We start from the raw sequence: 100,487 nt of genomic DNA, 5'->3' as shown, positions 1-100,487 counted from the left end.
AGACAGCCAGCCCGCCCGCAAACGCCGCCGCCGCCCGCATCGGCCCCACCGTATGCGAACTCGACGGACCAATACCCACCGAAAACAAATCAAAAACACCAACAGACATGGCCAAAAAACCTTTCATGTGGCACGGGGTGTGTGCCGGGGCGGATGCATGGGGCAGGGTTTGCCTGACAGCGCCCATAGTCCGCTTCAGTGTATCGTGGGATTAGTCGCGTGACGGGCCTTGGCCGGTGGCCGGAACCGGCCGGATTCATGCGTGGGAGACCCTTAAACGACTAAGTGGTGGCTGCATTGCTGCCGGCCACCACTTACCCCCAAAGACATCGCATGTGCCTCACGGCGAGTGATGTTCACACATTCATTAGTATGTCAGAAACTAATAGAAAAGTGAACACGGGACGTCATCGCTTCACGGGATGGCGCATGAATGACACCCAAACCAGTGCCATACCGATGGCCACCAGCAGGATGGCACCGAATGAGACTGTCCCCAAGACACCTGACAGATCCAGCGGCAAAGGTTGCAACAGGGCCGGGAGGCACCCCAACGTGAAGCCCGCGCACATGCACAGCGCGGAAATGCGGTTCAAGGTTCGGCGTCCGGTCAGGGCAGCCCGTGCCGTGGGTGGCACCAGGCAGGCGGCGGCGTAGGCCAGGTACGCCCTGCCAAACCAGGCGTAGACAATGACGGATGGTTGCCCGGCGAAGTCCACCAAGCCAGTGCTGGACCCCCGGACGTCGGAAAGCAAATACGTGGTCAGGATGCCTGCCGAACATGCCACCAATACTAAAATGCCCCACGGACCCTGGATAAGCTTTGCCGCCAGGGGGGACTTGTAGGCTGCTGCAATTTTCGCGGACACCAGAAAGATTGCCGCGAACAGGCTTAGGCGCAGGGCCACGTTGGCCAGGTTGACCCCGCCCAGCAGGCCGTCCACCGGCAGGTAGATCGACGGCATGCTCAGGGCCACGCTGACGGACACCAGGGCAAAAACCCAAAACAAGCGCCGGTTGCGCCCCTTCACCAGAGCGGGCAGCCGCCACAGCGTGCAGGCAACACAGAACACCAGCGAAGCCCACTGCAAGACGGCCGTCATCCGAGGTTCTCCCACACGGACTGGTCGGCTTCGGCGTCGGCCTCCAGGCGCTTCATGGTCTTGCCCAGGGCCTCCATGCGTTCAGCGGACAGCGCAAGCAGTGTGCTGTTGGGCGTGCGCCGCAACAGCTCTTCACGTGCATGGGGCATCCAGCCTGCCTCGTCCGAGCTGAGAAAACCGGTCGCCACGAGTCCGTTGGCAAGCCCGACTCCCGCAATGCGGGCGCAGTGGATGGCCAGTTCCGGGGTCAGCCGGTTGGCCGTGACCTGGGTGGACAGGTTTTGGGGGGCGATGCCGGCCGCCCGGGCCGCCCGCTGGCGCAGGTCGGCAGGGCCGACGGCGTCAAGCCACGTCCGCACGGACACCCGGTGCGGGATGGGGGCCAGCGAGACCTCCCGGGCTTCCGTGCCGTTGTCGGCAGCGGTGCTGCGGTAGAGGATTTCCTGCAGCAAATCCGTGTCCGAGACCTGGCTGAGCAGCTCCGCGTCCGTGGGCGGAAGAACACCCGCAGCCAGATCCTGGTACTTTTCGAAGGTGGACAGGGACTGGACCACCGGCAGGTGGAGCGATCGGCTGACGGCTGCCACGGTGGCCACGGACACCCGCCCCCTGACAAGCTGCTGGGCGAGGGTTGAGCGCTTGATGCCGGCAGCACGGCACACGGCCGAATGGCTGGCTGTTCCGGCCACGGAGTTTAGCCACTGCTGGAAATTTTTGGACGGGACTGTCACGGCGCGGCTCCTCTCTGTGTTGTCTGTGGGGAGTGGGTGGGGCACTTCGACGGCGACGTGCCGCTACGGGTCCACCGTGTCAACAATGCCACGGAAGCGGCTCCCAACGCCCTCAAACTCGCTGCGCCGCCAGCCGGCCTGCGGCAGCGGCAGTTCGTCATTGCGGTGAAAATCGCACAGGACAAAGCTGAACTCCGGCCACCATTTCTTGGGCCGGGCGAGCTCATGGAAATCGCATACGTAGCAGCGCAGTTCCACCCAGACCGGGCGCTTGCCGGTGGAGTTGGCGCGGGACTGGGCCAGCCAGGCCGGCGGGTTCGCGTCCAGCTCGGCCACTTCGGATTCCTTCATGCGCGGCGGGATGCCGTTGCGTGCCGCCATCTCCGGGGGGATGTTCAGGGCCTGGGACACCTGGCGGCGGTTGAGGGGACGGTTGGCGGGGCTTGGGTTGTTTGGCATGTTCCCTCAAGGATAGGCCGTCACGCCGAATGGAGGCGAGCAGGGGGCGCAGCACCGGACGTGGTTGCCGGCGTGAGAATTGCCACACGGGGCACGAAATGCAGTGGTGATTTTGGCGATATTTGGGCCATTTGGAATAAAACAGCTCGCCCATACCCTATGCTGTGGGAAAACATTGGGAATTTAAGGGCACGAATCCAGCTTTGAGGGGCTAGGATGGGGCGCTGAAATACCCCGCCGCAACCACGAGCACTTCAGGAGTTAGAAAACCGCATGGCAACGGATTACGACGCACCCCGCAACAAGGATGAAGACCACGAGACAGAGTCGCTGCAGGCGCTCCAGGTTCAGCGTGGCGGTGCACAGACGGCGCATATTGACGTCGAGGATTCCGACACGGCAGAAGGCATGGACCTGCCCGGAGCCGACCTTTCCAATGAGGAATTGGTGGTCCAGGTCATCCCCGCGCAGGACGATGAATTCACCTGTGCTTCCTGCTTCCTGGTCCGCCACCGCAGCCAGGTGGCCCGTGAGAAGAATGGCCTGCTGTACTGCAAGGACTGCGAAGGCTAGAAGGCCCGTGCCCGTCCGGAAGTCCCTCACGGCGTTGGTGTACGTGATATGAAGGCCTTGAGGCAACAGTCGCGGCGTTGGGCCGGGCGGCCGGCCAAGGGAGCGTGCAAGGAATGAATTCCCAGGACAGGGTTCTCGAACTGCTGGAGACTTTTGGCGGCACCGGGGCCAACGCCGTTGAACTGCTGTGCGACAGGCACCCCGCAGGGAACGTGGCCTTCACTGTGGTGCGGGCCGACCTGGGCTCGGATGAGGTGACATATGGCGAACTGCGCGAGAAATCCGTGCGGTTCGCCGCCTCGTTAAGCGCCCTTGGCGTGCGGCGCGGGGACCATGTGGCCACGCTCATGGGCAAGTCGGCCGAACTGGTGGTGGCGCTGCTGGGGATTTGGCGCCTCGGTGCCGTGGATGTGCCGCTGTTCACGGCGTTTGCACACGACGCCATTGCCTTCCGCCTGGAGGCCACGGCGGCCCGGCTCGTCATCTGCGACGCAGACCAGCGGCGCAAGCTGGTCCCGCCGGGGGAGATCCCCAATGATGCCTCCACGCCCGTGGTGGTGGCCCGCGGCGAGGCGTTTGGCTATGACGCCTCATTCGCCGAGATGGTGGAGGGCCGCGGAGCCTTTGCCCAGGCGGTCACCGAGGGCCTGCCCGACGCCGGTCCTGTCGCCGTGGGCGGCGACGGCACGCTGGTGCAGCTGTTCACCTCCGGCACCACCGGCACCCCCAAAGGTGTCCCGATTCCGCTGCGCGCCGTGGCCTCCTTTGTGGGCTACCAGGAGTTTGGGCTGGATGTGCGCCCCGATGACGTCTTTTGGAACATGGCCGACCCCGGCTGGGCATACGGCCTGTACTTTGCCCTGATGGCGCCGCTCGCCACGGGCACCCGCTCGCTGCTGCTGGCCGCGGGCTTCAGCCCGGAGACGACCTGGGCCGTTTTAGACCGGTACCAGGTGACAAACTTCGCGGCCGCACCCACCGTTTACCGGGCCCTGCGGGCAGGATCCGCAGCGCAGCAGCGGCACAAGCTCCGCCGGGCATCCAGCGCGGGCGAGCCGCTCACCCCCGACGTGATCGAGTGGGGGCGGGAGGCCTTTGGCCTGGACGTCCGGGACCAGTACGGGCAGACGGAACACGGCATGGTCGCCGGCAACGCCTGGCTGGACAGCCTCGCAGCGCCCCTGCGCCCCGGTTCCATGGGCGTGTCACTCCCGGGCTGGCGCGTCGATGTGCTCTCCGATGACGGCGACACGCAGGCTTCCGCCGGCGAGGCAGGCCGGCTGGCCATCAATGTCGCCGACAGCCCGTTCTTTTGGTTCCCCGGCTATGTGGCTGCCCCCGATAAGACTGCCGGGCGTTTTGCCGGTGGCGGTGCCTGGTACCTGACTGGTGACGCCGGGCGCAGGGACGCGGACGGCTGCCTCTACTTTTCCTCCCGGGACGACGACGTGATCATCATGGCGGGCTACCGGATTGGTCCCTTCGATGTGGAATCCGCGCTGGTGGCCCACCCTTCGGTGGCGGAGGCTGCCGTGATTGGCACGCCCGATGAGATCCGCGGCGAGGTCCTGGAAGCATACGTGGTCCTCAACGAAGGGTTTGACGCCTCCGAATCATTGGTGGCGGAGTTGCAGCAGCTGGTGAAAACCCGCTTTGCCGCGCATGCCTACCCGCGCCGTGTGCACTTTGTCCCGGAGCTTCCCAAGACGCCCAGCGGCAAGGTCCAGCGCTATGTCCTGCGCCGCGAACGTGCCGCCAAGACTTTCAACGACTAGTACCGGGAGACACCATGGGACGACGCAGGGCCGAAGTGCCGGTGGCCGGGGCGGCAGGCCTGAACATGTCCGCCGCCGGGATGGCTGCCGCTGCCGTGGGGTTTCTGTTGGAAATCGGCATGGTGGCAGCCTTCCTCTTCTGGGGCTTCCGGCACGGCAGTCCGTGGAACCTGGTGCTGGGCCTGGGCGTCCCGGCCGTTGTGGTGGTGCTCTGGGGCATCTTCATGGCACCAAAAAGCTCGCGCCGGCTGCCCGTGAAAATGGTTGCCGCGGTGTCGCTGGCTGCATTTGTCCTGGCAGCTGCCGCACTGCTCGCCGCCGGGGCGGCGGTCTTGGGCGTCATCATGCTGGCGGTTGCCGTTGCGTGGTTCGCGGTGTCCTGGGTGGTTGAGCGCAAATAGCCGCCACGCAGCTGCGGGCACGGAAATTTTCCTCCGGCTCCCGGCTTTACGGGCTGGCTGTGTGGGGGCTCATGAGGGAACCGCCCGTGAGTTCCTGGACCGTGCAGCCGGGGTGGCTGCCGTCGGTGACCACCCACAGCGAAACCGCAGCCTCGTCGCCCAAGTCGAGCCGAACGGCACGGTCCATGTCCTTGGACCCGGCGGGGGCCGCCAGGACTTCCAGGGTGCCGCCAAAGGGCCGGCGGCCCACAATTTCCAGCTCGGTGTCCACACCGATGCCGTGTTCATCGAGGTAGCGGAGCAGTTCGGGGTTGTGGTCGCTGATTCGGCTGACCCGGCCGCGGTGCCCCGCGTCAAGTTCGTCCAGCCGGTGCGACGGCGGCATGGTGATGTGGCCGTCGGCATCCGGGATGGGGTCGCCGTGGGGGTCGCGGGTGGGGTTGCCCAGCTTGTCCGCCATGCGCTGGATGAACGTTTCCGAGACGGCGTGTTCAAGCAGTTCGGCCTCCTCATGGACCTCGTCCCAGGTGTAGCCGAGCTCGCGGACCAGGTATGTTTCCAGCAGCCGGTGGCGCCGGACCATGGACAGGGCCAGCCGCAGGCCGGAGCGCGTGAGGCGGATGGGGCTGTAGGGCTCATGCTCCACCAGGTCCTGGTCCTTGAGCTTGCGGACCATTTCGGACACGGAGGAGTTGGCCACACCGAGCCGGGCGGCCAGCTGGGTGGAGGTGATGGGCTTGTCCTGCCACTCCGTGAAGGAGTAAATGACCTTGACGTAGTCTTCAATGCTGGAGGACGTGGGGGTTGGCTTCACGGCATCCAGCCTACCGGGGTCAGGCCTGTCCGGTGAAGGTCAGCCACAGGAGCACGGCATTCAGTGCCACGATCACTGCCACGCTGGCGAGGGCTGCCAGCCGCAGCGGCAGGGCGTCCCGGTGGGTGCCCATGAGATCTTTGTCCGCCGTCAGCCGCAGGAGCGGGATCAGGGCGAAGGGGATGCCAAAACTGAGCACGATCTGGCTCATAATCAGCGCCCAGGTGGGGTCCACGCCGACCGCAAGGAGGGTCACTGCCGGGATCAGGCTGACCAGGCGCCGCGTCAGCAGCGGGATGCGGACCTTCAGCAGGCCGTGCATGATGGTGGCGCCCGCGTAGGCGCCCACGGACGTTGACGCCAGGCCGGAGGCCAGCAGGCCCACGGCAAACACGACGCCGATCACAGGTCCCAGGTTGGCCACGATGGCCGCGTGCGCCCCCTCAATGGAATCGGTGCCCGGCACCCCGCCCAGGGTGGAGGCCGCCAGGACCAGCATGCCGATGTTCACCGCACCGGCCAGGAGCAGGGCGACGATAACGTCCCAGCGGGTGGCCCTGATGACCCGGTTGAGGTTTTCCGGCGTGCGCCGGGCATCAGGGTGCCTGTCCTTGGCCAGCTGGGAGTGCAGGTAGATGGCATGGGGCATGACGGTGGCACCCAGCATGCCGGCCGCCAGCATGACGCTGTTGACGCCCTGGAAGCGCGGGACCAGGCCGGCGAGCATGCCCCCAGGGTCAGGCGGGCTCAGGACAAGACCTGCGAGGAACCCGACGGTGATGATGAACAGCAGGAAGATGATGATGCTTTCAAAGTGCCGCTGCCCGCGGCGGTTCTGCACCGTAAGCAGCAGGATGGACGCCACGCCCACAATGACCCCGCCGGCGGGCAGGGGGACGCCGAACAGCAGGTTCAGGGCGATGGCGCCGCCCACCACCTCGGCCAGGTCCGTGGCCACCACCACCAGCTCGGCCTGCACCCAGAACAGGCGCCGGCCCGTGGTGCCGAAGCGTTCACCGAGGATTTGCGGCAGGGACTTGCCTGTCACCACACCGAGCTTGGCTGACTGGTACTGGACCAGCATGGCCATGACGTTGGCGGCCACCAGCACCCACACCAGCAGGTAGCCGTAGGCGGCGCCGGAGGTCAGGTTGGCCGCGACATTGCCGGGGTCCACGTAGGCGATGGCGGCGACGAAGGCGGGGCCCAGCAAATACAGCAGCCCGCCCCTGGAGCGGCGCTGCTGCCGGGCTGATACTTTCGCGGTGTCCAGCAACGAACCATCCTTCGACAATCCTAAATAATTTATTTAGGTACACCGAAATAATAGGCACACAGTCTGCCGAATGTCGAGGCCTCAGGTGTGCGCCCGCCAGGTTTGCGTGAAATAGGGCAGGGCCAGGTTTTCGCCGGGGGTGTGGCCGAGATGGTCGAAGAGGTACCAGCGGAGGTTGGCCAGCACCTTGGCCCGGATGGCCTCTCCGGCCTTGAGGTAGTAGCTGCGCGACTTGACCAGCTCCAGCAGCCCCTCCGGGGTGGCCTGCTGTTCCCACCGGGTCTGCAGGCACTGAAGTCCCCGGAGCTCGGGGCCCACATGGGGGCGGAAGTCGGGCTTGTGAACGTCCCCCGCGTGCATGATCCGGGCCAGGCGGTGCACCCACGGCGTGCCGACGTCGAGCTGGTTCCAGACCAGCCCCACCGTGCCCCCCGGTCGCAGCACCCGAGCCAACTCGGTGCTGGCCGCCAGGGGCTCGCACCAGTGCCAGGCCTGGGCAGCCACAGCGAGGTCGATGGAATGGTCCGCCAGGTCAAGGTGCTCTGCCGTGCCTTCCAGGGTCCTTGCGGCGGGGACGTTGCGCTGAAGCTGGGCCAGCATGTCGGCGGAAGGGTCGACGGCGGTCACCCGCCAGCCGCGTCCGTCCAACAGCTGGGTGAACTTGCCGGTGCCGGCGCCGACGTCGAGCACGTCAAGGGCCGCATCCGGGTCCCGGCCCTCAAGGAGCCACTCGAGCGACTCGGGCGGGTAGCCGGGCCGCACGCGGTGGTAGTGCTCGCCACCCTCCTGGAAGGCGTCAGCCATTTCGATCCGCCGTGCGCCGTCAAATACCGGCCCGCCCCGCCCTGTCATGGTGTTGCCCTCCTGGTGCCGATTCCGCCGGTCCACTCTACCGTGCACCGCAACTATGTATCAGAAGTTGCACGCCGAACAATCGAAATTGGTTGATGCGAGTGCAACTTCTGACGCACAGTTGGCTAATCGGTGGAGCAGGGGGCCGCGCCGGCTGTGCCGGGCACATTCGGTGCCCACTCTGGGAAGCTGCGGGAGTCGTTGCCCGGGACCCAGCGGCCGGCGTCCACCACGTAGTCCCAGCCCAGGCCGTCCCGCAGCAGGGCGGCCACGCCTTCCACCAGGCGCTCCGCGTCCTCCGCCCGCGAACCCACGCCAAAACTGGCGCGCAGCGAACCGGCCGCCAGGCCCAGGCGCCGCAACAGCGGGTGGGCGCAGAAGCGTCCGTCGCGCACGCCCACGCCATGTTCGGCGGACAGGTAAGCGGCCACCAGGCCGGCGTCGTATCCCTCGACTGAAAAGTTCACGACGCCGATGCTCCCGCACTCCGGGTATGTGCCGGCGTCCGCAAAGAGCTGGTGGACCGTGACGCCGTCCAGTTGCTCCAGGCCGGCCACGAGGCGGGTGCGGAGCTCTTCCTCGTGGGCCCTCCACTGCGCGGGGTCCAGGGCGGAGAGCACCTGTGTGGCCCGGGCCAGCGTGGCCGCGCCCAGGACGTTGGGCGAGCCGGCCTCGTGGCGGGCCGGCCCTTCCGTCCAGCGCACCGACTGGAGCCGGACGTCCTTGACGGCACCGCCCCCGGCCAGGTGGGGCGTGCCGGCGTCGAGCCAGTCGGGGCGCCCCACCAGCACGCCGGTGCCGAAGGGGGCGTAGAGCTTGTGGCCGGAAAATGCCACGTAGTCGATGCCGTCCCGGGCCATGTCGATGCGGCGGTGCGGGGCCAGCTGGGCGGCGTCCACCACAATGCGGGCGCCGTGCCGGTGGGCCAGGGCGGCCAGCTCGGCCACGGGGAGCACCTCCCCGGTGACATTGGAGGCGCCGGTGACGGCCAGCAACACCACGTTGCCGGCGCGCAGCTGGGTTTCCACCCGGTGCAGCGTGGCGGCGATCGAGTGCCCGGCCACCACGGAACGGTGGGGGAGCGCCTGCCACGGCAGCAGGTTCGCGTGGTGTTCAATGTCCAGGTACAGCACCTCGCCATGGTCATTGGAGGGGCCGTCAACGTGGCCGTGCTCCGCCAGCAGCGATGCCACGCAGCCCGCCAGGAGGTTCAGCGAGTCCGTGGTGTTCCGGGTGAAAATGACTGTGTCGTCGCCGCGGGCACCGAGGAATTCAGCCACAATGTGCCGGGCATTCTCGTAGACAGAGGTGCTGACCTGGGAGGCAAATCCTGCGCCGCGGTGCACACTGGCGTAGTACGGGAGTATTTGGCCCAGGTGTGCCGAAACGTCTTCCACGGCAGGTGCCGACGCGGCGTAGTCAAGGTTCACGTACCGCGTGGTGCCGCCCGTGATCAGGGGCGCCGCCAGTTCGCTGCCCACCACGGGCAGCAGGGGGGCGGCTGAAACGCCGGCGGGGGCTGGGCCGGCAACAATGGCGTGGGCTTTTTCAAGGATGGCAGAACTCATGGGGCTCCCTCACAGGAAGGACTCACCGCACCGCGCCGCTGGGGAACGGGACGGGAAATCCGCGCTTGCCAAGACCGCTCCGGCCTGGCCAGGTCGTCACCCGGGGCACCCCGCCGCGAAAGGAGGGTTGCCGGCCAGCAAACCGGGGTTTAGCGCTGGCACTCGTGACCTATGCCAAAAATAGTAGCTCACCCGGGCCGCTTCCGCATTTGTTACGAAACCCGGCGCTGCACCACGGTGGCCGCCGTCGGAGTTAGCCCGGCTGTGCGCCGGCAGGGTCAGGCCAGGAGGTCGTCCCAGCCCGGGTTCAGACGGCGCAGCACGTCGGTGTGGAGGATGGAATTGGTGGCCAGCGCGTTGCCGCCGAAGGGGCCGTCCACGCCGTCCAGCGAGGTGAAGCGGCCGCCGGCTTCGGTGACGATGGGCACCAGCGCGGCCATGTCGTACAGGTTCAGCTCGGGCTCGCAGGCGATGTCCACGGCGCCCTCGGCCACCAGGCAATACGACCAAAAATCCCCATAGGCCCGCGTGCGCCAGACGTCGTCGGTCAGGCCGATGAATTCGTCCCGGTTGCCGCGTTCGGCCCAGCCAGTCAGCGAGGAGTAGGACAGTGAGGCGTCTGAGAGCTCGGAAACGTTGGAGACGCGGATGCGCGTGGCCGCAGCGAGGGACTTGCCCATGTATGCGCCCGTGCCCTCCGCGGCCCACCAGCGCTTGCCCAGGGCCGGGGCACTGACAACGCCGACCACCGGACGGCCCTCGTCGACCAGGGCAATCAGCGTGGCCCACACCGGCACGCCGCGAACGAAGTTCTTGGTGCCGTCGATCGGGTCAATGATCCACCGCCTGGAACCGTGCCCGCTGCTGCCAAATTCCTCACCCAGCACGGCGTCGCGCGGCCGCACGCGGGAGAGCTGGCTGCGGATTGACTCCTCCGCAGCCTTGTCCGCGTCTGTCACCGGGGTCAGGTCCGGCTTCGTCTCAATTTGCAGGTCCATGGCCCTGAAGCGGGACATGGTCAGCGAGTCGACGGTGTCGGCCAGGACGTGGGCCAGCCGGAGGTCGTCGTTGTACGTCTGGGGTGGGGTGGTCATATCCATCACCGTATCGGTAGTTGGGGCAATAGTGCGGGAGTACACGGTGCCGGCCACGGGGCTACCCTGTGCTGCCGAGTTCCTTGGCTTCGGCGCGGCCTTCCGTGCGGGTGCTGGTGCCCAGGAGGCGGCGGAGGGAGGCCAGGCGGGCGGGGCCGGCGTCGCCAGCGTGGCCTCCGGCCACCCAGGGGTCCAGGCCGCAGTTGACGGCGGCGGAGTCGTGCCTGCAGCCGCGTTCGCAATTGTCGGTGCCGGGCTGCAGGTCGGGGAAGGCGTGCAGGATCCTGTCCGCGTCCACATGGGCCAGGCCGAAGGAGCGGATGCCCGGGGTGTCAATGATCCAGGAACGCGGCTGGCCGTCCTGCAGCCGCAGCGCCAGCGCCGAGGACGAGGTGTGCCGCCCGCGCCCCGTCACGGCATTGACGCCGCCCGTGGCCCGCCGGGAGCCGGTCAGGGCGTTGACCATGGTGGACTTGCCGACGCCGGAGTGCCCGACCAGCACGCTGACCTTCCCGTCCAGGTGGCCGCGCAAAAGTTCGACGGCGCCGCCGGCCAGGAGCGCCGAGTCCCCGTCGTCGCTGCGGGCGTCAATGGCTGATGCTGCGTCGGCGGCGCCGGCAGACGCGGTGCGGCTGATGATGACTGTCATGTCGAGGTGTTCGTAGTTGGCCAGCAGTTCCGCCGGGTCCTTGATGTCCGCCTTGGTGACAAGCAGGATCGGGTCGATCCCGGAGTCATAGGCCGCCACGAGTGCGCGGTCAATGAAGCCGGTGCGCGGTTCCGGGTTTGCCGCGGCCACCACAATGACCAGCTGGTCGGCATTCGCCACCACCACGCGCTCCACCGGGTCGGTGTCATCGGCGCTGCGGCGCAGCAGGGTGCGGCGTTCCTCCACGCGGACCAGCCGGGCGAGCGTGTCCGGCGTGCCGGAGGTGTCCCCCACGAGGGCCACAAAGTCGCCGGCCACCACGGGGGAGCGGCGCAGTTCCCGCGCGCGGGCTGCAATCAGCACCCGTTCGCCGGGCAGGTCCTCGTCCACAATGGCCGTGTAGCGGCCCCTGTCAACCGTGATGATGCGCCCAATGACGGCGTCCTCGTGGGCAGGCCTGTCCTTGGTCCGGGGGCGGCTGCCCTTCTTGTTGGCCCGCACCCTGACGTCGGATTCGTCCCAGTTGCTGTAATCGCGTACCATGCCTTAGCCGGCCGCTGCCGTTTGTGCCACCATGGACGCCCACATCCGCGGGAAGGCCGGCATGGTCTTGGACGTGGTGGCGATGTCGTCGACCTCCACGCCCGGCACGGCCAGGCCGATGATGGCGCCAGCCGTGGCCATGCGATGGTCCTCATAGCTGCGGAACAGGCCGCCGTGCAGGGGGGCGGGGTTGATGATGAGGCCGTCCTCGGTTTCGACGGCGTTGCCCCCGAGGGCGTTGATTTCCGCCACAAGGGCCGCCAGCCGGTCGGTCTCATGCCCGCGCAGGTGCGCGATCCCGCGCAGCCGGGACGGGGTGGATGCCAGGGCGCACAGGGCGGCCGTGGACGGCGCCAGTTCGCTGGTGTCGGCAATGTCCACGCCCAGGATATCCGGGCCGCCCGTGACAGTCAGGACGCCGTCTGCCAGCGTGACGGTTGCGCCGAACTGGGGGAGGATCTCCCTCCACTTGGCGCCCACCTGCGTGGTTTCGGCCGGCCAGTTGGGGATCCGCACGGTGCCCCGCGTGGCCAGGGCCGCGGCGAGGAAGGGCCCTGCATTGGAGAGGTCCTGCTCCAGCTCCACGTCAAAGGCGGCAATGGGGCCGGGCTGCACAATCCAATGCCTGGGCGTGGAGTCATCCACCTCCACGCCAAGGGAGCGCAGCACCTCCACGGTCATGGAAATGTGGTCCACGCTGGGCACGGACTCCCCGGTGTGCTCCAGGTGCAGGCCCTGGCCAAAGCGGGCCGCCACCAGGAGCATGGCGGAAACAAACTGGGAGGAGGCGCCGGCGTCAATGGCCACGTGGCCGCCTTCCACCGAGCCCGTGCCATGCACGGTGAACGGCATGAATCCGTCTTCCGCGCCGGCAACGCGGACGCCCAGCCCCTGCAGGGCGGCCACGATGGGTGCCATGGGGCGCACGCGGGCCGCCGTGTCGCCGTCGAACGTCACCGGCCCCCTGAGGAGGGCAGCGAGCGGCGGCACAAACCGCATGACGGTGCCGGCCAGGCCGCAATCCACCACCGCGTCCACGGGCGTGCCGGCCGGGACGGGCGTGACCACGAGGTCGGGGGCCGAACCGCTGCCGGGAACTTCGCGGATGACGGCGCCCAGGGCGCGCAGGGCACCGACCATCAGCTCGGAGTCGCGGGACTGGAGCGGTGCGCGGAGCCGGCATTCGCCGTCGGCCAGGGCCGCCAGGACCAGGTACCGGTTGGTCAGCGACTTCGACGCCGGGATGGTGACCGTGGCGTCAAGGGGCTGCGGGGAATACGGGGCGGGCCAAGGGGCATGGGTCATGGAAGCCTAGTGTCCCGTCACGTCGTGGGCGAGGGAGCGGACGCCCGCATCGGCCTTCTTCAGCTGCTTCGAGGTGCCCTTCCGGCCGGACTCGATCAGCTGCCCGGCCTGCCAGGCCAGCCCGGGGCGCCCCGCCGTGTCCACGCTGGCCAGCAGGGCCCCGCCCAGCAGGCCGATGTTCTTGGCGAGCTGGCTGCGGCGGTGCGACCTGGCCTCCTTGGTGTCCGTGGCGGCGCTGCGGTATTCAACATAGGTGGTCAGCCCCGCCGTCAGCGACAGCACTGCGGCGGCCGCGCGGGAGCACTTTCCGGCCGCCAGGAGCACGCCGGCACCCACCTGGGCGCCTGCCAGGACACGCGCCAGCGTCTTTTCGCTGGCGTTCACGGGAAGCGCTGCGGAAAAACGACCCAAAACAGGCGAAAGCTGCTGCGCGGTTTCATCGGCACGCCGCAGCCGGTCAATGCCGGAAAGGACAAAGGACGAAGCGAGCATGGGGCGGGCAAGGGCGCGGATGACGGACAAGGAGGCCTCCTAAGTGGTGCGGCGAACATCTGTTCCCGGCCCGGCGGGGCGCGGGGATGTTCCGGCTTCCCCTAAGTCTTGCACTTGGGCGCGCTGTTTGCGGAATAGACGACGCCGTACAGGGGTTTGCATTCATAGCGGGGAACCGGGCCGGCATGGCCCGGGCAGCGAATACAGGGCAAGGTAAACAGGCGCGCACGGGCACGGCGCAACCATCACTCGGAAAGGCTTCAATGCTGGCACTGACAGTAGACTCTTCTGTGATGAACATTTCCGAGCCTGAGCAAGCCGTTGACACCGCTGCCGAGCCTGTGGGCGGGGCGCAACGGGAAAATTTCGATGTGGCCACGGTGGACGTTGCCGCCGAGTCCGTTGAGGCGCGGCGCGCCAGGTTTGAGCGCGACGCCATGCAATACGTTGACCAGCTGTATTCGGCCGCCATGCGCATGGCGCGGAACCCCAGCGACGCCGAGGACCTGGTGCAGGAGGCGTACACCAAGGCGTTTTCCGCCTTCCACCAGTACAAGCCCGGCACGAACCTGAAGGCGTGGCTGTACCGGATCCTGACCAATACGTACATCAACCTGTACCGCAAGCGTCAGCGTGAGCCGTTGCAGTCCAATGCGGACTCGATTGAGGATTGGCAGCTGGCCCGGGCGGAATCACACACCTCCCAGGGGCTGCGCTCCGCCGAGGCCGAGGCCCTGGACCACCTGCCGGATTCGGATGTCAAGAGTGCGCTGCAGGCCATCCCGGAGGAATTCCGCCTGGCTGTGTACTTTGCCGACGTTGAAGGCTTTGCCTACAAGGAAATATCAGAAATCATGAACACCCCCATCGGCACCGTGATGTCACGGCTGCACCGGGGACGGAAGCTGTTGCGAGACATGCTGGCCGATTATGCAGTGGAACGCGGATACGCCAAGGGCGCCGCACCCGAACTTAAGGAAACGGAGAACTAACCATGGGCGACTGCCAGGGCCTGGGCGATTGCGCTGACGAACGCATCGGGCGAATTTACGAGTACCTTGACGGTGCGCTGTCACGCGATGACCTGAAGGAGATCAAGGCGCACCTTGACGGCTGCACCGACTGCGCGCACGAGTACGACCTCGAGTGCGTGATCCGCTCCGTGGTCAAGCGCTCCTGCAAGGAGGCCGCCCCGGAGACGCTCAAGGCCGCCATTTTGGCCCGCCTCCACGAGGGCCGTCCCGCCGAGGTCTAGCCGTTTTCCCTTGAGGTTTGCCCTTCCTGCGGGCGCATGGAAATGGTGCTGTACTGGCTTGCGGGGCGCCCCGTCACCCGCCGGTGCAGCGAGCCGGCAATCAAGTGGGCCTGGACTTTCGCCATTTCCGCCTTTTCCCCGCTAAACAGGGCATCCACGGTGTTGGTCCACAACTGCAGCCAGCGGTTGAAATGGTCCAGCGTCAGCGGCTCCAGCGCATGGATGTCGAAGTGGATCTTGAGTGCGTTCCGGTGGTACAGCCCCGCCTTGAACAGCACCGTCTGCCAAAAGTCGGCCATGATGGGCATGTGCCGCACCAGGTCCATGTGAACCACCTCGGTAAAGATGGGACCAATGAGGCTGTCAGCAAACGCGCGGGTGTAAAACGTGTTGACCAGGTTCAGGATGTCCCCGCGGTTCGCGATGTCGGCCAGTGCCCCCGTTTCCTGCCCACCCGGGCCTGAAGGCTGGTACGCCTGAAGGCTCGACGCCGTTCTGCCGGAGTTCAGGTGGGCGGTGCCGCCCGTATCGGTGTCCACGGCCTACCTGGCCGCCACGGCGAGGACCACCAGAATGCCCGCCACCGGCAGGGCGAGCACCTTCAGCGCCTCCGACGTTATGTAGGCGATGTGCGTGTTGGTGCCGACCTTCGCCCTGACGGCCGTGCCGCCGTCGTGCTTCAGGGCGGTCTCCGACAGGGCCTTGGTGCGCTTGGCCATCGAAGGGCGCAGCACCAGCACCTGCAGGGCCAGGGCGGCCATGGCAAGGCCCAGCAGCAGGCCGGCCGGCGGGGACACCAGGGCGGGCTGCAGGATCCACGTGAGCAGGATTACGGCGGCCACCACGGCCTCGACGCTGTTGAGCACCTTGAAGACGATCCGGCCGATCCCCACGCCCAGCGCGTGCGTCATGCCGGGCGCACGGAATTTCAGCGGGGTTTCGATGAAGGAAATGGCAACCACCATGCCAAACCAGATGAACGGCAGCATGGTCAGCAAAACAAGGGCGAACATGGGCGTCTTTCTCTTTGCGGGCAGGGTGCTGTTCCAGCCTAGCAATAAGCATGGAAATTACCGTATTTAATGCCGCTGTCTGCTTGCTCACGCAAATGCCCGCCCTGCCAAGCGGCGGGACGGGCATTTGTGATCATAAGCCGGGACTTACGTGTTGGGGCGCTTACCGTGGTTTGCGCCGCCGGTCTTGCGGTCCCGACGCTTGCGTGAACGCTTTGACATGGCTGCCTCCAATCATTTACCAAGATCCGAAAAAGATCTGCCCCCAAGTCTCCCATAACTGGTGGGCGTGCACCTAACCGGGGGAGGGTCAGGAGGCTTCGGGGAGGTCCAGCCACTGGTACCAGCCGCGGTGCAGCACCAGCCACGCCATAAGGCCGTAGCCGGCCTGCCCCGGGGCGCCGGCATTGGCGGCAACGTCGTTGCGCCACTGCTCGTGGTTCTGCAAGGGCGAAAACGTGTCCACGTAGTGGTGCTTGCGGCGGGTGGTCACGTCGGCAAAAGCGGTGTTCAGCTCCGCCAGCTTGCGGTTCAGGGCCGGATCCAGCGACGGCGGCGGCCCCACCACGAACACCGGAATGTTCAGCTGGGTGGCGCCGTCCAGGATATTGGCCAGGTTCAGCCGGCTGCGCGCCGTGGAGAGCCCGTATTCAATGTCCCGCCCCGACAGCCCAATGACCAGCCGGTTTTCATGAAAGTCGTCGAAACGCTTGCCGGCCTCGAGCAGCCAGCGCCCAGCGAGTGTTTCGGTGCCTTCCCCGGGGTTCGCCAGGACGTACGGCTCCACCGTGATGTCTTCCTGCGGCGTGCGCGCCAGGACCCGGCCCAGCCAACCCAGTGCGCGCGGATCGCCCACGCCTGCCACCAGCTCGTCCCCCACGGCCACAATTCGCAGCTCCCGCTTTTCCACGGTGCCCCCTTCATTTCTCACTTCAAATGGAAGATGCCCGGCCTGTCATCCAGACCGGGCATCCTAAACGCCTTAGTTGCGCTCGAAAGCCTGCTTGACCAGCAGCGTCTGCTCCACGGCATGGATCTTGGCAGATCCCGTGGACGTCGCGGCCGATGCGTTGCGTGACACCAGCCCCAGCCGCTGGTCCAGGCGCGGAGCCAGGTTCAGGGCCATGAACGGCCACGGGCCCTGGTTGGCAGGCTCGTCCTGGGCCCACACGACCCCGGCGTTCGGGTACTTGGCCAGTTCGGCCTTGATCTCGGCCTCGGGGAGCGGGTACAGCTGCTCCACGCGGACGATGGCCGTCTTGGTGTCCCCGGCCTTGTCGCGCGCGGCGAGCAGGTCGTAGTACAGGCGGCCGGAGACCAGCAGCACGCGGTCGACGGCGTTGGCATCCAAGGCGGCATGCTCACCGATGACGGGGCGGAAGCCGCCGGTGGTGAAGTCCTCCACGGCCGAGGCGGCGGCCTTGAGGCGCAGCAGCTGCTTCGGGGTGAAGATGATCAGCGGCTTGCGCGGGCGGCTGTAGGCCTGGCGGCGCAGCAGGTGGAAGTGCGACGCCGGCGTGGTCGGGTTGGCGACCACCATGTTCTCCTCGGCGCACATCTGCAGGTAGCGCTCGATCCGGGCCGAGGAGTGGTCCGGGCCCTGGCCCTCATAGCCGTGCGGCAGCATGAGCACCAGCGAGGACCGCTGGCCCCACTTCTGCTCGGCGGAGGAGATGAACTCATCCATGATGGTCTGGGCGCCGTTGGCGAAGTCGCCAAACTGTGCCTCCCAGATCACCAGGGCGTCCGGGCGCTCCACGGAGTAGCCGTATTCAAAGCCCATGGCCGCGTATTCACTCAGCAGCGAATCGTAGATCCACAGCTTGGCCTGGTCTTCACTCAGGCCGGAGATGGGGGTCCAGACGTTGCCGTTGGCGCGGTCGTGGAACACCGCGTGGCGCTGCACGAAGGTGCCGCGGCGCGAATCCTGGCCGGCCATCCGGATCGGCACACCTTCGAGCAGGAGGGAGCCGAACGCGGCCAGCTCGCCAAAGCCCCAGTCGATGCCGCCTTCGCGGGACATGATCTCGCGCTTCTCCAGCAGCGACTTCAGCTTCTGGTGGACGGTGAAGCCCTCCGGCACGGCCGTGTGGGCGGCACCAATGCGTGCCAGCGTGTCGGCGCTGATGGCGGTGACCTTGGGATCGTTGACGCCGCTGTCCTTCTGTTGGGCGAGGGGGCGCTCAAGGTCGGACACCGCCTGGGCATCCCGGGTGACGATCGGGATGGGCGAGGTCTGGGCTGCGTGGGTTTCGGCGAAGACGCGCTCCAGGCGTTCCTGGTAGTCGCGCAGCAGCTGGGAGGCCTCGTCCTCGGTGATGTCACCGCGGCCGATCAGGGCCTCGGTGTAGAGGCGGCGCACGGAGCGCTTGGCTTCGATCAGGTTGTACATGAGCGGCTGCGTCATCGAGGGGTCGTCGCCCTCGTTGTGGCCGCGGCGGCGGTAGCAGACCATGTCGATGACAACGTCCTTGCGGAAGCGCTGCTGGAACTGGTAGGCCAGTTCGGCAACCCTCACCACGGCTTCAGGGTCGTCGCCGTTGACGTGGAACACGGGGGCCTGGATCATCTTGGCCACGTCGGTGGAGTACACGGAGGAACGCGAGGACGACGGCGCCGTGGTGAAGCCCACCTGGTTGTTGACCACCACGTGGATGGTGCCGCCCGTGCGGTAGCCGCGCAGCTGGGAGAGGTTCAGCGTTTCCGCCACCACGCCCTGGCCGGCAAAGGCGGCGTCGCCGTGGACCATGATGGGCAGCACCGGGAAGTTCTCGCCCTGGTCGAGGCGGTCCTGCTTGGCACGGACAATGCCCTCCAGCACGGAGTCCACGGCTTCCAGGTGTGACGGGTTGGCGGCCAGGTACACCTTGGTCTCATTGCCGGCGTCGGAAGTGAACGTGCCCTCGGTGCCGAGGTGGTACTTCACGTCGCCGGAGCCCTGCACGCTGCGGGAGTCCTGCGTTCCCTCAAATTCGCGGAAGACCTGGGCGTAGGTCTTGCCGGCGATGTTGGTGAGCACGTTCAGGCGGCCGCGGTGGGCCATGCCGATGGCGACCTCGTCCAGGCCGTCGTCGGCGGCGTCGGAAATGATGGAGTCCAGCAGCGGAATCAGGGATTCGCCGCCTTCCAGCGAGAAGCGCTTCTGGCCCACGAACTTCGTCTGCAGGAACGTCTCAAACGCTTCCGCGGAGTTTAGCTTGGAGACAATGCGCAGCTGCTCTTCGCGGCTGGGCTTGGAGTACGGGTGCTCCAGCTCGTCCTGGAACCACTGGCGCTGTTCCGGTTCCTGGATGTGCATGTATTCAACGCCCGTGGTGCGGCAGTAGGCGTCACGGAGCACGCCGAGGATGTCGCGCAGCAGCAGCTTCTGCCGGCCGCCAAAGCCGCCGGTGGGCCATTCGCGGTCCAGGTCCCACAGCGTCAGGCCGTAGGTGAGCACGTCCAGGTCGGGGTGCTTGCGCTGGCGGTACTCGAGCGGGTCGGTGTCCGCCATGAGGTGTCCGCGGACGCGGTAGGAGTGGATCAGCTGCTGGATCCGGGCCACCTTGTTGATCTCGTCGGCCGGGTCCACCTGCAGGTCCAGGCTCCAGCGCACGGGCTCGTAGGGGATGCGAAGGGACTCGAAGATGTCGTCGTAGAAGTTCTCCGCACCGAGCAGCAGCTGGTGCACCTTCTTCAGGAACTCGCCGGAGCCGGCACCCTGGATGACGCGGTGGTCGTAGGTGGAGGTCAGCGTCAGGATCTTCGAGACGGCGTTGCGGGCGATGATCTTGGCGCTGGCGCCCTGGAATTCTGCCGGGTAGTCCAATGCGCCGACGCCGATGATGGCGGCCTGGCCCTTGGACAGGCGCGGCACGGAGTGGACAGTGCCGATGCCGCCGGGGTTGGTCAGGGAGACGGTGGTGCCGGCGTGGTCGTCGGCCGTAAGCTTGCCGGCACGGGCACGCTTGATGAGGTCCTCGTAGGTGCGCCAGAACTCGGAGAAGCTCAGCGTCTCGGCCTTCTTGATGTTCGGCACCATGAGCAGGCGGGAGCCGTCCGGCTTGGGCATGTCGATGGCGATGCCGAAGTTCACATGCGGCGGCTGGACGGCCACGGGCTTGCCGTCGATGACGTCGTAGTAGACGTTCATGGAAGGGAACTGCCCCAGCGCCTTGATGACGGCGTAGCCAATCAGGTGCGTGAAGGAAACCTTGCCGCCGCGGGCACGGGCCAGGTTGGAGTTGATGACCACGCGGTTGTCAATGAGCAGCTTGGCGGGGATGGCGCGCACGCTGGTGGCGGTGGGCACCTCCAGGCTGGTGATCATGTTCGTGGCGATGGCCTTGGCCGGGCCGCGCAGCACCGTGCTGACTGCCTCGTCCGGGACGGAGGTGTCCTTGGCGGTCTTGGGGAGCTGTGCCGGGATGGGTGTGGTGCCGGTGCGGGCGGCATCCTTGGCCGGGGCCGGCGGGCGCTGGGCGGCCGGGGCCTTGGGCGCAGCCTGGGCTGCCGCGGCCGGGGCGGCGGCAGGCGCTTCCGGCACGACGGCGGCAGGTGCGGCAGGCGCGGCGGCGGGGGCCGGCGTCGTGCTTGGGGCCGCAGCCGGGGCAGGGGCTGTCGGGACGGGGATTATCGGGATCTGGGCCGTGATGGGGGCGGAATGGCGCCCGTTGCCGGTGGCGTCGTCTGCGTCAAAGGACTCAAACAGGGGCCACCACTTTGTGTCCACCGAATTCTTGTCCGCCTGGTAGCGCTCGTACAGCTCATCGACGAGCCACTCGTTTCCGCCAAATTCCTCGGGTAGACGGTGGATGGATTGCTCTGGCACGTGTATTACGCCTCTTCCATGAGTTCTTGTTGCCCGCTGCTAGACCGAACGGCGCGAGAACACCCCTGTATGGGTGGCCACGGCGCAAAAGCCGAAGGATCTATTCGATCGTTGGATGGGGTCCTTCAAACCCTTACCGCCTGTAAGTCTAGTGAGCAAGTTGGCCTGCAAGCCAATCTGTCCTGCGGCGCGCCCCGACATGTGGCGGAACAGACGTTCCCATGCACGGCGGGGCCCATTTTGGCTAGACTCGGGGACTGCGGCCCATTGGTCCGCCTGGCACCGCCACAGCGGCCGCCATGTTGCCTTGATTTGGGAGTTCCCATGCGCTTTCTCACCACGCCGGCCACGGATTTAACCTACTCGGACGTTTTCCTGGTCCCCTCGCGGTCCGCTGTCACCTCCCGGCTCGACGTCGACCTGTCCAGCGGCGACGGCACCGGCACCACCATTCCGCTGGTGGTTTCAAACATGACGGCCGTTTCCGGCAAGCGCATGGCGGAAACTGTGGCGCGGCGCGGCGGCATCGCCATCCTGCCCCAGGACATTCCCCTCGAGGTGCTGGGCGCGGTGACCGCCTGGGTCAAGCAGCGCGACGCGTTGTTTGAAACGCCCATTGTGATGGCACCGGCAGACATAGTGGTGGACGCCGTGCACCTGCTGCCCAAGCGTGCGCACAACGCCGTGGTGGTGGTCGACGGCGGCAAGTTCGCGGGCGTGGTTCGCGGCTCCGACTGCGAGGGCGTGGACAGGTTTTCCTCCCTGGCCTCCGTGATGCGCAGCAATGTGCTGACCCTGGACGCTGCGCCGTTTGATGACATCCGCGCACGTGCCGATGCGGGGGAATTGGATCCCGCGGCCGCCAAGGACGCCACGGATGCTGCCCTGCGCCAGGCCTTCGGCGTGCTGGATGCTGCCGGCGCCGACTTCGCCCCGGTGCTGCGCGGGGGAACCGTGGTGGGTGCGCTGACCCGCACGGGCGCCCTGCGCTCAACCATTTACACCCCCGCCGTGGATGGTGCCGGGCGGCTGCGCATTGGTATGGCCGTGGGCATCAACGGGGACGTGGCCGGCAAGGCCGAAGCACTCCTGTCCTATGGCGTGGACGCCCTTGTGGTGGACACCGCCCACGGACACCAGGGCAAGATGTTCGACGCCCTCCACGCTGTGCGCGGGCTCAACCCGAAGGTTCCGGTGGCCGCGGGCAACGTGGTCAGCGCAGACGGCGTCCGCGACCTCGTCGAGGCCGGCGCGGACATCATCAAGGTGGGCGTGGGCCCCGGCGCCATGTGCACCACCCGCATGATGACCGCCGTCGGGCGCCCCCAGTTCTCCGCCGTGCTGGAATGCTCCGCGGCGGCCGCCGGGCTGGGTGCCCATGTTTGGGCCGACGGCGGCGTGCGGTACCCCCGCGACGTAGCGCTAGCCCTTGCCGCCGGTGCCAGCCAGGTCATGATCGGCTCCTGGTTCGCCGGCACCTACGAAAGCCCCGGGGACCTGCAGGTGGACGCCGGCGGGCGCCGCTACAAGGAAAGCTTCGGCATGGCCTCGGCCCGGGCCGTGCAAAACCGGACCTCCGGCGACCGCGCCTTTGAGCGGGCCCGCAAGGGATTGTTCGAGGAAGGCATCTCCACCTCCAAGATGTACCTGGACCCCGCCCGGCCCGGCGTTGAGGACCTGCTGGACATGATTACCTCAGGGCTGCGCAGCTCGTTCACCTATGCGGGGGCCGCGTCGCTGGCCGAATTCCGGGAGCGCGCCATCGTGGGCGTGCAGTCCGCTGCCGGCTACGAGGAAGGCCGGCCGCTGCCGCAGAGCTGGTAGTCCCGCCCACTTCGTCGAGAGTACAGATGGGGCGGGCGGACCTCCCGTCCGCCCGCCCCATCTGTACTCTCGGTGCATTATTGTCCCGGCCAGCCCGCCACAACTGTAGTGTGGGCGCTGCTGCCGGCACGCCCCTACTTCACGCCGCCCGCGGTGAGCCCGCCGACGAGGTAGCGCTGGAAGATGAAGTAGAGGATGACCACCGGCGCCGCACAGACCAGGGCCGCAGCCATCATTTGGCTGTAGACCGGGATGGCGCCGCCTTCCTGGCTGGCGCTGAAGACCTGCAACACGATGGCCGCCGTCGCCGTGTTTGGCTTGGTGAAAATCGAGGCAAACAGCACGTCGTTCCAGCCCAGCAGGAAGGCAAAGATCCCGGAAACGACAATGCCGGGCCAGCTCAGCGGCACAATGATGCGGAACAGGATGCCCATGTTGGAGGCACCGTCAATGCGCGCGGCCTCCTCCAGCTCACGCGGCAGGCCCCTCAAGTACGTGACCATGACCCACGTTGAAAAGGGCAGGGCGAACGTCAGGTAGGCAATGAACAGTCCCCAGAGGGTGCCGATGATGGTGATGCCCACCCAGGCGCCAATGGAGGCGAACAGCACGAACACGGGCAGCAGCATGAGCGTGCCCGGGATGCTTTGCAGGCCCAGGAGGCCGCGCAGCATGGTCAGCCTGCCCGGGAAGGAAAAGCGGACCAGCACATACGCGGTGCCGATGGCGATCAGCGCGGAGACCACGGCAACGGCACCGGAGACGACCAGGCTGTTGATGATGCCCTTGCCCAGTCCCACGCTGCGCCAAATTTTCGTGTAGCTTTCCAGCGAGAACTGGCTGGGCCAGAATTCCCCGCGGGCCACGCCGACGTCGGAGTTCAGCGACGCCAGGAAGATGTAGGCAACGGGCACCAGCACCAGGACGCACAGCAGGGTGGTCAGGACGGCGATGAGCCACGTTGGCATCAGCCTGGTGACCTCGGCGCTGCGCCCCTTTCGCGGGGTCCGGGTGGCGGAACGCGTGCGGGTTTGGGTGCTCATTTCTTCCCTCCGTCGTCAGAGACGTCAAGCTTGACTGCCCGCAGATAGATAAACAGCGGAATGGCGATGAGGATCAGCGAGACAACTGCCATGGCAGCGCTCAAGCCAAAGCGGAAACTTTGGAAGCTTGTCACATAAACCAGGATCGGGAGGACATTGACGTCCGCCGGTGCCGGCGCACCAAACAGCACAAACGGCAGGGTGAAGTTGTTGATGTGGTTCAGCGTGCCCAGCAGGAACGCCAGGGACACGGGGCCCTTGAGGTAGGGGAAGATGACTTCCCGCAGCTTGCGCCACCAGAGCGCGCCGTCAATGGCGGCAGCCTCGTGGACCTCGTGGTCCACCGACTGCAGGCCGGCAAGGGCCAGCAGGTAGATGAATGGCCAGGCGGCCCAGATCTCCACGAGGATCAGCGTCCAGTAGGACATGGGCCCGTTGAGCCACAGGCCCGGGTCGATCCCCACATTGTGCAGCACGCTGTTGACGATGCCGTCCGGCTGGAGCATGGTGCGCCAAACCGTGGCCACCACGAAGGAGGGGAGCACATAGGGGATCAGGAACACGGCACGGACGATGGCCCGGCCGCGGTACGGGTTTTGGGTGACGACGGCGGCCGCCACCCCCAGTGGCACGGTCACGATGGTGGAGACGACGGCGAAGGAGACGCTGATCCAAATGGACCGGAGCAGGTCCGTCTTGGTGAGTGCCTCGACAAAGTTTTCAACGCCAATGAACGGGGTGGTCAGCCACTTGCGCAGCGTGTACTGGTCCAGGTCGATCAGCGACATGTAGAGCGCCAGCACCAGCGGGATGAGAATAATGACCGCAATGAGGAGCCCGCCGGGGGCCAGCAGCCACAAGGGACGGTCGCGTTCGGTGACGCCTTTGCGTTTCTTGTTTTGGGGGGCGGGAGGCCCCCCTGCGGGACGGGTTGCCTCGTCCCGCAGGGTGTTCCCGGCGATTTCGCTAGTCATGGGAGGAGTCTTTCAGCGCAGCTTTACTTGGCCCGGTCCAGGGCCGCCTGGGCGGTTGACTGGGCGGTCTTGATGCGCCCGGACAGGGCCGATTCACTCACGGAGCCTGCGGACAGGTCCGGAATGGTCTGGACGGCAATGTTGGTCAGGGCAAGCTGAACGTCGCCCCAGGCGCCGCTGAACGGGGTGGCCACAGACTTCGAGGCCGCATCCAGTGCAGGTGCCACCAGGGGATCGGACTTCAGCGACTTCGCGGCCTCCACATTGGTGGGGATTTCACCAAAGATCTTGTAGTAGTTGGCCTGCGCAGCGGTGTCGGTGATCATCTTGATGAACGCGAACGCCAAGTCCTTGTTCGGCGAATAGTCCGCCACCACCAGGTTGTCGCCGGAGAGGATGCTGGCTGCCTCCACGCCGCCGGACGGGCGGGCCGTCTGGCCTGGGGGAACCATCGGGAGCAGGGCGTACTGGTATTTGCCCTTCATGGGGGACTTGTCCAGCGTGGGAATGCTCAGCGGCGAGGTCATGGGGAAGTAGCCGGCCTTGCCCGCGGCGAACGCGGCAAGGGCCTGCGCGTTGCCCCAACCAACGGAGGCGGGGTCCACCGCCTTGTCCTTGGTGAGCCAGCCGAAGTAGGCGTCGTACGCTGCAAGGACGGTGGGGTCGTCAATGCGGACCTTCTTGCCGTCAATGATGGGATTGCCGCCCTGGATGGACATTCCCCAGATGAACTTCCAGGGGTCAAAGTTGTCCTTGTAGGCAATGGCCAGGCCGTATTGGCCGGGCTTGGTCATTTTCTTGGCGTGGTCGGAAAATTCATCCCAGGTGGTGGCCGGCTTGTCGATGCCTGCAGCTTTAAGCATCTCTGTGTTGTAGGCCATGACGAACGGGCGGCTCACAAAGGGGATGCCGATCTGGTTGTTCGCATCGGGGCCGGAGATGCCCAGGGTGGCCGGGACAAACTTGTCCTTGCCGCCCACCTTGTTCCACTCGGCGTCACCCATCTTGACGAAGGCCCCGGTGGAGTAGGCCGTGGGCGTGAACGTGGTGCCCAGGCCGTAGACGTCCGGGCCGGTGCCGGAGACCACTGAGGTCTGGATGCGCGTCATCTCATCATTGGCCGAGGCAAACGTTTCCCACTGCAGGGTTGCGCCCGTGAGCGTCTTGAAGTCCTCGGCCGTCTTGGCGAACCAGGCCTTCTGCTCCTCGGGATACTGTGACTTGGTGCTGAACAGCACGGTCAGGGTCTTGCCCGTGCCGTCAACCTTGCCGGTGCCGGAACTGGACGTGTCGGGGGATCCCCCGCAGGCTGCGAGTGCCAGCGACAGGGCGCCCATGCCGCCGATTCCAATAAGAAAATTCTTGCGGGTAATCTCCATCTGGTTCCTCCTTGAACAATGAAAAGCCTGAACAATGAAATGATGCGCGTGTGAGCTGCGTCATGGGATGCGGCTGATGATCAGACTCTATAGACTTGGCAATAGGGTTGCAATCAGTTGCCAAAAAATTGCCAAACTGTTGACAAGCGCCTTGGCGGCGAGGGCACGGGGAGTAGGAGCAGTTGCGGATGGACTCAGTGCCAGGCAGGGGCAGGGCGACCCTGCGTGACGTTGCCAGGGCCGCCGGGGTGGCAACATCCACTGTGTCGCGGGTGCTCTCGGAGCCGGGCCGAATCAGCCCGGCCACCACGGCGGCGGTGCAACGGGCCGTGCAGGAGCTCGGCTACGAGGCCAGGCAGCGCACCCCCGCAGGCCCGGACGCAAAGCCGAGGGCCGTGGCGCTCCTGGTGCCCGACATTACGAATCCGTTTTATTTCGACATCATCCACGGCACGCAGGAGCAGCTCAAGGCCGCCGGGTACACCCAGCTCCTGGTGGACACTGAAGAGTCGGCCGACGTCGAGGAGTCCGCCCTGGAGAGCGTCATCCCTTCCGCGAGGGGCGTCATCCTGGCTGCTTCCCGGTTGTCCACAGGCGCCTTGGCGGGTGCCGCGGGGAGGGTCCCGCTGGTGGCCCTGAACAGGAACGACGCCGGCGTCCCCGCGGTCCTGATCGACCCGGGCTACGGCATCCACCAGGCCTTCCAGCACCTTGTCTCGCTGGACCATTCCCGGATTGCCTTCATTTCCGGCCCCGCCCAGTCCTGGTCCAGCCAATGGCGCTGGCAGGTGTTTGAGGAAGCAGCCAGGGAGAACGGCGTTGACGCAGCCCGGCTGGGCCCCTACTCGCCGAAGCAAACGTCCGGCGCTGCCGCCGCGGACGCGCTGCTCACCAGCAAGGCGTCCGCCTGCATTGCCTTCAACGACCTGCTGGCCATTGGCATGCTGCGGCGCCTTCGGACCCGCGGCATCAAGGTGCCCCAGGATGTGAGCATTATCGGCTGCGACGACATTTTCGGCGCCGATTTCTGCAACCCGCCCCTGACCACCATCACGGCACCCGTCGAACAGGCCGCCCGGGTTGCCACCAGCATGCTGCTCAACCGGCTGGGCGGCGGCCCGCTCGCAGCCCGCCAGGTTTCGCAGCTGCCCACCCACCTGACGGTGCGCGAATCAACGGGGCCGGCGCCCCTGCGGCGCTGACCCCGGGCACTGGCGCCCCTATGAACCCAACGACGACGAGGGCCGGGCCGGCGCGACACCCGTGGAACCGCGGATGGTCAGGTAGGTGGGGAGCACGGATTGGCTGCGGGGAAGGGCCCCCCGGCCCCTGTTGAGCTGGCTCAGGAGCATCGTGACGGCCACCCGCCCCGCCTGTTCCACGGGAGCGGTGACAGTGGTCAGCGGCGGGCTGCAGAAATCGGCCCCGAAAATGTCGTCGCAGCCCACAATGCTCATGTCTTCAGGCACCCGCAGCCCCCGTTCACGAAGGCGTGCCAGCATGCCGATGGCCATGAGGTCGTTGAACGCAATGCCGGCCGTGGCCCCGGAATGGACCAGCGCATCGGCGGCCGCTGCTCCCGAATAAGTCCGCGGCGCAAAGGGGCCCAGCCGCACCACCTCGACGTGGCGTTCCATCGCGGCCGCCGAAAGTGCATCCCAGCGCCGCATGTTGGAGCTGGACGTTTCCGGGCCGCCCAGGTAGGCGATGCGCGAATGCCCCAGTGAGATCAGGTGGTCCAGTGCCTGGTTCGTGGCTGTTGGCGTGTCCAGGATGACGGAGGGGACGCCAGCCACGTCCCGGTTGATCGTCACAAGCGGCATCTTGGTGCTGGCGGCGGCCAGGGCTTCGTCGGAGAGCCGGGATGCCGTCAGGATGACGCCGTCGGCCGTTTGGCGCATCTGTTCCAGGGTGTTGACCTCAACCTCGTCGGATTCCTCCGTGTCCACCAGCAGCTGGGTGTAGCCGGCGGCCTTGAGCTGGAGCTGGGTGCCCCGGATGATGTCAAAGTAAAAGGGGTTGGTGATGTCGGCAACCAGCACGGCAACTGCCCGTGTCCGGCCGGAACTGAGTGCCTTGGCCTGTGCGTTGGGCACGTAGTTGAGCTCCGCGGCTGCCGCTTCGATGCGCGCCCGGGTGCGGTAGTTGACCCGGCCCGGGGTGGTCAGGGCGCGGGACACCGTAGACGCCGTTACCCCGCACAGTGCAGCGACATCTCGGATGGTGGTGGGGCGGCCCGGGGTGTCGCCGGAGGGGGTAGCACTCATGACAGGCCTGACCTTCGCTAGCTGGGCGGTGTGAACGGGGTGACTGAAAGCGGCGCCAGGAATGGAGGGCGGGCGTGGACGCCGTTGGGAGGGGTTCGCTCCGGCCGGTCGCCAAGGTGGCACGGGCCCCTGTCCGCATGTGCCAACAATACGGTCGGCAAAGAATATTGGCAATCGGTTGTCAGCCTGTTGCTTGGGGGGCTAGGCTTCTAGACAGCGAGACTTGTGAAGTGAGTCACTGGGAATGGCCGTCCCCGGCCCCCAGGCAGCTGTTTTTTCGAAAGTGGAGGCCCCCTTGCCCAATGCCCAGCACCCCACCTGGACCCTTTCCGGGTTCGGCGACGAAGTTGACCCTGACCCCAAGGTCCAGGTTGCCGTCCTCCAGGCACTGGGGGCCTCCCACATTGAGGTGCGCAGCGCCTGGGGGACCAATGTCTCGGAACTGGATGACGCCCAGGTGGCCGAACTGAAGGCGGTCCTGGACGGGGCGGGCATGAAAGTCTCCGCCGTCGCCAGCCCCATCGGCAAGGTGGACATCAGCCTGCCCGCAGACCATGAAGTCACCCGGCTGCGCCGCATCATTGAGGTGGCCAAGGCGCTGGACACCCGCTACATCCGCCTGTTCTCCTTCTTCCGCGCGGCGGACCAGACGCCGGAGGACATCCGGGACGCCGTCATGGAGCGCATGTCGCTGATGGCCGCGGAGGCCGAAGGGGCCGGCGTGGTGCTGATCCACGAGAACGAAAAGGAAATCTACGGCGACACCCCCGAGCGTGTCCTGGACATCCTGGAAACCGTCAACTCGCCCGCGCTGCGGGCCGCCTGGGACAATGCCAACTTTGTCCAGGTGGGCGTGAAGCCCTTCACCGACGCCTATGCCATGCTGCGCCCGCACCTGGAATACCTGCAGGTCAAGGACGCCGTGGCCGCCACGGGCGTGGTGGTCCCCACGGGCGAAGGCGACGGCGAGCTGATGGAAACACTGGCGGCGCTGCGCAGCGACGGCTACACCGGGTTCGCCTCACTGGAGCCGCACCTCGCGGTGCAGCACGAACTCGGCGGCTACTCCGGGCCGGCGGCCTTTGGCGTGGCCGCCCGTGCATTCCGTGCGGCCGCGGACTCCGTCGGCATCACGCTCGCCTAGTTTCCTGCCATCCCACCCACCACTATCAGGAGTCAGCATGCCCAGAGTTGCCGTGATTGGTTGCGGGGACGTTGCCACAGTCCACTTTGAGGCCATTGCCGGCATCCCGGATGCGGAGCTCGTGGCCGTGTGCGACACCGATCCAGGCCGGCTCACGGCGGCGGAGCAGGCCCACGGGGTGCCTGGGTACAGCAACGCGGCGGCCATGCTCGATACGGTGCGGCCCGACGTCGTGCATGTCTGCACGCCCCACCACCAGCACGCGGACCCGGCCATCGCGGCACTGGAACGCGGCATCAACGTCATCAGCGAGAAGCCCCTCGCCAGCACCCTGGCCGACGGCGAACGGCTGGCTGCCGCTGCGGCCGCCAGCTCCGCCCGCATCGGCATTTGCTTCCAAAACCGGTACAACCACGCCGTGCAGGCCATGCACCGGCGGCTCGCCGCGGGTGAGTTTGGCGCCATCCTCGGCGGCTCCGGGACGGTCATGTGGCACCGCGATGCCGCCTACTATGCCAGCCGGCCGTGGCGCGGCACATGGGCGGGCGGAGGCGGCGGTCTCCTCATGAACCAGGCCATCCACACCCTTGACCTGCTGCAGTGGATGGTGGGGGAGGTCACCGGCGTCTCCGGCCATGCCGCCACACGCGCCCTCGGGGACAGCATCGAGGTCGAGGACACAGCCGAGCTGGTGCTCAGCCACCGCAATGGGGCCCGCAGCGTCTTTTATGCGACCCTCGCCAACGCCGCCAACGCGCCCATCACGGTTGACATTGTGGCCGAAACGGCAACGCTGCAGCTGCGCGGCGACCTGGCCATCACGCATGCGGACGGATGCGTGGAGGTGGTTCAGGAGCGGCGTGCCGACTCCGGCGGGCGGGACTACTGGGGCGTCTCCCACCAGCTCTACATTGCCGACTTTTATGCCCAGCTGGGCCAGGACGGCCCGTTTTGGATTGACCCGTCCGAGGCCCTGAAGACGCTGCGCATCATTAAGGCCGTCTACGCCCAGAGCTACCCCGGGCAGCTGGCCGCTGTTTCCTAGGCGCGCACCCCAACCAAAAACCCAGCAACGGATAAGGACCATCGTGGCAAAAATCGGTGTACAGGCAATGATGCTCAAGGACAGCTTTGCGGAAGTGGGCGCCTTCGACACGCTCCGCAGGGTCAGCGACCTCGGCTACAACGCCGTCGAAATTTCCCAGATCCCCATGGATGAACGGAATGTGTCCGAGCTGGAGCGGGCCCAGGCCGAGCTTGGCATGGACGTGGCGTCCCTGTCAGTCATGATGGAAAAGCCTGTGGGGCGCCCCGGGGATTCCCTCAAGGACGACTTTGAAAAGATTGTTGAAGACGCCAGGCGCCTCGACACGACACTGCTGCGGATCGGCATGCTGCCGTTCCCGGCCATGAAGTCGGTGGATGCCCTGGTTGAGTTCGCCAAGGAGACCAACGGCTACGCCGAACGCCTCCAGGACCAGGGCATTAGCCTGTACTACCACAACCACCACATTGAGTTTGCGAAGTTCAACGGCCAATACCTGCTGGACATCATCAATGAAAACTCCCCGGCCATGGGCCTGGAAATCGATGTCCACTGGGTGCAGCGCGGCGGCCTGGACCCGGTCCGCACACTGGAAAAGTATGCGGGACAGACGGCCATGGTCCACCTCAAGGACTACCGGATCGGCATGCTTCCGGAACAGGCATTCGGCCTGCTCGACGCCGGGGACCAGGCCGGCTTCATGGCAGCGTTCAAGGACGTGGTCCAGTTTGCCGAGGTGGGGGAGGGCAACCTGGATTTCAGCTCCATCGTCCCCGCAGCACAGGCTGCCGGTGCCAGGTACCTGCTCGTGGAGCAGGACGAGCTGTACGGGCGCACCGTCTGGGAGGCGCTGGAAACATCGCACCGCAACCTCACAGCCATGGGGTTCGCGGAACTGTTCTGACCCCGGCCCAACCACCACAGAAGGACACCACAATGAGCAAGAAAGTACGCCTCGGCATCATCGGCCTGGGCCAGCAGGGCGGCATGTACGCCAAGTTCATCACGGACGGGCTGGTGCCGAACATGGAAATCGGCGCCCTCACCGACACCGATCCCGCCAAGCGGGAACTCGCCTCCGCCAGCTACCCGGGCGTCCACGTCTATGACGACTACGTGGCCATGCTGGACAGCGGCGACATTGACGCCGTCGTCACCTGCGTGCCGCACTACCTTCACCCGGAAATCGGCATTGCCGCCCTGGGCCGGAACATCCACGCCCTCGTGGAGAAGCCGGCCGGGGTGTACACCAAGCAGGTGAAGGAGCTCAACGAGTACGCCGCCGGCAAGCCGGAGCTGTCGTTCGCCATCATGTTCAACCAGCGCAACAATCCGCTGTACCGGCGCCTGAAGGAAATTGTCGACGCCGGCGAGATTGGCACCATCCTGCGCACCAACTGGATCATCACCACCTGGTGGCGCCCGCAGGGGTACTACAATTCCAGCGCCTGGCGGGCAACCTGGGGAGGCGAAGGCGGCGGCGTCCTGGTCAACCAGGCGCCCCACCAGCTGGATTTGTGGCAGTGGATCTGCGGGGTGCCGAAGTCGGTCTTCGCCAAGGTTTCCTATGGCTACCGCCGCGATATTGCTGTGGAGGATGAGGTCACGGCCCTGGTCGACTACGGCAACGGGGCCACGGGGACCTTTGTCACGGCCACGCACGACATGGTGGGCACCGACCGTTTTGAGATCCTCGGTGATGCCGGAAAGATCGTGGTGGAGGGCAGCAAGACGGCCACCGTGACCCGCATGAACAGGAAGGAACGTGAAATCAGCGAGGGCATGGGCATGGAGGACGTGCGCAAGCTGTTCATGGGCCAGCTGGACATGGACCAGTACCTCACCACCGAGGTTATCGAGTTTGAGTCCGCCTGGGGCGCCCAGCACGCCGGCGTACTGGAGAACTTCGCCGCAAACATCCTGGACGGCACCCCGCTGCTGGCGCCGGGTTCCGACGGCATCAACGGCGTCCGCCTGGCCAACGCCATCCACCTCTCCAGCTGGAAGGGCGCTGAAGTGGGCCTCGACTTTGACGAGGACGAGTTCCTGGCACTCCTCAACGAGCACATCCGCGAGGAGGGCAAGTACCCCGAAAGGGCCTAGCCTCCTCCATCCCAAAAGCCGGTCCAGGCACGACGCCGGGACCGGACTTTGGTGTGCCACTTACGGTGCGCCCGCCTTACGGTGCGCTTGCCTTGCGGTATTGCTTGATCCAGCCGGCGGCCGCCCACCAGGCGAGGGCCGCCGGCACCAGCCCGGTGCCCACCAGCAGCAGCGTGGGGAGCCGGGCCAGCAGCAGGAACCAGGTGCCCATGACCACCACCGAGAGTGCCAGGGGCAGGGGGCGCGCCTTGGCCAGCACCCATGACGCAGCGCACCACTCCCGCAGCGAATCCCCCCGGGCCGACGTCATGGCAGAGGACAGAACAGCCAGGTACGCAGCCATGGCCACGCCATACAGCGGCACCAGCACGCACAGCGCCACGACGCCTGCAGCGCTGTTGGCCGCCAGCCAAAACACGAGTGAGACAGCGGCCGCGGCCAGGAATGCCGGCGGCAGCAGGGCCGCCTTCCAGGTCCGCTGCCATGCCCATCGCAGGTTATGCCAAAACACGGCGGTGGGGCGCGGACGGCCCTCCAGCAGCACCTCGCGCAGGGAACGCTGAAGTGCCACTGCTGCGGGAAAAACCGTGACCAACGGCAGGGAGGCAGCCACAAACAGCAACTGGAGCCAGAGGATGTCCCCGGCCATGACAAAGGCATTGAACAGGCGCGGCGGCCGCGTGGCCGGCTGGTGGGTGCTCATGGGGTCCTTAGGGGGCAAGGTGCCGGCTGGAAGGGTGCCGTTTGCGGCGAAAGGTGACGCGGCTGACAAACACGTCTTGCTCTATTTGACCGAAATATGTTCGTATTAGCAATACCGAACGCGCAAATGGTGTTCCGAACGATGGGGTTGGCAATGCTGGCGAGTGGGCGACACAAGTACATCCTTGAGCAGCTGAGGCTGCACGGGCGGGTCAAGGCAACGGAGATTGCCCAGGCCCTGGCGGTTTCGGAGATCACCATCCGGCGCGACCTCAATGAGTTGCACGATGGCAAGCAGCTCAGCCGTGTCCACGGCGGGGCCGTGCGCCTGGGCGGCACCGACCCCGGCAGCAAGCGGCAGATCCTGGTTGGCATCCTGGTCCCCGGCAGCGTCTACTATTTCCCGGAAGTCATCAAAGGCATGGAAATGGTGGCTGAACGGCTGAACGTCCGGCTGGTGCTGGGTGTTTCCGGAGGCATGGATGCCGAACCGGGCCACGTCCGGCGCATGCTGGACCTGGGCGTGGAAGGCATGCTGATCACCACCGTGGCGGGCGACGACCGTGCCGCGGAGGTGGGTTCCTGGCTTGGTGAGATGAAAGTTCCCGCCGTTCTGGTCGAACGATCATTTGGGTACCCGCATGTCGGGGAGGAGCTGGACTATGTGCGCAGCGACCACGCCTACGGGGCAGCCCTGGCCATCCGCCACCTGCACGGGCTTGGGCACCGCTCCATTGCGGTCGCACTGGCGCCAACGCCCACGTCGTACTGGCTCGAGCAGGGTGCTGCAGAGGCGATGGACCTGTTGGGGCTGACGGCGGGGCTTCCGATGTTCCAATTTCCCCGGGTGCCGGCCGGCGTGGACCTCGGGGCCGTGGAGCGCCTGCTCGACGACGTACTTGCCCACGGGATTACGGGCATCTTTGTGCACAATGACACCCACGCCTCTGCCCTGGTGGACGCCGCACTGGCGCGCGGCGTGCGGGTCCCCGAGGACCTTTCGGTGATCGCCTACGACGATGTCGTGGCCAATCTGGCCGCCGTTCCGCTGACGGCCGTGGGCCCCCCCAAGCACTCCGTTGGCGCGCTGGCCCTGGAACAGCTGGTCCGGCGCCTGGGCTACCCGGCGGACCGGCAGGGGGCCGTGGTGCACCTGTCCCTGGTGCCCAACCTGAATGTCAGGCGTTCCACCGGGGCGCCCGCAACCGCCAAATGATCGATATTGATCGACCAATCAGAATTTGCTTGAAACGTCCGCTTGGACCGCATAGCTTTCATGGAAGACGTTTACCAACGTGCAGTGCATCACAATTGGGCGGGCCATTCCCGCAGCACCAACAATCACGGCGAAGCACCACAGTCAAAGGAGACAGCAGTGAAGAAGCGGTTCTTGAAGACCCTTGCATTGACGGCAGGACTGGCACTGACGCTCGGGGCCTGCGGCTCCGGGGGGACGGGCAGTTCACCGGCCGGAGCCAAGGACGATCCGGCCACGGCCACAGGCACCATCCGGGTTATGATCCCCACCTACCCCTTGTCCAACGACGGCAAGGCGGAGTTCCAGAAGGTTGTTGACGCGTTCAACAAGAAGTACCCGAAGATGACCGTTGAGCCTGACTTTGTCACGTACAACAACATGAACGAGAAGATTTCCACCTCGATCGCCAGCGGCCAGGGCTATGACGTCCTGGTGACAGGCGTTGGCTGGATCCAGCCGTTTGCCGCCAAGAAGGTTTTCAAGGACCTGGGAGCCGTGGGAGTCACCACCGACACCATCACCAAGGACACCGTGGAGGCACTGGTTCCGACCGTGACCTACAACGGCAAGGTGTACGGCTACCCCATGATTGCCGACGCCAGGGCAGTGGCCCTGCGCAAGAGCGCCTTTGTTGAGGCCGGCCTGGACCCCAACAAGCCGCCGACCACCATGGCCGAGCTGAAGGCCGCCGCGGAGAAACTGACCAAGCGCGACGCCTCCGGCAAGATCACCCGTCCCGGCTTCGACTTCAATGCCGCGGCCGGCGCCTACCGCCAGGCCTACATCACCTTCCTCGGTTCCGCCGGCACCCCGCTCTACAAGGATGGCAAGCCCAACTTCAACAATGAAAAGGGCATCTCCACGCTGAACTGGATGAAGTCCATGGTCAACAATGTGGAACCCTTTGGCTACCAGAATGCAGCCCAGAAGCCCCTGGTTCTCACCAATGAGGCAGCCATGGGCTTTGTCAAGGGCGCCGTGGACTGCAGCGACAAGGGCATCGGGCAAAAGAACTGTGACGACCTGTCCTACTTCCTGCTCGACGACGGCGCAAAGTCCGAGTTTGTCGGCGGCGACATCGCAGCCATTGGCGCCACAACGAAGCACACGGACGCAGCCTGGGCCTTTATCCAGGCCCTGTCCACCCCGGAAGCGTCCAATGCCCAGGCCAAGCTGAACCAGAAGATCCCCGCATCCAACTCGCCTGCCGCCCAGGAACAGGCCCAGTCCAACCCGCTGAGCAAGTTCGTCTCCGAAAACCTCAACCACGCCGTGTTTGAAGGCGGAGCCGCCAACTGGCTCGAGGTGCGCAACTCCTTCAACTCCGGCTTCGACGAGGCACTGCTGGGCAAGCGCTCCGCCGAGGAAGTCCTGACCAGTTTGGCCGCGCAGTCGAAATGAGTGAGCTCACCACCTCCAAGCCGCTCGGCGGCGGCGCCCCCGCCCGGCTTTCCCCCACTGTGGGAAAGCCGGCCGGGGCGGGCCGCCCCGCCAAGCGGAAATCGCTGACACGCAAGCAAACCAGGGCCGGCTGGTTCCTCCTCACACCTGCCCTGCTGCACTCCACCATCTTCATCTCCATCCCCACCGTGGCCGCCATCGTTTTGAGCATGACGGACTACAGCTTCACCGGCGAGTGGCAGTGGGTGGGCTTCGCCAACTTTGTTGAACTCATGGGCGACCAAAACTTCAAGACCGCCTTCATCAACACTGTGGTCTACGCCGTCGTCGTCGTTCCGATTTCCATGGGCCTGGCACTGTTGATTGCCCTGGGCCTGAACCAAAAGATCCGCGGCCTTTCCTTCTTCCGCACCGCCTTTTACATCCCCACAGTCACGGCCACAGTGGCCGTTGCCTCGGTCTGGCTGTGGATGTACAACCCCGGATCCGGGCTGGGCAACGGCATCCTGAGCCTGTTCGGCATTGGCCCGCAGGGCTGGCTGACCAACCCCGACATGGCACTGGGTTCCGTCATGGTGGTGGGGGTCTGGCAGGGCCTGGGCGCCAAGATGATCATTTATTTGGCCGCCCTCCAGGGTGTTTCCCGGGAGCTTATCGAAGCTGCCGACCTGGACGGCGCCAACAGCTGGCAGATTTTCCGCCACGTCAAGTGGCCGGCCCTTGCGCCGGCGCAGTTCTTCGTCCTCGTCACCGCGATCGTGAGCACCTTCCAGGTGTTCGACCTGGTCTACGTCATGACGCAGGGCGGACCGGGCATCGCCACCAACGTGCTGGTGCTGGACATCTACAACAACGCCTTCCAAAGCTTGCGACTGGGATACGCCTCCGCCGAGACGGTCATCATGATCCTGTTGATCAGTGTCTTCATCTACGTGGGCCGCAAGCTCCAAGGATCGGATAAGAGTGAATAACACAACTAAAACCCGTGTGGGACGCGGACTGCTCTACGGCATCCTCAGCTTCGGATCGGTCCTCATGCTGGCACCATTCATCTGGATGATCCTGACGGCGCTGAAGGCGCCGAACGAGGTGGCCACCTTCACCTGGCTGCCCAAGGACTTTCTCTGGGGAAACTTTGTCGAGGCCATGTCGATTGCGCCGTTCCTGAACTACTTCCGCAACAGCCTTTTTATTGCCGTGGGCGAAACCGCCGTCACGCTGGTGCTGTGCACCATGGCCGGCTACGCGCTGGCCAAGCTTCCCATCCGCGGCTCAAAGTACCTGCTGAACTACTTCATTGTGCTGCTCATGATTCCGTTCCAGATCATCCTGGTTCCCTTGTTCCTCATTGTGAAGGGCATTCCGCTATTCGGCGGCAATGACATCTTCGGCATGGGCGGCACGGGCTGGCTCAACTCCTGGTGGGGGCTGATCATTCCGCTCGCGGCGGGACCCATGTACACCTTCCTGTCGCGGCAGTTCTACGTTTCCCTGCCGTCCGAGCTGGCCGATGCCGCGCGCATGGACGGGGTGGGCGAATTTGGGATATTCACCCGCATCATGACCCCTCTCATCAAGCCTGCCCTGATCACCATCGTCGTCTTCCAAATCGAGGCTGCCTGGAATGCCTTCCTGTGGCCGCTGATGATCACCAACACTGATGAGATCAGGCCCCTCCAGCTGGGCCTGGCCATCTTCTCCCAAAACCCCATGAACGTGCAGTGGCCGTACCTGATGGCCGGCACCGCACTGGCAGCACTGCCCATGATCGTGCTCTTCGTCTTCGCGCAAAAGCGCTTCGTTGAAGGCATGGCCAACTCCGGACTGAAGGGCTGACGCCATGAGTGCAGAACACGCCAGGGCGCGGCCGCAGGTGGCCTTCGCCATGAAATCCAACGAGCTCAGGGACAGGCTTTTTGACGCACCGGCCATGCAGCGCCTGGCCAGGGTTGCCGACGTGGTCCACGAGGATGTCCTGACCGAATTCGAATCCGACCATGCCAGGAAGGTGCTGGGGCGGACCACGGCCCTCATTACCGGCTGGGGCTGCCCCGTTATTGACGATGCGGCACTTGCGGCCGGCCCGGGCCTGGAACTGATCGCCCATGCGGCCGGCTCAGTCAAGGGCCATGTTTCGCTGGAGTGCTGGAACCGGGGGATCAGGGTTACGACGGCGGCACAAGGCAACGCGGTTCCCGTAGCCGAGTACACGCTTGCCTTCATCCTGCTGGCAGGCAAGAACGCCGTGGCGGAGCACCACAAGCAGCACACCCACCGGTCAACGTATCGCAAGGACGTGCTGGCAACCGGCTACGGGAATGCTTCGGGGACCGTGGGCATCATCGGCGCCTCACGCATTGGCAGGCTGGTCATTGACCTGCTCAAGCCGTTTTCCCTCGACGTCCTGCTGTCCGATCCGACGCTGACTTCCGCCGAAGCGCAGGAACTGGGCGTGGAACTGGTGCCACTGGGAGAACTCATGGAGCGCAGCCGGGTTGTTTCCCTGCATGCACCCCTACTGCCCTCGACAGTCGGCATGGTTGGTGCCGCGGAATTGGCGCGGCTGCAGGACGGGGCCACGTTCATCAACACCGCCCGCGGCGTCCTGGTTGACCACGATGCGCTCCGCGCGGAATTGCTGGACGGCCGGATCAACGCGGTCCTGGACGTGACGTCCCCGGAGCCGCTCCCCGACGGGGATGCGCTGTACGACCTCCCCAACGTCATACTGACGCCCCACATTGCCGGGTCCGTCGGCAACGAGCTGACGCGCATGGGCGGGCTGGCCGTCAACGAGGTGGAACGCCTGGCCCGGGGCGAGCGGCCCGCGTACGCCATCACCGAGGATGTACTGCTCGCCATGGCGTGATCCGGGTTACGGTATGTAGTGAGCGACTAATGCGAAGGATCCCATGAGCGAGAGCACCGGCATGCAGGCACCGCGCCCCCGCAGCACCAGGCGGATGGCGGGTGGAAAACAGGCGCCCACGATCTACGACATCGCCGAGCTGGCAGGCGTCAATCCTTCCACGGTATCGCGTGCCCTCAGCACCCCCGGCCGGGTCAGTGCCAAGACCCAAACCAGGATCGAGGATGCCGCGCGGAAACTGAACTACCAGGTCAACGCCTTTGCCCGGGCACTCCCCACGGGGCGCACCCGCACCATTGGCCTGATCGTCTCCGACATCACCAATCCCGCCTACTTTGACATCATCCGCGGTGCCGGCACGGCCGCCTCCGCCCGCGACTACACCTTGATGCTCGCAGAATCCACCGAATCGGCGGAACTTGAGCTGACGGCCGCACGGCGCATGCTCGCCACAGTGGACGGCCTGATCCTGGCCAGCCCGCGGCTGTCCGACGCCGACATCTCGCAACTGGCGTCGCAGAAGCCCGTGGTGGTCATCAACCGGACCGTGGACGGCGTCGGCTCGGTGGTGGCCGACACCGAAGCGGGCGTGGCCGACGCCCTTCGCCACCTGGCGGCGATGGGCCACCGCCACATTGCCTATGTGGCGGGGCCCGAGCGGTCCTGGATGTCCCAGCGCCGGTGGGAGACCATCAAGGCCCGCAGCGACTGGTCGGGCCTGTCCGCCACCGTGGTGGCCTCCGGCGTGCCCACCGTGGACGGCGGCAGGCGGGCGGCGGCTGCTGTCCGGGAAGGCTTTGCCACCGCTGTCTTTTGCTACAACGACCTGATGGCGATTGGGCTCATGCGGGAGCTGCAGGCGGCCGGCGTCAACATTCCCGACGAATTCAGCATCCTTGGCTTTGACAACATCTTTGGCTCCGACTTCACCACGCCCCCGCTTTCCACCATCAAGTCCCCGCTGCATGAGTTGGGGACCACCGCACTGGGCTACGTTCTGGAGGAACTGGACAAGGGTCCGGGACCCCACAGGCTTCCGGTGCTGCGGACCGAACTGGTGCTGCGGGGCTCAACGGGTCCCTCACCCCGGCAGGCTCCCGGGCCGGGTGCCGCCACGGCGTGATTGATTCATCCCGTACTGAACGAACCACCCCACAGAAGAGAAGTGATGACCGTTTTTAACACCGGGCTCATGTCCGTAACCTTCAGGAAGCTGTCCTTGGAAGACATCGTGCAGCTGGCCGCCGATGCCGGGCTGGGAAAGATCTCCTGGAGCGGCGATGTCCACGTTGTGCCGGGCGATGACAGCCAGGCGGACCGGGCCCGGGAACTGTGTGCCGCAGCCGGGATCGGGATCGAGGGCTATGGCTCGTACTGGCGGGCGGACGGCACCCCCATTGACTCAATTGCCGCCACCGCCTCGCGCCTGGGCGCCCCGCGAATCCGCGTCTGGGCAGGCAGCACGGGTTCCGCCGAAACCAGCGACGCCGACCGCATCCGCATTGCCCTGTGCATTGCTTCGGCGGCAGACCACGCGGCAGCCCGGGGGATCGCGCTCCACCTGGAATTCCACCGCAACACGCTGACCGACACGGCGGAATCAACGCTCGCCCTGCTGTCGGACATCGCCGCGGCCAGGGAGGTTGAGGGGCAGCCCGTGCGGAGCTACTGGCAGCCACGCCCGGGCATCGCAGATGCCCCGGCCCTCGCGGAACTGGAACTGCTCAAGGGCCAGGTGGACGCACTCCACGTCTTTTCGTGGCAGTCAGACGGCAGCCGGTTGCCGTTGGGGGAGCTTTCCGCTGCCTGGCGCGGGCGCCTGGACGCCCTGTCGCACGGCGGTGCCCAGGAAATTGACCTCATGCTGGAATTTGTTGCCGAGGACACCCCGCAGCAGCTGCTCCGGGACGCCCGCGAACTGCATTCCTGGCTTGCCGGAGTCCAGGGCCGCCACACGTCAAAGGACGCCATCCATGGATAACCCGGGCAGCAGGGACAAGGCCGCCAAACTGCGCTTTGTGGTCGTCGGTGCGGGCATGATCGGCACCCGCCACGCAGCCGTCATTTCCGGGCTGGGCAGGGAGGCCGTGCTGGCCGCCGTCGTCGACCTCAACCTGGCCAAGGCCGGGGCCCTGGCCCGGCAGTACGGGGTTCCCGCGTACAGTTCCCTGGGTGCGGCCCTGGCCGCGCACCCCATCGACGCGGTGGCCGTGTGCACCCCCACGGGCGTCCACGGCGAGGTGGCCATCGAGGCCCTGCTGGCCGGGCGGCACGTGGTGATTGAAAAGCCGGCGGAAATCACGCCGGAAAAAGTGGACGCGATCATTGCGGCCCGCGACGCTGCCGGCAGGACGGTCACCGTCATTTCGCAGCACCGCTTCGACCCGTCCACGGAGATCGTCCTGGAGGCGCTCCGCAACGGCGGCCTGGGCAGGCTGACATCGGGCATTGCCTCGATCGACTGGTGGCGGGGCCAAAGCTACTACGACTCCGGGGACTGGCGCGGCACCTGGGAGCTGGACGGGGGAGGGGCGCTCATGAACCAGGGCGTGCACACCGTTGACCTGCTGGTCGCGGCCCTCGGCACCCCCGTGGAGGTGTTTGCCTACACCGCCCGCACGGCCCACGAACGGATCGACGTGGAGGACGTCGCCGTTGGCGTGGTGAAGTTCGACGGCGGCGCGCTGGGTATGCTGCACGCCTCCACTGCCGCCTTTCCAGGCCTGAGCGCCCGGCTGCAGGTCCACGGCGACCGCGGCTCGGCCGTCATTGACAACGACCAGCTCAGCTACATCCACACCACCCCAGCCGGCCAGGCGCCGGAGGAAATATTCTATGGCGGGGCAGGTGCCGGCAACCAGCTGGAGCACTACGGCCCGGGCCTTGGGGGAGCCCCGTCCGCCGGTTCCGATCCGGCCGAACTCTCCGACGCCCATGTCCGCCAATACCTCGATTTCCTGGCCGCCGTCCGGGACGGCAGGCCCCCGCGCGTGGGGCTCGAGGAGAACCGCCTTTCGCTCAGCGTCATCACGGGCGCGTATGAATCCGCCCGCACCGGGCTGCCCGTGCGCCTCGCCTGAGAAACCCGATGCCCCAAGATGCCCCCAGGGAAGGACACCATGAACCCGGACACCCCGCGCCGGCCCCGGCTTGCCGTGAACCCCATCGCCTACTGGGCGAGGGACGGAAAGACGCCGGAGGTGCTGGGACGGGCCTTTGAGGAACTGGCCGGCATCGGCTTCACCGCCGTCAAGGCAGACGTGCCCGAAGGGATGACGGCTGGCGCCTACCGTGCCTGGATTGCCGGCTTTGGCCTGGCCCCGTCCCTGAGCCTGTTCAACTCAGCCTTCGATGAAACCGTCGACATGAAGGCCGAATTGGAAAGGGCCCGGCGCTTCTCTGGCGTCCAGGCGGAACTGGGGCTGGACCGCACCATGGTCTCATCGGTTGAACTGCCCGCCCGCCGCGCCGAACCCGCCGTCGGCGCGGATTTCAATGCGGGCCGTCTTGCGGCGGCCATCGAGAACGTGGGGCGCAGCTGCGAAGTCCTCCAGTCGGAAGGGCTGCGCCCGCTCCTGCACCCGCACGTGGGAGGCGTCTTTGAGACCGAACACGAGATCACCTCCCTGCTGGACACGCTGGGGCCGGACACCATCGGATTCGGCCCGGACACGGGCCACCTGCGCTGGGCGGGGATGGACCCTGCGGCCATGATCGCCCGCTATGCCGACAGGGTTGGCGGGATCCACATCAAGGACGTTTTCCCCGACTACCTGGAGCCGGCCTCCCGGGCGGGCATGGCCTACTTCGAGGTTACCGGAACCGGGCGGATGTGGGCCGAGCCGGGCCTGGGCGTCCTGGACCTGCCGGGCATCCTCGCCACCATGCCGGCGAACTACGACGGCGACTACATGGTGGAGGTGGACCGTCCCAGTATGAAATCACTGTACGACAGCCACAAAATCTCTTTCGACTGGGCGGCCTCGGGATTGAATGGCAATCTTTTGGCAACCGGTTGACAACGTTGATGGGAACGAAGGATTATTGAGCTATGTCACACTTCCTCTCGCCCATCGCCACGCGCACCCTGTCCCCGGCGGACGCCGCAGCCGACGTCCAGGCGGGTGCGCGGCCGTCTCCGGCTGCGGATCCGGACCGGCTGCTGCCCGCCGATCCCGGCACCCGCAGCATCGCCCGCGAACTGCTGGCACGGGTTGAGGGCCTGCCCATCATCTCCCCGCACGGGCACGTGGATGCGGCCATGCTGGAACAGGACACCCCGTTTCCGGACCCCGCAACTCTGCTGGTCAGCCCGGACCACTACGTGACCCGCCTGATCCACGCCAGCGGCGTTCCGCTGGAGCGCCTGCGGGTGGGCGGCACCACGGCCGTGGAACCCCGCGAAACGTGGCGCGAGTTCGCCAAGGCGTGGCCGCTCTTTGACGGCACAGCTTCCGGCTACTGGATGCGCGACTCCTTTGAGCACGTCTTTGGCCTGTCCAGGGAGGTCAGCGAGGAAAATGCCGACGCGCTGTTTGACGAACTCGACGCCAAGCTCAAGAGCCCGGCATTCCGCCCGCGCCAGCTGTTCAAGGAATTCAACATCGAGGTGCTGGCGACCACTGACGATCCCCTCGACGAGCTGGCCGCCCACAAGGCGATTGCCGAGGACCCCACCTTCGCCGGCCGGGTGCTGCCCACCTTCCGCCCCGATGCCTACATCAAGTTCGCCGCAGCCGGGTGGGCGGAGCGGGTTGAAAGGCTCATTGACACGGCCGGCGACGGCATCGGCGGCTACGAGGGCTACCTCCGCGCCCTGGAAAACCGCCGCCAGTACTTCGTGGAGCATGGCGCCGTCTCCGCAGACCACGGCGTCCGCACGGCACAGACGCTCCGACTCGAAGCCGGCACTGCCGCTGCCCTCTTCGACAAGGCCCGCCGCGGCGAGGCCACCGCCCAGGACGCCGATGTGTTCGAGGCCCACATGACGTACCAGATGGCCCGCATGTCCGTGGCGGACGGACTGGTCATGACCATCCACCCCGGAGTGTTCCGCAACCACCACACCGCATCCTTCAACACCTTCGGGGCGGACACCGGCCACGACATCCCGTTCGCCGTCAGCTACACCGAGGCCCTGCGCCCCATGCTGGAGGACTTCGGCACGGCACCCGGCTTCCACTTCATCCCGTTCACCATTGACGAAACTGTCTTTTCCCGTGAAATTGCGCCGCTGGCCGGGTTCTACCCGTCCGTATTCATTGGCGCCCCGTGGTGGTTCCTGGACGCGCCGGACGCCATGCTGCGCTTCCGTGCCGCCGTCACCGAAACAGCCGGCTTCTCCCGTTCCTCCGGTTTCATTGACGACACCCGCGCGTTTTGCTCCATCCCTGCCCGCCACAACACCTCGCGCCGCATTGAGGCGAGCTTCCTGGCGCGCCTGGTCGCCGAGCGCCGCGTCAGCGAGGCCCGCGCCCAGGAGATCATCGTGGACATTGTCGACGCCGCACCTCGGAGGGCGTTCAAGCTGTGATCGAACCGTTGAATCGAAGCACCGCACAAGCTGCCCCCGCGGCCCCCGTGCGCATTGTCCACCTGGGCTTGGGCGCCTTCCACCGGGCCCACCAGGCCTGGTACACCCAGCACGCCAGCGACGGCGCGGAATGGGGGATCGCCGCCTTCACAGGCCGGCGTCCCGATGCCGCCACTGCACTGGCCGGCCAGGACGGCCTGTACACGCTTATCGAGCGCGGCGAGGGCGGGGACCGGTTTGAGCTGATGTCCGCCATCGTGGAAGCGCACGACGGCGCCGACGTTGCCGCGCTGGCCCGGCTCGTTGCCGCGCCGGCCACGGCCATTGTGACGCTGACCATCACCGAGGCCGCATACCACCTGGGGGCCGACGGCACCCTGGACTTCGCCAGCCCTGCGGTCCAGGCTGACATTGACCTGCTCCGACAGGCCACCGCCCCGGGTGCCGCCGGAACTGCCAACGACGACGGCGACCGCCCGCCCGCCGCTGCCACGCCGGCCGGCCGCCTGGTCCAGGCACTCGCGGCCCGCCGCAGCACCGGTGCCGGGCCCATCGCCGTCGTCCCCTGTGACAACCTGGCCAACAACGCTGCCGCCGCCCGTGCCGCCATTGCTGGCCTGGCCGACGTCGTCGATCCCGGGCTGGGAGCCTGGGTCGCGGAGAACGTCAGCTTTGTCGGCACCTCGGTGGACCGGATCACCCCGCGCACCACAGAGGCGGACGTGGCGCTGGTGGAGGCTGAGTGCGGCTACGTGGACTCGTCGCCCGTGGTGACGGAGCCGTTCAGCGACTGGGTGCTCTGCGGAGCCTTTCCCGCCGGGCGCCCGGACTGGGCAAGCGCCGGCGCCGTGTTTGTTGACACCATCGAGGACTTTGAAAACCGGAAGCTGTGGCTGCTCAACGGCGCCCACTCGCTCATGGCGTACGCCGGCCAGTTGCGCGGCCACGCCACGGTGGCACAGGCCCTGGTCGATCCTGCCTGCGCCGGCTGGATCACCGAGTTTTGGGACGAGGCCGAACGCAACCTGCCTGCCGAGGGCCTGGGCATCCCCGCCTACCGGGCCGCGCTGCTGGAGCGTTTCAGCAATGCCCGCATTGCCCACCACCTGGCCCAGATCGCCATGGACGGCTCCAGCAAGCTGCGCATGCGTGCAGTGCCCGTCCTGAAGGCAGAGCTCGCGGCCGGCCGGCCCGGCACCGGTGCGGCCCGCATGATCGCCGCCTGGGTGGCATTCCTGCGCGTGGCCCGTGCCTCGGGCAGCACCCTGGCCGACTCGGCCGCCGTCGAACTTGGCGCAGCCCTGTCCCTGCCGGCGGGGGAAGACCTGCCCGCCCTCCTGGGCATCCTGGATGCCCGGCTGCCGGGGGACGCCCCGGCCGCTGCCGCCGTCGCTGCCGCATTAGACGGATTGGCCGTGCAGCGACCGGCCTAAACTGGCCGCACAGGCCCAAGTACCTTGTCTTTTCATCCCCTGACCGCCTCCCGGAAGGAACCCCGCCGTGAAAATTGTTTCCGCAGAAGTTTTTGTCACCAGCCCCAGCCGCAATTTTGTGACCCTGAAAATCACCACGGATGAGGGGGTGACGGGCATTGGCGACGCCACGCTGAACGGGCGCGAACTGGCCGTGGCCGCGTATTTGAAGGAGCATGTGGCGCAGCTGCTCATCGGCCGGGACCCGCACCGCATCGAGGACACCTGGCAGTTCATCTACCGCAGTTCCTACTGGCGCCGCGGCCCGGTCACCATGGCCGCCATCGCCGCCGTCGACATGGCGTTGTGGGACATCAAGGGGAAGATTGCCGGGCTGCCGGTGTACCAGCTGCTGGGCGGGGCCTCCCGCAACGGCCTGCGCGCCTACGGGCACGCCTCCGGCACCGACATCCCGCAGCTGTTTGACTCCATCCGCGAACACCTGGAACTGGGCTACAAGTCGGTGCGGGTCCAGACCGCCATTCCTGGCATCAATGCCGTTTACGGGGTGGCGGCCCAGGCGCAGGCCTCAGGGGAGCGCTACGACTACGAGCCGGCTGGCCGGGGCACGTACCCGCAGGAGGAGGACTGGGACACCCGCGCCTACCTGCGCCACCTGCCCACCGTGTTTGAGGCCGTCCGCAACGAATTCGGCCCCGAACTGCCCCTGCTCCACGACGGCCACCACCGCATGACCCCCATCCAGGCGGCGAAGCTGGGCAAGGCGCTGGAGCCGTACGACCTGTTCTGGCTGGAGGACTGCACCCCGGCCGAGAACCAGGAGGCCCTGCGCCTGGTCCGTTCCCACACCACCACCCCTCTGGCCATCGGCGAGGTGTTCAACACGGTGTTCGACTTCCAGACCATCATCAAGGAACAGCTGATCGACTACGTGCGGGCCGCCTCGACGCACTTTGGCGGGATTTCGCCGCTGAAGAAGGTCATGGACTTCGCTGCGCAGTACCAGATCAAGTCCGGCTTCCACGGCCCCACGGACATTTCCCCCATCGGATTCGCCGCCCAGCTCCATGTGGGCCTGGCCATCCACAACTACGGCATCCAGGAGTACATGCAGCACTCCGACGCCACGAACGAAGTGTTCCAGCAGTCGATGACGTTCAAGGACGGCTACCTGCACCCGGGAGAGAAGCCCGGCATCGGCGTCGAGTTCAACGAGGAAGCCGCAGCGGCATTCCCGTACCAGCAGGCCTACCTGCCCTACAACCGGCTCATTGACGGAACGGTCCACGACTGGTGAACGGCGGGGCAGCGTTTCCGGCCCGCCGCATCGTGGTCATGGGGGTGTCCGGCTGCGGCAAGAGCACCATCGGCGCCCTTGTCGCGGCCGGGCTTGGCCTGCCTTTCACGGACGGGGATTCCCTGCACCCGCTGGAAAACATCGCCAAGATGGCCGCCGGCATTCCACTGGACGACGCCGACCGCGCACCCTGGCTGGCCGTCGTCGGCCGGGAGCTGGCCTCCTCCGCCAACGGCCTGGTGGTGGCCTGCTCTGCCCTCAAGCGCAGCTACCGGGAAGCCATCCTTGCCGAGGCGCCAGATGTTGTTTTCCTGCACCTGGACGGCGCCCGGGAAGTTTTGGAGACCCGGCTCGAAGGGCGTTCGGGCCACTTCATGCCGGCCGCCCTGCTGGATTCGCAGCTTGCCGCCCTGGAAGCGCCGGGGGATGACGAGCCCGCAGTGGTGATCGACATATCGGCGCCCGTGGACGCCCTGGTGCGCGACGCCGTCGTGCGCCTGAAGGGCATCGCCCTGCGGCAAAGCGCCTAAGCAATGAAGCGAAGCCGATGGGGCCGCCCGGGGCAAGCTTTGGTATACAAGAGAGTATGGATACACCAGTGGACACCACAGCAGGAACGCCTGCCACCCGCGTTATTGTCATGGGCGTCTCCGGCTCCGGCAAGAGCACCATCGGGGCCCTCGTGGCCGACGCCATGGGCTTCCCGTTCCTGGACGGGGACTCCCTGCACCCGCTCGCCAACATCCACAAGATGGCTGCCGGAATCCCGCTCGATGACTCGGACCGCTGGCCGTGGCTGGAAATCGTGGGCGACGAACTGGCCAACACCAAAGCGGCCGGCATTGTCATTGCGTGCTCGGCGTTGAAGCGCAGCTACCGCGATGTCATCCGGGCGAAGGCACCCGACACCATTTTCCTGCACCTTGACGGCTCTCTGGAAGTGCTCGGCTCCCGGCTGGAGGGCCGTTCCGGCCACTTCATGCCGCCGGCCCTGCTGGCCTCCCAGCTGGCCACCCTGGAACCGCTGGGCAAGGATGAAAACGCCGTGGTGATCGACATTTCCGCCAGCATTACTGAACTGCTGGCCCAGGCCGTGGCCGGCATCGAGCTGGCGGCAGCCCGCTAGCCATGGCCAGCGCCGGAACGCAGCACAGCGCCGGTTCCCAGCACAGCGCCGAGGAACAATTGACTGTGGGACAGCTGGCCGAACGAAGTGGCGCCACCGTGTCCGCCCTGCATTTTTATGAGCGGCAGGGCCTGATCTTTTCCACGCGCACGGCGGGCAACCAGCGCCGCTTCCGGCGTTCGGTGCTGCGGCGGGTGGCCGTCATCCGGGCGGCCCAGCGTGCCGGCATCCCCCTGGCGCTGGTGGCCGAATCCTTCGCGGAACTGCCCAGCGACGGCGTGCCGGACAGCGCCGACTGGCAGCGGCTGTCCGAACACTGGCGCGGCGAGCTGGACGCGCGCATCAGGGCCCTTGAAAAGCTGCGCGGGAGCCTGGGCGGCTGCATTGGCTGCGGCTGCCTGTCCCTGGCCGAATGCGGCTTTGTGAACCCGGATGACAAGGTGGCCGGGCAGGGGCCCGGCGCCCGGGCCTTCGATTTCTCCCGCCGAAACTAGGCACTGGCACCCGTACGCGATTTGACCTCTACCATGGTTGAGGTTTTAGTGTTGCTTGTGGCCCTCCTTTTCGTGGCGGGCCGCCGCGAGAGGAACCATGCCCCCATGAGCACGCAAGCCGAAATGCCCGCAGCCTGCCCCGATTCCGGCCAGGCAGCCGCCAATTTCAAGGCAGCCTTCGGCGGGCACCCGGCCGGGGTGTCCATCATTACGGCCGACATTGGCACGGGGCCCGTCGGCATCACGGCCTCCTCGGTGGCCTCCGTTTCCGCGGAGCCGCCCATCCTGGCCTTTTCCCTGGCATCCCAGAAGGGCTCCGCCGCCGCCATCGCCGTGGCGGATTCCCTGGTGGTCCACCTGCTCACGGCGTCCGACGTCGGGCTGGCCCGAGCCTTTGCCAGCCCCACCACCGAACGCTTCACCGGCGCCATGGTGTGGACACGGCTGGACACGGGAGAGCCCTTGCTCATGCATGCCGGCTTCGCCCTGCGGTGCAAGGTCCTGAGCCGGACCGCGGCGGGTTCCTCACTGCTGGTGGCGGCCGCCGTGGTGGAGGTCATTGCCCCGGAATCCCCGGGCGAGCCGCTGGTATATCACCAGCGCGGCTACCACGGCCTGGGCGGGCAGGGGCTCCCGACGGAAAGTTGAATGGCGCGCCGCCGCCCCGGGGGCCGGGGCAGGCGCTCATGTAGACTGAAAAACCTATGGAAAGTAAATCTAGGGGCCGGCACAACGGTTCGCCCAGCGTGGGATCACGCTCCGGTGCAAACGTTGTACAAGCCGGCAAACCCCGCACGCGAGCCCACCACACCACCGCCAACGCACCGGCCGGCCCCAGCGCCGACCACCCCCCGCCGGCGCCCGGCCCCCGCAGCCGAACAGCTGAAACGGGGGACCTGTAATGGAATGGCTCCTCCTCGCAGCAGGCCTGCTCCTCATCCTGGGGACCGGGTTCTTTGTGGCCGTGGAATTTTCCCTCGTGGCCCTGGATCAGGCGTCGGTGCAACGCGCCGTGGACGACGGCGACAAAGCTGCTGAACCGCTGTTGCACTGCCTCAAGTCCCTGTCCACGCAGCTGTCCAGTTGCCAGCTGGGCATTACGCTGACCACCCTCCTGACCGGCTTCCTGATGGAACCGTCCCTGGGTGCACTGCTCGCCGGTCCTTTGGACGCCCTGGGCGTGCCCCCCGCTGCGGCTGCCACGGCGGCCCTCATCACCGCCATGGCGGTGGCCACCCTGCTCTCCATGCTCATTGGGGAACTGGTGCCCAAGAACATGGCCATCGCCAAGGCGTTCGAGGTTGGCAAGGCCGTGGCCCGCCCGCAGCTTGTCTTCACCGCCATCTTCAAGCCTGCCATCCTGGTCCTCAACGGCGTTGCGAACAAGGTCCTGAACCTGTTCGGCATGGAAGCGAAGGAAGAAATCTCCGGGGCGCGCTCGCCCGCCGAACTCGCATCCCTGGTGCGCCGTTCCGCCGCCATGGGCACCCTTGATGAGGGCACGGCGCGGTTTGTGGCGCGCACGCTGAGCTTCGGCGAACGCACCGCGGCCGACGTCATGACGCCGCGCATGCGCGTGGAAACCATCGAGTCCGAACAATCCGTGGCGGACATCATCGACGCCGCCCGGCGCACCGGGTACTCGCGCTTTCCCGTGATCGGCGATTCGCCTGACAACATCCTGGGCGTGGTCCACCTGAAAAAGGCCGTCTCCATTCCCTTTCGGAAGCGCGCCGCCATTGAGGCCGGCGCCATCATGACTGACGTGCTGCGCGTCCCCGAAACAGTGCACCTGGACGCTCTGATCCTCGAACTCCGCGAGGGGAACCTGCAGATGGCCGTGGTCCAGGACGAATACGGCGGTACGGCAGGTGTGGCCACGCTGGAAGACCTCGTGGAGGAAATTGTGGGTGAGGTTTCCGACGAGCACGACCGCACCAAGCCCGGCATCCTGCAGGCCGCCAGCGGCGACTGGTATTTCCCGGGCCTCATGCGCCCCGACGAGGTCACCGAACGCATCGGCCCGCTCAACGTCCCCGACGAGGCCGCCTACGAAACCGTGGGTGGGTTCATGATGGCCGAGCTGGGCCGGATCGCCCGCCTCGGCGACACGGTCCCGGTGGAAGGCGGCACCCTGGTGGTTGACCGGCTGGAGCGGCGCCGCATAGACCGCATCCGCTTTGTCCCGGCACCGGACCCCGCAACCGGGGAACCCGGCAGCCCCGGACGTTCCGGGCACGACGGCGGCAAGCACGACGGCGGCAAGCAAGACGGCGGCAAGCTCGACGGCGGAGGCCGGAAATGAACCCGTGGGCAGGAATTGCCTGGCTGGTGGTGCTGTTGCTCGGCAATGCGTTCTTTGTGGCCGCCGAGTTCGCCATCATGTCCGCCCGGCGCAGCCAGATCGAACCGCTGGCGGACGCGGGTTCCAAGCGCGCCAAAGTCACCTTGGGGGCGATGGAAAACGTCTCCCTCATGCTGGCTTGTTCGCAGCTGGGCATCACAGTGTGCTCGCTGTTGATCCTCAACGTTGCCGAACCTTCCATCCACCACCTGCTGTCCACGCCGCTGCACGCCCTGGGCGTTGCAGAGAGCATTGCCGCGCCCGCGGCGTTTGTGGTGGCGCTGCTGCTGGTGACGTTCCTGCACGTGACGTTTGGGGAGATGGTGCCCAAGAACATGAGCGTCTCCGCCGCCGACAAGGCGGCCCTGCTGCTGGCCCCGCCGCTCGTCTTCATCGGCAAGCTGGTGAGGCCCGTGATCGTGGCACTGAACTGGAGCGCCAACCACATTGTCCGGCTGTTCCGGATCGTGCCGCAGGATGAGGTGTCGTCTTCCTTCACCCTGGAGGAAGTGCAGTCCATCGTGGCCGAATCCACGCGCAGCGGGCTGGTGGATGACCTGACCGGGCTCATCAACGGGGCGCTGGAGTTTTCCACCCAGCGTGCCGGCGGCATCATGGTGCCGCTGGAGCAGGTGGTGACGCTGCCGGCGTCGGCCACGCCGGTGCAGTTTGAGCACAAGGTCGGCAAGACGGGGTTCTCCCGGTTTGTCCTGACCGACGACGGCGGCACGCTGTTGGGCTACCTTCACCTGAAGGACGTGTTGCCCATCCCGGCGGAGCGCTATGAGCTGCCCATCGGGGAGGCCCGCGTGCGCTCCATGGTGAACCTGTCCGTGGATGAGGAAATTGAGGATGCGCTGGCCATCATGCAGCGCACCGGATCGCACGTGGCCCGCGTGATTTCCGCCGACGGCCAAACCGTGGGCGTGCTGTTCCTGGAGGATGTGATTGAGCAGCTGGTGGGCGAAATCCGCGACGCAACCCAGACGCAGATCCACGAACGCAAAAAGGCTTGATGCGAACGGTTCCCAATATGCGTTATGCTGGGTGCAGACTTATTGGTAACAATTCTCATTAGCATCCTTCGGAGGACACCGCATGCAGCTGCGCCGCACCACACTGACCCTCGCATTGGCCGTGGCGGCGTCGCTGCTGCTGGGTGCATGCGGGGGCGGTTCCAGCGCGGCCACGGACAAGCAGGCCGGCGGCGGCACGATCGCCGTGGTGGCCTCGACCAATGTGTATGGCAGCATTGCCGAGGCTGTGGGCGCGGACCGGGTGTCCGTCCATTCCATCATTGCCCGGGCCGACGCCGACCCCCATTCCTATGAGGCCACGGCCCAGGACAAGCTGGCCGTCTCCAAGGCCGCCGTCGGCATTGAAAACGGCGGCGGCTACGACGATTTCTTCGGCCAGCTGGCCAAGGGGATCCTCGATCCCGCAAAGGTCATCAACGTCAGCCGGCTCTCCGGCCTGGACACTGGTCCGGACTTCAACGAGCACCTGTGGTACTCGCTGCCCACCATGTCCAAGCTGGCTGACCAGCTGGCCGTGCGTTTCTCCGCGCTGGATGCTGCCCACGCGGGCGAGTTTGCCGCCAACGCCAAGGCCTTCAAGGGCACACTGGCCGGCATTGAGGCATCGCTGGCCGGAGTCAAGGCGGCGCACCACGGAGCCGCGGCAGCCATCACCGAACCCGTGCCGCTGTACCTGCTGGAGGAGGCCGGCCTGGCCAATGCCACCCCTGCAGCGTTCAGCACGGCCATCGAAAACGGCTCCGACGTCCCCACCACCGTGCTCCGGGATACAGTAAACCTCATGACAAACGGAACCGTGGCCCTGCTGGCCTACAACCAGCAAACCGAGGGCCCGCAAACCGTGGAGGTCAAAAAGGCCGCCGAACAGGCGGGGGTGCCCGTGGTGGACTTCACCGAGACCCTGCCGCAGGGCAAGGACTACCTCCAGTGGATGGCCGCGAACGCAGCCCACATCCAGCAGGCCCTGGCCACCTCCAAAGCCACCGCGAAGTGAGCGCAACGTCCACGCCGCCCGGCGTCGCAGTTGCCAGCGCACCCGCCGTCAGCCTGCGCGGCGCCAGCCTGGCGTACGGGCCGCGCACCCTGTGGGACGGACTGGACCTGGACATTGCGCCGGGTGAATTCCTGGCCGTGCTCGGTGCCAACGGCAGCGGCAAGACAAGTTTCCTGAAGGTCCTGCTGGGGCTGGTGCCGCTAGGCGCCGGCACCCTGGCGATCGACGGCGAACCAGCCCGCCGCGGCAGCCGCGCCATAGGCTACGTCCCCCAGCAAAAACACTTCCCGCCGGACACGCCCCTGAGGGCGCGGGACCTGGTCGGCTTGGGCGTGGACGGCCACAAGTGGGGCATCCGGCTGCGCGGGCGCGCCTACCGCAAGCGGGTTGACGCGCTGCTGGCCGAGGTGGGGGCCGCGTCCTACGCGAAGATTCCGGTGGGCATGCTCTCCGGCGGCGAGCAGCAGCGGCTGCGCATTGCCCAGGCCCTGGCGCCGAACCCCAAGGTGCTGCTCTGCGACGAACCTTTGCTCTCACTGGACCTGCACCACCAAAGGGCCGTGAGCGCCCTGGTGGGGCGGCAGGCAAAACGCAACGGGACCGCCGTCGTATTTGTCACGCATGAAATCAACCCGATCCTGGAACACGTTGACCGGGTGCTGTACCTGGCCGGCGGGCGATTCACCATCGGCACCCCCGGGGAGGTCATGACCACGGAAGTGCTGTCGCGGCTCTATGGCACACACGTTGAGGTGCTGCACAGCCACGGGCGGATTGCCGTGGTGGGCATGCCGGACAGAGTGCTGGACGGCCACCCCGAGGAACTTCCCGGCGCGGAATTGCAGGGGCAGCCATGAACTGGTCGGACTTTTCCCACGCCGTTTTCAACTTCACCGACTATGCCCAGCTGCTGCCGCTGTTCCGCGATTCCCTGCTGGCCGGGGCCATCCTGGGCCTGGTCGGCGGCCTGATCGGCACCTTTGTCATGATGCGCGACCTGGCCTTCGCCGTCCACGGCATAGCCGAACTGTCCTTTGCCGGGGCGGCCTTTGCCCTGCTGGTCGGCGCGGACGTCATTTTCGGTTCACTGGCCGGCTCCGTGCTGGCCGCGCTTTTGCTCGGCGTCATGGGGGTGCGGGCCCGGGAGAAGAATTCGGTGATCGGCGTCATCATGCCGTTTGGGCTGGGCCTGGGCATCTTGTTCCTGTCCCTCTACCAGGGACGCGCGGCGAACAAGTTTGGCCTGCTGACAGGGCAGATCGTGTCCGTTGACTCCACGCAGCTCTCCGCCCTGGCGGCCACTGCGGCGGTGGTCATCGCCGGGCTGGTGCTCATTTGGCGGCCCCTGACCTTTGCCAGCGCCGACCCGGACATTGCCGCGGCCCGGGGCATCCCGGTGCGCACCCTGTCCTTGGCCTTCATGTTCCTGCTCGGGATTTCCGTGGCCCTGTCCATCCAGGTCGTGGGGGCCCTGCTGGTGCTGGCACTGCTTATCACCCCCGCGGCGGCGGCCCTCCAGGTGACGGCGGCCCCGCGCAAGGTGGTGCTGCTCAGCGTGGCCTTCGCCATCATCTCCACAGTGGGCGGCATCATGCTGGCCCTGGGCGGGAGCATCCCGATCTCCCCGTACGTCACAACGCTTTCCTTCCTGATCTACGTGCTGTGCCGCGGCGTGGGTGCCGTGCGGCGCCGCCGCGGCTGGACAGTGCGGACACCCTTGGAAGCTGCGCACGCCTAGGCCGCAGCCGTGCGCCACTTCTAAAGTGGCGCACGATTGGCCCCTGACGGTGCGCAGCTCCAAGGGCTAGCGTTGGTGCATGGACTGGTTGGGCGGCTGGCTTGGCGGCTGGTTTGGCACGGCGGACTTCGGGCTGGCGCGCTTTGTGCTCCAGCGCGGCATAGCGGCCATTTTCCTGCTCGCCTTTGTCTCCAGCGCCCTGCAGTTTCCGGCACTGCTGGGCGAACACGGCCTGCTGCCCGTGCCGCGATACCTGGACCGCGTGGCGCGCCCGCCCGGGCCTACACTCTTCCGCTGGCGGTACTCGGACACGCTGCTGCGTACCGTGGCCTGGACCGGCGCGGCCCTGGGCCTGTCCGTGGTGGCGGGCCTGCCGCAGCGCGGGCCAGCCTGGGTGCCAATGGCCGTGTTCCTGGCGATGTGGCTGCTGTACATGTCGATCGTCAACGTGGGGCAGGTCTTCTATGGCTTTGGCTGGGAGATCCTGCTCCTGGAGGCCGGCTTCCTGGCCGCCTTCCTGGGCTCAAACCAAACCACGACGCCGGCCGTCACCCTCTGGCTGTTCCGCTGGCTGGTGTTCCGGCTGGAGTTTGGCGCCGGACTCATCAAGATGCGCGGCGACCCGGCCTGGCGGGACCTCACGGCGCTGTACTACCACCATGAAACCCAGCCCATGCCCAACCCCCTCAGCTGGTTCTTCCACCACCTGCCACGGCCGCTGCACAAGGTGGAGGTGCTGGGCAACCACCTCGCACAGCTGGTGGTGCCGTTCTTCCTGTTTGCCCCGGCTCCCGTGTCCACCGTGGCTGCCGCGGCCATCATCCTCACGCAGTGCTGGTTGGTGCTGTCAGGAAACTTTGCGTGGCTGAACGCCGCCACCATCGTGCTGGCATTCTCCGCCGTGGCAACTCCCGCGGTGCCTGCCGTGGCACCGGGCGGGCCGGGGATGCCCACCTGGTTTGCCGCCGTCGTGCTGGCGGTGGGGGCGCTCGTGCTGGTGCTCAGCTGGTGGCCGCTGCGCAACTTGTTTTCCCGGCACCAGGTGATGAACGGCAGCTTCAACCGGTGGCGGCTGGCCAACGCCTACGGGGCGTTCGGCTCCATCACGCGGGACCGCCTGGAGGTGGTGGTGGAGGGCACCTTGGGCGATCCCCGCGGCGGTGGCTGGATGGAATACGGCTTCCGCGGCAAGCCGGGGGAGCCCGGACGGATGCCGCGGCAATGGGCGCCCTACCAGCTGCGCCTGGACTGGCAGATGTGGTTCCTGGCGCTGGGGTCGCCCGGCCTGAATTGGTTTGTGCCGTTCCTGAACAAGCTGCTCGACGCCGACCCGGCCACCTTGGGCCTGCTGCGCCACGACCCGTTCGCCGGGGAACGGCCCGCCTGGGTCCGGGCGCGCGTGTTCAGCTACCGGTACACCACGTGGGCCGAGTGGCGCGGGAGCGGCAATTGGTGGGTGCGTGAGCCGCTGGGCGAGCTGGTGCCGCCCGTCAGCCGTGGCAGCCATTAACGGCTGTGCGCGCTCAGACCGCCGCGCACTCGGGGCACAGGCCGTAAATCTCCACCGTGTGCTGGACCTGTGTGAAGCCGTTTTCGCGGGCGATCCGCGCAGCCCAGCTCTCAACCGCCGGCGCCTCAATCTCCACCGTTTTGCCACAGTTGCGGCACAGCAGGTGGTGGTGGTGGCTGGTGGCCGAGCAGCGCCGGTACACGGCCTCGCCCTCGCCGTTGCGCAGGGTGTCCACCAGGCCGTCGTCGGCCATGGAAGCCAGGATCCGGTACGTGGTGGCCAGGGACACGCGCACGTCCTGTTCGTGGAGCAGGCGGTGGAGCTCCTGGGTGCTGACAAAGTCCTCCAGGCCGTCAAGGGCCGCACTGATGGCCAGCCGCTGCTTGGTGACGCGCTGTTCCCTGACCGGCACTTCAGACATGCTTTTGACCCGCTTTCCGACTCCAAATCCAATTAACCAGCCTAACGCACCGGCACGGTATTAGGCTGGCAGCATGTTGCTGACCAAATACACGCACGCCTGCATCCGCCTCGAAAAGGAAGGACGGGTGCTGGTGATCGATCCCGGCACGTTCTCCGAAACAGACCGGGCCCTGGCGGGTGCCGATGCCATCCTGATCACCCACGAGCACGCCGACCACATTGACCAGGCCGCGGTCCTGGGCGCCCTGGCCGCCAGCCCGGCGCTGGCCATCCACGCGCCGGCCGGGGTGGCCCGCACCCTGCGCGAGGCTGCGCCGCAGTCGGCCGGGCAGGTGCACGACGCCTCTGCCGGGGAAACCTTTGCGGTGGCGGGTTTCAACGTGCTTGGCGTGGGAGGCCAGCACGCCGTCATCCACCCGTCCATCCCCGTGGTGGCAAATGTCGGCTTCGTGGTGGATGGGGCTGTCTACCACCCGGGCGATTCGCTGATCGTGCCGGCGGGCGTCCAGGTGGACACGCTGCTGGTTCCCGTGCACGCACCGTGGTCCAAGGTGGCCGAAGTGGTGGACTTTGTGGTGTCCGTACGGGCCCGCAGAGCATTCCAAATCCACGACGCACTGCTGAACCAGGCGGGCCTGTCCTTCACGGAGTCCCACATTGGGCGGATCGGGGCCGAGCACGGCACCGAATTCCGCCACCTGGCAGCCGGGGAGTCGCTGGAAATCTAGCGCAGTTCCCTGGCGGGTTCTAGCCTGCCCACACACCCGTCTCGAAGAAAGAGCGGATGGTGGCCGCGTGTGGCTCCGGGTCCAGGCCCTTGCCGGCCAGCCACGCGGGGTTGTTATAGCTGCCCGCGTACCGCTCGCCGCCGTCGCACATCAACGTGACTATGCTGCCCTGCTCGCCGCGGGCCACCATGCCGGCCACCAGCTGCCACACGCCCCAGAGGTTGGTGCCTGTGGAGGGGCCCGCGGCCATGCCGGACAGTTCGCTGAAGTGCGCCATGGCCGCCACGGACGCGGCGTCGGGGATCTGGAGCATGTGGTCGATCACGCCCGGCACGAAGCTGGGCTCCACGCGGGGCCGGCCAATTCCCTCGATCCGGGAGGAGTTCCCGGTCACCACGGACGCGTCGCCGGAATTCCACGCCGGATAGAACGCGGAGCCTTCCGGATCCACCACTGCCAGCTGCGTGGAGTGGCCGTGGTAGCGGATATACCGGCCGATCGTGGCGGACGTGCCTCCCGTGCCGGCGCCCACCACCACCCAGGCCGGTTCGGGGAAGCGTTCGTGCGAGAGCTGGGTGAAGATGGACTCGGCAATGTTGTTGTTGCCCCGCCAGTCCGTGGCCCTCTCGGCGTAGGTGAACTGGTCCATGTAGTGCCCGCCGGTTTCGGCAGCGATGGCCGCCGCGGCCGAATACACCTGGTCCGCCTGCTCCACCAAGTGGCAGCGGCCCCCGAAGCTCTCGATCAAGGCAACTTTTTCCGGGCTGGTGCCGCGTGTCATGACGGCAACAAAGTCCAGGCCCAGCAGCTGCGCAAAGTACGCCTCCGAGACGGCCGTGCTGCCCGAGCTGGCCTCCACCACCGTAGTGCCCTCGTGGATCCAGCCGTTGACCAGTGCAAACAGGAACAAGGACCGGGCCAGGCGGTGCTTCAGGCTCCCCGTGCGGTGGCAGGATTCGTCCTTGACATACAGGTCCACGCCCCACTGCTCCGGCAGCTCGATCTTGTAGAGGTGCGTATCTGCGGAGCGGTTGTTTTCCGCCTGAACCATGCCGATGGCACGATGGGTCCAGGCCTGGGCTGAGTGGGAGGAAGTCATGAAGCCAGCGTAGCGCGCTACATTTGAGGCACGCCAAAACAAGCAACCCCGAGGGAGCCCCGCATGACCGTGTTAATGAGTGTTTCCGAACTCCGGGAGCGCCTCGCCGCCGGCGCGCGGACCGTGCTGCTGGACGTGCGCTGGGCCCTGGGCGATCCGCACGGCCGTGAGCATTACCTTGCCGGCCACCTCCCGGGCGCTGTCTTCGTCAACATGGAAACCGAGCTGGCCGGCCACGGGGAACCGCGCGACGGCCGCCACCCGCTGCCCGCCGAGGCAGACTTTGCCGCGGCCGTCCGCCGCTGGGGCATCAATGCCGGGGACACGGTGGTGGCGTACGACGACGCCGGGGCTGCCGCCGCTGCCCGCGCCTGGTGGCTGTTGGGTTACGCAGGCTTTGACAACGCCTACCTGCTCGACGGCGGACTGGCAGCCTGGCGTGCAGCGGAGCTGCCGCTCGCCCAAGGTGAGGAACGCGCGGAGCCGGGGAACGGCGTCGTGCATTATGGGCACAAGGCCGCCGTGGACATTGACGGGGCCGCAGCCTGGCCGGGGCACGGGATCCTGCTGGATGCCCGGGCGGGGGAGCGGTACCGCGGGGAGGCCGAGCCCGTTGACCCGCGGGCCGGGCACATTCCGGGCGCCGTGAGTGCACCCACCACAGGGAATCTTGCCGCGGACGCCACGTTTCTGCCGGCCGCGGAGTTGCGGGCGCGGTTTGCGGCCCTGGGCGTGGCCGACGGCGCCGAGGTGGCCGTCTACTGCGGTTCCGGCGTCACGGCGGCCCACGAGGTGGCGGCGCTGGAGATTGCCGGATTCACGGCTGCGCTGTTCCCGGGGTCATGGTCGGCGTGGTCCAACCGTCCGGAGCGCCCCGTCGAGACGGGCGCGGCGGGCGATAGGGTTGAACCATGACGCAAGCAAAAGCATACGCAGCCGTGTCCGCGACGTCCGGCCTGGCCCCCACCACCATCGAACGCCGCGACCCCGGGGCGCACGACGTGGAGATCGCCATTGACTTCTGCGGGCTGTGCCACTCCGACGTCCACACCATCCGGGCTGAATGGGGAGGGACCACGTACCCGCTGGTTCCGGGGCATGAAATTGTGGGCAAAATCAGCCGCATCGGTGCCGACGTGGCCGGGTTTTCCGTGGGAGACACCGTGGGCGTGGGCTGCATGGTGGACTCCTGCCGCGAATGTGATTCCTGCCTGGAGGGCTTTGAGCAGTATTGCGAAAAAGGCAACACCGGCACCTACGGGGTGGCGGACCGGCGCAACGGGGGCGGCATCACGCAGGGAGGCTACTCCTCCTCCATAGTGGTGGATGAGAACTACGTGCTGAACGTGCCGGCGGGACTGGACCCGGCCGGCGTCGCGCCCCTGCTGTGCGCGGGAATCACCACCTACTCGCCGCTGCGCTACCTGGACGTCCAGGAGGGCGATTCCGTGGGCGTGGTGGGGCTTGGCGGGCTGGGGCACATGGGCGTGAAAATTGCCAAGGCCCTGGGCGCCACGGTCACCGTTTTCACCACATCCCCGGCCAAGGCCGACGCTGCCGTTTCGCTCGGGGCCGACCACGTGGTGGTCTCCTCCGACCCGGCCCAGATGCACGCCGCGAAGCACACGCTCAATGCCATTTTGGACACCGTGGCGGCCGTGCACGACATCAACCCGTACCTGGGCACGCTGGCCCGCGACGGCGCCCTGATCCAGCTGGGCCTGCCGCCTGCCGACATGCCCCCGGTGCGGCCCGGGCTGCTGATCCGCAAGCGCCTGGCCTACGGCGGATCGCTGATTGGCGGCATTGCGGAGACCCAGGAAATGCTGGATTTCTGCGCGGAGCACGGCATCGTTTCCGACATTGAAATGGTCACCGCGGACGGGCTGGACCAGGCCTATGACCGCATGGTGGCCGGCGACGTCAAATACCGTTTTGTGCTGGACAATTCGACCCTCTAGGAGCCTTTCGTGAGCACGCTGTTTACCAAGATCATCAATGGCGAGATTCCCGGCCGCTTCATCTGGAAGGACGAATCCTGTGTGTCCTTTTTGACCATTGGGCCCCTGACGGACGGGCATGCCCTGGTGGTGCCGCGGCTGGAGGTGGACAAGTGGACGGACGCCGCTCCGGAGCTGGTGGCGAAGCTGATGGCCGTTTCCCAGACCATCGGGCAGGCGCAGCTTTCGGCGTTTGGGGCGCCCCGGGCCGGGCTGATTGTTGCCGGCTTTGAGGTGGAACACCTGCACGTCCACGTGTTCCCGGCCTACGGACTGGAGAATTTTGACTTCAAGGCCGTGGACAACAACCCGGACCCTGCGGCAATGGACGCCAGCGCCGAAAAGATCCGCGTGGCCCTGCGTGCGGCCGGCCACGGCGAGTTCGTCCCCGAATCCTAGGCCCCTTTTCCCGACGCTCGGTTGCAATCGGGGGAGTTTTCTTGGACGCTCGGTTGCAACCGGGGGAGTTTTCTTGGACGCTCGGTTGCCAGTGGCAAGATTGGGCTGCAGGTGCGGCGATCGTTGATGGAAGGGGCTGTAGTGGGGACGGTCCTGGCATTGCTGTTGCGGCACTTGGCAGCGGAAACGCCCATCAAGCCGGAAGGTTTCACCTTGGTTGCCGTCGACGGTGTTGACGGGAGCGGAAAGTCTACTTTTGCGGCGGCGTATGCGGAAGCCCTGTCAGCGCTCGGACACCCTGTGGTGCTTATCCACGCGGACGACTTTCTCAATTTGCGCGCTGTGCGCCACTGCCGGGGCAGGGACTCCCCTGTTGGCTTCTGGCTGGACAGTTATGACTATTCGGCCCTGGAGCGGGACGTCCTGATTCCTTTTGGTCCAGGGGGCGACGGCGGCTACCGGGCCGCGGCCACGGACCACCGGCGCAACGCCGCCGTGGATTCGCCCCTGGTGCAGGCCCGCCCCGGTTCCGTTTGCATTGTTGAAGGCATGTTCCTGCACCGCCGCGAGTTGGCGTGGCGGTGGGCCTATTCGGTGTTCCTGGACGTGCCGTTCACAGAAACAGCCCGGCGAATGGCCGTCCGGGACGGCACCCCGCGGGACCCCGGCCACCCGGGGATGCGGCGCTACATCGAAGGGCAGCGGCTTTATTTTGCCGACTCCAAACCTTGGCTCCGTGCCACGCGGGTGGTGGACAACACTGACCCGCTGGCGCCAATTGTGGGCTAGCATTCTGCCAATGCACTTCGTGGCAGGGGGGGACCGCACCGTGGAAACTTATTGGCTGGCAGCCAGGGAAAACCTCCATGTCCGGAGGTCCCCTTGACGGCGGACCAGCCCGAACCCCGCAGGGACCTGCGCCGGTCCGCCTCCGGCCGGGTGCCCCAATGGGTCCTCGACGAAGAGGCTTCCGGTCTCGCCGCCCGGGCAGGATTCGACAAAGCCGCAGGCCCTCTACCGGGGCCGCGGCGAAAGAAGCGTGAGCCCCGCCGTTCACGAGGCAGGGCGCCACGCCTGCTGCGCACCATTTGTTTAGTTCTGGCGGTAGCGCTTATTGTCACCTATTACGCGTTCCCGGGCCTGCTCCGCGACGCCACAACGGCCATTGCCGGGGAACAGTTCTCCGCTCCGCAATCCGGCGTCGGGCCTGCGTCCACCTGGCGTGCAGGGTACCCGCCGCGCGGCGTTGAGGCGCAGAAGCAGCCGCTTGGGCATCCCGCCGAGATGTCGCCGTCGAGCAGTTCCTATGTCTATATCGATGGGGATTCCAAAAGCCGCTTCGTTGCCTACGACCCCTGCCGGCCCATCCACTTTGTGACCCGACCCGACCACGCGCCTTCAGGCGCACGCCAACTCATCACGCAGGCAGTGGCCGCAGCGTCTAAGGCAAGCGGGCTAACGTTCATTGACGACGGCGACACTACGGAGGGCTACTCCAAGGACAGGAACGCGTACCAGCCGGACCGTTACGGAAAGCGCTGGGCGCCCGTGCTGATCGTTTGGGAAACGACTGACGAGCAGCCGCAATTTGCCCCAAGTGCAGTTCCCGGGGCCAAGAACATTGCCGGACTTGGCGGCAGCCAGGCAATAGTCGGCGACTCGGGGAGCCGGGTCTTCGTCACTGGGGATGTCCAGCTCAACGCAACCGCCCTGGGCGAATTGATGACGAGACTAAATGGTCCCGCGTTGGTGACGGCCGTCGTCAAACACGAACTGGGCCACGTCCTTGGGCTGGGACATGTAGGGGACCCCACACAGCTGATGTACGAAACTGCGCAGCCAGGAGTCGCAAGCTACGCGGCCGGTGACCTTGCCGGCCTCGCGACGCTGGGGCAAGGGAAGTGCTTCCCCAATCACTAGGACTGCATTTCTGGAGGGAGCGTTGGTGAAAACACCCCTTTTTGATGAGGGAGCGTCGGTGAAAACACCCCCGATTGCAACCGAGCGTCGGGGAGACGGGGAGGCGGGGAGGCGTCGGGGCGGCGTCCTCGTCAGGCCATCGCCTTTGACAGGGCCACGCGGATGCGCTTTTCCGACACCGAATAGGCCGTCCCCAGCTCCACCGCGAACAGGCTGACCCGCAGTTCCTCAATCATCCAGCGCACATGCTCCAGCCCCGCCGTGGACCGCTGGCCCGGCAGCAGCGCCGCCATGGCGTCGTCGTACTCGTCCTCCAGCCGCTGCACGGCGGCCATCGACTGCCCGTCCCGCGCCACGTTGGAGGGCAGCTTCTCCAGCCGGCGTTCAATGGCAGCCAGGTACCGCGGCAGCTGGCTGAGCTGGGCAAATCCCGTTTTCGCCACAAAGCCGGGATACACCAGCAGGTCCAGCTGCTGCTTGATGTCGTTCAGGGCGCTGATCAGCGGCAGGCTGCTGGTGGAACGAAGCGCCTTGTCGATGCGCAGCTTCGACGCCAGCACCTTTTCCACCACGGCCGTCACCGAGAACACCGTGTCGATGAGCTCGGCGCGCACGGTTTCGTACAGCGCGTCAAAGTCCTTTTGGTTCCAGGGCAGCGCGGCCGGCGTGAGCTTGTCAATCGTGGCGAGGGTGCAGTCGGCAATCAGCTCGGTGACGGAGCCGTGCGGGTTTTGGCTGAACGTGAGCTTCTCGGTGTTGCTCAGGTGGTCCAGCACGTACCGGTCCGGCGACGGCACCCGCAGCGCCAGCAGCCGGATGACGCCTGCGCGCATGGCCAAATCCGCCACGTCTTGGCGCTGGAACACGCGGATCCCGGCCGTGGCGCCCTCGTCCACGAGCGCCGGGTAGCCCGTGACGGTGTGCCCGCCCACGAGCCGTTTGACCTCGCGCGGCAGCGAGCCCAAATCCCAGCCGGTGATGCCTGAGCGTTCCTGGATGCCTGCGGCGTCGGCGGAGTTGCCCGGGATGTTCGACGCCGGGGACGCGCCTCCCGCTGTTGCCCTGCCTGCCGCCGGGGTTCCGTTGGCGGGCGCTGGCCTGCCCTTGCCATTCGATCCGGCTGCGGGTGCAGCCAGCGGCGCCCGCCCGGCCTGGGTGGTTTTGGGTGTGGCGCCGAGTGATTCGGCAATGGCGCGGCGGGTGGCCCCGGCCAGCTTGGCCTGGAGGTCGGAGAGATTCTGGCCCTCCTCCAATATCCGGGCATTCTTGTCCACCACGGAGAACGTCATTCTCAAGTGCGACGGCACGGCGTCCCAGTTCCACGATCCGGGCGGGATGATGTGCCCCTTGATCCGGCGCAGCGCCAGCTCCAAGGACGGCTCCAGCAGGTCCGCGGCCGGGTCAAAGTCCGCGGCCAGGGCCGCGGCAGCCTGCCGCCCCACGTCCGGGGCGGGGATGAAGTTTTTGCGCACGGCCTTGGGCAGCGACTTGATCAGCGCGGTGACCAGCTCCGCCCGCAGTCCCGGAATCTGCCACCGGAACGGCGCCTCATGCAACTGGTTCAGGAACAGCAGCGGCACCTGGACGGTCACGCCGTCGGATGGGTTCGGGGCGGCACCCGGCGCGGTGGGATGGAATTCGTAGGACAGGGGCAGCTCAAACTCGCCCTCGGTCCAGGTCTTCGGGAAGGCGGCCTCATCCAGCGAAGGCTCCTCGACCATGACCACGTGCGCGTCAAAGTCCAGGAGGGCAGGGTTTTGGTGCCGCGCATCCTTCCACCACTTGTCGAAGTGCCGTTCCGAGACAACCTCGCCGCCCACGCGCCCGTCGTAGAACTCAAACAGCGCCTCGTCGTCCACGCGCAGGTCGCGGCGGCGCATGCGGGTTTCCAGCTCCTCCACCTCGGCCAGCAGGGCCTGGTTGCGGTGGAAGAACTTGTGGTTGGTGTGCCAGTCGCCCTCGACCAGGGCATGGCGGATGAACAGCTCCCGGCTGAGTTCCGGGTCAATGCGGCCATAGTGGATGCGCCGGTCCGGCACGATCGGCACCCCGTACAGGGTGACCTTTTCGTGTGCCATGACCGAGCCCATTTTCTTGGACCAGTGGGGCTCACTGTACGTGCGCTTGACCAGCTCAGGGGCCACCTGTTCGGCCCAGAGCGGGTCGAACTTGGCGGCCACGCGCGCCCACAGGCGGGAGGTTTCCACGAGCTCGGCCGCCATGACCCAGTCCGGCGACTTCTTGAACAGCGCCGAGCCCGGGAACACCATGAACTTGGTGCCGCGCGCGCCGGCGTATTCGCGCTTGCGCTGGTCGTACAGGCCGATGTGGCTCAGCAGCCCGGTCAGCAGCGACATGTGGATGGCGTCGTGGTTGGCCACCGGGTCAATGTCATTGCCGGACACCTTGATGTCCAGCGACTTGCCCATTTGCTTGAGTTGGGTGAACAAATCCTGCCATTCACGCACGCGCAGGTAGTTGATGAACTCGGCCTTGCACAGGCGCCGGAACGCACTCGAGGACAGCTCGTTCTGCTTCTCCCTTATGTAGCGCCACAAGTTAAGGAAGCCGGTGAAATCAGAGTTTTCGTCCTGGAAGCGCCTGTGCTTTTCCTGCGCCAGCTGCTGCTTGTCCGTGGGGCGCTCGCGGGGGTCCTGGATGGTCAGGGCAGCGGCGAGGACCATGACCTCCGCGGCCACGCCGCGCTTCGCGGCTTCCACGATCATCCGTCCCAGCCGCGGGTCCACCGGGAGCTGCGAGAGTTGGCGTCCGACGGCGGTGATCGCGCCTTGGGCGTTCACGGCGCCGAGTTCGCGCAGCAGCGTGATCCCGTCGGTGATGGCCCGGGAGTCCGGCGGCTGGACGAAAGGGAACTGCTCCACGTCCTTGGGGCCCCGGGCCACGCCCATCGCCGTCATTTGCAGGATGACGGCGGCCAGGTTGGTGCGCAGGATTTCCGGGTCGGTGAACTCGCTGCGGGCGTTGAAGTCTTCTTCCGAATACAGGCGGATGCAAATCCCGTCCGAAACGCGGCCGCAACGCCCCGAGCGCTGGTTCGCCGAGGCCTGCGAGACCCGCTCAATGGGCAGGCGCTGCACCTTGGTCCGGTGTGAATAGCGGGAAATGCGGGCCGTGCCCGGATCGATGACGTACTTGATGCCGGGGACAGTCAGGGACGTTTCCGCCACGTTGGTGGCCAGCACAATCCGCCGCCGCGAGCCGGGGGTGAACACGGCGTGCTGCTCGGCCAGCGACAACCGGGCGAAAAGCGGCAGGATTTCGGCATTGCGCAGGCGGGGGTTTGTTTTAACACGGCCGTGCAGTGCGTCCGCGGCGTCCCGGATCTCGCGCTCGCCGGAGAAGAAGATCAGGATGTCCCCGGGGGCCTCCTTGGACAGTTCATCCACGGCGTCGCACACGGCGTCGAGCGGGTCGCGGTCCTCCTCACTGTTGCCGCCGTCCTCCCGGTTCCCGCCGTGTCGGTTCCGGTCGGCACCCAAGCCGGCTTCGCCGTCGTCGTCCATGTCCTCTTCGGAGCCGTTGGCGGGCCCGGACAGCGGGCGGTATCGGATCTCGACGGGGAAGGTGCGCCCTGAGACCTCCATGATGGGGGCGGGGCCCTCGGGGGAGGCGAAGTGGGCGGCGAAGCGCTCCGGGTCGATCGTGGCCGAGGTGATGATGACCTTTAGATCCGGGCGCTTGGGCAGGATTTGGCGCAGGTAGCCGAGGATGAAGTCGATGTTCAGGGAACGTTCGTGGGCCTCGTCGATGATGATGACGGAGTATTTCCGCAGCAGCTTGTCACGCTGGATTTCGGCGAGCAGGATGCCGTCGGTCATGAGCTTGATCTTGGTCTGCGGGCCCACGTGGCCGGTGAAGCGGACCTGGAAGCCCACCTCCTCGCCGATCTTGACGTCGAGTTCGCTGGCGATGCGCTCCGCCACGGTGCGCGCGGCAAGGCGGCGCGGCTGCGTGTGGCCGATCAGGCCCTTCTCGGCCAGGCCAAGCTCCACGCACATTTTGGGGATCTGGGTGGTCTTTCCCGAACCGGTTTCGCCGGCGATGATGGTGACCTGGTTGGCGGCAATGGCGGCCATGAGGTCGTCGCGGCGTTCCGAGACCGGAAGCGCGGCGGGGTAGGTGATAGTGAAAGTCATGGTGCCACCCAGTTTATGCCGTTATCGGAGTTGGCCTGCCGGGCGGGTTGAGGCCGTGTGGCGTTACTCCTGGCGCCATTGCGAACGGATGGCGCCCAGGGCGTCCTCAAGGGAGAGTGAATTTCCCTGGGCGGTTGCCACGAACTGCATGGCGGCCCGCCGCATGTCCCCGGCCAGCCCCTGCCCGTCGCGAACCCTGGCCCCCGTGGCCCGGCTGGTCTGGATCAGCCCGGCCGTCTCCAGTTCGGAGTATGCGCGCGCCACGGTGCCGGCCGCAACGCGGAGGTCGCCCGCCAGTTGGCGGATGGACGGCAAGCGCTGGCCGGGACCCAGCTCACCGGCGCGGATGAGGTCGCCGATTTGCTCCCTGATTTGCTCAAACGGGGGAATGGGGCTGGCCTCGTCAAGGGTGATCACGCCCCTGCTCCCTGGCTTGTTGGCGCCTGGTCAGCCGGTTTTGCCAGTGCGTGGCGTGCGGAGGAGCGGATGGTGAAGGCAGCCTTTGCGGCGAGGAATATCAGGAAGGCCCCCGCCACGACCAGCACAGGCCCGGCAACGGCAACCGCAAAGCCCACCGCGAAGAGGGGCTGGAGCGGGCCGTGGCCGGACTGGTTGAAGTTTGCCGCGGCGACGGCCACTGCCTGTCCGGCCAGCAGCGCCGTGCCGCCGGCGTAGCCAAGCAGGGCCCCCGTCCCCAGCCGGACCACCACCCGGGTGGAGATTTCCCGCCACCGCATGTCCAATGCAGCCATGCGGGGATCCGGCAGCGACGGTGTGGAGGAGATTCTGCGCAGGGCCAGACATGCCGAACCGGCCAGGGCCACTGTGACCAGCATGAGCGGCACACCGTAGAACCAGCCCGGGTAGGGACCGGCCGACGTGCTGTGGGCGCCGTCGGCCAGGCGAATAAGGCGGTACCGGCCCAGTTCGTCCGGGGATGAAGTCAGCCCGGTGGCAACGAGCAGGCCAACGTAGCAAACGGCGATGGCCGCGGGGACCAGGAATGACCGGCGCGGGCCAAAGGACCACGGCTTCCGGGGCACCAGACTGGCGTTAGCCGCTCCGGTCCGTGGGGGCATTGGCGCCGGAAGCGAGGAGTACAGCAGCAGGCCTCCGCTCGCCGACAACCCCGCCGTCAGAGCCAGGGGGAGACCCACCTGGCCGGTGAAGGCAATGGATGCGCGGAGCAAGGCGAGGAACAGGACCACGGCAAATGCGATGGATGCGAGGGCCCGAAGCTGGGCAAAGAGCATGGCCCGGTTCTCGCTTGACTTCGACGCAGGGCCGGAGCCGGCCGGGATGGACCGTGCCGGCCTTTTGCTGGATATCCAACGCGCTGCGGAGGAGATGACCAAAACTGCCAGGGCGGATGAGAGGAACAGGACAAGCAGGTGGCTCATGGAAACTTCCTTCGTGTATTAGACAATTGATACACAGGAATGCTGCGTGTGTCAATTGTTTGATACACCGTGCTCCGGCCGCCGCTGCGTGGACCTGAAAGGATGGGGCCATGAACCAGGAGATCAAGATATTGGCAGAGTTCGCGCTCGCAGGCCGCACATTCCGGCTGCGGCGGGCGGCGGAGTCCGACGTCGGCGCCATCGTTGGGCTGATGGCCCGGGACCAGCTGCGGTCTGCAGTCGATTCGGCAGCCCCGGACCGGCGGGCGCCCTACGTGGCCGCGTTCCGGGCAATCAATGCCGACCCGGCCCACCTGCTGTGCGTGGTGGACGACGCCGATGGTGCCGTCGTGGCAACCATGCAGCTCACCTTCCTGCCCGGCCTTGCCCGTGGGGGTGCACTGCGGCTGCAGATTGAGGCCGTCCGGGTGGATGGGGGATTGCGGGGCAACGGGCTTGGCTCGGCCATGATTCTGTGGGCCGTTGATGAGGCTCGACGGCGGGGCGCGGCGCTTGTCCAGCTGACCTCGGACCTGGCCAGGCACGACGCCCACCGCTTCTACGAACGGCTGGGCTTTTCGCATTCCCACGCCGGGTTCAAGTTGATCTTTTAAGTTTTGCGCCGCCGGCAGGCGCGGTCCACAGTGGGCTGATTTTGGTGCGCTACGGCCACCAGTGCCGCTTTCCTCCCTCCACAGCGGGGGCTGGCTTGCTTGAGATCCACAGATTTGCCGGAATGGCCCCCTTGGAGATCCGCTGGGTTCAGATATTTCCTACGCTTGAAGCAGCAAGGGAAGGCAGCACGCGGGACATTGGGGCCACATGAAGGCCCCGCGATTCCGCTGAGGGTGGACTGACCGGGAAAAGGCGGGTGAATTTGAATGGCGGCACCGGAGTGGCAGGGGAGCGGCCCAACGCCTGTCGGCGCCGCGCCCGCGCCCGGCAGGCCTGTGCCCGGCAGACCTGTGGCCGGCGGGCCTGCGGCCCCATTTCCCGTTCCTGCCGCCAGCAGCCAGGCGTACCGCGGTGAGGGCTTGGGCAACCGGGCCCGGCTGATGGTCCAAGCGTCCGAATTGACGTCAATTGCGAAAGGGCTGGTCGGAAAGTGTGCCGACTTCCTCGATCCGGCACTCCTGGCACAGCTGGATGCTGCCTTGGCTCGTGAACTTGCCGACAGATCGGAAGCCCGTGCCAGCGAGGCAGCGGCCCGCGTCGGAACCGCGGTGCGTGAAGGCCGCTCCGCGGCAGCCCTGGATGGATTGGCGCGGCGCGCCTCCGCTGCGACGGCGGCAGCAACCAAGGCCACTGCGTTTGCCGCCAAGGCCGCAGGAGTCGCCCTGGCCCTGGAAGACCCCTTTCGTGACAGTGATGAATGCTGTTCCGACCTTGTCGACGGCGTCGATGCCGCAGGGCTGGTCGATCTGATCGAGCAGTTGGAAACGGCCAAGAATGCGCTGACGGGAGTGCAGGCCAAGGCCCAGGCCGTGTTTGCCGCGCAGCAGCGCCTGGCTCAGGCAAAAGCTGGGATGGTCAAGGACAAACTTGGCAAGGGAGTGGGCCTGCAGATCGGCCTGGCCCGGGGCGAATCGGCCCACCGCGGCCGCCAACTTGCTGAACTCGCCGCTGTACTCGTGCGGGAAATGCCGCACACCCTCAACGCCCTTGCCTCTGGTGCAGTGGGGGAATACCGGACCCAGATCATGGCAACCGAGACAGTGTTCCTGAGCTCGGAACACCGGGCCGACGTTGACCGTGCCTTGGCCTCGGACCTTGAGAAGTTCGCTGCCATGGGTACCAAGGAACTTGCGGCCGCGGCCCGCAACGCCGCCTATCTGCTCGAACCAGAGGTATTTACCAAGCGCAGGGGGAAGGCCGTCACCGACCGGCACGTCACCCTGCGGCCGGCCGCTGACGGAATGACCCTCCTCAGCGCCCTTATTCCCCTCAGGCACGGTGTTGCAGTCCTCAAGACCCTCACCCAGGTCGCTGACTCCGCCCGTGCGGCTGGGGATCAACGGGGCGTCGGCCAGCTCATGGCGGATGCACTCACCCACCGCCTGCTCCAACACCAGCCGTGTGACGAAGGCGCAGGAGCTGCGGGAGACCACAGGGGTCCGGCCACGGAAGTCTCCGGTGCGGCACGCGTGGTCGCCCCAGGGTCGGCCGCTGGCCGGGCCCATGGAACCGGGCCCGTTGGTGCCGTCGGCGATTCTGCCAATGACGGCGGCGCGATGGTTGGGGGTGCGTTGTTGGATTCCACGGGAGGACGGTGCACCACAATTACCGAACCAGGCATCATGCTGGAGCTTGTCATGACGGACAGGTCCCTTTTCGATGGTGCGAATGACCCCGCGGTCCTCACCGGCCATGACCCCATTCCTGCGCCGGAAGCGCGCTCCATGGTCCTGGGTTCCGGTCCCAGCCCCGGGTCTGGTACCAGCCCCGGGGCCGGTTCCAACTCCAGTCACAGTTCCGGTCCCGGCCAGCCGGCCGCCGCGCAGGTTTGGGTTCGGCGCCTCTACACACACCCCGAAACGGGGGCATTGCTTGCGATGGGTTCGCGCGCGCGTTTCTTCCCGGAGGGCATGAAGGAATTCCTGCGCCTGCAATATCAGCGTTGCGCCACGCCGTACTGCGACGCGCCGATCCGAGAATATGACCACATCAAATCCTGGGCCTCCGGCGGCACCACCACCATAGCCAACGGACAGGGACTCTGCGCGTCGTGCAACAAGTCCAAGGAAGCGCCGGGCTGGAGCGCCGAAGTCGTCAAAGGCGGGCCCGTCGTCCCGCGCACCACCTTTACCACCCCAGCCGGGCGTAGATATACGGCAATCGCCCCGATGCTGCCCGGTGGGCCGGGGCTCCTCGGTAGCCCACCCCCATCCGGCGAACCGCCGGACCCGCCCTGAACAGCGTCTCCGGTCACAGGCGCCGGCGTGCAGCTGGCGCCACCACTTGTCCCAATGGCCCAAGCTCGCTACGGAATGGGATCTGCCGAAGGCCCGTGGGCTGCACGCGAAGTGCGGCCCGGCGGCGGGTTTGTTGCACCGGATGGGCCCGGAGAAGAGGGGGTTTCGGCATTGGCCATTTTGGGAATGGCCCGGTCCGCAGCAGCCAGCAAAAGTACCGCGGCACCGATGCCGCCAATCACCCAGCCCAGGGTGTGGAAGCCGGCGTCTGTGGCGGCAGGGCCAAAGGTGATGCCGATCAGGCTCGCCGAAAATATAGCCCCGATGTAGGCGAAGGTCCGGTACAGTCCGGAGGCTACCGCAATGTCGCCGGCCGGCGCTTGCACGTAAAGTGCGGCCTGGTTGGCAAATCCGCTAAAACCATTGCTGAAGCCGAAAAGCAGCGACATGCCGATGAGTACGGGAACGCTGGAATGATGTGTGATCAACAGCATCACGGCAGCAGTCAGCACCAAAGCGATGCCGGCGACGACGAGGGGAGTGCGCACCCAGCCCTTGATGGAAACCACCCGGGCTATGACAATACTCAGTCCCGACAGCGGGAGCAGGATGAGTCCCACGGTGGACGGGCCAAGCCCGGCGCCCTGTTCCATCCATTGGCTGGTTCCGTAAAGGGCAGTGTAAATGCCCAGGCCCACCAGCAGCTGGCGCAGGTATGTGCGTTGCAGTGGGCGGTTGGCCGCAAGCATTCGGACATCAATCAGGGGCTGGCCGGCCGTCCGTTCCCAAAGTACCAGTGCAGCGCCCAGAACGGCGGCTACTGCGGCCAGCCACCATTGCGGCTTCCCGAGGTCTGCGAGAAATACCAGCAGGGACGTGGTGGCTCCGGCGAACAGGGCGATGCCTGGAAGGTCGACGGCGGAAACCAGTCCTTTCAGGTCACGGCGCGGGCCCGGATCATCCTTGGCCACACCCACAAGGGTCAGCACAAATGTGACCAGTGCCAGCGGGACGTTGACCAGGAACAAGGCGCGCCAGCCGAAAGTGCCGACGAGGATGCCGCCGAGGGGCAGGCCAAAGACCATGGTGATCTGGGATGCAATGGAAAAGTTGCCCAGCACGCGTCCCGGCACCCCGGCGCCCCTTGAGTCTGCCCGCTTGCGGACCAGTGCCATCGCAGTCGGATAGGCTGCCGACGTGCCAATGCCGATCAGCGCACGCGAGAGGAGCAGGAAGCCAAATGCGGGCGCCGCAGCACCGACCACCCCCGCAGCCAGCAGAATCACGATTCCTGCCAGGAACACGCGCCGCGGCCCAAAAAGTGTGGACAGCTTGCCCATGGTGGGTTGCATGACCGCGCTGCACAGGTACAACACGGAGATCAGGCTGGCTGTGGTGCCCGGTCCGGTGTGAAAGTCCACGCCGATGCCAACAAGTCCCGTGGCGATCATGCTGCTGTTGATGGGGTTGAGTGTCGACCCCAGCAGCAACGGAGTCAGGAACCGCCATTCGAAAGGTTCGCGGTGCGCCGCGGATGGCACTGCGGCACTGCTTGTCATGCCCGTGTGACGGCCAGGAGCTTGATGATGTCGCCGGCGGTTCCAGTTTCGCCCAGCCGCGGAAAAATTCGGGCCACGCTGTTATCGTGGGCGTCGGCATTCATGTCCGTCATGGCGTCGACGGCGAGGGTGACGTTGAGGCCGTGCTCGTGTGCCTGCCGGGCCGTTGATTCGACGCCCACGCTGGTTGCCACGCCCAAAACCACCACCTGCGTGACGCCCAACAGCGCCAGGTGGTCCGCCAGGCCGGTGTTCGTGAACGCTCCCCACGTCTTTTTTACGACAGTGTGGTCGCCCGGCTGCTGGTTGAGCTCGGGGATGAGATCCGCCCAACCAGGCGGCAGCGAGTCAATGCTTCGCGGAGCCTGTTCCGTCCTGCCCGGTGCGCCACCCGAAACAGTGACCAGGACTACGGGCAGATGGTGGCTGCGGAAGGCGTCGGCGAGCGCCGCTGCGTTTTTCACAACGGTGTCCATCGGATGTGCCGCGGGCAGGGCGGCGACACCGTTTTGCAGGTCGACGACGACGAGGGCCGTCTGCGGGTCAAGGGTTGTCAGTGTCAAGGGATTCTCCTGGGGGCTTGGAATTGTCGGGACTATGAGTCGGCGAGCCGCGTGAGCAGGGCGACTCCGGCCGCCAGTTGGTCCTGTTCGTCGGCGGAGAGCGTGGCCCGAATGGCCCGGAACAGCCAGTCGTCCTTTGCCGCGCGGGCTTCCCTGACCGTCTCCCGGGCAGATTCGGTCAGGGACCAGATGGTGGCCCGCCCGTCGTTCGGGTCCGGTGCGCCGCTGACCAGCCCGGCGGCTTCGAGAGCTGCGACCTTGGCGCCCATCGACTGCGGGCGGACGCCCTCGGCCCGGGCCAGTGTGGACACCGTGGCGGGACCTCCGGACTCCAGCCGGGCCAGCGCCGCGATTTGTGATGGCGTGAAATCGCCGAAGACTCGGCCCGAATTCATGCGCCGCCGCAGTTTCCCCACCACCACGCGCAGCTCGGTGGCCACCGCCGACGTTTGGGCGGGCACGGGGTCACCAAGATGTTCGCTCATGCCTCAAGCATAAATTATGTTAAGGGAAACTGTGAAGTTTCCTTCATATATTTTTGGCCGGTGCCAGTCGCCGCTGAACCCTGCAGCTGTCAGCCCCTGCGCAGGGCGAGCAGCACTTCATCATGGACCGTGACATTTTCGCCGCTGTGCCAGCCGCCGTGGCCGGAATCGCTTCGGGCCCGGGTTTCGGCCACGGGCACCTCCCATAGGTTGGGGTCCAGTGCCGCCGCCACTTCCGCAGCGGTGAAGAACAAGTCGGCCCCATGGGGCCGGCGTGCCCCGGAATCTTCGTCCGACGGCGAATGACCCACCAGCAGCAGGGCGCCCCCGGGTGCAACGGCGGCGGCGAGGCGGGCAAAAATTTCTTCGCGCTCGGCCTGGGGCAGGTGCATGAACTGCGCCGACACCAGCCCGAAGGACCCGGCCGGGGGAGTCCACAGCAACAGGTCGTGGTGCTCCCAGGTGACGGAACCGGCCAGCGCCAGGCCCGCGGCGTGTGCTGCAGCCCGCTCGAGGGCCACGCTGGATATGTCCACGCCCGTCACGCGCCAGCCCCGCCCGGCCAGCCAGACGGCGTCGGCCCCTTCGCCGCATCCCACGTCCAAGGCCGAACCCGGTGGCAGAGGCGAAGCCTCTGCCACCAACTGCGGATTCGGCTCCCCGCTCCAGATGTTTCCGTGGCTGCCGTAGCGCTTGTCCCAATAGGACTCGTCAAATTGCCGGTTCACGGGTTGCTCCATTCCTGTCGGGAGTGTGTGACGGCCCGGTAACACTCAGTAACGTGCGGAAACTCCAGTGTGCCGGTTGGGCCCACCTGGTTTCGGCCCAAAGCCCGGACCCTTTCCAGCACCGCGGCCCGGTCGGGCCGCTGGTGGACGTACCTCCAGGAGTCGGCCAGCTCCACGAACTGGTCGAGGGTGAGCTGGAATGCCACGTGGAAATTGCGCTGCTCAAATTTGCCCAGGCCGGACACGCCATGGGGAAGCGTGGTGCCGTGGGACGGTGGCGTGGCCGTGTGCCCGACAATTTCAGCAAGCTCACACACCCACGGAACCGAGCGGTCCCAGGTGTGCCATGCCATCGCCAGGCTGCCTCCCGGCGCCAGTACCCGGAGGCATTCACCCGCGGCCTCCGTAACGGACACCCACTGCCACGATTGCAGGCAAAGGATTGCGTCAATGCTTCCGTCCGCGGCGGGAAGGTCCTCTGCAGTTCCCCTGGCTGTCGTGATTCGGGCGCCAACGTGCGCCGGCAACTTCCGGTTGGACTGGTCCAGGGCCGCCAGCATGTCGGCGGAGGGGTCGACGGCGAGAACCGTGTGTCCCAGGCAGGCTGCGGTCCTTGCGCCGCTTCCGGTCCCCGACCCAAGGTCAAGAACTCGAAGGGCAGTGGCTGGATCCGGGGAACCGAGAAGCCAGGAAACTGTCGCCACCGGCCAGGGCGGCCGGGCCAGGTTGTACCGGGCCTGGTCGCGCACGGCCGGGCTCATGGACCGGCGAGTTCAGCGGGCAGGGGCAGCTTCTGGTGGGTGGAGACCGCCAGCCGGTTCCAAACATTGATGGCCGAGATGGCCATGAGCAGGACCGGGACTTCGGCGTCGTCAAAGGCAGACTTGACTCGGCTCCAGGTGGAGTCCGTAACACCGCCATTGCTGATCAGGGTCACGGCTTCCGTCAGCGCCAATGCCGCGCGTTCGCGCTCCGAGTAGAGTTCCGGGGCTTCGTGCCAGCCGGCCAGCACGTCCAGGCGCCGGTTGTCCACGCCGGCGTTGCGGGCTTCGCGCCCGTGCATGTCCAGGCAGTAGGCGCAGCCATTGAGTTGCGATGCACGGATCTTGACGAGTGCCAGCAGGTCCTCGCCAAGGGTGCCGCCATGAATGTACTTTTCCATCGCATACATGGGCTGGTAGGCCTTGGGGTCGATTTCCTGGATGTTCATGCGCTGCGTGGACATGTCCCTTGCTTTCTGCTTAGATTTTGTGTCATTCGTACAGCGGCTCACTGTGCCGTCTTTTCCAGCTTCCACCCGGCACAAACGTGACGCAACCCGGCACGCAGTCCTCAGCCGGACTTGGATTCGCCAATCACCCCTCTGTACCAATGGAAGGAGTCCTTGGGCGTACGCCGTTGCGTGCCATAGTCCACATGAACCAGTCCAAAGCGCTGTGAATAGCCGGCGGCCCATTCAAAGTTGTCCAGGAGCGACCAGTGGAAGTAGCCGCGAATGTCCACCCCGCCGTCCATGGCGGCGCGCAGTGCCTGAAGGTGGGCGGCGGTGTAGTCGATGCGCCGCTGGTCGTGCACCCGGCCGTCCGCGCCGGGCCCGTCATTGAAGGCGGCGCCGTTTTCGGTGATGTAGATGGGAGGCAGCTTGCTGCCGTACCGGGCCTTGAACCCCAGCAACATTTCCGTAAATGCCTCCGGGACAATGGGCCAGCCGAAGTCCGTGCGGGGGTAGCCTTCCACGTCCCGCAGCGAGAACGGCAGCGATGCGTCCAGGGCGTGCCCGTCAATCAGCCCGCCCGTGCCGGCAGCCGGTGCGCCCACCACGGTGGGGTTGTAGGAGTTGATGCCATACCAATCAATGGGCGTTGCGATGGTGGCGAGGTCGGCGTCGGCCACGCCAGGAAGATACGGTGCCAGGACGTCGGGGTAGGCGCCTGTGAGGATGGGGTCGGCGAATATCCAGTTGGCGAGATTGTCGTAGAGGGCCGCGGCCTCCAGGTCCTCAACCGCCTGGCTGGCAGGCCAGGTGGCACCGTGGTTGTTGGCGATGCCAATGCTGCCGGCCCCTGCGGCGCGAAGTGACTGGACGCCGAGGCCGTGGGCCAGCAGCAGGTGGTGTGCCGCCGGAAGGGCGTCGAAGCCGAGTTCCAGTCCGGGCGCGTGGATGCCTGCCCCGTAACCGAGCATCGTCAGCGAAACAGGTTCATTGAGGGTCATCCAGCGGGGAATGCGGTCAGAGAAGTGGGAACCGAGCAACCCCGCGTACTCGGCGAAGCGTTCGGCAGTGTCCCTGTTCAACCAGCCGCCGGCCCGTTCCAGTTCCAGCGGCGTGTCCCAGTGAAACAAGGTGGGCGTGGGGGCGATGCCCGCTGCGAGCAGCCCGTCCACCAGCCGGTCGTAAAAGGCAAGGCCCTCGGCATTCACGGGTCCCGAGCCGCCGGGCTGGACGCGGGGCCAGGAAAAGCTGAAGCGGTAGGCATCAACGCCCAGGTCCGCCATGAGGGCAATGTCTTCCGGGTAGCGGTGGTAGTGGTCGCAGGCCACCTCGGCAGTGTCCCCGCCCCGGATTCGCCCGGGCTCGGCCGCAAAGGCATCCCAGCTGGACTGGCCCCTGCCGCCCTCGCCCACTGCCCCCTCAACCTGGTAGGCGGCTGTGGAAACGCCCCACACAAAACCGGGCGGGAAGCAGGGGGTCGCGGACTTGTCCATGGAGACCTTTCATCGGAGCCGTGGTCCTGAGTTTCACGGGCGGGCGGGCCGATGTCAAGGGCCCGGACCCAAGCCGGATAACACAGTCCGCACTCTTGGCACGCCGCATGTGGCGGGACAGTTCCGCCCGGAAGGCTGGCGGCAAGAGACGAAAAAACCCCGCCAATTCATTGAATTGACGGGGTTTTCACTGGTGCCCTCGATAGGATTCGAACCTACGGCCTGTTGCTCCGGAGGCAACCGCTCTATCCCCTGAGCTACGAGGGCCAGGCAACCGTGGCTGCCAAAGGGAACGAGAAAGAGCTTAGCAGGTGCCGGGCACCCAATGTAAAACCGGCTTCCGCCATCCGCCGGGTAACGTTGTGGCAATGGTGAACACATGGTGAGGAAACTTCAGCGGTCGGCGTGGCTCTTCGGTGCCGGCATCATCCTCACGGCCCTGACCTTGCGCGGCGCCGTCACCGTGGTCCCGCCCCTGATTTCCACCATCAACCGCGACCTGCCCATGAACACGGCCACCATCGGCATCCTGGGGATGCTTCCCACCGCGGCTTTTGGCCTGTTTGGCTTCCTGACGCCGTACGTGATCCGCTGGGCGTCGCTGGAACGGCTCATCGTCCTGTCCATTGCGACCGGGATCGTGGGCCAAGTCGCCCGCGTATTTGTGCCCAACACGCCGCTGTTCCTGGTCCTTTCCGTAGTGGCCTTCGGCGGGCTCGGGGCCGGCAACGTGCTTTTGCCGCCGCTGGTGAAGAAACACTTCCCCACCAAGGTCGGCCTCATGACGGCCCTCTACGTCACCTCACTTTCCCTGGGCACGGCACTTCCGGCCCAGTTTTCGGTACCGCTGGCCGACGCCACCGACTGGCAGTTTTCGCTGTCCTCCTGGGCCGGCGTCAGCTTCATTGCCCTGGTCCCATGGTTCCTGGCCGTTTTTTCCACGCGGACGACGCCGGGCACCGCCCAGGTGCCCACCGCGCCTGCCGCTGCGGCCGGGACGGCGCAGTTGATTGTCCATTCACGCAAGGTGCCGGAAGAACAGGCCGTGCCGGCCATGAACCTGTGGAAGTCGCCCACCGCCTGGGGGCTCACCCTCATGTTCGGCTGCACCTCGCTGAACACCTATGCGCTCTTTGCGTGGCTGCCGGAGATCCTGATCCAGGCCGGATTGAACCGTGGGCAGGCGGGTTCCATGCTGGCCTTGTTTGCCGCCCTCGGCCTGCCCCTGAGCCTGCTCATTCCACTCGTGGCAGCCAAAATGCGCAACCCCTTCCCCGTGGTGCTGGTGATGCTGGGCTTGTTCGTGGCAGGCTACCTGGGCTTGCTGTTCTCGCCGGCCCACGGCACCTGGCTGTGGGTGTCCTTTGCCGGACTGGGCCCGGGCACCTTTCCCCTCGCCCTGCTGCTGATCAACCACCGCACCCGGACACAGCTCGGTGCGGGCGCCCTGTCCGGATTCGGACAGGGCATGGGCTACACGCTGGCCTGCGTGGGACCGCTGTTCTTTGGGCTGCTGCGCCAGTGGACGGGTTCCTGGACCGCGCCATTCCTATTCCTCTTCGCCACCCTCATCCTGCTTGGCGCGGGGGCCTGGATCATCTGCCGGCCCAAAATGTTGGAGGACGACTTCGCCGGGTGAGTGAGCGGCGTCGTGCATCCGGCAGGGCAGCCCGGGCCACAGCCACATGCTGGGCACTGCGGCCGCGGATTGGGGCGGCGCGCCGGCTGAACCGTACACTTGGAACCGTGACCCCTGAAGAACTTTCTGCCGCCATTACCACCTGCCTCAAAGACGCCGTCGCCTCCGGTGAACTCGCTGTGCCCGCCGAAGCGGTGCCCGCGGAAGTGCGGGTCGAGCGGCCCAAGAGCCGCGAACACGGCGACTGGGCCACCAGCATTGCCCTGCAACTGGCCAAGCCGGCCGGGGTTCCCCCGCGCAAGGTGGCCGAGCTGCTCCAAAACAGGCTGGCCCAGATCCCCGGCGTGTCCAAGGTGGACATTGCCGGCCCCGGCTTCCTGAACATCACGGTTGACGCCGCAGCAGCTGGCGAGCTCGCCAAGGCCATCGTCGAAGCCGGCGAAAGCTACGGCAGCAACACCCAGATGGCCGGGACCAGGATCAACCTTGAATTTGTCTCGGCCAACCCCACGGGCCCCATCCACCTCGGCGGCACCCGCTGGGCAGCCGTGGGCGATTCCCTGGCCCGCATCTTTCAGTCGCAGGGCGCGGACGTCACCCGCGAGTACTACTTCAACGACCACGGCAACCAAATCGACAGGTTTGCCCGCTCCCTGCTGGCCAGTGCCAAGGGCGAGCCCGCCCCGGAGGACGGCTACGGCGGAGCCTACATCGAGGACATCGCGAAGGAAGTCACCGCGGGCAACCCCGCCATTCTGGAAAGCGAAGACCCCCAGGAAGAGTTCCGTGCCCGGGGCGTGGAACTCATGTTCGCCTCCATCCGCAAATCCCTGCACGAGTTCGGCGTTGACTTTGACGTCTACTTCCACGAAAACTCGCTGTTTGAGGACGGCGCAGTGGAAAAGCTCCTTGAACAGCTCAAAGGCTCCGGCAACATGTACCTCAAGGACGGCGCGTGGTGGCTGAACTCCACCGACTACGGCGACGACAAGGACCGCGTGGTCATCAAGAGCGACGGCCATGCCGCCTACATCGCCGGGGACATCGCCTATTTCAAGAACAAGCGCGACCGCGGCTTTGACCTGTGTATCTACATGCTCGGCGCCGACCACCACGGCTACGTGGCCCGCCTGAAGGCCGCCGCGGCAGCCATGGGCGACGACGCCGACCGCGTTGAGGTGCTCATCGGCCAGATGGTGAACCTGGTCAAGGACGGCGTCCCCCTGCGCATGTCCAAGCGCGCCGGCACCGTGGTCACCCTGGAGGACCTGGTGGAAATCGTGGGCACGGATGCCGCACGCTACTCCCTGGCCCGATTCTCCTCCGACTCCAACATCGACATTGACCTGGACGTACTGACCAAAAAGTCGAACGAGAACCCGGTGTTCTACGTCCAGTACGCCCACGCCCGCACCCGCGCCGTGGGCCGCAACGCCGCCGCCGCCGGTGTGGAGCGCACGGTTTTTGACGCCGCTGCCCTGACCCACGCCACGGAGTCCGAGCTGCTGGCCGTCCTGGGCCAGTACCCGGGCGTCCTCACCCAGGCTGCCGCCTTCCGCGAACCCCACCGAGTGGCCCGCCACTTGGAGGTCATTGCCGGCGCCTACCACCGCTGGTACGACGCCTGCCGTGTCACGCCCATGGGCGAGGAAGCCATCACCGACGTCAACCGCACCCGCCTGTGGCTCAACGACGCCGTGGGCCAGGTCCTGGCCAACGGGTTGTCCCTGCTGGGCGTCTCGGCCCCGGAACGGATGTAATACATGTCCAACACAGCCCGCACCAATATTGCCGGCGCAGAGCTTGCCCCCGACTGGCTGCCGGCCCCCGGAGACGTCAACGAGCTGCTGCCCTCCATGTGGGCAGACGACGTCGAACGCGGCCCGGGCGGGGACGTCACCATCAGCGGGGTGTCCGTGGGCCAGCTAAGGGAACAGTTTGGCACGCCCCTGTACGTCATGAGCGAGGCCGACTTCCGGTCCCGGGCGCGGACCTTCAAGGACTCCTTTGATGCAGCCTTTACGGACATTTGCGGCGGCGTGGACGTCTACTATGCCGGGAAGTCTTTCCTGTGCACCGAAGTGGCCCGCTGGGTGGACTCGGAAGGCCTGCGCCTGGACACCTGCTCCGGCGGGGAACTGGCCGTGGCCACCCGCGCCGGGCTGTCCGGGGACAAGCTGAGCCTGCACGGCAACAACAAGTCCGACGCGGAGATCAACCGGGCCCTGGACCTGGGGCTGGGCCGCATCGTGGTGGACAGCCTGCACGAACTGCGCCGCGTTGCCGGACTGGCCGCCGCAAGGGGGGGCACGGCCAACGTCATGCTCCGCCTGACGCCCGGCGTACACGCCCACACGCACGAATCCATTGCCACGGCGCATGAGGACCAAAAGTTTGGCTTGTCCTTCATTGCTGAGGACCCGGAAGCCCCCGGCATGAGCGCCGCTGAAGCAGCCGCCAAGCTGGCCGCAGAGTCGGAAAACATCAACTTCCTGGGTTTCCACGCGCACATCGGCTCACAGATCTTCGAAGCCGAGGGCTTTGAGATTGCGGCCCGGAAGCTGCTCGCGTTTACGCACCGGATCCGGCAGGCGTACGGCGTGGCACTGCCCGAGTTGGACCTGGGCGGCGGCTACGGCATCGCCTACACAGCGGTGGACACACCACGCCCGGCTGCGGAGATCGCACAGGCGCTGGCCGCCGTCGTCCGCGAAACGTGTGCCGAGCTGGACATGTCCGCCCCGCGGATCTCCATTGAGCCCGGCCGCGCCATCGTGGGCACCTCCACCTTCACGCTCTACGAGACAGGCACGCTGAAAACGGTGCAGGTCGAAGTGGACGGCGCGGACGGCGTGACGGCTCCACGACGTTATGTGTCGGTGGACGGCGGCATGAGCGACAACGCCCGCCCGGTGCTCTACGACGCGGATTATTCGGCCGTTTTGGCCAGCCGCTCCTCGCAACAGGCCCCCGCTTTGTCCCGAGTGGTGGGCAAACATTGCGAGAGTGGTGACATTGTTGTTAGAGATGTATATCTGCCCAATGACGTGGCGGCCGGGGATCTGCTGGCAGTTCCCGGAACGGGCGCGTACTGCTGGGCACTGGCCAGCAACTACAACTATGCGCCCCGTCCGCCCGTTGTGGCCGTCCGGGACGGCGCCGCACGCCTCATTGTGCGGGGCGAAACAGAAGACGATTTGCTGGCACGCGACTTAGGGGCCTAGAGACCATTGACCGAGCGCAACACCACGGGCGCAGCCGCGCCCGCCGACACCAAGACCCTCAAGGTGGCCCTGCTGGGCGCCGGAAATGTGGGCGCCCAGGTGGCCCGCATCCTCCTGGAGGATGCCGACGTCCTGGCGGCCCGCACGGGTGCCCGGCTGGAGCTGGTGGGCATCGCCGTGCGAACCATCGACGCGCCCCGCGAGGTGGACCTGCCCCGCGAACTATTCACCACTGACGCCTCCGCCCTGGTGCGCGGCGCCGACGTCGTGATTGAACTCATGGGCGGGCTGGAACCGGCCAAGACCCTGATCCTGGAGGCCATAGAGCACGGCGCCACGGTGGTCACCGGCAACAAGGCCCTCCTGGCCGTGGACGGCCCCAGCCTGTACGAGAAGGCCGACGCCGCCGGTGTCCAGCTCTCCTACGAGGCGGCCGTGGCCGGTGCCATCCCCATCCTGCGCCCCATCCGTGACTCGCTGGCCGGGGACAAGGTCACGCGGGTCATGGGCATTGTCAACGGCACCACCAACTTCATCCTCGACCAGATGGACACGACGGGCGCCCAATTTGCGGACGCCCTGGCCGAGGCCACCCGTCTGGGCTATGCCGAAGCGGACCCGACGGCGGACATCGAGGGCCATGACGCCGCAGCGAAGGGTGCCATCCTGGCCTCGCTTTCCTTCCACACGCGTTTTGCCCTTGAGGACGTGCATTGCCAGGGGATCACCTCCGTGACCGCATCTGACATCGCGGCCGCGAAGGACGCCGGCTTTGTCATCAAGCTGCTGGCCATTGCCGAGAAGCTGCCGCTGCCCGCCGCGGACAAGGGTGCCGCAGGCGAGGCCCGCCAGGGCGACGCCGGTGAATCCGGCTATGGCGTCAGCGTCCGGGTCCACCCCACCCTCATTCCGCGCAGCCACCCCCTCGCCGCTGTCCACGGCGCCTTCAACGCCGTGTTCGTCGAGGCCGAATCCGCCGGCGAACTCATGTTCTATGGCCGTGGCGCCGGCGGAACCCCCACTGCGTCCGCCGTCATGGGGGACGTGGTTTCAGCTGCGCGGCGCATGGTGTTGGGCGGTCCGGGACGGACCGAAACCACTGCCGGGGTGCTGCCGGTGCTGGGGATCGACGCCGTGACCACCCAGTACTACATTGGCCTGGACGCAGCGGACCAGCCGGGCGTGCTGGCCAAGATTTCTGCACTTTTTGCCGAGAACGGGGTCTCAATCGAGACCATGCGGCAAACCGTGCACCGCGAACGCGGTGCCGACGACGACGGCGCTCCCGGCTTGGCCGAGCTGCGCATCGTCACGCACCGCGCCAGCGAGGCTGCCCTGGCAGCGACAGTGCAGGCCATCAGCGGCCTGGACATCATTAATTCCATAACAAGTGTGTTGAGGGTGGAGGGAGTCTGATGGCTCATCAGTGGCGCGGGGTAGTCCGTGAATATGCAGAGCGTTTGCCCGTAACGGCGGAAACAAAGATCATCACCCTGGGGGAGGGCGGCACGCCGCTGGTGTTCGCCCAGCACCTGTCCGAGCTGACCGGATCCAAGGTGTACCTGAAGGTGGAGGGCATGAACCCCACCGGCAGCTTCAAGGACCGTGGCATGACCATGGCCATGACGGCGGCCGTCGCTGCCGGCGCCAAGGCCGTGGTCTGCGCATCCACCGGCAACACCTCCGCCTCCGCAGCGGCCTACGCCAAGCAGGCGGGCCTGACGTGTGCGGTATTGGTGCCGGAAGGCAAAATCTCCATGGGCAAGCTGAGCCAGGCCGTGGCCCACGGCGCCACCCTCCTGCAGGTTGACGGCAACTTCGACAACTGCCTGGAAGTGGCCCGCAAGCTGGCCGACTCCTACCCGGTGTTCCTGGTCAACTCCGTCAACCCCGCGCGCATCGAGGGCCAGAAAACCGGCGCCTTTGAGGTGGTGGACGCACTGGGCGACGCCCCGGACTACCACGTGCTGCCCGTCGGCAATGCCGGCAACATCAGCGCATACTGGAAGGGCTACAAGGAATACGCGGCCCCCTACGAATCCGCCACGGCCGGCACCTTGGCGCCGGTCTCCACCCACACCCCCGTCATGTGGGGCTTCCAGGCCGCCGGTGCTGCTCCCTTCGTGGCAGGGCACCCCATCCTGGAACCGGACACCATTGCCACCGCCATCCGCATCGGCAACCCCGCCTCCTGGGACCTGGCCATTGCCGCCCGCGACGAATCCGGCGGGCTCATTGACTCCGTGACCGATGAGGAAATCCTGGCCGCCCACCGCTGGCTCTCCGCCAAGGAAGGCGTCTTCGTGGAGCCGGCCTCAGCGGCCGGCGTTGCCGGCATCATCAAGAAGCACGCGGCAGGGGAGGTCCCCACAGGCAAGACCATTGTCATCACGGTGACCGGCCACGGCCTCAAGGACCCGAACTGGGCCCTGAAGAACGCCGACGGCAGCACCGTCGAGCCCACGTCCGTGCCGTTTGACGTGGTCACCGTTGCCAACGCACTCGGCCTGGCAGACTAGTCCCGCATCTTCATGACAGGCCTCCCCATGACCATCCCCCTTCCCGCCGAGGCCCCTGGCGGCACTGCACTTAAGTCCGCGGCCACGGGCCTGACGGCGACGGTGCAGGTGCCCGGCACCAGTGCCAACCTGGGCCCGGGCTTTGATTCCCTGGGCCTGGCGGTGTCGCTGTATGACACGCTCAGCGTTGGCACACTGCCCGGCGGGGTGCTGGAATTTGACCTGCGCGGGGAGGGCGTCGAGGAGCTGCCCCGCGATTCCTCGCACCTGGTTGTCCAAGCCATGGACCTGGCTTTTGCCCGCCTGGGCTACCGCCGCCCGGGGCTGCGCATCACGGCCCGCAATGTGCTGCCCCACGGCCGGGGCCTGGGATCCTCGGCCTCCGCCATCGTCGCTGCCATCACCGCAGCCAACGCGCTGGTGGACGCACCCGACCGCCAGGACACCCAGTGGGTGCTCCAGCTTGCCTCGGAAATGGAGGGCCACCCGGACAACGTGGCACCGGCCATTTTTGGCGCCGTCGCCATTTCCTGGCGGGAAGGGGGGGTGTACTTCTCAACCAAGGTCACGCCGTCGCCGGAGGTGGTGCCGGTGGTGGCCATTCCGGACTACGAGGTCAAGACGGAGCTGGCCCGGCGGCTGCTGCCGGCCACGGTGCCCCATGCCGACGCCGCGGCAAACAGCGGCCGCACGGCGCTTCTTGTCCACGCGCTGAAGGACGCCCCGGAACTGCTCACGGCAGGCACCCGCGACTACCTACACCAGGACTACCGGACCGAAGCCATGCCCGAAAGCGGGGCACTCGTGGCCGAACTGCGTGCAGCGGGGCATGCGGCGTTCATTTCCGGCGCCGGGCCCACTGTCATGGCACTGGCCAACGGGGAGGCGGAAGCCCTCGCCGTGGTGCAGTCCATCGAGTCCCGCAGCGCCGGAAAAGGCACGCCGGGGGAGAAAGCGGGCGGCGCGGGCGTGTCGTGGCGCGTTTTACGTCTGTCTGTTGACCTCGAGGGTGCTAAAGTGGAAGTGCATCCGGGTTCGTAAGCACCCAGACTTGATGCCATCCCTTCACTGAACCGCCCCGTCTGGGACGGTGGTTGGACGAATCGACATCCGGCAGCCGCCGCGTCAATTCAAGAATTGATTTTGTTTACACATCGATTCAGGGATGAACCACCAATTCCGCCGCAAAAAAGCTGCCGGCGTGAACTGGAACCTCAGCTGACATCCTGCGTCCCTGCCAGTGCGGCAGCGGCGGAGGGGCTGACACTAATCATCGCGGCCTTTTTCAGGGTCCGCCATCGAGGGGGAAGGATCCTTCGTGACAGAAACCATAACTTCAGCCGCCGGCACCCAGGCAGCTGAGTTGGATGACACTTCAAAATCCGCAGGAACGGCGAAGTCCGCCGGCCTGGCAGGATTGAAGCTGGCCCAGCTTCAGACGCTGGCGGGCCAGCTGGGCATTACCGGCGGGTCCAGGATGCGAAAGGGCGACCTTGTGGCCGCCATTTCCGCGCACCAGCGCGGCTCGTCCGTGGCCGAGCGCCCGGCACGCAGCGCCAAGGAAGCACCCGTAGACACCGCCTCCACCGAGTCCGCAGCGACCGAGGCCAAGGCGCCTGCCCGCCGCGCAACGCGTGCGACGGGTGGCGCAGCCACCGCAGCTCCCGCCGAGGCACCCGCCGACACCACTGCTGCCCCGGCTGAGGAGCGTCCGGCCCGCGGCCGCCGCGGTTCCCGGCGCGCCGCCAGCAGCGACGGCATCATCACCACCGGCACGCCGGCAGAGGCCGTTGCGACGGCCCCCGTGGAAACGGCTCCCGCAGCCGCTCCCACCGCCGTCGAGCCCTCCGAGAACGACGGCGACAACCGCCGCCAGCCGCGCACCCGCAACCGCCGCGCCCAGGGTGGCGGCCGTGACGCCGCCGCCGAATCGGCGGCCCCCGCTGAAGCGTCCGCCGAAAAGGCCGCCGGCCAGGGAGGCAACGCCGACGCCGGCACATCCGGCCAGGGCGAACACGCTGCCGAGGATCACGCCGGCAACGGTGAGCAGTCCGAGCGCCACGACCGCGCCGGCCGCAACAACCGGAACCAGCGCAATGGCAATGAACGCGGCAACCAGCGCAACCCCAATGAGCGCAGCAACGACCGCAACACCGCCGCGGCCAACAACAGCGAACGCAATGACGACGAAGACGGCAGCCGCAACAACCGCAACCGCCGGAACCGCCGCGACCGCAACGCCAACGACTCCAACGATCGCAACGATCGCAACGACCGCGGCAACAACAACCGCAACGACCGCAACGACCGTTTCCGTGACCGCAACGAACGCCGTCGGGGCCGCAGCGCGGGACCGGACTTTGACGATTCCGAGGTCACCGAGGACGACGTGCTGCTGCCCGTGGCAGGCATCCTGGACGTGCTGGACAACTACGCCTTTGTCCGCACTTCCGGCTACCTGCCCGGCTCCAACGACGTTTACGTGTCCCTCTCGCAGGTCAAGAAGTACAACCTGCGCAAGGGCGACGCCGTCGTCGGTGCCATCCGCGCCCCCCGCGAAGGGGAGGACCGCAGCCAGGCCCAAAGCGCCCGCCAGAAGTTCAACGCCCTGGTGCGCGTCACCAGTGTCAACGGCAAGAACCCTGATGACCTGAAGAACCGGGTGGAGTTCTCCAAGCTGGTGCCGCTGTACCCGTCCGAGCGCCTGCGCCTGGAGACGGACCCGAAGAAGATCGGCCCCCGCGTCATTGACCTGGTCGCCCCGATCGGGAAGGGCCAGCGCGGCCTGATCGTCTCCCCGCCGAAGGCCGGAAAGACGCTCATCCTGCAGTCCATCGCGAACGCCATCACCACCAACAATCCTGAGGTGCACCTCATGATGGTCCTGGTGGACGAGCGTCCCGAAGAAGTCACCGACATGCAGCGCACCGTCAAGGGCGAGGTTATTGCCTCCACCTTCGACCGCCCCGCCGACGACCACACCCAGGTTGCCGAACTGTCCATCGAACGAGCCAAGCGCCTCGTGGAAATGGGCATGGACGTGGTGGTCCTGCTGGACTCCATGACCCGCCTGGGCCGCGCCTACAACAACTCCGCACCGTCCTCCGGGCGCATCCTCTCCGGTGGTGTGGACTCCGCAGCCCTCTACCCGCCGAAGCGTTTCTTCGGTGCCGCCCGCAACATTGAAAACGGCGGTTCGCTGACCATCCTGGCCACGGCCCTGGTGGAAACCGGTTCCAAGGCTGACGAGGTCATCTTCGAGGAATTCAAGGGTACCGGCAACATGGAGCTCCGCCTGTCCCGCCAGCTGGCTGACAAGCGCATCTTCCCCGCCGTGGACGTCAACGCCTCCGGCACCCGCCGCGAGGAGAACCTGCTCTCGCCTGAAGAGGTCAAGATCATGTGGCGCCTGCGCCGCGTCCTCTCCGGCCTGGAAATGCAGCAGTCTCTGGAACTGCTCACCTCCAAGATCCGTGAGACGCAGTCCAACGTCGAGTTCCTCATGCAGATCCAAAAGACCACCCTGGGGTCCAAGGCCGAGCACGACAAGTAGCGCAGCACATGGGGCGGGACCGGACAAACATGTCCGGTCCCGCCCCTTCGCGTTGCCCCGGTGGGCGCGGCGCGGCCGGCCGGCAGAAGTAATTAGACTTGACATACGTCGAGAGAGGTTTTGAAATGTTTGAATCCATCCACGGCTTGCTGGATGAACACGCCGAGTTGCAGATGCGGCTCAGTGACCCCGCCGTGCATGCCGACCAGTCACTGGCCCGGAAGCTGGGGCGCCGGTATGCGGAGCTGAGCGGAGTCGTGGAGGGCTACCACCAGGTTGAGACGCTGACGGACGATCTTGAGGCGGCCCGGGAAATGGCGTCCGAAGACCCGGAATTTGCGGCGGAAGTCCCGGTGCTCGAGGGCCAGCTGGCGGCAGCGCAGGAAAAGCTGCGCCGCCTGCTGATCCCGCGCGACCCGGACGACGCCCGTGACGTGATCCTGGAAGTGAAGGCCGGTGAAGGCGGCGACGAGGCAGCACTGTTTGCCGCGGACCTGGTCCGCATGTACACGCGCTACGCCGAGCACAGGGGCTGGAAGACGGAAATCATCTCCGCCACGGAATCCGACCTGGGCGGCTACAAGGACATTTCCATTGCCGTGAAGGGCCGATCCAACGACCCGGCCGAGGGCGTGTTTGCGCGCCTGAAGTTTGAGGGCGGTGTGCACCGCGTGCAACGCGTGCCGGCCACGGAATCGCAGGGACGCATCCACACATCGGCCGCCGGCGTGCTGGTGCTGCCGGAGGTCGATGAGCCGGAAGAGGTGGACATCAGTCCGAACGACCTCAAGATCGATGTCTACCGGTCCTCCGGTCCCGGCGGCCAGTCCGTGAACACCACCGACTCCGCCGTCCGCATCACCCACCTGCCCACGGGCATCGTGGTTGCCATGCAAAATGAGAAGTCTCAGCTGCAAAACCGCGAAGCCGGCATGCGCGTGCTGAGGGCGCGCATCCTGGCGCACCAGCAGGCCATCATCGACGCCGAAAACTCGGCCGTGCGCAAGTCCCAGATCCGCACCATGGACCGTTCGGAGCGGATCAGGACCTACAACTACCCGGAAAACCGGATCGCGGACCACCGCACGGGCTACAAGGCGTACAACCTCGACCAGGTCATGAACGGGGACCTGGAAGCCGTGGTGCAGTCCGCCATCGAAATGGATGAACAGCACCGCCTGGACGCGCTGGGTGAGTAGCAACTCCCCGGACGGCGCGCGCCTTTCGCTGGCTGACGCCGTTAAAAGTGCGACGGCGGAGCTTGCGGCCGCGGGCGTTCCGTCGCCCGCGGTGGATGCACAGCTGCTGGCCGCCCACCTGCTCGGCGTGGGGCGCGGGGAATTGGCGGCCATGCTCTTTGGCACGGCCGGGGCGCCCGCAGGCTATGCAGAACTGGTGCACCGCCGGGCCGCACGCGAACCGCTCCAGCACATTACTGGCGTGGCATATTTCCGCCACCTGGAACTGCGGGTCGGCAAGGGCGTGTTCGTGCCCCGGCCAGAAACCGAGTCAGTGGTCCAGCTGGCCGTTGACGTGCTGCTCAAGCTCACACAGGGGCGGAAAGAGTGCATCAGCACCGCCGTCGACCTCGGCACGGGCTCCGGAGCCATAGCCGGCTCGCTCGCGGCCGAAGTGCCTGGATGCCGTGTATACGCCGTCGAATTGAGCGATGAGGCCTACCCGTGGGCGGCAGGGAACCTGGCGGGCACCGGCGTCGAACTGGTCCATGGGGACCTGCGCACTGCCTTTCCGGAACTCGACGGGACCGTGGACGTGGTGGTCTCCAACCCGCCCTACATCCCGGCCGGCGCCATCCCCCGGGAGGTCGAGGTGCGCCTGCATGACCCGCACATGGCCCTGTACGGCGGGGGAGCGGACGGCCTGGAGATGCCCACGGCAGCCATTGCCGCAGCGGCAAGGCTGCTCCGGCCGGGCGGGTACTTCGTCATGGAGCACGCCGAAGTCCAGGCGGAGCAGATGGCGGCCCTGTTCAAGGAGGGCGGCCATTGGGAAGCCGTCACCACCCACCAGGACTTGACGGGCAGGGACCGTGCCACGAGCGGCCTGCGGCGCTAAGGCCAATCGCCGCAAAGTGTAAGGAAACAATGACGACGTGATGAAAGAATGAAGCCGTGACTACCACTTCCTATAACTGCACCAACGATGACCAGCGCGTCGAGGGCCTGGCCCATGCGCAGAAGGCCATTGCCGCCAAGCAGGTCATCGTCATGCCCACCGACACGGTGTACGGCATTGCGGCTGACGCCTTCTCGCCGCAGGCCGTGGCCACCCTGCTGGCAGCAAAGGGGCGGGGCCGCAACATGCCCCCGCCAGTGTTGATCCCACGCATCGGGACCATGGAAGGGCTGGCCACGGACATTCCGGACGACGCCCGGAAGCTGGCCGAGAAGTACTGGCCCGGCCCGTTGACCATCATCTTCCACGCCCAGCCCTCACTCACCTGGGACCTGGGCGAGACCGTTGGCACCGTGGCCCTGCGCGTGCCGGACGACCAGCTTGCCCTTGACCTGCTGACCGCCACGGGGCCGTTGGCGGTCTCCAGCGCCAACCGCACGGGCCAGCCGGCTGCGCAAACGGCGTCGGAAGCCCGCGAACAGCTGGCCGAGTCGGTGGAGGTCTACCTGGAGGGCGGCTTCCGTCCGCTTGAGGGCACGGAGCCCGTGCCGTCCACCATTGTAGACGCCACGGGCCTGCGCCTGCGGGTGGTGCGCGAGGGCGCCATCAGCCTGGCGGCCATCCAGCGCATGGTCCCCAGCGCCCTGGGCAACGACCCCGAGCCGGAGATGTGGGAACCGGCGGCGGAGCCGGAGACGGCGGCGGAGCCAGAGACGGCGGCGGAGCCGGAGACGGCGGAGCCTGCGGAGACCCCCGTGGCGGAGCCGGAGACGGCGGAGCCTGAACCCGCCGCCAAGGACCAGTCGGCCCCCGCGGAAAGCCAGCCCTGAGCCTGCCCTAGCGGGTCCGGTCCAATGGGGGCATGGGCTGCCAGGCTGCATCAGCCATGATGCGCCGGGATTCGCGCCAGCCCTTGAGCAGCTTGCCGCTGCCACGCAGGGTTTTCTCGACGGCGGCCAGGCGCAGCAGCTCCTTGCCGGCCGTCAGCGCTGTGCCCAACGCAAAGCCCGCCGGGTTGTACTTCCCCTTCGCGCGCAGGTACTGGGCCACCAGCCCCCGGTTGCGCATCATGTAAAAGCGGCTCAGGTCGGAGGAATCATTGAGGTGCCTGATGCCCAGGTCAATGGTGCGCTGTTCGCGGGTTTTCTGCAGTACAAAGGCATTGACGTATATCACGGGGCGCTGGAGCGAAATGAGCCAACCGTAGATGGCGTCATCCCAGTTCAGGAAGAAGCGCGGATCGGGCAGGCCAACCTCCGCCACGGCGTCGGCGTGCAGCAGCATGCCTTCGAAGCAGCCCACATTGGTGGCGAATTCATTTGAATTTTTGAACACGTCCCCCGGAACGGGAAGCGGGAACCCGAGGAAATCGCTGAAATTGTGCTGCCAGAAAAATGGCTGCCCGGCGGAGTTGTAGCGCCGGCCCACCATCGCGTCGTATTTGTCCATCCACGGACCAAAGGCGGCGATGGCCCCGGGAACCGTGGTGACGTCGTCGTCCATTAGCCACAGCCACTGTGCACCCTCTGCCAGGGCGCGGTCCACGCCTGCTGAAAAGCCGCCGGCGCCTCCGGCGTTTTCGGCGAGGCGGTGCACCACCAGCGGAATGGGGGTGCCGAGCGCCGCCAGCTGTGCGGCGGCCTTGTCGATGACGGCGGCCGTGCCGTCCGTGCTGGCATTGTCCACCACCACTACGCCGTCGGGCGCCGGGTCAAGCGCCGCAATGGAGTCGAACAACTGTGCCAGGTAGTCCTGCCGGTTGAACGTGGTGATGACGATGTAAAAGTTCTCCCGCCGGTTGCCGCTCAAAACTTTTGGTCCTTGACCGGCCCGAATTTTGCTCCCCGCAGGCCCGCACCATAGGCCGAAGCCCATTTGGCCAGACCCTTGAAGTCGCCGTCCCTGAGGAAAAAGAGGGGGTAGCCGACGGCGTCGGCGACAAAGGAGCGCAGGCGGCGGTGCCTGCGGGTGAGGTAGCCGCGGTTGCGGTAGTAGTAAAAGCGTTTGAACGGGGTCTCCGGGACCAGCACGTGAAAGCGGTCGCCCATGACCTCCTTCACTTCGCCCCAGCCCGCCGGGTGGGTCAGGGCAACGGACGTGACGGTGCCGAACTTGACCTTCGCCTGCCGCAGCCGCAGCATGAAATCGACTTCGTCGCCCCGAATGAAAAGGCGCAGGTCCGGCAGCCCCACCTTGAAGAACACATCGGTGCGGATCAGGGCGCCGTTGAAAAACTGTCCGACGTCGGCAATGAAGCCCAGCGGTTCCACCACGGAACGCTCATGGGTCAGGTGCCCGTCGAGACGGAAGGGAAAGGACAGCTTGCGGGGTTCGCCCGGGGCCACGATGAGGGGCACCACCACGTCCTGGCCGCGGCTTTTGGCGGCTTCGAGGAGTGTGGCCAGGCAATTGGGGTCCTCGGGATGGGCGTCGTCGTCCATGATCCAGACCCACTCGGCGCCGGAAGCAATCGCCTTGAGGATCGCCAGCGAAAATCCGCCGGCTCCGCCCAGGTTGGCCAGGGACCTCACATAGTCCACGGGGACGCCCGATGCGGCGGCAATGTCCGCCACCGGCGAAGTCCCGGCATCCACCAGGGCAATGGCGTGCAGGGCGTGGGTTTGCTGCGACAAGGCCCCCAGCAAGGTACGGACGTCGTCCGGCCGGTCAAAGGTGAGCGCGGCAACGGCCACGGTATCTTGCAAGATGGGTTCCTCTCGGCCGCACAGGGCACGGCGCGGCACGGCTAAACGCTTGGGTATTCGGCGGAGCGATTACTATCTTTAATAGCTTCCACTTTAGTACAGCCCCACCTATTGGACTGTTGAGTCGCTGGCCGCACAGCGCGCGCCATGCACAATGCCACACACCACCGGGCAGAAAACGGACTACGAATCACGTTGAACACGACGAGCAACTCGGCAAGAGGCCACTCCGGCACCACCCCGGCAGGCGGCGAGGGAAAGCCGCCACTGTGGCTGTGGGCCCAAGGCATCCTGGACTCACTGGCCTGGACCGTGGCACTGCTGCTGGCCGTCCTGCTGCGGTATGAGCTGGACGTCCGGCTCATCAACGTGGGCGGCCTGGTCCTGCTGATCGGCGTGGCCATTGCCACCCAGCTCATTGCGGGCTGGTCGCTGGCCCTTTACCGGGGGCGCTACACCTTCGGCAGCATCCAGGAGGCGAGGGTGCTCATTGCCGCCACCTTGATTGTGGCCGCAGTGACCAGCGTGTTCCTGTTCCTGACCGTCCAGGAAATCCACATTGCCCGCTCCGTCAGCGCCATTGCCTTCCCGTTTGCCGCCCTGCTGATGGCGGCCGTCCGCTACCTCAAGCGCCTTTACGTAGAGGGTAAGCCCACGTTTGGGGAGCAGGCCCAAAAGACCCTCATCTACGGAGCCGGGTTCCTGGGCAACTCCCTCGTGACGCGCATGATCCAGGACCCGGAATCCCCGTACGTGCCCGTGGGGCTCATCGATGACGACACCACCAAGAAGCACCTGCGGCTGAGCTCGGTGGGCGTGCTGGGGCGCGGGGACGAACTGCCGGAAATTATCCGCCGCACCAAGTCCACGGTGGTGGTGCTGGCCATCGCACACCTGGAGGCCAAACGCATCCGGGAGATCTCGGACAGTGTCTCCGGCCTGGGCATCAAGGTCCTGGTGCTGCCCCCTCTGCAGGAAATGCTCACTCCCGACACCAACCGGGACAACAAGGGTGGCCTCACCGACTTCCGCGAAATTGACGTGGAAGACTTGATCGGCCGCCGCCCGGTGGACATCAAGGTGGAACAGATCGCCAGCTACGTCACCGGCAAGCGCGTCCTGGTCACGGGTGCAGGCGGCTCCATCGGCTCCGAGCTCTGCCGCCAGCTGCACGGTTTCGACCCGGCCGAGCTGATCATGCTGGACCGCGACGAAACAGGCCTGCAACACACGCAGTTTTCCATCCTGGGCCACGGCCTGCTCAATGACGACACCACCGTGCTGGCTGACATCCGCGACGCCGAGACGCTCATGGGCATATTTGCCAGGCGCCGCCCAGAGGTGGTGTTCCATGCGGCCGCACTCAAGCACGCGCCGCTGCTGCAGATGTTCCCCAAGGAAGGCTGGCAGACCAATGTGCTGGGCTCCCTCAACGTGCTGGCCGCAGCCCGCAGCGTGGGCGTGGAGACCTTTGTCAATGTCTCCACCGACAAGGCGGCGAGCCCAACCACGGCCCTGGGGCACTCCAAGCGCGCGGCGGAGAAGATCACGTCCTGGATGGCGGGCGAAACGGGCAAGCGCTACGTTTCCGTCCGTTTTGGCAATGTCATCGGCAGCCGCGGCTCCATGCTCCCGCTGTTCACCGACCAGATCAACAATGGCGGCCCCGTCACGGTCACCCACCCGGACGTCACCCGCTTCTTCATGACCATCCCGGAGGCATGCCAGCTGGTCATCCAGGCCGGCGCCATCGGCCACGGCGGCGACGTGCTGATTCTGGACATGGGCGATCCCGTGCGCATCATGGACGTGGCCGAGCGCATGATCGCCATGTCGGGCAAAAAGGTTGAGATCAAGATCACCGGCCTTCGCCCCTCCGAGAAGCTCCACGAACAGCTCACGGGCGACGACGAAATCAAGGACCCTGACGGCCACCCGAAGATTTCACACACGCACGCACGCCCCCTGGACCCCGCCGAGCTGAGCCTGGAACTGTGGCTGCAGCGCTGCCGCGACGAGTCCGGCCCGGAGCTGCCCAGCATTGACGAGTCCGACGGCGACATAGCGGCGGAAGCGCGATGATGCCCGGCGCTGCGCTCACGGTTGGTGCCGTGGCACTGGTGCTGGCACTGGTCCTGCCCCTGGCGGCCCGGCCCCTCCTGGTCCGTGCAGGCGTCCTTGACGTACCCAACGCCAGGTCCTCGCACCAGACGCCCACCATCCGAGGCATGGGAATTACGACGGCGGTGGCCCTGTCCGCAGGCCTGCTTACCGCGATCTTCCTGCCGCAAGGCCGTGTGGCTGCCGGCCAGGCGCAGGCAACGCTGGTGGTGGTTCTGCTGGTTGCCGTGGCTGCCGCCGCCATTGGCTGGGTGGAGGACATCAGGGGCCTGCCCATTGCACTCAGGGCCGGGTTGCAGCTGGCCGTGGGAGCCGTGGCCACGGGCGCCGTGGCCGTCATCGACCCGGGCGCCCAGCAGATGTGGTGGATCCCGGCCGGCGCCATTGCGGTGGCCGCCTATATCAACGTTTCCAACTTCATGGACGGCATCAACGGCATTTCCGGCATGCACGGACTGCTGGTTGGTGGCTTCTACGCATACGCCGGCGTGGTCACCGGCCATGACTGGCTGGTTTTTGCCGGTGTGGCGATTGCGGCCGCCTTTGCCGGCTTCCTGCCGTGGAACCTGGGGCGGCGGAAGGTATTCATGGGCGACGTCGGCAGCTACCTGCTGGGGGCTTCCATCTCGGTCACGGCCATGGCGGCCTTCCTGGCCAAAGTCCCCGTGGAATACATATTCTCGCCGGTGCTCATCTACCTCGTGGACACCTTTGTGACCTTCCTGCGGCGCCTGCTGGCGGGGGAGCGGTGGTACGCCTCGCACCGCCAGCACGTCTACCAGCGGCTGAACATTGTGGGGCTGGGCCACCTGCAGGCCACGGCGGTGGTCAGCACGGCCACCGTGGTGGTCAGTGTCCTTGGCATCATTGCCGCGCAGGGAAACAGCGCCATGCAGATCAGTGCCACCGCGCTCTGCCTTGCCGTGGTGCTGCTGTACCTGCGCACACCCACCCTGTTCCAGCGGTACTTCCGCCACAAGGCAGCCCATGCGCCGGGCAACGGCGCGGCCGGCGGGGTAGCGGGGGAGTAGCGTTCCGTGGATGGTTCCTGTCGGCGTGCAGTTCTATCTCATGTAGAATTATCCTTGGCGGTTCTCGCCGTGGCGCTCCCGTGGCTTTCAATCCGAACGCGCCCCTCATGATGGAGATTCTATTGAAGGACAAAGGTGCCTTGAACGGTGCTGCACAGGAGCCGTTTCCGGCCTCCGGCCCTTCAGCGACCCCCTGGCTGAACATTCTCAAGAAATGCCTGCTGATAGCCTCCGCAGCGACGGCCGCACTGGCCGTTGCGGCACTGGTGGTCAGCGGCTGGGCGGGAGTGGGCAGTGTGGCCTTTGGCTCCGCCGTGGTGGTCGTATTCTTCGGCCTCAGCCTGCTGGTTGGCCACATTTACGGCCGGAAAAACCCGTCGGGGGCCATCGGCGTCTTCATGGTGACCTACCTGGTCAAGGTGGTGGGCTTCGCCGTCATACTCTTCACCCTGGGCACCCCCACCTGGCTGAACGGTCCATGGTTCGCTGCGGCCGGCGTCGTGGTGGTTGTGTTGTGGCAGGCCACCGAGGTGGTCACCTTCAGCAGGCAGCGCCTGCTGCTCTACAACGACCCTGCTGAACCGCAGGATTCGACAGGCTCCGCCGGGGACACCAAATGAGCACCGGCCCGGGTCCGGAAGATCGGTATTCGGCCGCTTCAGGCAACCCCAAAAATGCCAACAACAACGGCGGCTACAATTCCGGGATGATCGTCTTTAGCTACATTATTGGCGGAATTGTTGTCTGGAGTTTGATAGGGTGGGTTCTGGATATTTTGCTCAGAACGCATTGGATTGTTCTGGCCGGGGCATTCACAGGACTCGCCGGCGGTTTCTACCTGTCCTTTGCCCGCCGCTTTGGACCGACCGGGTCGAAGAAAGCGGATGGGAACACCAAACGCAGCCGGCGGCAAAGGGACTGAGCATCAGTGATATCACATTTTTTTAATAACGTTGGGGGCTTCGGGGCAATGTGCTCCCCGGTCCCCGAAATCCAGCCCAATTATGGACTCTGCAGAGAGGAAACGCGTTGATCGCGCTTATGCTCCCCGCCCAAGATGGTGGAAGCTTTACCCCGCCCAGCGTCGAAACCCACTTGACCCCGTTCTTCACGATCGGCGGGTTTGAATTCACCAAGCAGATGGCGCTGGTGCTGCTTTCCGTTGTGATCATCGCCTGGTTCTTCGTAGCGGCAGCCCGCAAGGGCCAGCTGGTTCCCGGCAGGCTGCAATTCGTGGGCGAGATGGCCTATGGCTTTGTGCGCAACTCCGTTGGCAAGGACGTCATCGGTGCCAAGGACTACAAGAAGTACGTGCCGCTGCTGTTCTCGCTGTTCTTCTTCATCCTGCTGAACAACCTTTACGGCACCATCCCGTTCATCCAGCTCCCCAGCTTCTCCCACGTCTCGGGCGCCTACGTGCTTGCGCTGCTGGTGTACGTGGTCTGGATCGGCGTTGGCGTGAAGGTCAACGGCATCCGCTACTTCAAGCTGGCCGTGGTTCCCTCCGGCGTTCCGTGGTACATCCTGCCGCTCGTGGTGCCGATCGAAATCATCTCGAACTTCGTGGTCCGCCCCATGACGCACAGCCTGCGTCTGTTTGCGACCATGCTGGCCGGGCACCTGATTGTCCTGATTGCCGGTTCGGGCATTGAGTTCCTGATCGCACAGGAGAGCTGGCTGCTGAAGGGCACTTCCATCCTGATCCTGGCCGGTGCCACGGCCATGTACATGCTTGAGGCCCTGATCATGGTCCTCCAGGCCTATGTCTTTGTCCTGCTGACAGCAATTTACATTGAAGGTGCTGTCCACGCGGACAGCCACTAAACACACCAAAAGAATTCCCCGCGGGGGATAACTTGAACCAAACAACCTGCCTTCGGGCATCTTGAAAGGAAACACAATGACGGGAAATATCAACGGCTCGCTGAACCTCATCGGTTACGGTCTGTCTGCGATTGGTGGTGCCATTGGCGTGGGCCTGGTCTTCGCCGCCTACATCAACGGCGTTGCACGCCAGCCGGAAGCACAGCGCGTGCTCCAGCCCCTCGCCTTCCTGGGCCTGGCGCTGACCGAAGCACTCGCCATCCTCGGCCTCGTGTTTGCGTTCGTTCTCAAGTAAAGAGAATTACGAACCTTCAACATACGAGTAGAAAAGGACGGGTGAAATATGAATAACCTCATGGTTTTAGCCTCCGCCAATGCGGCGGATGCTGCGCCCAGCCCGCTGGCTGTCAGCTGGTCTGAAGTACTGGTTGTGGCTGTCGGCTTCGCCATTCTCATGTTCATCGTGGTCAAGTTCGTTGTCCCGATGTTTGAGAAGACCTACGCCGACCGCACTGAAGCCATTGAAGGCGGCATTGCGAAGGCTGAGAAGGCCCAGGCCGAGGCCTCGGCTGCACTCGGTGAGTACAAGCAGCAGCTGGTTGAAGCACGTACGGAAGCAAACCGCATCCGTGAGGAAGCCCGCGCCGAAGGTGCCCAGATCCTGGCAGACCTGAAGGAGAAGGCCGCTTCCGAGTCTGCGCGCATCACGGAACAGGCGCAGACGGCCATTGCCGCCGAACGCCAGGCCGCTGTTGTCTCGCTCCGTTCCGAGGTCGGCTCGCTGGCCACCACGCTGGCCGGTCGCATTGTGGGCGAGTCGCTGGACGACGACGCCCGCGCCAGCCGTGTCGTGGACCGTTTCCTGGCTGAGCTGGACAAGCAGAGCGAAGGTGCAGCGAAGTAATGGCAGGTGTATCGAGCGAATCGCTGACCACAGCATTGGGCCAGTTGGAAGCCTCGCTTCCCACGGCGTCGCTGTCGTTGGCTCAGGAGCTTTTTTCCATCCTTGCGGTTCTGGACAGCTCGGCCGGCTTGCGCCGCTCGCTCACTGACCCATCCCGCACGGGCGCTGAAAAGTCCGCACTGGTTTCCTCACTGGTCAAGGGCAAGGTTTCTGCGGAAGCAGAAGCGATAGTTGGCCGTTTGGCTGCAGCGCGCTGGAGCGATGCACGTGACCTTGGCGATGCACTCGAGACCGTGGCCGCAACAGTGGTCATTGCCGTTGCAGAAAATCGGAACACGTCTGCAAGTTCCGGCAACTCCGTTTCCGGCCTTGGCGGCCTGGCATCGCTGGAGAGCGAACTGTTCTCCTTTTCCCAGGCCGTTGATTCCAGCCACGAGGTGCAGCGCGCCTTGGTGGAGCCGCAGGCAAGCGAGTCCGCCAAGTTGGACTTGGCGATCAAACTGGTTCCCGGCGCAAGCGGCGAAGCTCAGGCCTTGATCCGCCAGGCTGTTGTCAATCCGCGCGGACTCAAGACAGTCAAGCTCATCGAGCGTTTTGCCAACTTGGCAGCGGCACGCCAGCAGCGCTGGATTGCCGAAGTCACGGTAAGCCGCCCGATGCAGGATGGACAGCTTGCCCGGCTGCAGCGAGGGCTCAACTCCCTTTATGGGCGTGAACTGAACATCAACGTCCGCGTTGACCCCGCCCTCATCGGCGGAGTACGTGTCCGGGTGGGTGACGAGGTCGTGGATGCCTCGGTCATGGCCCGGCTGGGCGAATTGCGCCGCCAGTTGGCTGGATAGCCACAAAGCATTATCAGTAAGAAACCAAACCGCCCGCCCACACAGGTCGGGAATGGTGCGAAAGCTAGGTCATCGCCAATTTGCGGTGATCGCGAAATAGGAGAGCAGGGACTGCAGATGGCCGAATTGACCATCAACGCCGACGACGTCCGTAGTGCGTTGAATGACTTCGCGGCGTCCTACGAACCGGGCAACGCCGAACGCGTCGAGGTTGGCCGGGTTACCACTGCCGGCGATGGCATTGCCCGTGTGGAGGGACTTCCCTCCGTTATGGCCAATGAGCTGCTTCGCTTCGAAGACGGCACCCTGGGCCTGGCCCAGAACCTTGACGTCCGCGAGATCGGTGTCATCATCCTTGGTGACTTCACCGGCATTGAAGAAGGCCAGGAGGTTCACCGCACCGGTGAGATCCTGTCCGTCCCCGTGGGCGACGCCTTCCTGGGCCGCGTGGTGGACCCGCTGGGTGCCCCCATCGACGACCTGGGCGACATTGTTGCCGAGACCACCCGTGCCCTGGAACTTCAGGCGCCCGGCGTGACGGAGCGCAAGAGCGTCCACGAGCCCATGCAGACTGGCCTGAAGGCCATCGACGCCATGATCCCGATCGGCCGCGGCCAGCGCCAGCTGATCATTGGTGACCGCCAGACGGGCAAGACCGCACTGGCTGTTGACACGATCATCA

The 100,487-nt window shown here is 66.3% G+C and carries 96 protein-coding genes, 1 tRNA gene and 1 riboswitch (1 of these 98 running past the window's edge); of the genes, 60 read left to right on the top strand and 37 right to left on the bottom strand.

All coding sequences use genetic code 11. The features are described 5' to 3' along the window. The 4 genes from G6N77_RS05050 to G6N77_RS05035 all read right to left on the bottom strand — a co-directional run. The coding region (locus tag G6N77_RS05050) for a serine dehydratase beta chain (protein ID WP_165180925.1) at positions 1-109 on the bottom strand (109 nt) is incomplete at its 3' end. Between the two features lie 298 nt (positions 110-407). Next, the gene (locus G6N77_RS05045; RefSeq protein WP_165180924.1) at positions 408-1,103 is read right to left on the bottom strand and encodes a hypothetical protein; all 696 of its coding nucleotides are present in this window, start codon (positions 1,101-1,103) and stop codon (positions 408-410) included. Continuing rightward, a complete protein-coding gene (locus G6N77_RS05040; protein WP_165180923.1) occupies positions 1,100-1,834 on the bottom strand; it encodes a hypothetical protein in 735 nt (244 codons plus the stop codon). Before G6N77_RS05040 ends, G6N77_RS05045 begins: the two co-directional genes overlap by 4 nt. A gap of 63 nt (positions 1,835-1,897) precedes the next feature. Continuing rightward, positions 1,898-2,293 carry a hypothetical protein gene (locus G6N77_RS05035; RefSeq protein ID WP_165180922.1) on the bottom strand — a complete coding sequence of 132 codons (396 nt, stop codon included), beginning with the start codon at positions 2,291-2,293 and terminating at the stop codon, positions 1,898-1,900. Between the two features lie 273 nt (positions 2,294-2,566). On the opposite strand from G6N77_RS05035, the gene G6N77_RS05030 reads away from it, so the two are divergent. The 3 genes from G6N77_RS05030 to G6N77_RS05020 all read left to right on the top strand — a co-directional run bounded on the left by G6N77_RS05030 (position 2,567) and on the right by G6N77_RS05020 (position 5,042). Further along, positions 2,567-2,866 (top strand): DUF4193 domain-containing protein, encoded by a 300-nt coding sequence (locus G6N77_RS05030; protein WP_054011885.1) that lies wholly within the window; start codon positions 2,567-2,569, stop codon positions 2,864-2,866. Positions 2,867-2,979: 113 nt separating this feature from the next. Then, a complete protein-coding gene (locus tag G6N77_RS05025; RefSeq protein ID WP_165180921.1) occupies positions 2,980-4,641 on the top strand; it encodes an AMP-binding protein in 1,662 nt (553 codons plus the stop codon). A 14-nt stretch (positions 4,642-4,655) separates the two neighbouring features. Beyond that, a complete protein-coding gene (locus G6N77_RS05020; RefSeq protein WP_165180920.1) occupies positions 4,656-5,042 on the top strand; it encodes a YrdB family protein in 387 nt (128 codons plus the stop codon). Positions 5,043-5,088: 46 nt separating this feature from the next. Here G6N77_RS05020 and G6N77_RS05015 read toward each other — a convergent pair whose 3' ends face one another. The 8 genes from G6N77_RS05015 to G6N77_RS04980 all read right to left on the bottom strand — a co-directional run bounded on the left by G6N77_RS05015 (position 5,089) and on the right by G6N77_RS04980 (position 13,665). After that, a complete protein-coding gene (locus G6N77_RS05015; RefSeq protein WP_165180919.1) occupies positions 5,089-5,856 on the bottom strand; it encodes a metal-dependent transcriptional regulator in 768 nt (255 codons plus the stop codon). Between the two features lie 19 nt (positions 5,857-5,875). Then, positions 5,876-7,132, bottom strand: a complete 1,257-nt coding sequence (locus G6N77_RS05010) for an Nramp family divalent metal transporter (RefSeq protein ID WP_165180918.1) — start codon at positions 7,130-7,132, stop codon at positions 5,876-5,878. 81 nt (positions 7,133-7,213) lie between these two features. Beyond that, complete coding sequence (locus tag G6N77_RS05005) at positions 7,214-7,984, bottom strand: class I SAM-dependent methyltransferase (protein WP_165180917.1); 771 nt, start codon at positions 7,982-7,984, stop codon at positions 7,214-7,216. Between the two features lie 125 nt (positions 7,985-8,109). After that, entirely contained in the window at positions 8,110-9,552 is a 1,443-nt protein-coding gene (locus G6N77_RS05000) for an aminotransferase class V-fold PLP-dependent enzyme (protein WP_165180916.1), read from the bottom strand. Positions 9,553-9,608: 56 nt separating this feature from the next. After that, a riboswitch (SAM riboswitch) is annotated at positions 9,609-9,722 on the bottom strand. Positions 9,723-9,830: 108 nt separating this feature from the next. Beyond that, positions 9,831-10,646 carry a histidinol-phosphatase gene (gene hisN, locus G6N77_RS04995; RefSeq protein ID WP_165180915.1) on the bottom strand — a complete coding sequence of 272 codons (816 nt, stop codon included), beginning with the start codon at positions 10,644-10,646 and terminating at the stop codon, positions 9,831-9,833. 61 nt (positions 10,647-10,707) lie between these two features. Then, positions 10,708-11,838: a ribosome small subunit-dependent GTPase A gene (gene rsgA / locus G6N77_RS04990; protein WP_165180914.1), complete on the bottom strand. Its 1,131-nt coding sequence runs from the start codon at positions 11,836-11,838 to the stop codon at positions 10,708-10,710. A gap of 3 nt (positions 11,839-11,841) precedes the next feature. Beyond that, positions 11,842-13,143 carry a 3-phosphoshikimate 1-carboxyvinyltransferase gene (gene aroA / locus G6N77_RS04985; protein WP_165180913.1) on the bottom strand — a complete coding sequence of 434 codons (1,302 nt, stop codon included), beginning with the start codon at positions 13,141-13,143 and terminating at the stop codon, positions 11,842-11,844. Positions 13,144-13,149: 6 nt separating this feature from the next. After that, positions 13,150-13,665 (bottom strand): DoxX family protein, encoded by a 516-nt coding sequence (locus tag G6N77_RS04980; protein ID WP_165180912.1) that lies wholly within the window; start codon positions 13,663-13,665, stop codon positions 13,150-13,152. Positions 13,666-13,898: 233 nt separating this feature from the next. Here G6N77_RS04980 and G6N77_RS04975 point away from each other — a divergent pair, with 233 nt between their 5' ends. Both G6N77_RS04975 and rsrA read left to right on the top strand, forming a co-directional pair. Further along, positions 13,899-14,627: a sigma-70 family RNA polymerase sigma factor gene (locus G6N77_RS04975; RefSeq protein WP_370875206.1), complete on the top strand. Its 729-nt coding sequence runs from the start codon at positions 13,899-13,901 to the stop codon at positions 14,625-14,627. A 2-nt stretch (positions 14,628-14,629) separates the two neighbouring features. Next, a complete protein-coding gene (rsrA, locus tag G6N77_RS04970; RefSeq protein ID WP_165180911.1) occupies positions 14,630-14,890 on the top strand; it encodes a mycothiol system anti-sigma-R factor in 261 nt (86 codons plus the stop codon). Here rsrA and G6N77_RS04965 read toward each other — a convergent pair. The 5 genes from G6N77_RS04965 to G6N77_RS04950 all read right to left on the bottom strand — a co-directional run bounded on the left by G6N77_RS04965 (position 14,887) and on the right by G6N77_RS04950 (position 20,713). Further along, positions 14,887-15,429, bottom strand: coding sequence for a group III truncated hemoglobin (locus tag G6N77_RS04965; RefSeq protein ID WP_205677996.1), 543 nt, complete (start codon positions 15,427-15,429; stop codon positions 14,887-14,889). The genes rsrA and G6N77_RS04965 overlap by 4 nt on opposite strands. Before the next feature lie 3 nt (positions 15,430-15,432). After that, positions 15,433-15,903 (bottom strand): DUF4149 domain-containing protein, encoded by a 471-nt coding sequence (locus G6N77_RS04960; protein WP_165180910.1) that lies wholly within the window; start codon positions 15,901-15,903, stop codon positions 15,433-15,435. A gap of 147 nt (positions 15,904-16,050) precedes the next feature. Further along, on the bottom strand, positions 16,051-16,125 hold the full coding sequence (locus G6N77_RS20415) for a 50S ribosomal protein bL37 (protein ID WP_370875258.1): 75 nt from the start codon (positions 16,123-16,125) through the stop codon (positions 16,051-16,053). Between the two features lie 88 nt (positions 16,126-16,213). Next, positions 16,214-16,813 carry a GDSL-type esterase/lipase family protein gene (locus tag G6N77_RS04955; protein WP_165180909.1) on the bottom strand — a complete coding sequence of 200 codons (600 nt, stop codon included), beginning with the start codon at positions 16,811-16,813 and terminating at the stop codon, positions 16,214-16,216. 72 nt (positions 16,814-16,885) lie between these two features. Further along, positions 16,886-20,713, bottom strand: a complete 3,828-nt coding sequence (locus G6N77_RS04950; RefSeq protein ID WP_165180908.1) for a multifunctional oxoglutarate decarboxylase/oxoglutarate dehydrogenase thiamine pyrophosphate-binding subunit/dihydrolipoyllysine-residue succinyltransferase subunit — start codon at positions 20,711-20,713, stop codon at positions 16,886-16,888. Between the two features lie 324 nt (positions 20,714-21,037). Here G6N77_RS04950 and guaB1 point away from each other — a divergent pair, with 324 nt between their 5' ends. Next, positions 21,038-22,537, top strand: coding sequence for a GMP reductase (gene guaB1, locus G6N77_RS04945; RefSeq protein ID WP_165180907.1), 1,500 nt, complete (start codon positions 21,038-21,040; stop codon positions 22,535-22,537). Positions 22,538-22,671: 134 nt separating this feature from the next. Here the strand turns inward: guaB1 and G6N77_RS04940 are convergent, their stop codons facing one another. The 3 genes from G6N77_RS04940 to G6N77_RS04930 are packed head-to-tail and all read right to left on the bottom strand — an operon-like array spanning position 22,672 to position 25,933. After that, positions 22,672-23,580 (bottom strand): carbohydrate ABC transporter permease, encoded by a 909-nt coding sequence (locus G6N77_RS04940; RefSeq protein ID WP_165180906.1) that lies wholly within the window; start codon positions 23,578-23,580, stop codon positions 22,672-22,674. Further along, positions 23,577-24,554, bottom strand: coding sequence for a carbohydrate ABC transporter permease (locus tag G6N77_RS04935; RefSeq protein WP_165180905.1), 978 nt, complete (start codon positions 24,552-24,554; stop codon positions 23,577-23,579). Before G6N77_RS04935 ends, G6N77_RS04940 begins: the two co-directional genes overlap by 4 nt. A 23-nt stretch (positions 24,555-24,577) precedes the next feature. After that, positions 24,578-25,933, bottom strand: coding sequence for an ABC transporter substrate-binding protein (locus G6N77_RS04930; protein ID WP_240901687.1), 1,356 nt, complete (start codon positions 25,931-25,933; stop codon positions 24,578-24,580). 188 nt (positions 25,934-26,121) lie between these two features. Between G6N77_RS04930 and G6N77_RS04925 the strand changes: the two genes are divergently transcribed. Then, a complete protein-coding gene (locus G6N77_RS04925) occupies positions 26,122-27,135 on the top strand; it encodes a LacI family DNA-binding transcriptional regulator (RefSeq protein WP_165180904.1) in 1,014 nt (337 codons plus the stop codon). 18 nt (positions 27,136-27,153) lie between these two features. On the opposite strand, the gene G6N77_RS04920 is transcribed toward G6N77_RS04925, so the two are convergent. After that, the gene (locus G6N77_RS04920) at positions 27,154-28,200 is read right to left on the bottom strand and encodes a LacI family DNA-binding transcriptional regulator (protein WP_165180903.1); all 1,047 of its coding nucleotides are present in this window, start codon (positions 28,198-28,200) and stop codon (positions 27,154-27,156) included. A gap of 295 nt (positions 28,201-28,495) precedes the next feature. Here G6N77_RS04920 and G6N77_RS04915 point away from each other — a divergent pair, with 295 nt between their 5' ends. From G6N77_RS04915 to G6N77_RS04900, 4 genes are read left to right on the top strand one after another with little or no spacing between them, the layout of a single operon-like run. Then, positions 28,496-29,344: a sugar phosphate isomerase/epimerase family protein gene (locus G6N77_RS04915; protein WP_240901686.1), complete on the top strand. Its 849-nt coding sequence runs from the start codon at positions 28,496-28,498 to the stop codon at positions 29,342-29,344. 37 nt (positions 29,345-29,381) lie between these two features. Continuing rightward, complete coding sequence (locus G6N77_RS04910; RefSeq protein WP_165180901.1) at positions 29,382-30,389, top strand: Gfo/Idh/MocA family protein; 1,008 nt, start codon at positions 29,382-29,384, stop codon at positions 30,387-30,389. A gap of 43 nt (positions 30,390-30,432) precedes the next feature. Further along, complete coding sequence (locus G6N77_RS04905) at positions 30,433-31,293, top strand: sugar phosphate isomerase/epimerase family protein (RefSeq protein WP_306987013.1); 861 nt, start codon at positions 30,433-30,435, stop codon at positions 31,291-31,293. Positions 31,294-31,325: 32 nt separating this feature from the next. Next, the gene (locus G6N77_RS04900; protein WP_165180900.1) at positions 31,326-32,492 is read left to right on the top strand and encodes a Gfo/Idh/MocA family protein; all 1,167 of its coding nucleotides are present in this window, start codon (positions 31,326-31,328) and stop codon (positions 32,490-32,492) included. 76 nt (positions 32,493-32,568) lie between these two features. Here the strand turns inward: G6N77_RS04900 and G6N77_RS04895 are convergent, their stop codons facing one another. Then, positions 32,569-33,195: a DUF624 domain-containing protein gene (locus tag G6N77_RS04895; protein WP_165180899.1), complete on the bottom strand. Its 627-nt coding sequence runs from the start codon at positions 33,193-33,195 to the stop codon at positions 32,569-32,571. A 153-nt stretch (positions 33,196-33,348) separates the two neighbouring features. Between G6N77_RS04895 and G6N77_RS04890 the strand changes: the two genes are divergently transcribed. The 22 genes from G6N77_RS04890 (at position 33,349) to G6N77_RS04785 (ending at position 56,228) form a co-directional block, all read left to right on the top strand. Beyond that, on the top strand, positions 33,349-34,410 hold the full coding sequence (locus G6N77_RS04890; RefSeq protein ID WP_165180898.1) for a LacI family DNA-binding transcriptional regulator: 1,062 nt from the start codon (positions 33,349-33,351) through the stop codon (positions 34,408-34,410). Between the two features lie 159 nt (positions 34,411-34,569). Continuing rightward, on the top strand, positions 34,570-35,853 hold the full coding sequence (locus tag G6N77_RS04885; RefSeq protein ID WP_205677995.1) for an extracellular solute-binding protein: 1,284 nt from the start codon (positions 34,570-34,572) through the stop codon (positions 35,851-35,853). After that, complete coding sequence (locus G6N77_RS04880; RefSeq protein WP_165180896.1) at positions 35,850-36,824, top strand: carbohydrate ABC transporter permease; 975 nt, start codon at positions 35,850-35,852, stop codon at positions 36,822-36,824. The genes G6N77_RS04885 and G6N77_RS04880 overlap by 4 nt, the downstream gene beginning before the upstream one ends. Continuing rightward, positions 36,817-37,689, top strand: a complete 873-nt coding sequence (locus G6N77_RS04875; RefSeq protein WP_205677994.1) for a carbohydrate ABC transporter permease — start codon at positions 36,817-36,819, stop codon at positions 37,687-37,689. Before G6N77_RS04880 ends, G6N77_RS04875 begins: the two co-directional genes overlap by 8 nt. Before the next feature lie 4 nt (positions 37,690-37,693). Beyond that, complete coding sequence (locus G6N77_RS04870) at positions 37,694-38,722, top strand: hydroxyacid dehydrogenase (protein ID WP_165180895.1); 1,029 nt, start codon at positions 37,694-37,696, stop codon at positions 38,720-38,722. 43 nt (positions 38,723-38,765) lie between these two features. Beyond that, the gene (locus tag G6N77_RS04865; protein WP_165180894.1) at positions 38,766-39,845 is read left to right on the top strand and encodes a LacI family DNA-binding transcriptional regulator; all 1,080 of its coding nucleotides are present in this window, start codon (positions 38,766-38,768) and stop codon (positions 39,843-39,845) included. A 45-nt stretch (positions 39,846-39,890) separates the two neighbouring features. Then, positions 39,891-40,703: a sugar phosphate isomerase/epimerase family protein gene (locus tag G6N77_RS04860; RefSeq protein ID WP_165180893.1), complete on the top strand. Its 813-nt coding sequence runs from the start codon at positions 39,891-39,893 to the stop codon at positions 40,701-40,703. Next, entirely contained in the window at positions 40,696-41,802 is a 1,107-nt protein-coding gene (locus tag G6N77_RS04855; RefSeq protein ID WP_165180892.1) for a Gfo/Idh/MocA family protein, read from the top strand. The genes G6N77_RS04860 and G6N77_RS04855 overlap by 8 nt, the downstream gene beginning before the upstream one ends. Positions 41,803-41,841: 39 nt before the next feature. Next, complete coding sequence (locus tag G6N77_RS04850; protein WP_165180891.1) at positions 41,842-42,741, top strand: sugar phosphate isomerase/epimerase family protein; 900 nt, start codon at positions 41,842-41,844, stop codon at positions 42,739-42,741. 32 nt (positions 42,742-42,773) lie between these two features. Then, positions 42,774-44,255, top strand: coding sequence for a glucuronate isomerase (gene uxaC, locus G6N77_RS04845; protein ID WP_165180890.1), 1,482 nt, complete (start codon positions 42,774-42,776; stop codon positions 44,253-44,255). Beyond that, entirely contained in the window at positions 44,252-45,688 is a 1,437-nt protein-coding gene (locus tag G6N77_RS04840; RefSeq protein ID WP_165180889.1) for a mannitol dehydrogenase family protein, read from the top strand. Before uxaC ends, G6N77_RS04840 begins: the two co-directional genes overlap by 4 nt. Before the next feature lie 67 nt (positions 45,689-45,755). Beyond that, positions 45,756-46,985 (top strand): D-mannonate dehydratase ManD, encoded by a 1,230-nt coding sequence (gene manD / locus G6N77_RS04835; protein WP_165180888.1) that lies wholly within the window; start codon positions 45,756-45,758, stop codon positions 46,983-46,985. Then, the gene (locus tag G6N77_RS04830) at positions 46,982-47,515 is read left to right on the top strand and encodes a gluconokinase (RefSeq protein WP_306987005.1); all 534 of its coding nucleotides are present in this window, start codon (positions 46,982-46,984) and stop codon (positions 47,513-47,515) included. The genes manD and G6N77_RS04830 overlap by 4 nt, the downstream gene beginning before the upstream one ends. Before the next feature lie 68 nt (positions 47,516-47,583). After that, a complete protein-coding gene (locus tag G6N77_RS04825; protein ID WP_262455189.1) occupies positions 47,584-48,111 on the top strand; it encodes a gluconokinase in 528 nt (175 codons plus the stop codon). 2 nt (positions 48,112-48,113) lie between these two features. Next, on the top strand, positions 48,114-48,605 hold the full coding sequence (soxR, locus tag G6N77_RS04820; protein ID WP_165180886.1) for a redox-sensitive transcriptional activator SoxR: 492 nt from the start codon (positions 48,114-48,116) through the stop codon (positions 48,603-48,605). Positions 48,606-48,710: 105 nt separating this feature from the next. Continuing rightward, positions 48,711-49,253 carry a flavin reductase family protein gene (locus tag G6N77_RS04815; protein ID WP_240901685.1) on the top strand — a complete coding sequence of 181 codons (543 nt, stop codon included), beginning with the start codon at positions 48,711-48,713 and terminating at the stop codon, positions 49,251-49,253. Between the two features lie 253 nt (positions 49,254-49,506). Next, on the top strand, positions 49,507-50,910 hold the full coding sequence (locus G6N77_RS04810; protein ID WP_165180885.1) for a hemolysin family protein: 1,404 nt from the start codon (positions 49,507-49,509) through the stop codon (positions 50,908-50,910). Beyond that, the gene (locus tag G6N77_RS04805) at positions 50,907-51,965 is read left to right on the top strand and encodes a hemolysin family protein (RefSeq protein WP_165180884.1); all 1,059 of its coding nucleotides are present in this window, start codon (positions 50,907-50,909) and stop codon (positions 51,963-51,965) included. Before G6N77_RS04810 ends, G6N77_RS04805 begins: the two co-directional genes overlap by 4 nt. 82 nt (positions 51,966-52,047) lie before the next feature. Continuing rightward, complete coding sequence (locus tag G6N77_RS04800) at positions 52,048-52,980, top strand: metal ABC transporter solute-binding protein, Zn/Mn family (protein ID WP_165180883.1); 933 nt, start codon at positions 52,048-52,050, stop codon at positions 52,978-52,980. After that, positions 52,977-53,837 (top strand): metal ABC transporter ATP-binding protein, encoded by an 861-nt coding sequence (locus G6N77_RS04795; protein ID WP_165180882.1) that lies wholly within the window; start codon positions 52,977-52,979, stop codon positions 53,835-53,837. The genes G6N77_RS04800 and G6N77_RS04795 overlap by 4 nt, the downstream gene beginning before the upstream one ends. Further along, positions 53,834-54,718 (top strand): metal ABC transporter permease, encoded by an 885-nt coding sequence (locus G6N77_RS04790; RefSeq protein ID WP_165180881.1) that lies wholly within the window; start codon positions 53,834-53,836, stop codon positions 54,716-54,718. Before G6N77_RS04795 ends, G6N77_RS04790 begins: the two co-directional genes overlap by 4 nt. 79 nt (positions 54,719-54,797) lie before the next feature. Continuing rightward, on the top strand, positions 54,798-56,228 hold the full coding sequence (locus tag G6N77_RS04785) for a lipase maturation factor family protein (RefSeq protein ID WP_165180880.1): 1,431 nt from the start codon (positions 54,798-54,800) through the stop codon (positions 56,226-56,228). Between the two features lie 13 nt (positions 56,229-56,241). Here the strand turns inward: G6N77_RS04785 and G6N77_RS04780 are convergent, their stop codons facing one another. After that, complete coding sequence (locus tag G6N77_RS04780; RefSeq protein ID WP_165180879.1) at positions 56,242-56,649, bottom strand: Fur family transcriptional regulator; 408 nt, start codon at positions 56,647-56,649, stop codon at positions 56,242-56,244. Between the two features lie 73 nt (positions 56,650-56,722). On the opposite strand from G6N77_RS04780, the gene G6N77_RS04775 reads away from it, so the two are divergent. Next, entirely contained in the window at positions 56,723-57,379 is a 657-nt protein-coding gene (locus G6N77_RS04775) for an MBL fold metallo-hydrolase (RefSeq protein WP_165180878.1), read from the top strand. 19 nt (positions 57,380-57,398) lie between these two features. Here the strand turns inward: G6N77_RS04775 and G6N77_RS04770 are convergent, their stop codons facing one another. After that, positions 57,399-58,478, bottom strand: a complete 1,080-nt coding sequence (locus tag G6N77_RS04770) for a PLP-dependent cysteine synthase family protein (protein ID WP_165180877.1) — start codon at positions 58,476-58,478, stop codon at positions 57,399-57,401. A gap of 63 nt (positions 58,479-58,541) precedes the next feature. Here G6N77_RS04770 and G6N77_RS04765 point away from each other — a divergent pair, with 63 nt between their 5' ends. From G6N77_RS04765 to G6N77_RS04745, 5 genes are all read left to right on the top strand, one after another. After that, on the top strand, positions 58,542-59,393 hold the full coding sequence (locus tag G6N77_RS04765) for a sulfurtransferase (RefSeq protein WP_165180876.1): 852 nt from the start codon (positions 58,542-58,544) through the stop codon (positions 59,391-59,393). Next, entirely contained in the window at positions 59,390-60,439 is a 1,050-nt protein-coding gene (locus G6N77_RS04760) for an NAD(P)-dependent alcohol dehydrogenase (RefSeq protein WP_165180875.1), read from the top strand. Before G6N77_RS04765 ends, G6N77_RS04760 begins: the two co-directional genes overlap by 4 nt. Before the next feature lie 9 nt (positions 60,440-60,448). Then, on the top strand, positions 60,449-60,877 hold the full coding sequence (locus G6N77_RS04755) for an HIT family protein (RefSeq protein ID WP_165180874.1): 429 nt from the start codon (positions 60,449-60,451) through the stop codon (positions 60,875-60,877). Positions 60,878-61,003: 126 nt separating this feature from the next. Further along, positions 61,004-61,666, top strand: coding sequence for a nucleoside/nucleotide kinase family protein (locus G6N77_RS04750; protein ID WP_165180873.1), 663 nt, complete (start codon positions 61,004-61,006; stop codon positions 61,664-61,666). A gap of 93 nt (positions 61,667-61,759) precedes the next feature. Then, positions 61,760-62,797 (top strand): matrixin family metalloprotease, encoded by a 1,038-nt coding sequence (locus G6N77_RS04745; protein ID WP_165180872.1) that lies wholly within the window; start codon positions 61,760-61,762, stop codon positions 62,795-62,797. Between the two features lie 131 nt (positions 62,798-62,928). On the opposite strand, the gene hrpA is transcribed toward G6N77_RS04745, so the two are convergent. The 3 genes from hrpA to G6N77_RS04730 form a co-directional block, all read right to left on the bottom strand. Beyond that, complete coding sequence (hrpA, locus tag G6N77_RS04740; RefSeq protein ID WP_165180871.1) at positions 62,929-66,954, bottom strand: ATP-dependent RNA helicase HrpA; 4,026 nt, start codon at positions 66,952-66,954, stop codon at positions 62,929-62,931. Between the two features lie 63 nt (positions 66,955-67,017). Continuing rightward, on the bottom strand, positions 67,018-67,371 hold the full coding sequence (locus G6N77_RS04735; protein WP_165180870.1) for a GntR family transcriptional regulator: 354 nt from the start codon (positions 67,369-67,371) through the stop codon (positions 67,018-67,020). Further along, a complete protein-coding gene (locus G6N77_RS04730; protein ID WP_165180869.1) occupies positions 67,368-68,354 on the bottom strand; it encodes a hypothetical protein in 987 nt (328 codons plus the stop codon). Before G6N77_RS04730 ends, G6N77_RS04735 begins: the two co-directional genes overlap by 4 nt. Before the next feature lie 110 nt (positions 68,355-68,464). Here G6N77_RS04730 and G6N77_RS04725 point away from each other — a divergent pair, with 110 nt between their 5' ends. Both G6N77_RS04725 and G6N77_RS04720 read left to right on the top strand, forming a co-directional pair. Further along, positions 68,465-68,968, top strand: a complete 504-nt coding sequence (locus tag G6N77_RS04725; RefSeq protein WP_165180868.1) for a GNAT family N-acetyltransferase — start codon at positions 68,465-68,467, stop codon at positions 68,966-68,968. 267 nt (positions 68,969-69,235) lie between these two features. Then, complete coding sequence (locus G6N77_RS04720) at positions 69,236-71,266, top strand: HNH endonuclease (protein WP_165180867.1); 2,031 nt, start codon at positions 69,236-69,238, stop codon at positions 71,264-71,266. Between the two features lie 68 nt (positions 71,267-71,334). Here G6N77_RS04720 and G6N77_RS04715 read toward each other — a convergent pair whose 3' ends face one another. The 8 genes from G6N77_RS04715 to G6N77_RS04680 all read right to left on the bottom strand — a co-directional run bounded on the left by G6N77_RS04715 (position 71,335) and on the right by G6N77_RS04680 (position 77,574). After that, positions 71,335-72,825: an MFS transporter gene (locus G6N77_RS04715; RefSeq protein ID WP_165180866.1), complete on the bottom strand. Its 1,491-nt coding sequence runs from the start codon at positions 72,823-72,825 to the stop codon at positions 71,335-71,337. After that, on the bottom strand, positions 72,822-73,388 hold the full coding sequence (locus G6N77_RS04710) for a cysteine hydrolase family protein (RefSeq protein WP_165180865.1): 567 nt from the start codon (positions 73,386-73,388) through the stop codon (positions 72,822-72,824). Before G6N77_RS04710 ends, G6N77_RS04715 begins: the two co-directional genes overlap by 4 nt. A gap of 32 nt (positions 73,389-73,420) precedes the next feature. After that, entirely contained in the window at positions 73,421-73,873 is a 453-nt protein-coding gene (locus tag G6N77_RS04705; protein WP_165180864.1) for a MarR family winged helix-turn-helix transcriptional regulator, read from the bottom strand. A gap of 89 nt (positions 73,874-73,962) precedes the next feature. Then, complete coding sequence (locus G6N77_RS04700; RefSeq protein ID WP_306986989.1) at positions 73,963-74,601, bottom strand: class I SAM-dependent methyltransferase; 639 nt, start codon at positions 74,599-74,601, stop codon at positions 73,963-73,965. Beyond that, positions 74,598-75,362 (bottom strand): class I SAM-dependent methyltransferase, encoded by a 765-nt coding sequence (locus G6N77_RS04695; RefSeq protein WP_165180862.1) that lies wholly within the window; start codon positions 75,360-75,362, stop codon positions 74,598-74,600. The genes G6N77_RS04700 and G6N77_RS04695 overlap by 4 nt, the downstream gene beginning before the upstream one ends. After that, entirely contained in the window at positions 75,359-75,826 is a 468-nt protein-coding gene (locus G6N77_RS04690) for a carboxymuconolactone decarboxylase family protein (RefSeq protein WP_165180861.1), read from the bottom strand. The genes G6N77_RS04695 and G6N77_RS04690 overlap by 4 nt, the downstream gene beginning before the upstream one ends. A 107-nt stretch (positions 75,827-75,933) precedes the next feature. Then, positions 75,934-77,307 (bottom strand): GH1 family beta-glucosidase, encoded by a 1,374-nt coding sequence (locus tag G6N77_RS04685; protein WP_165180860.1) that lies wholly within the window; start codon positions 77,305-77,307, stop codon positions 75,934-75,936. Between the two features lie 191 nt (positions 77,308-77,498). Next, positions 77,499-77,574, bottom strand: a tRNA-Arg gene (locus G6N77_RS04680). Positions 77,575-77,686: 112 nt separating this feature from the next. On the opposite strand from G6N77_RS04680, the gene G6N77_RS04675 reads away from it, so the two are divergent. The 10 genes from G6N77_RS04675 to G6N77_RS04630 all read left to right on the top strand — a co-directional run bounded on the left by G6N77_RS04675 (position 77,687) and on the right by G6N77_RS04630 (position 91,208). After that, entirely contained in the window at positions 77,687-78,946 is a 1,260-nt protein-coding gene (locus G6N77_RS04675; RefSeq protein ID WP_165180859.1) for an MFS transporter, read from the top strand. 107 nt (positions 78,947-79,053) lie between these two features. After that, entirely contained in the window at positions 79,054-80,706 is a 1,653-nt protein-coding gene (argS, locus tag G6N77_RS04670; RefSeq protein ID WP_165180858.1) for an arginine--tRNA ligase, read from the top strand. Positions 80,707-80,709: 3 nt separating this feature from the next. Next, positions 80,710-82,170 (top strand): diaminopimelate decarboxylase, encoded by a 1,461-nt coding sequence (gene lysA / locus G6N77_RS04665; protein ID WP_165180857.1) that lies wholly within the window; start codon positions 80,710-80,712, stop codon positions 82,168-82,170. A gap of 6 nt (positions 82,171-82,176) precedes the next feature. After that, positions 82,177-83,586 carry a homoserine dehydrogenase gene (locus G6N77_RS04660; RefSeq protein WP_165180856.1) on the top strand — a complete coding sequence of 470 codons (1,410 nt, stop codon included), beginning with the start codon at positions 82,177-82,179 and terminating at the stop codon, positions 83,584-83,586. Further along, a complete protein-coding gene (thrC, locus tag G6N77_RS04655; protein WP_165180855.1) occupies positions 83,586-84,689 on the top strand; it encodes a threonine synthase in 1,104 nt (367 codons plus the stop codon). Before G6N77_RS04660 ends, thrC begins: the two co-directional genes overlap by 1 nt. A 27-nt stretch (positions 84,690-84,716) precedes the next feature. After that, positions 84,717-85,730: a homoserine kinase gene (thrB, locus tag G6N77_RS04650; protein ID WP_165180854.1), complete on the top strand. Its 1,014-nt coding sequence runs from the start codon at positions 84,717-84,719 to the stop codon at positions 85,728-85,730. A gap of 277 nt (positions 85,731-86,007) precedes the next feature. Then, complete coding sequence (gene rho / locus G6N77_RS04645) at positions 86,008-88,242, top strand: transcription termination factor Rho (protein WP_165180853.1); 2,235 nt, start codon at positions 86,008-86,010, stop codon at positions 88,240-88,242. A gap of 125 nt (positions 88,243-88,367) precedes the next feature. After that, on the top strand, positions 88,368-89,441 hold the full coding sequence (gene prfA / locus G6N77_RS04640) for a peptide chain release factor 1 (protein WP_165180852.1): 1,074 nt from the start codon (positions 88,368-88,370) through the stop codon (positions 89,439-89,441). Beyond that, positions 89,407-90,318, top strand: a complete 912-nt coding sequence (prmC, locus tag G6N77_RS04635; protein WP_165180851.1) for a peptide chain release factor N(5)-glutamine methyltransferase — start codon at positions 89,407-89,409, stop codon at positions 90,316-90,318. Before prfA ends, prmC begins: the two co-directional genes overlap by 35 nt. Positions 90,319-90,374: 56 nt before the next feature. Beyond that, complete coding sequence (locus G6N77_RS04630) at positions 90,375-91,208, top strand: L-threonylcarbamoyladenylate synthase (protein WP_165180850.1); 834 nt, start codon at positions 90,375-90,377, stop codon at positions 91,206-91,208. A 7-nt stretch (positions 91,209-91,215) separates the two neighbouring features. Here the strand turns inward: G6N77_RS04630 and G6N77_RS04625 are convergent, their stop codons facing one another. Together G6N77_RS04625 and G6N77_RS04620 are read right to left on the bottom strand one after the other, a co-directional pair. Next, complete coding sequence (locus G6N77_RS04625) at positions 91,216-92,187, bottom strand: glycosyltransferase (RefSeq protein ID WP_165180849.1); 972 nt, start codon at positions 92,185-92,187, stop codon at positions 91,216-91,218. Then, a complete protein-coding gene (locus tag G6N77_RS04620; RefSeq protein WP_165180848.1) occupies positions 92,184-93,083 on the bottom strand; it encodes a glycosyltransferase in 900 nt (299 codons plus the stop codon). Before G6N77_RS04620 ends, G6N77_RS04625 begins: the two co-directional genes overlap by 4 nt. A 147-nt stretch (positions 93,084-93,230) precedes the next feature. On the opposite strand from G6N77_RS04620, the gene G6N77_RS04615 reads away from it, so the two are divergent. From G6N77_RS04615 to atpA, 9 genes are all read left to right on the top strand, one after another. Continuing rightward, positions 93,231-95,165 (top strand): polysaccharide biosynthesis protein, encoded by a 1,935-nt coding sequence (locus tag G6N77_RS04615; protein WP_165180847.1) that lies wholly within the window; start codon positions 93,231-93,233, stop codon positions 95,163-95,165. After that, the gene (locus G6N77_RS04610) at positions 95,162-96,235 is read left to right on the top strand and encodes an MraY family glycosyltransferase (RefSeq protein WP_240901684.1); all 1,074 of its coding nucleotides are present in this window, start codon (positions 95,162-95,164) and stop codon (positions 96,233-96,235) included. Before G6N77_RS04615 ends, G6N77_RS04610 begins: the two co-directional genes overlap by 4 nt. 80 nt (positions 96,236-96,315) lie before the next feature. After that, positions 96,316-96,855: a Cg1360 family ATP-synthase-associated protein gene (locus G6N77_RS04605; protein WP_338083807.1), complete on the top strand. Its 540-nt coding sequence runs from the start codon at positions 96,316-96,318 to the stop codon at positions 96,853-96,855. Beyond that, the gene (locus G6N77_RS04600; protein ID WP_240901683.1) at positions 96,852-97,157 is read left to right on the top strand and encodes a hypothetical protein; all 306 of its coding nucleotides are present in this window, start codon (positions 96,852-96,854) and stop codon (positions 97,155-97,157) included. Before G6N77_RS04605 ends, G6N77_RS04600 begins: the two co-directional genes overlap by 4 nt. Positions 97,158-97,264: 107 nt before the next feature. Then, a complete protein-coding gene (atpB, locus tag G6N77_RS04595; RefSeq protein WP_165180846.1) occupies positions 97,265-98,059 on the top strand; it encodes a F0F1 ATP synthase subunit A in 795 nt (264 codons plus the stop codon). 76 nt (positions 98,060-98,135) lie between these two features. Beyond that, positions 98,136-98,354 carry an ATP synthase F0 subunit C gene (gene atpE, locus G6N77_RS04590; protein WP_113718645.1) on the top strand — a complete coding sequence of 73 codons (219 nt, stop codon included), beginning with the start codon at positions 98,136-98,138 and terminating at the stop codon, positions 98,352-98,354. A gap of 48 nt (positions 98,355-98,402) precedes the next feature. After that, positions 98,403-98,963: a F0F1 ATP synthase subunit B gene (locus tag G6N77_RS04585; protein ID WP_165180845.1), complete on the top strand. Its 561-nt coding sequence runs from the start codon at positions 98,403-98,405 to the stop codon at positions 98,961-98,963. Continuing rightward, positions 98,963-99,805, top strand: coding sequence for a F0F1 ATP synthase subunit delta (locus G6N77_RS04580; RefSeq protein ID WP_165180844.1), 843 nt, complete (start codon positions 98,963-98,965; stop codon positions 99,803-99,805). Before G6N77_RS04585 ends, G6N77_RS04580 begins: the two co-directional genes overlap by 1 nt. Before the next feature lie 117 nt (positions 99,806-99,922). Next, positions 99,923-100,487 carry the 5' portion of a F0F1 ATP synthase subunit alpha gene (gene atpA, locus G6N77_RS04575; protein ID WP_165180843.1) on the top strand. 1,073 nt of this gene lie beyond the right edge of the window, so only the first 565 of its 1,638 coding nucleotides appear in the window; the start codon lies at positions 99,923-99,925; its stop codon lies off the right edge, out of view.

Source organism: Arthrobacter silviterrae (genome assembly GCF_011045165.1).
Taxonomy (GTDB): Bacteria; Actinomycetota; Actinomycetes; order Actinomycetales; family Micrococcaceae; genus Specibacter; species Specibacter silviterrae.
Note: the sequence above shows the minus strand (reverse complement) of the source record. Positions and strands in the feature narration are given on the sequence as shown.

Excerpts from the sequence above, each read along its gene's own strand:
- G6N77_RS05045 (WP_165180924.1), bottom strand. The coding sequence starts at position 1,103 with ATGACGGCCGTCTTGCAGTGGGCTTCGCTGGTGTTCTGTGTTGCCTGC.
- G6N77_RS05035 (WP_165180922.1), bottom strand. The coding sequence starts at position 2,293 with ATGCCAAACAACCCAAGCCCCGCCAACCGTCCCCTCAACCGCCGCCAG.
- G6N77_RS05030 (WP_054011885.1), top strand. The coding sequence starts at position 2,567 with ATGGCAACGGATTACGACGCACCCCGCAACAAGGATGAAGACCACGAG.
- G6N77_RS05025 (WP_165180921.1), top strand. The coding sequence starts at position 2,980 with ATGAATTCCCAGGACAGGGTTCTCGAACTGCTGGAGACTTTTGGCGGC.
- G6N77_RS05020 (WP_165180920.1), top strand. The coding sequence starts at position 4,656 with ATGGGACGACGCAGGGCCGAAGTGCCGGTGGCCGGGGCGGCAGGCCTG.
- G6N77_RS05005 (WP_165180917.1), bottom strand. The coding sequence starts at position 7,984 with ATGACAGGGCGGGGCGGGCCGGTATTTGACGGCGCACGGCGGATCGAA.
- G6N77_RS05000 (WP_165180916.1), bottom strand. The coding sequence starts at position 9,552 with ATGAGTTCTGCCATCCTTGAAAAAGCCCACGCCATTGTTGCCGGCCCA.
- hisN (WP_165180915.1), bottom strand. The coding sequence starts at position 10,646 with ATGACCACCCCACCCCAGACGTACAACGACGACCTCCGGCTGGCCCAC.
- rsgA (WP_165180914.1), bottom strand. The coding sequence starts at position 11,838 with ATGGTACGCGATTACAGCAACTGGGACGAATCCGACGTCAGGGTGCGG.
- aroA (WP_165180913.1), bottom strand. The coding sequence starts at position 13,143 with ATGACCCATGCCCCTTGGCCCGCCCCGTATTCCCCGCAGCCCCTTGAC.
- G6N77_RS04975 (WP_370875206.1), top strand. The coding sequence starts at position 13,899 with ATGCTGGCACTGACAGTAGACTCTTCTGTGATGAACATTTCCGAGCCT.
- rsrA (WP_165180911.1), top strand. The coding sequence starts at position 14,630 with ATGGGCGACTGCCAGGGCCTGGGCGATTGCGCTGACGAACGCATCGGG.
- G6N77_RS04960 (WP_165180910.1), bottom strand. The coding sequence starts at position 15,903 with ATGTTCGCCCTTGTTTTGCTGACCATGCTGCCGTTCATCTGGTTTGGC.
- guaB1 (WP_165180907.1), top strand. The coding sequence starts at position 21,038 with ATGCGCTTTCTCACCACGCCGGCCACGGATTTAACCTACTCGGACGTT.
- G6N77_RS04940 (WP_165180906.1), bottom strand. The coding sequence starts at position 23,580 with ATGAGCACCCAAACCCGCACGCGTTCCGCCACCCGGACCCCGCGAAAG.
- G6N77_RS04935 (WP_165180905.1), bottom strand. The coding sequence starts at position 24,554 with ATGACTAGCGAAATCGCCGGGAACACCCTGCGGGACGAGGCAACCCGT.
- G6N77_RS04930 (WP_240901687.1), bottom strand. The coding sequence starts at position 25,933 with ATGGAGATTACCCGCAAGAATTTTCTTATTGGAATCGGCGGCATGGGC.
- G6N77_RS04925 (WP_165180904.1), top strand. The coding sequence starts at position 26,122 with ATGGACTCAGTGCCAGGCAGGGGCAGGGCGACCCTGCGTGACGTTGCC.
- G6N77_RS04920 (WP_165180903.1), bottom strand. The coding sequence starts at position 28,200 with ATGAGTGCTACCCCCTCCGGCGACACCCCGGGCCGCCCCACCACCATC.
- G6N77_RS04910 (WP_165180901.1), top strand. The coding sequence starts at position 29,382 with ATGCCCAGAGTTGCCGTGATTGGTTGCGGGGACGTTGCCACAGTCCAC.
- G6N77_RS04900 (WP_165180900.1), top strand. The coding sequence starts at position 31,326 with ATGAGCAAGAAAGTACGCCTCGGCATCATCGGCCTGGGCCAGCAGGGC.
- G6N77_RS04895 (WP_165180899.1), bottom strand. The coding sequence starts at position 33,195 with ATGAGCACCCACCAGCCGGCCACGCGGCCGCCGCGCCTGTTCAATGCC.
- G6N77_RS04890 (WP_165180898.1), top strand. The coding sequence starts at position 33,349 with ATGCTGGCGAGTGGGCGACACAAGTACATCCTTGAGCAGCTGAGGCTG.
- G6N77_RS04880 (WP_165180896.1), top strand. The coding sequence starts at position 35,850 with ATGAGTGAGCTCACCACCTCCAAGCCGCTCGGCGGCGGCGCCCCCGCC.
- G6N77_RS04870 (WP_165180895.1), top strand. The coding sequence starts at position 37,694 with ATGAGTGCAGAACACGCCAGGGCGCGGCCGCAGGTGGCCTTCGCCATG.
- G6N77_RS04865 (WP_165180894.1), top strand. The coding sequence starts at position 38,766 with ATGAGCGAGAGCACCGGCATGCAGGCACCGCGCCCCCGCAGCACCAGG.
- G6N77_RS04860 (WP_165180893.1), top strand. The coding sequence starts at position 39,891 with ATGACCGTTTTTAACACCGGGCTCATGTCCGTAACCTTCAGGAAGCTG.
- G6N77_RS04855 (WP_165180892.1), top strand. The coding sequence starts at position 40,696 with ATGGATAACCCGGGCAGCAGGGACAAGGCCGCCAAACTGCGCTTTGTG.
- G6N77_RS04850 (WP_165180891.1), top strand. The coding sequence starts at position 41,842 with ATGAACCCGGACACCCCGCGCCGGCCCCGGCTTGCCGTGAACCCCATC.
- uxaC (WP_165180890.1), top strand. The coding sequence starts at position 42,774 with ATGTCACACTTCCTCTCGCCCATCGCCACGCGCACCCTGTCCCCGGCG.
- soxR (WP_165180886.1), top strand. The coding sequence starts at position 48,114 with ATGGCCAGCGCCGGAACGCAGCACAGCGCCGGTTCCCAGCACAGCGCC.
- G6N77_RS04815 (WP_240901685.1), top strand. The coding sequence starts at position 48,711 with ATGAGCACGCAAGCCGAAATGCCCGCAGCCTGCCCCGATTCCGGCCAG.
- G6N77_RS04810 (WP_165180885.1), top strand. The coding sequence starts at position 49,507 with ATGGAATGGCTCCTCCTCGCAGCAGGCCTGCTCCTCATCCTGGGGACC.
- G6N77_RS04805 (WP_165180884.1), top strand. The coding sequence starts at position 50,907 with ATGAACCCGTGGGCAGGAATTGCCTGGCTGGTGGTGCTGTTGCTCGGC.
- G6N77_RS04800 (WP_165180883.1), top strand. The coding sequence starts at position 52,048 with ATGCAGCTGCGCCGCACCACACTGACCCTCGCATTGGCCGTGGCGGCG.
- G6N77_RS04790 (WP_165180881.1), top strand. The coding sequence starts at position 53,834 with ATGAACTGGTCGGACTTTTCCCACGCCGTTTTCAACTTCACCGACTAT.
- G6N77_RS04785 (WP_165180880.1), top strand. The coding sequence starts at position 54,798 with ATGGACTGGTTGGGCGGCTGGCTTGGCGGCTGGTTTGGCACGGCGGAC.
- G6N77_RS04780 (WP_165180879.1), bottom strand. The coding sequence starts at position 56,649 with ATGTCTGAAGTGCCGGTCAGGGAACAGCGCGTCACCAAGCAGCGGCTG.
- G6N77_RS04775 (WP_165180878.1), top strand. The coding sequence starts at position 56,723 with ATGTTGCTGACCAAATACACGCACGCCTGCATCCGCCTCGAAAAGGAA.
- G6N77_RS04770 (WP_165180877.1), bottom strand. The coding sequence starts at position 58,478 with ATGACTTCCTCCCACTCAGCCCAGGCCTGGACCCATCGTGCCATCGGC.
- G6N77_RS04765 (WP_165180876.1), top strand. The coding sequence starts at position 58,542 with ATGACCGTGTTAATGAGTGTTTCCGAACTCCGGGAGCGCCTCGCCGCC.
- G6N77_RS04760 (WP_165180875.1), top strand. The coding sequence starts at position 59,390 with ATGACGCAAGCAAAAGCATACGCAGCCGTGTCCGCGACGTCCGGCCTG.
- G6N77_RS04750 (WP_165180873.1), top strand. The coding sequence starts at position 61,004 with ATGGAAGGGGCTGTAGTGGGGACGGTCCTGGCATTGCTGTTGCGGCAC.
- hrpA (WP_165180871.1), bottom strand. The coding sequence starts at position 66,954 with ATGACTTTCACTATCACCTACCCCGCCGCGCTTCCGGTCTCGGAACGC.
- G6N77_RS04730 (WP_165180869.1), bottom strand. The coding sequence starts at position 68,354 with ATGAGCCACCTGCTTGTCCTGTTCCTCTCATCCGCCCTGGCAGTTTTG.
- G6N77_RS04725 (WP_165180868.1), top strand. The coding sequence starts at position 68,465 with ATGAACCAGGAGATCAAGATATTGGCAGAGTTCGCGCTCGCAGGCCGC.
- G6N77_RS04720 (WP_165180867.1), top strand. The coding sequence starts at position 69,236 with ATGGCGGCACCGGAGTGGCAGGGGAGCGGCCCAACGCCTGTCGGCGCC.
- G6N77_RS04715 (WP_165180866.1), bottom strand. The coding sequence starts at position 72,825 with ATGACAAGCAGTGCCGCAGTGCCATCCGCGGCGCACCGCGAACCTTTC.
- G6N77_RS04705 (WP_165180864.1), bottom strand. The coding sequence starts at position 73,873 with ATGAGCGAACATCTTGGTGACCCCGTGCCCGCCCAAACGTCGGCGGTG.
- G6N77_RS04695 (WP_165180862.1), bottom strand. The coding sequence starts at position 75,362 with ATGAGCCCGGCCGTGCGCGACCAGGCCCGGTACAACCTGGCCCGGCCG.
- G6N77_RS04690 (WP_165180861.1), bottom strand. The coding sequence starts at position 75,826 with ATGTCCACGCAGCGCATGAACATCCAGGAAATCGACCCCAAGGCCTAC.
- G6N77_RS04685 (WP_165180860.1), bottom strand. The coding sequence starts at position 77,307 with ATGGACAAGTCCGCGACCCCCTGCTTCCCGCCCGGTTTTGTGTGGGGC.
- G6N77_RS04675 (WP_165180859.1), top strand. The coding sequence starts at position 77,687 with ATGGTGAGGAAACTTCAGCGGTCGGCGTGGCTCTTCGGTGCCGGCATC.
- lysA (WP_165180857.1), top strand. The coding sequence starts at position 80,710 with ATGTCCAACACAGCCCGCACCAATATTGCCGGCGCAGAGCTTGCCCCC.
- thrC (WP_165180855.1), top strand. The coding sequence starts at position 83,586 with ATGGCTCATCAGTGGCGCGGGGTAGTCCGTGAATATGCAGAGCGTTTG.
- thrB (WP_165180854.1), top strand. The coding sequence starts at position 84,717 with ATGACCATCCCCCTTCCCGCCGAGGCCCCTGGCGGCACTGCACTTAAG.
- prfA (WP_165180852.1), top strand. The coding sequence starts at position 88,368 with ATGTTTGAATCCATCCACGGCTTGCTGGATGAACACGCCGAGTTGCAG.
- prmC (WP_165180851.1), top strand. The coding sequence starts at position 89,407 with ATGAACAGCACCGCCTGGACGCGCTGGGTGAGTAGCAACTCCCCGGAC.
- G6N77_RS04615 (WP_165180847.1), top strand. The coding sequence starts at position 93,231 with ATGCACAATGCCACACACCACCGGGCAGAAAACGGACTACGAATCACG.
- G6N77_RS04610 (WP_240901684.1), top strand. The coding sequence starts at position 95,162 with ATGATGCCCGGCGCTGCGCTCACGGTTGGTGCCGTGGCACTGGTGCTG.
- G6N77_RS04600 (WP_240901683.1), top strand. The coding sequence starts at position 96,852 with ATGAGCACCGGCCCGGGTCCGGAAGATCGGTATTCGGCCGCTTCAGGC.
- atpE (WP_113718645.1), top strand. The coding sequence starts at position 98,136 with ATGACGGGAAATATCAACGGCTCGCTGAACCTCATCGGTTACGGTCTG.
- G6N77_RS04585 (WP_165180845.1), top strand. The coding sequence starts at position 98,403 with ATGAATAACCTCATGGTTTTAGCCTCCGCCAATGCGGCGGATGCTGCG.
- G6N77_RS04580 (WP_165180844.1), top strand. The coding sequence starts at position 98,963 with ATGGCAGGTGTATCGAGCGAATCGCTGACCACAGCATTGGGCCAGTTG.